Genomic DNA, 115,343 nt, shown 5'->3' on the forward strand with positions numbered 1-115,343 from the left:
CTCGGGCGACGACATCGTCGACGCCGTCGAGCACGTCGACACGGGCGCCACGTCGACAGTGGCCGCCGCGCAGTCGGCCTCTGCCGAGCCGCCGGTCGCGGCCGCGCCCTCCGCCCCTGCACCGGCGGTCACTCCCGCTTCCGCGGCGACGCCCGCGCCGGCCGCGGCGCCCGCACCGGCCGCCGCCTCCGCTCCGGCGGCGCCTGCCGCCGCCGCAGTCCCGCGCGAGCGCTCCCACGCCGTGGAGCGCGTCACCACCCGACGAGAGCAGACGACGTTGACCTCCAAGCGCCTCGGCGAGTTCGAGGGCGGCCGCGAGTCGGCCGATCTGCTCACCGCCGACCGACTGCTCGATCCCGCGCACGTGCGCAAGCCCGAGCCCGAAGGTGCGTGGCAGCAGTTCGTGTACTCGATCACCGGCCACCGTGTGAACCTCGGCGACAGCAAGCGGGCACGCGCCCGCAAGGAACTCGACCGGCGCATCGCGGCGCCGCTCAACGGCGGGGCCCGCTTCGTGCCGGTCATGTCGCGAAAGGGCGGCGTCGGCAAGACGACCGTGACGATGCTGCTGGGCATGGCCCTCGCCGACGCGCGCGACGACCGCATCATCGCCATCGACGCCAACCCCGACCGCGGCACGCTCGCCGACCGGGTCGCCCGCTCGAGCGGGAAGACCGTGCGCGATCTCGTGCGCATGCGCGCCGATGTCGCCGGCTACAACGACCTGTCGACCGTCGTCGCGCGCGACGAGACACGGCTCGACGTGCTGGCATCCGACACCGACCCGCGCGTGTCCGAGGCCTTCAGCGACGCCGACTACCACGACGTCTCATCGCTGGCCGCGCACTACTACTCGATCGTCCTCACCGACACCGGCACCGGCATCGTCCACTCGGTGATGGGAGCCACGCTCGAGCTGGCCGATCAACTCGTCATCGTCGCCGGGCTCACCGTCGACGAGGCGCGCCTCGCATCCGAGACACTGACCTGGCTCGAGACCAACGGGTATTCGGACCAGGTGCGCTCGGCCGTCGTCGTGCTCAACAATGCGCGCCCCGGGGCGTCGCTCGTACGCGCGGACGAGCTCGAGCAGCACTTCCGCTCTCGCGTGCACACCGTGGTGCGCATGCCGTACGACCCGCACATCGCCGCGGGCAGCGCGATCACCTTCCGCGACCTGCACGCATCGACCCGCGATGCCGCCCGCGCGCTGGCCGCCGCCGTCGTCGAGGGTCTGCGCACGCCGGCCATCGCCGCGTAGCCATGGCGGTTCGAGGCATCCGGATCTTCGGCGACCCCGTGCTGCGGGCACCGTCGGCGCCGATCGGCGAGATCGACGACGGCGTGCGAGCACTCGTGCGCGACCTGCTCGACACCGTCGAACTGCCCGGGCGTGCCGGGGTGGCCGCCCCGCAGATCGGCGTCGGCCTGCGCGCGTTCAGCTACAACATCGACGGCGACATCGGGTACATCCTCAATCCCGAGCTCATCGAGGTCGGCGGCGAACCCGCACCCGTCGGTGAGGGTTGCCTCTCAGTGCCCGGACTGTGGCACGACACCCCGCGGCATCCGTACGCGAAGGTGCGGGGGATCGATCTCGACGGCAACGAGATCGTCATCGAGGGGGAGGGGCTGCTCGCACAGGCGCTGCAGCACGAGACCGACCACCTCGACGGCATGCTCTACCTCGACCGACTGCCTCCGGACCGTCGCCGCGTCGCCATGCGCGAAGTGCGCGAGTCCGACTGGTTCTGATGCGCGATCGGGCGAAGCCGGGCAGCGGCGCCGCCCCGTCGCGCATCGAGCTCGAGTAGGCTGCCGACGGCGGCCGAATCGCAATCCATACGAATCCGGCCCTCGCCGTCGCCACCCGGAGGGGAAGCGACCGCGAGGGCCGGATACGTGAGAGCGGATGCCTCAGCTCAGCGACACGTTGGTCGTCGAGACCGGCACGGCGTAGATCTCCTCGATCTCACCGGCGAAGTCGTCGAGGATCACGTTCCGCTTGATGCTCATCTTCGGCGTCAGGTGTCCCGAGGCCTCGGTCCACTCCGTCGCCAGGATGGTGAACTTGCGGATCGACTCGGCGCGCGACACGAATGCGTTCGCGCTGTCGATCGCACGCTGCACCTCGGCGCGCACTGCGTCGTTCTTCGCGGCATCCTCCAGTGACATGTCCGCCGGCAGGCCGTTGTTGGCGAGCCAGGTCGGCAGCATCTCGGAGTCGAGGGTGACCAGGGCCGAGATGAACGGCTTCTGGTCGCCGACGACGACGACCTGTCCCACGATCGGGTTCGAGCGGATCGGGTCCTCGAGCGCGGCGGGGGCGACGTTCTTGCCGCCCGCGGTCACGATGATCTCCTTTTTGCGGCCGGTGATCGTCAAGAAGCCCTCGTCATCGAACGTGCCGATGTCGCCGGTCTTGAACCAGTCGTCGTCGAACACCGCGGCCGTGGCCTCGGGGTTGCGCCAGTACTCCTTGAAGACGTTGATGCCGCGCACCTCGATCTCGCCGTCCTCCGCCAAGCGGATGCCGACGCCCGGAAGGACCGGACCGACCGTGCCGATCTTCGACTTGGTCGACAGGTTCACCGTCGCCGGCGCCGTCGTCTCGGTGAGGCCGTAGCCCTCGAGGATCGTCACGCCGAGACTGTGGAAGAAGTGCCCGAGGCGCGGACCGAGCGGCGCCGAACCCGACACGGCGTAGACGACGTTCCCACCCATGGCCTCGCGCAGCTTGCCGTAGACGAGGCGGTTGAACAGGGCGAACTTCACCTTGGTGCCGAACGGGACCTTCTTGCCCTCGGCCTGCAGCTTCGAGTGCTCGATCGCGGTCTGCGCGGCGGCGCGGAAGATCTTGCCCTTCCCGCCCGCCTCGGCCTTCTGCTCGGCCGAGTTGTAGACCTTCTCGAAGACGCGCGGCACCGCCAGCAGGAACGTCGGCTTGAACGAGCCCAGTGCGGGCAGCAGCTGCTTCGTGTCGGGCTGATGCCCCGTCTTGACGCCGGCGTGGATGTCGAGCATCGAGATGAACCGCGCGAAGATGTGGGCGGTCGTGATGAACAGCAGGGTCGATGCGCCGGGCATCGAGACGACGTCATCGAGCGCCTTCGCCGAGTTGCGGACGAGCTCGACGAAGTTGGAGTGCGTCAGCACGCAGCCCTTGGGGCGGCCGGTCGAGCCGGACGTGTAGATGAGGGTCGCGATGTCGGAGCCGTTCGCGATGTTGCGGCGGCGCTCGATCTCGGCGTCGTCGATGGAGGCGCCGTCCGAGACGAGCGTGTCGAGGTCGCCCTTGTGCATCTCCCACACCGAGCGGACCTGAGGCACATCGTCGCGCACTTCTTCGAGACGGGCGGCGTGATCGGCCGACTCGACGATGCAGGCGACCGCTCCCGAGTCGGACAGGTTCCAGCTGATCTGCGCGGGCGAGCTCGTCTCGTAGATCGGCACCATCACCGCGCCGGCATAGAAGATCGCGAAGTCGACGAGCGTCCAGTCGTACGTGGTGCGGGCGACGAAACCGATCTTGTCGCCGGGCTCGATGCCGGCGGCGACCAGCCCCTTCGCGAGGGCGATCACCTGCTTCTGGAAGTCGGCGGCGCTGATGTCACGCCATCCGTCGCCGTCGGGCACGGCGAACAGCGCGCGATTGGGTGTCGCTTTCACCCGCTCGACGAGCAGGTCGGTGCAGTTCGCAGTGGGGTCTGCGGGAACGATGGCGGGGACTTCGAATTGGACCACGGCAACTCCTTCGGTACCGGTCGGGTCTTGCGGGTGGGAGGCCTCCTCAGTGTAACCGAGCGGCATGCCTCGAATGGGGCACGCGCCCATGGCTAGACTTCAAGGCGCCGATGCGCCGTGCGTCGGCCGGAGGGGAGACCGTGCTCAACGTCGGCATCGACATCGGTGGGACCAAGATCGCCGGAGGCGTCGTCGACGCCGACGGCACCATCGTCGAGAAGCTGCGGGTCGACACCCCCGTCGACACGGCGGCCCTCGCGGATGCCGTCATCGACATGGCCCGCCACCTGCGCTCTGCACACGACGTCGCCGGAGTCGGGGTCGCCGCCGCCGGGTTCATCGACCGCGCGCGCGAGGTCGTCATCCACGCCCCGAACATCGCATGGCGGAACGAGCCCCTCAAGGCGACGCTGGAAGCGGGCATCGGCATCCCCGTCGCGATCGAGAACGACGCGAACGCCGCGGGCTGGGGCGAGTTCCGCTTCGGTGCGGGCCGGCACGTCGAGCACATGGTCATGCTCACCATGGGTACGGGTGTGGGCGGCGCGATCGTGATGGACGGCGAGCTCTACCTCGGCGGGCACGGCATCGGCGGCGAGCTGGGCCACACCCGCTTCATCCGCGACGGGCGGCCGTGCGGATGCGGTCAGAACGGATGCCTCGAGCAGTACGCGTCCGGGCGTGCCCTGCAGCGCGAGGCAGGCGACATCGCCGACACGGCCGGCATCGGCGCCGGCCTCGCCGCGCTCCGGGCCGAGAAGGGCACGATCAGCGGCCCGGCCGTCTCACGCCTCGTGCTCGCCGGCGACGAGGGCGCGATCGAGGCGCTGCGCCGGGTGGCGACCGCGCTCGGCGAGGCGTGCGGCGGGTTCCAGGCCGTGCTCGACCCCGAGCTGTTCGTCATCGGCGGGGGAGTCGCGCAGCTCGGCGAGGATCTGCTCACCCCGGTCCGGCTGGCGTACGAGACCTCGCTTCCCGGCTACGGCGATCGACCCGTGGCCGACTTCGCGATCGCCCGTCTCGGCAACGATGCGGGGCTCATCGGCGTCGCCGATCTCGCCGGCCGCGCCGCGGCCGCGCGTTCCGCGGCCCCCCGGGTCGAGGCATCCGGGGTCGCTGCATCCGGCGGGAAGGAGGGCTGACGTTGTTCTACTGGCTGATGAAGTACGTCGTGATCGGTCCGATCGTGAAGGCGATCTTCCGCCCGTGGATCGTCGGCCGGCGCAACGTTCCCGTCGAGGGTGCGGCGATCCTCGCGAGCAACCACCTGTCGTTCGTCGACTCGATCTTCCTGCCGCTCATGATCGACCGGCCGGTGGCGTTCCTCGCCAAGAGCGACTACTTCACCGGCAAGGGCCTGAAGGGCTGGGCGACGCGCATGTTCTTCAAGGGCACCGGTCAGCTGCCGATCGATCGGTCGGGTGGGAAGGCATCCGAGGCATCGCTCAACACCGGACTGCAGGTGCTCGGCCGCGGCGATCTGCTCGGCATCTATCCCGAGGGCACGCGCAGCCCCGACGGCAAGCTCTACCGCGGGCGCACCGGCATCGCCCGCATGGCCCTGGAGGCGCACGTGCCTGTCGTGCCGGTGGTCATGGTCGACACCGACACGATGATGCCGATCGGGACGACCATGCCCCGCGTCACGCGCGTCGGCGTGGTCATCGGCGAGCCCCTCGATTTCTCGCGGTTCGAGGGCATGGAGAGCGACCGGTACATCCTTCGGTCGGTCACCGACGAGATCATGGTCGCGCTGCAGCGGCTCGGCGAGCAGGAGTACGAAGACGTCTACGCGTCGAGCGTGAAGGACCGACTGAAGACGCCGCGCTCGCGCATGTCCGTTCCCGTCGAGTGACCTGGCGTCCGTTCCCCCGGGGTGACGGAGCGGGCCATCCCGCGCGGCTAGACTGAGCGGATGCTTCAGCAGCTCGACGCCCTCGACCAGTGGCGCACCCTGCCCATCAAGCAGCAGCCGCAGTGGGCCGACGCCGACGCCGTCGCCGCGGCATCCGCCGAGCTCGCGTCGCTGCCGCCGCTCGTCTTCGCCGGAGAGGTCGACCAGCTGCGTTCGCGCCTGGCGCGTGCCGCGTCGGGTGAGGCGTTCCTGCTGCAGGGCGGTGACTGCGCCGAGACGTTCGCCGGGGCCACCGCCGAGCAGATCCGGAACCGCATCAAGACGGTGCTGCAGATGGCGGTCGTGCTGACGTACGGCGCTTCGATGCCGATCGTGAAGATGGGCCGCATGGCGGGACAGTTCGCCAAGCCCCGCTCGAAGGACACCGAGACCCGCGGTGACGTGACGCTGCCGGCGTACCGAGGCGACATCGTCAACGGCTACGACTTCACGGATGCCTCGCGTCAGGCCGACCCGGCCCGGCTGCTCAAGGGGTATCACACGGCCGTCTCGACGCTGAACCTCATCCGTGCGTTCACGCAGGGTGGCTTCGCCGACCTTCGCGAGGTGCACAGCTGGAACAAGGGCTTCGCCCAGAATCCGGCGAATCAGCGGTACGAGCGCCTCGCGACCGAGATCGACCGCGCCATCAAGTTCATGGAAGCGGCGGGCGCGGACTTCGACGAGCTGCGCCGCGTCGAGTTCTACACCGGCCACGAGGGCCTGCTGATGGACTACGAGCGGCCGCTGACCCGCATCGACTCGCGCACCGGAACGCCGTACAACACGTCGGCGCACTTCCTGTGGATCGGCGAGCGCACGCGCGACCTCGACGGCGCGCACGTCGACTACTTCTCGCGCATCCGCAACCCCATCGGCGTCAAGCTCGGCCCGACCACGTCGACCGACGAGGCGCTGGCTCTCATCGACAAGCTCGATCCCGAGCGCGAGCCCGGCCGTCTGACGTTCATCACGCGCATGGGCTCATCGAAGATCCGCGACGCACTGCCTCCGCTGCTCGAGGCCGTGCGCGACTCGGGTGCGATGCCGCTGTGGGTCGCCGACCCGATGCACGGCAACGGAATCACGACGCCGACCGGCTACAAGACGCGCCGCTTCGACGACGTCGTCGACGAGGTGCGCGGCTTCTTCGAGGCCCACCGCGCCGTGGGCACGTTCCCCGGCGGCATCCACGTCGAGCTGACCGGGGACGACGTCACCGAGTGCCTGGGCGGTTCGGAGATGATCGACGAGGCGACCCTCGCGACCCGGTACGAGTCGCTGTGCGATCCGCGCCTGAACCACATGCAGAGCCTCGAGCTCGCCTTCCTCGTCGCTGAGGAGCTCGAGCAGCGCTGACCCACCCCGCTCACACGCCGAGCGGACGGGTGTGCACGGGCCGAACTTCGTCGCCCGAAGCGCGCCGTCCTTCGCCTTCGGCGGCCGGGATGCCGTTGCCGACATCGTTCGAGCTCGACGAGCGTCTGCATGTCGTCACCGTCGGACGGGATGCGCATACGCGCCGACCGGTGATCAGCGCCGTCGATCCGGTCGAGCGGACAGATCTGCCCGCGACACGCCGTCGGAAACGTGCAATCTCGTCCGCTCGACGATCAGCGGCGAGGAGAGGGAGCGCGTCGGGTCAGCGGTCTTCCTGGCGGCGGTCCCACCGGTCGTTCATGCGGTCCATGAACGACGTGCGGCCGGCCTGGGGCTTGCCGGGGGCCGACGGCGCAGCATCCGCCGCCTTCACGGTGCCGGTGCGCGAGGGGGTGACGGCGACGATGACACCGGCGAGCATGACGACGAATCCGACGACGCCGACGGCGATGACCGGAACGGCGACGCCCACGATGAGGCCGCCGAGGCCCAGCAGCACCAGGAGGGTGCCGTACACGATGTTGCGGTAGCTCAGCCCGCGGCCGTCGCGCGACGCACTGACCACGTCGGCGTCGTTGCGCATGAGATGACGCTCCATCTCATCGAGCAGCCGCTGCTCCTGTTCCGAGAGTGGCATTCATCCCCCTCTGCTGGCCCGGACCACATGATTCTACGCGAGCGCGTGAACACTAGGCTAGGCCCGTGCACGCGTCCTCGGATCCGATCGAAGCGGTTTCCCAGCGTCTGGACACCTTCTTCGCCGCCATGCGGGTCGATTCGGCCCCGCTGGGTGCTGAAGCCGAGCTCTTGACGGACGCCGCGATCGCCGCCGTCCACGGTGGCAAGCGGCTGCGCGCGCGGTTCTGCCTCGCCGGGTGGCACGCCGTGGCCGAGGCATCCGGCGGGCCGGGCATGTCCGCGCCGACGGACGATGTGATCGCCGCAGCCGCGTCGCTGGAGGTCTTCCACGCCGCTGCGCTGGTGCACGACGACCTCATCGACAACTCCGACACCCGGCGCGGGAAGCCGGCGGCGCATCGTGCGCTCGAAGCCGCCCATCGCGGCGCCGGCTTCGTGGGGGACGCCGCCGCCTTCGGCCGATCCGGCGCGGTGCTGCTGGGCGATCTGCTGGTGGCGTGGAGTGACGACCTGCTCGAGGCGGGGCTCGCCGAGGCATCCGCCGCCGCGACCGACGGCCCGGCGCGTGCGGCCGCGGCGCGCGCCGAGTACGCCACGATGCGGCGCGAGGTCACCATCGGGCAGTTCCTCGACGTCGCCGAGGAGTCGGCGTTCCGCACCGAGCCCGACGACCGCCACGCGGCGCGGGCGTTGCGGGTCGCATCGTTGAAGTCGGCCCGCTACAGCGTGCAGCAGCCGCTGCTCATCGGCGCGGCGCTGGCCGGGGCGGATGCCGGTCAGCGCGCGGCGCTGGCCGACTTCGGGCATCCCGTGGGGATCGCCTTCCAGCTGCGCGACGACGTGCTCGGCGTGTTCGGCGACGAGGCGATCACCGGCAAACCCGCCGGCGACGACCTGCGGGAGGGCAAGCGCACGGTGCTCATCGCGTACGCCCGCGAGGCGCTGACGCCGGGATCGCGGCGCATCGTCGACGAGCTGGTCGGCGATCCCGAACTCGACGGCGATCAGATCGCCTCACTGCAGCGCACGATCATCGAGTCGGGCGCACTCGACCGGGTCGAACGACTGATCGCCGACGAGACCCGCACGGCGGAGCGGGCGCTCACCGGCGCGCGTCTGGGAAACCGTGCCGTCGGCGAGCTGCGCGACCTCGCCCGGGCTGCCACGGCACGCTCGGCATGACATCGACCGGCGCGACCGCGGGTGACGCTCGGCGCGATGCGGCGGTGCCGCCTCAGGCGAGCGTCTGAGCGACGCGGCGCACTTCGCTCTTGCGCCCCGCCCGCAGCGCCTCGATCGGGGCGACGCCGATGGAGTCCTCGAGTTCGAGCAGCCAGTCGATCGCCTCGTCGTCGGTGAAGCCTGCATCGTGCAGCACGATGACGGTGCCGCGCAACGACGACAGCGGGCGGTCGTCGACGAGGAAGACGGCGGGCACGCGCAGCGGACCGTCGCGACGGGAGCCGATGAGATGGTGCTCGTCGAGCAGGCGCCGCACCCTGCCGAGGGGTTCGCCGATCAGCTCGCTCAGCTCGGGAAGGGACAGCCACTCGGTCTCGACGCGGGACGTGCTCACGAAGCCCACTATCCCACTCAGGCGGGGGTGGAGGCGATCCGGGTGTGGTGGCATCGGCTCATCGCGAGACCGTCCCACCAGTCACATGCGTCTCACCAGCACCTTCTCGTATCACCAGTTGACACCTATTCACATCCGTGACACGGTTTTCGGAGTCGAAAGAGGGGGAAGATCTTGCGACACGACATCGATCGACCGCGCCGCGCGCGGCGGAATGCGGCCGCCGGCGTCTCGGTCGCCGTCGCGGGCTCCATCGCCCTGACCCTGAGCGCGACACCGGCGAACGCCGCCGAGCGGACCGATCGCGACGCGCCCCTGCGGGCCGTCCCCGGCCTCGACAGGATGACGGGAGTCGCGGCGGCACCGGCATCCGCGCTCGTGCGCACGGCGGCGTCGACGCCCTCGACCTATACCGTCAAGGCGGGTGACACCGTCAGCGCGATCGCGGCGCGATTCGGTCTGCGCACCGCCGACGTGCTGGCCCTCAACAAGCTCCGCTGGTCGTCGGTCATCTACCCCGGACAGGTTCTGAGGCTCACCGCCACCGCGACCTCCACCGCTCCCGCCGCGCCTTGGACGCCGGCGGCGTCCGGCACCCACACCGTCAAGGCCGGTGAGACCGTCAGTGCGATCGCCCGCGCCTACGGCCTTGCGACGACGACGGTGCTCTCGGCCAACAAGCTGGGCTGGTCGTCGATCATCTACCCGGGCCAGAAGCTCGTGATCCCCGGCGCGGCTGTGCCCGCGGCATCCGTCACTCCCGCAGCGCCGTCGGCGCCGGCCGCACCGAGCGCGACGAGCAGCTATACGGTGCGATCCGGCGACACGGTCAGCGGTATCGCCCAGCGGCATGGGCTCACGACCTCGGCAGTGCTGAGCGCGAACAAGCTCGGCTGGTCGTCGATCATCTATCCGGGGCAGAAGCTCTCGATCCCCAAGGCGTCGACGTCATCATCCTCGTCCTCGTCGAGCTCCGCGACGGTCTCGGGCCTCGACGCCGAGCAGACCGCGAACGCCAAGATCATCATCTCGGTCGGCCGGCAGATGGGGGTGCCCGATCGCGGCATCGCGATCGCCCTCGGCACCGCGATGCAGGAGTCGTGGCTGCGCAACCTCGACTGGGGCGACCGCGACTCGCTCGGTCTGTTCCAGCAGCGGCCCAGCACCGGGTGGGGCACCGCCGCCCAGGTGCGGGATCCGGTGCGGGCGACGAAGGTCTTCTTCGGCGGCCCCGGCGACCCCAACGGATCGCGCACGCGCGGGCTGCTCGACATCCCCGGCTGGCAGAGCATGAGCTTCGCGCAAGCGGCACAGGCCGTGCAGATCTCGGCCTACCCCGATCGCTACGCACGGTGGGAGAAGCCCGCCTACCAGTGGCTCGCCGCCCTCGGCTGACCCCGAAACGGAGCTCGAGCGGACGGGAATGCACGCCGTACGTCGGGTTTCGCGTGCATTCGCGTCCGCTCGGCACCGTGAGCCGCTCCCGGGGCTCACAGCACGCGCTCCGTAGAATCCAAGCGTGAGCACGAGTCAGCAGACCGACCCGCTGATCGGCCGTCTCGTCGACGGTCGATACCGGGTTCGCGCGCGCATCGCGCGCGGCGGTATGGCGACCGTGTACGTGGCGACCGATCTGCGGCTCGAGCGGCGCGTCGCCCTCAAGGTGATGCACGGCCACCTCAGCGACGACACCGTGTTCCAGAGCCGGTTCATCCAGGAGGCGCGCGCGGCGGCGCGCCTGGCCGATCCTCACGTCGTCAACGTGTTCGACCAGGGCCAGGACGGCGACATGGCGTACCTGGTCATGGAGTACCTGCCGGGCATCACGCTGCGCGAGCTGCTGCGCGAGCAGAAGCGGCTGACCGTGCCGCAGACCGTCACGATCATGGACGCCATCCTGTCGGGTCTGTCGGCGGCGCACCGCGCCGGCATCGTGCACCGCGACGTCAAACCCGAGAACGTGCTGCTCGCCGAGGACGGACGCATCAAGATCGGCGACTTCGGGCTTGCGCGGGCCACGACGGCCAACACGGCCAGCGGGGCGCAACTGCTCGGCACGATCGCCTACCTCGCGCCCGAACTCGTCACGCGCGGCACCGCCGACGCGCGCAGCGACATCTACTCGCTGGGCATCATGCTCTACGAGATGCTCGTGGGCGAGCAGCCGTACAAGGGCGAGCAGCCGATGCAGATCGCCTTCCAGCACGCGACCGACTCGGTGCCGCGTCCGAGCGTGAAGAACCCCGGCGTGCCCGAGCCGCTCGACGAGCTCGTGCTGTGGTCGACCGAGCGCTCGCCCGACGACCGCCCCGCCGATGCCCGCGAGATGCTCGAGCGGCTGCGCGCCATCGAACACGACCTGGGCATCACCCCGGTCGTGACGCGCACCGGGCCGATCGGCGTCGTCGCCGATGACCGACTGACCTCGGACGAGCTCACCGCCGTCCTTCCCGTCACCGCGCCCACGGCGACCGTCGACGACGTCGACAACGCCGCACGGCTGCGCCGTGCCACCAAGCGCCGTTCGGCCACGGGCGGCTGGCTGGTCGCGCTCGTGCTGCTGCTGAGTGCCGCGGCCGCCGGCGTGGGATGGTGGTTCGGCTCGGGGCCGGGATCGATGGTGGCGGTGCCGCAGGTGGCATCGCTTCCCTTCGCCGACGCCCAGGACCTCCTCGTGAGCACCGGCCTCGAGGCGACCGAGCAGGGGGAGTACAGCCTCGACGTCGAAGCGGGTCTCGCGATCGGCACCGATCCCGAAGTCGGCACGCGGGTCGAGAAGAACTCGGTCGTGACGGTGCTCATCTCGCTCGGTCCGCAGCAGCATGAGGTGCAGAGCCTCATCGGCATGTCGACGGACGAGGCCCGCGGCATCCTCACCGGCTACGGCATCGAGATCGCCGAGCCCGACCAGCTCTTCTTCACGGATGCCGCCGCCGACACCGTCATCAACCTCTCGATCGCGCCTCGCGGCGGCGGGGACGCGGTCGGATGCCGCGACGGCTGCACCGCGTTCGCCGGCGACACGGCGACCCTCAGCGTGTCGGTCGGGCCCGTGCCGGGCGTGCGCGGCATGAGCGTCGGCGATGCCACATCGACCCTCAACGACGTCGACCTGCAGGTCTCGGGCGACCGCATCGAGGACTGGAGCAGCGAGATCGCCGAGGGGGCCGTGTTGGGGATCGCCGACCGCTCCGACGGCGGAACCTGGCGCCCGGGCGAGACGGTCACGCTCATCGTCTCGAAGGGGCCGCAGCCGGTCGCCGTGCCCGATGTGATCGGCATGAGCATCCGCGACGCGGTCGACGCCATCAACGGCGCCGGCCTGAGCGCGTACACCGACGTGCCCGACACCCTCGCGCTCTGGGACGTCTACAAGGTGCGCGAGATCGCCCCCGAGGTCGGCACTCTGCAGCGTCCGGGGACGCAGATCACCATCACCGGCATCGGCCTCTAGCCCGAGCCCCCACTTCCCTCCACCACCCCTCCCACCCGGGGTCGAGCGGACAGGAATGCACGCGACACGCCGTGTCGCGCGTGCATTCCTGTCCGCTCGATGCGGTGTGTGGGGCGCCGAGGGGAGGGGGGAACCCGCGCAGGGGTTACGAAGTGGAGGGAAGTGGAGTAAAGTGGCGCACAACCCGCGGGGGGCCGGACGAAGGGGGTGGTGGGCCGATGCTGTTGGGCACGTACACACCCAAGCTCGACGACAAGGGCCGCGTCATCCTGCCGTCGAAGTTCCGGGACGACCTCGGAGCAGGCATCGTCGTCACGCGCGGCCAGGAGCGCTGCCTCTACGTGTTCAGCACCGTCGAGTTCGAGCGCATCTACGAGCGCATCCGCGAAGCCCCGCTCACCAACAAGCAGGCGCGCGACTTCCAGCGCATGTTTCTCTCGGGCGCCAGCGCCGAGAGCCCCGACGGCCAGAACCGCATCACCATCCCGCCCCACCTGCGCACCTACGCCGGTCTCGAGCGCGAGCTCGTGGTGACCGGCGTCGGCGCGCATGCCGAGATCTGGAACGCGGAGGCGTGGAACGCCTACGCCGACGGAAACGAAGACAGCTACTCCGAGATGGAGCAGGAGGTGATCCCGGGCCTGTTCTGAGCCCTCGGCCGTGACTCCCAGCCGCTCACGCCCTGGCGCACTTCCCCGGTGCCAGGTCAGAGCGGATGGGGATCAGGGCCCAGGGACCGGATGCCTCACATCATGGATCTCCGCGACATCCACACTCCGGTACTGCTCGACCGCTGCATCGAGCTGCTGACCCCGGCGCTCGACCGCGACGGGGCCGTCTTCGTCGACGCCACCCTCGGCATGGGCGGCCACTCCGAGGCGTTCCTCGAGCGGTTCCCAGGTCTGCACCTGGTCGGGCTCGACCGTGACACCGATGCCCTGCGCATCGCCGGCGAGCGGCTGTCGGCCCACCGCGACCGGGTCAGCCTCGTGCACACGGTCTACGACGGCATCGCCGACGCGCTCGCCGAGGCGGGCGTCGATCACGCGGACGGGATCCTGTTCGACCTCGGCGTCTCGTCGCTGCAGCTCGATGAAGCCGAGCGCGGGTTCGCGTACGCCCAGGATGCTCCGCTCGACATGCGCATGGATCAGTCGACGGGCACGACCGCCGCCGACATCCTCGCGACGTACGGCGAGGGGGACCTGCGCCGCATCTTCGAACGGTACGGCGAAGAGAAGCTCGCGGGCCGGTATGCACGCGCGATCATCGCCGCGCGCGCCGAGACGCCGATCGTGCGCTCCGGCCAGCTCGTCCACATCCTCACCGCCGCGACACCGCACGCGGCGCAGCGCACCGGCCACCCCGCCAAGCGCGTCTTCCAGGCGCTGCGCATCGAGGTCAACTCCGAGCTCTCGGTGCTCGACCGCGCCATCCCCGCAGCGCTGGCGACCCTGCCGGTGGGCGGGCGGATCGTCGTGCTCGCGTACCAGTCGCTCGAGGACCGCCTGGTCAAGCGTGCGCTCGCGGATGCCTCCGCCTCGACGGCGCCGGCGGGGCTGCCCGTCGAGCTCGACGAGCACGCACCTCGCTTCCGGCTGCTGGTCAAGGGGGCCGAGCTCGCCTCCGACGAGGAGCGTGCCCGCAACCCCCGCGCGACTCCGGTCCGCCTGCGCGCCGCCGAGCGTGTGAGGGAGGCCGCATGAGCACGGCAGCGACCGCGCGGACCGACTCCGCCCGCCTCACCTCTCCGGCACCGTCCACGCCGCGACGGGCGCCGTGGCTGCGTCCCGTCGCCGACCCCGGGCGCCGCCGGCGCCCGCGCGTCGTGTACGCCATCGTCGCGCTGCTGGGCGCGCTGACGATCGCCGGTGCGCAGATGGCACTGTCGATCCTCACGACCCAGGGCTCGTACGAGATCGCCGCGCTCACCCAGCAGCAGCAGGAGCTGACGTGGCAGAAGCAGATCCTCGCCGATGACATCGCGGGGCTCAGCTCGCCCCAGTACCTCGCGGCCAACGCGTCGGCGCTGGGCATGCTGATCGCCGAGTCGCCGAGCTACCTGCGACTGAGCGACGGCGCCGTGCTCGGCACAGGTCAGGCCGCCGTGGGCCGCTCGTCGATCGACGCGCTCGGCCGTGGCGCCGTGGGCAATGCACTCATCACCGACCGGCCGCTGGTCACCGACCCGAAGGCGACGATCCTCGGTCAGCCGACGGTCGCCGCCGAGGAGTCCGTGATCACCGACACGCCGCCGCCGATCACCGACGGCCTGCCCACTCCGAACACACACTGATCGCATGACGACACGAGCCACTCGCAGCCCGCGCCGGCGCACCGTCGTCGCGCTGGCCGTCGTCCTCGCGGTGCTGGCCGCCTTCGTCGTGCGTCTCATCGACATCCAGGTCGTCAATGCGAAGGAGCACATCGCCGACTCGATGGCCAATGCGCTCGGTGCCAGCCGCACGCTCTACGGCACGCGCGGCGCGATCGTCGATGAGAACGGGCAGACGCTCGCAGGCAGCATCCTGCTCTACGACTGCCAGCTCGATCCGCTGCTGATCACACAGCTCGACGCCGACATCGCGGCGGGCGAGCCGGACTACCGGCCGTGGTCGGAGGTGTCGGTCGACGCGGCATCCATCACGGGGCAGACGCCCGAAGAGGTTCAGCAGATCGTCGGCGACGCGCTGGCCGCCGACCCGGAGTCGCGCTTCGCCTACCTCGACAAGGGCGTGAGCACCGAGCAGTACCGCGCACTGGTCGAACTCGGTGTGCCGTACATCGTCTGCCTGCAGCATCCGGCCCGCACCTACCCCGACGGGGCCGTCGCGGGCAACCTCGTCGGCTTCATGGGCGCCGACGGTCCGCTGGAGGGCCTGGAGGCGACCGAGAACGCGTGTCTCGCGTCCGAGAGCGGCACTCTGGCCTATCAGCGCGGTCGCGACGGCGTGATCATCCCCGGCACCGAGGTCGAGGATCCCGCCGTGGACGGCGGAACTCTGCAGCTGACCATCAACCGAGACCTGCAGTGGTACCTGCAGCAGCTCATCGCCGAGCAGGTGCAGGACATGGGTGCGCTCAGCGGCACGATCACCGTGCTGGAGGTCTCGACCGGCAAGCTGCGCGCGGCAGCGGAGTACCCCACGGTCGACCCCAACGACGTCGATGCGACCGACAGCGACGACCGGGGGAGCCGCATCTTCCGCTCGACGTTCGAGCCGGGATCGACGTTCAAGGCGCTCACGGCGGCCACGGTGGTCGACGCCGGCGGACAGACCGCCCTGTCGACGGTCGTGACACCCAGCTACGTGACCTTCCCGAACGGCGCGAGCGTGCGCGACGCCTTCGGCCACCCCGACTACGTCTACACACTCGCCGGCGTGCTGATCGACTCGTCGAACGTCGGCATCTCGATGTTCAGCGAGAAGGTGTCGCCGCAGACCCGCTACGACTACCTCACGAAGTTCGGCATCGGCTCGAGCAGTGCGGTCGGCTTCCAGGGCGAGGAGACCGGCACGATCTGGCCGGTGGACAGCTGGGACCGCCAGACCGTCTACAACACGTCCTACGGTCAGGGCCTGACGACGACGATCCCCGAACTGCTCGGCGCGTACGGTGCGATCGCGAACGACGGTGTGCGGATGCCGCTGTCGATCGTGGAATCCTGCACCGAGGCCGACGGCACGGTCGTCGAGCCCACGCTTCCGGATCCGGAGCGGGTGATCAGCGAATCGTCGGCGACGCAGATGCAGCGCATGCTCGAAAGCGTGTTCACGCAGGGCGGCCACGCCAGTTCGGTCGCGGTCCCCGGGTACCGCATCGCCGGCAAGACCGGCACCGGCGAGAAGTCCGACGGCAACGGCGGCTACAAGGCGGGCGCGTACTTCACGACCATGATCGGCTTCGCCCCCGCCGACGACCCGCAGTACGTCGTGGCGGTCACGCTCGACGAACCCACCAAGGTAAAGTCATCGGGGGCCAACGCGACCGCATGGCAGAAGGCCATGACGCAGGTCTTGAAGACCTACCGTGTGATGCCCTCCACCACGTCGCCCACGGAGCTCCCGAAGTTCGGCTAGCCCTCCAGACGGCCGGAGAACAATGATCGAGCTCTCACTCGCCCGCCTCGCACGCGCCGTCGGCGGCGACCTCCGCCTCGCGCCCGGCGACGGCGCGGACACGCTCGTGTCGGGCGCCGTCGACACGGACTCCCGGCTCATCGGGCCGGGAGACATCTTCGTCGCCAAGCCCGGCGACGTCACCGACGGGCACCTGTTCGTGCCGCAGGCGGTCGAGGCCGGCGCGGCGTGCGTGATCGTCGAGCACGACGTCGACGTGACGGTCAGCCAGGTCGTGGTTCCCGACGCGGTACGCGCGCTGGCCGATCTCGCCCGCTTCGTCGTCGCCGAGGTGCGCTCCCGCGGCGACCTTCGCGTCGTGGGCATCACGGGCTCGAACGGCAAAACGACGACCAAGAACATGCTGGCCCGCATCCTGGAGGGCGCCGGTCCGACGGTCTCGCCGAGGGCCTCGTTCAACAACGAAGTCGGCGCGCCGCTCACGATGCTGCGGATCGACACCGGCACGCGGTTCCTCGTGAGCGAGTTCGGCGCGAGCGGACCGGGTGAGATCGCACGCCTCGCAGGACTGGTCGACCCCGATGTCGCGGTCGTGCTCATGGTGGGCATGGCGCATGCGGGAGGGTTCGGCGGCATCGAGGCGACGTTCCTCGCGAAGTCCGAGCTGGTGCGCTCGGTGCGCGCCGGCGGGCTCGCCGTCCTCAACGCCGACGACGCGCGCGTGGCGGCGATGGCTCCGATCGCCGCCGAGCGCGGAGCATCCGTGCGCTGGTTCGGGCGCGGCGCGAACGCCCAGGTGCGCGCGCGCGATGTCGAGGTCGGCGCCGCGGGGACGACGTGCGTCGTCGAGGCCGACGGCGAAGAGCGGATGCTGCATCTGCAGGTGCTCGGAGAGCACCACGTCATGAACGCGCTGGCCGCCATCGCGGCGGCGACCGCGCTCGGCGTCACGCTCTCGGACGCGGTGGACCGCCTCGAGACCCTCGAGCTGGCCGAGCGATGGCGCATGCAGCCGCTGGGATCGGAGCGGGTGCGGATCATCAACGACGCGTACAACGCCAGCCCCGACTCGATGGCGGCCGCACTGCGCACGCTGGCTCAGATCACCGGGCCCGGAGAGCGCATGGTGGCGGTGCTGGGCGCGATGAGCGAGCTGGGGGAGTACTCCGGCGAGGAGCACGATCGGGTCGGACTGCTCGCGGTCCGCCTCGGCATCCAGCGCATCGTCGTGGTCGGCCCTGAAGCGCGACGACTGTTCCTCGCCGCCGTCGGGGAGGGGTCGTGGGACGGCGAGGCGGTGTTCTTCGCGACCGCCGACGAGGCCTTCGAGTATCTGCAGGGCGAGCTGCGCGACGGCGATCGCGTGCTCGTCAAGTCGTCCAACTCCGCCGGACTCCGCTTCCTCGGCGATCGTCTGGGAGAATCCTTCTCGTGAGGTCACTACTGACGGCGGCGGCCATTTCCCTGGCCTTCACGCTCTTCCTCACACCCGTCTTCCTGCGACTGTTCCGGAAGTGGGGCTGGGGCCAGGTGATCCGCACGCCGGATCACATCAACAATCCGAGCCACGCCGAGAAGCGCGGCACGCCCACCATGGGCGGCACCATCTTCATCGTCGGCACGATCATCGGCTACCTGGTCGGCGCGTTCGTGGGCAACAATCCGCCGACCGTCTCGGGTCTGCTCGTGCTGTGGATGATGGTGGGGCTGGGCGCGGTGGGCTTCATCGACGACTACATGAAGGTGCGGCGACAGCGCAGCCTCGGACTCAGCGGCTGGCGCAAAGTCGTCGGCCAGGTGCTGGTCGCCGTGCCGTTCGCAGTGGTGGCGCTGAACTTCCCCAACCGGTTCGATCAGACCCCCGCGTCGCCGTACATCTCGTTCTTCCGCGACATCCCCGTCCTGTCGTTCATGGCGCTCGGCCCGATCATCGGCTGGATCCTCTACCTCACCTGGGTCTCGTTCATCAGCGTCGCGTGGTCGAACAGCACCAACGTCACCGACGGACTCGACGGACTCGCCACCGGTGCGGGGATCTTCGTCGTCGGCGCCTACAGCCTCATCGCCTTCTGGCAGTTCAATCAGGCCTGCTGGGGCGGCGCCGACCTCTCGCTGGCCGCACAGTCCGCGTGCTATCCGACGCGGGACCCCTTCGACCTCGCCATCGTCTCGGCGGCGTTCGTGGGCGCGCTCGTCGGCTATCTGTGGTGGGCGGCGCCCAAAGCAGAGGTCTTCATGGGCGATGTCGGCTCGATGGCGATCGGCGGCGTGATCGCGGCGATGTCGATCCTGACCCGCACCGAGCTGCTGGGTGTCGTCGTCGCCGGCGTGTTCATCATCGGTCCGGCCACGGTGATCATGCAGCGCCTCTACTTCAAGGCGACGCGCGGCAACCGGCTGTTCCTCATGACCCCCTTCCACCATCATCTCGAGATGCGCGGGTGGCCCGAGATCTCGATCGTGATCCGGATGTGGATGATCGCCGGCATGCTGGCGGTCACCGGTGTCGGCCTCTTCTACGTCGAGTGGCTCGCGAGCACATGACGACGCGACTGGACGAGCTGACCAGCTGGCACGCCGACTGGAAGGGGCTGCGGGTCGCGGTGCTCGGACTGTCGGTCACGGGTTTCGCCGTCGCCGACACGCTCACCGAGCTCGGCGCCGAGGTGCTCGTGGTCACCGAGAAGGCCGACGAGGAGTACGAGCGGCTGCTGCCGGTCATCGGCGCGCGGCTGTGGACGGGCCCGCTGAGCACCGTGCCGCAGTCCCTGGTCGCCTTCGCGCCCGAGCTGGTCGTCGCCTCGCCGGGGTTCGCTCCGTCGCATCCGCTCATCCAGTGGGTGCGCGGCAGCGACGTGCCCCTGTGGGGAGACGTCGAACTGGCGTGGCGCGTGCGCGACAAGGTCGTGCGGGCGGACGGCACCCCCGCCGACTGGCTGCTGATCACCGGCACCAACGGCAAGACCACCACGACGCGGCTGGTCGCCGACATGCTGGTGGCCGGCGGCGTGCGCGCTGCGCCCGTCGGCAACATCGGCACGCCGGTGCTCGACGCCGTGCGCGACCCCACCGGCTTCGATGCGCTCGTGGTCGAGCTGTCGAGCCACCAGCTGTGGTATCTCGGCCTGCAGACCGGACCCGAGCCGGTATCGCCGCACGCGGCCGTCTGCCTCAACCTCGCCGACGATCACCTCGAGTGGCACGGCACGGCCGACGACTACCGAGACGCCAAGGCGCACGTGTACGACCTCACGCGCGCCGCGTGCGTCTACAACAAGGCGGATGCCGCCACCCTGCGCATGGTCGAGGACGCCGACGTCGTCGACGGTGCGCGCGCGATCGGGTTCGACCTCGGAGTACCCGGACCGAGCGAGCTCGGGGTCGTCGACGGCATCCTGGTGGACCGCGCATTCCTCGACGACCGTCGCACCTCGGCGCTCGAGCTGACCACCGTTGCGGAGCTGGCCGAGCGGGGCCTGGCCGCCCCGCACATCGTGTCGAACATCCTCGCCGCCGCGGCTCTCGCACGTTCGCTGGACGTGCCGCCGGTCGCCATCCGCACAGCACTGCAGACGTTCCGGCTCGACCCGCACCGCATCGAGGTCGTCGCCGTCGCGGAGGGCGTGACGTGGGTCGACGACTCGAAGGCGACGAACCCGCATGCGGCGGCATCCTCACTGGCGGCCTACCCCGGCGCCGTCTGGGTGGTCGGCGGGCTGCTCAAGGGAGTGGATGTCTCCGAGCTGGTCGCCTCGCGCGGCGCCGCCGTGCGAGCGGCGATCGTCATCGGCGAGGACCGGTCCGCCGTCGTCGCGGCGTTCGCGCGACACGCGCCCGAGGTGCCGGTCTACGAGGCCGTCGCGGCTGAGACTGAAGGGGTCATGGCGCGGGTGGTCGAACTGGCCGCCGAGGTCGTCCGTGACGGGGACGTGGTTCTGCTCGCCCCCGCCGCGGCATCCTTCGACCAGTTCTCCTCCTACGCAGACCGCGGCCGGCGCTTCGCCGATGCCGTGAGGCAGCGGATCGGGAGGGGAGCCGGTGGCCACGACGACACCGACCCGTCCCACGACGACGCCTGATTCAGGGCGCTCTCGGGGGCTGGCCGCACGCGTCTCGCTCGGCAAGGTCTTCGCACCGGTGCCGAGCGAATTCCTGCTGATCTCGTCGACGGCGCTGCTGCTGACCGGATTCGGCCTGGTGATGGTGCTCTCCGCGACGTCGGCGACCGCCACGGCAGCCGGCGCGCCGCCGTGGGAGGCCGTCCTGAAGCAGGGGGTGTTCGCTGTGATCGGCATCCCGCTCATGTTCGTGGCGAGCCGCCTGCCCGTCATCTTCTGGAAGCGCATCGCGTGGCCTGCGCTCATCTTCGCCACCGCGTTCCAGCTTCTGGTGTTCGTGCCGGGCCTCGGGGTCGAGGCCTACGGAAACCGCAACTGGGTGCAGATCGCGGGCTTCCAGGCGCAGCCGTCCGAGTTCCTCAAGCTCGCGCTGGCGCTGTGGGTGGGCTATGTGCTGTTCCGCAAGCGGACGCTGCTGGGCCTGTGGCGTCACGTCTACATCCCGCTCGTGCCGGTCGGCATCCTGGTGATCGGCACGGTGATCGCCGGCAGCGACCTCGGCACCGCGATGGTCCTCGTGCTCATCCTCCTCGGCGCCCTGTTCTTCTCGGGCGTCAAGCTGCGCATCTTCATCCTGCCGGCGATCGCCGCAGCGGCGATCGTGGCCGTGCTCGCCGTGACGAGCCCCGACCGGATGAGGCGGTTCATGAGCTTCCTCAACCCGAATTGCCTCGAGGACTATCTCAACGACTGCTGGCAGCCGCTGCACGGCGTGTGGGGGCTCGCGGGGGGCGGAGTCTTCGGGGTCGGACTGGGCAATTCGAAGGAGAAGTACGACTGGCTGCCGGCGGCCGCGAACGACTACATCTTCGCGATCGTCGGCGAAGAGCTCGGGATCATCGGCTGCATCGTGGTGCTCGGGCTGTTCGCCCTCTTCGCCGTCGGCGCCTTCCACATCATCCGCAAGACCGACGACCCCTTCGTGCGGATCGTCGCCGGCGGAGTGACCGTGTGGATCGTCGGGCAGGCGCTCATCAACATCGGCGTCGTGCTGCGCGTGCTCCCGGTGCTCGGCGTTCCCCTGCCGTTCATGTCGCAGGGCGGCACATCGCTGCTGTCGGTGCTCATCGCCTCGGGTGTGCTGCTGTCGCTGGCCCGCACCCTGCCCGCCCAGACGCCGACGGTTCCCGCGCGACCGGCGCGCGCGGCCGCCGCCGGCCGCTGAGCGACCCTGTCGATAGGCTCGGGGAGTGACGACGTACCTGCTCGCCGGCGGCGGCACCGCCGGTCACGTGAATCCGCTGCTCGCCGTCGCCGACGCCCTGCGCGCGCGCGATCCGGACGCGGCGGTGCTCGTCCTGGGCACCCGTGAGGGCCTCGAGGCCCGTCTGGTTCCCGAGCGCGGCTACGAGCTGCTGTTCGTCGACAAGGTGCCCTTTCCGCGCAAGCCGAACCGGGATGCCGCTGCCTTCCCGGCTGCGTTCCGGCGCGCCATCAGGCAGGTGAGAGCGCACCTCGCCGACCGCGGCGTCGACGTCGTCGTGGGATTCGGCGGCTACGCTTCGGCGCCGGCGTATGTGGCGGCCGATCGGGCCGGCATCCCGTTCGTCGTCCATGAGGCCAACGCGCGACCGGGACTGGCGAACGTGCTCGGCGCACGTCGTGCCGCCGCCGTGGGCGTCGCCTTCGCCGGTACGCCCCTGCGCCGTTCGCGGGTGGTGGGGATGCCCCTGCGGCGCGAGATCGTCGACCTCGACCGCGATGCCCTGCGAAACGAAGCGGCCGAGCACTTCGGACTCGACCCCGATCGGCCGGTGCTGCTGGTGTTCGGCGGTTCGCTCGGCGCGCAGCGGCTCAACGAGGCCTTCGGAGACGGGCACGGCGGCGCGTGGCGCGATATCCTCGACGCCGGCTGGCAGCTGCTGCACGTCACGGGCGACCGCTCGGCGCTGCACGACCCCGACGTCGAGGGCTACTCGATGCAGCGGTACGTCGACCGCATGGACCTCGCGTTCGCGGTGGCAAACCTCATCGTCTCGCGTGCGGGCGCCGCCACGGTCAGTGAGATCAGCGCCCTCGGCATCCCCGCCGTCTACGTGCCGTACGCCGTCGGCAACGGCGAGCAGGCGCTCAACGCGTCGTCGGCGGTGCGCGCCGGTGCGGCCCTGCTGCTGCCCGACGCCGAGTTCACCGCCGAGAGGGTGCGACTCGAGGTCGTGCCGCTGCTGGCCGACGGCGCACGGCGCGACGCGATGCGCCGGGCCGTGGCATCCGTGGGCACGCGCAGCGGCACCGAGAACGTCGTCGCGATGATCGACGAGGCCCTCTCCCGCTGAGCGGGGCGCGCCGGGCGGCGAGCGGCCGACGTCTACGTGCCCGGGCTGTCGGCGGCACTCGCACGAGTGCCGACCGCCGCGCCCCCGTCGCCCGCGCGGTGCTCGGCCTCGAGGCGCTCGTGCAGATCTCCTGCGCCGGGCGCTCAGCGCCCGGCGCGTCTGGCGCTCAGCGACGTCCGTCAGGCGGTGGCGGGTGGCGTGGTCGCGCGGATCGCGGCAGTCACCGCCGCGAGCGCCTCATCGGCGTCGAGTCGCAGCTCGCGTACCTGCAGGGCGAACGCCGCCGCCGCACGCTGCAGCTGCTGCCTCGCGGGATCAGAATGAAACGCGACGAACGTGCCGTTGCGGCCGCGGGTCTCGATGATGTCGGCGGCCTCGAGCTCGCGGTAGGCGCGAGCGACGGTGCCCGGCGCGAGGCCGAGGTCCTCGGCGAGTCGGCGCACCGTGGGCAGGCGGGTTCCGGCGGCGAGATCACCGGTCAGGACCGCGTCGAGCAGGCCGGCGCGCAGCTGCTCGAACGGGGGGACGTGCGAGGACGGGTCGATGACGATCACGCGGGTGCTCCCACGGTCACAGGTCGGCGGAGCCAGTCAGGGTAGAGGGATTCGGGCAACGGTCGTCCCGTGTTCGGGTACACGAACTGCAGTGCGACGATGCCCCAGGTCGGCAGCTGCATCGCGAAGAACACCGACGGGGGAGCGTACGCGGCGCACAGCGCGCCCAGCGAGAACGCGAGGGCGAACCACGCGGCGATGGCCGCGGACAGGCGCAACGACGACAGCGCGTATGCGCGGAAGGCGTCGTCCCACGCCAGTTCGAGGGTGTCGGATGCCGGCTGGGCGCGATCCAGGATGAGGCGATCGAGCCGCGGAAGGACGGCGAAGGCGACCGCGGCGACGCACGCGAAGATGAAGGCCGCCGTCGTGGTCATCGGCTCGGTCGAGACCCGTTCGTCGAACTGCGATCCGGCGAGGAGAAACGTCGCGACGGATGCCGCGGCGAGCAGCACCCACGGGAGTGCGCGTCTGGCCGGACCGAGATAATCCGCGGTCATCATGCGCCGTGCACGCGCGACACGGGGTGCATCGGGAGCAGGATGGAAGAGGCGCTCTCGCAGATTGACGGCGACCGTCGCGATCGTGCCACCCGCGACGAGGGCGGTGACGATCACGAAGAAGACGAAGAGCATGTTGGTGCCCAACGGCGTGAACAACAGCGGGAGCGCGACGAGGCCCGCAGCGAGGAGCGCACCCGTCACGGCGTTCGCTCGCGCTCGAAGCCCACGGGCGACGGATTCGCGGGTCTGGTCCGTGCCGTACGGCAGGCGCGACTTCACGGAATAGCGGTCGGCGCGGTTCAAGACGGTGGTCCGGCTGCGCATCGAGAGGAGAGCGCCCACCGCCACCCCGATGAGAACCAGCACCACCACGCTGTTGAAGGCGAGCGCGAAGGTCGGGTCGAGATCGATGAGCACCCCTTGTTTGTACCGCGCTTGGTATCAATGTGTCAACACAAAGCGCAGGACCGCCAGGCCGGAGAGTCGGCCCCCGGTCGGCGGGTCCCTTGGGATTCCTCCGACCGGGCGGTGATCCTCCGACGGAGGAGTGTCCGGGCGGCTGCGGCGCGCCCGCCCGCTTAGGATTGTCGGGCCATGATCCGACCCGACCTCAGCCTGCCCATTCCCGAGACCATCGGCGCCGCGCACTTCATCGGCATCGGCGGGTCGGGCATGTCGGGCCTCGCGCGGATGTACCTCGACCGCGGCATCCGCGTGTCGGGGTCGGATCGCGCCGACAGCGCGGCCCTGCGCGACCTCGCGGCCCGTGGAGCGATCGTCCATGTCGGCCACGCCGCTGAGAACCTGCCCGACGACGCCGACACCGTGGTGCACACCGGTGCGATCTGGCCCGAGAACCCCGAGTTCGTGCTGGCGAAGGAGCGCGGGCTGCACGTCATCCACCGCTCGCAGGCGCTGCACTGGCTCATCGGCGGGCGTCGGCTCGTCTCGGTCGCGGGCGCGCACGGCAAGACCACCTCGACCGGCATGATCGTCACCGCGCTGCGGGCGCTCGGCCAGGACCCGACCTTCGTCAACGGCGGCGTGATCGCCGACCTCGGCGCGTCGAGCGGCACGGGAGGCGACGATCTCGTCGTGATCGAGGCGGACGAGTCCGACGGCACCTTCCTGCTCTACGACACGTCGATCGCACTCATCACCAACGTCGACCCCGATCACCTGGACCATTGGGGAACCCGTGAGGCGTTCTTCGACGCGTTCGCCCGCTTCGGCGACGACGCGCGCGAGGCCGTCGTCATCTCGGCCGACGACGCGGGCGCACGGCGCGTGCGCGACCGTCTCACGCACGAGCACGTGCTCACGTTCGGCGAGGCGGATGCCGCAGATGTGCGGCTGTCCGACATCCGCACCGACGGACCGGTCGCCTTCACGCTCACGCACCGCGGCGAGACGGCTGCGGCGCGGCTCGCGGTGCCCGGTGCCCACAATGCGGTCAACGCGGCCGGAGCCGTCGCGGTGATGGTCGCGCTCGGGATCGGGTTCACCGACGCCGTACGCGCCGTCGAGGACTTCGCGGGCACCATCCGCCGCTTCGAGCTGCACGGCGTCGAGCGCGGCGTGAGCGTGTACGACGACTACGCGCACCATCCGACCGAGGTCGCCGCGGCGCTCGCCGCCGCGCGCACCGTCGTCGGCGACGGGCGCATCATCGCCATCCAGCAGCCGCACACCTACTCGCGCACGCAGGAGATGTACCGCGAGTTCGCCGAGGTGCTCGAGAACGGCGCCGACCACACTGTCATGCTCGACGTCTACGGTGCGCGCGAGGATCCGGTGCCCGGCGTCGACGGGGCGCTGGTCGCGGGCGCCTTCGCCGACGCGTCGCACGTGCACTACGTGCCCGATTGGCAGGCGGCGGCCGACTACACCGCGACGGTGGCCCGCGAGGGCGACTACGTCATCACCCTCGGCTGCGGCGACGTGTACCGCATCATCCCGCAGGTGCTGGCAGCGCTCGCCGAGCCGGGGGAGTAGCGGTGCGCCGCCCGCCCCCGCTGCCGCCGCCGTCGACCCCGGCGCCCGCGCGGCCGCAGGATGACGGACACGATCGTCAGGACCTCGACGAGGTCGGCGACACCGCGCCGGTGATCCCGCTCGCCGCGCCGACGCCGCTTCCCGCCGCGGGCATCGGCGCCGACGGCGGAGGCGAAGCCGCCGACGACGATCGGTCCGGCGGGGGCGGAGAGCGCGTGCGGTTGCGTGACGTGTGGGGCGCAGCGCGCGCCCGGCGCCGGGCGCTGCGGGCCGAGGTGCGCCGGTTCACGGTGCGCCAGCGACGCCGACGGATGCTGTGGATCGGCGTCGCGGCCTCGGTCGTGCTGGTCGCCGTCGGCACGGTCGCGGCGGCCTACAGCCCCCTGTTCGCGGTCGAAGAGGTCACGATCGTCGGTGCCGAGCAGCTCGACGCGACCGAGGTCGAGGCGGCGCTCGGCGGACAGCTGGGCACACCGCTGCCGCTGGTCGACGAGAGCGAGGTCAAGGCCGCGCTGGTGACCTTCCCGCTCGTCGAGTCGTACCGGCTCGAGGCCCGCCCACCCCACGAGCTCGTGGTGCGGATCGTGGAGCGCACCCCCATCGGCCTCATCGAAACGGCGGCCGGCTACACGCTGGTCGATGCCGCCGGAGTGGCGCTGTCGACGACGGCGACCCCCGGCGGGGGACGCCCGCTGCTCGAGGTCGAAGGCGGCACGGCGTCGGCGGCGTTCGATGCGGTCGGCCAGGTGATGCGGTCGCTCCCCGAGCCGATCCGCATCCAGGTCACATCGGTCGCGGCATCGAGTCCCGACGACGTGACGCTGACGCTGGGCGGGACGAACACCGATGTGGTGTGGGGCGGCGCCGACCAGTCGGCGATGAAGGCACTCGCGCTCGAGACGGCGATGCAGACGTGGCCACCGTCGGGCGTGCGTCTCTACGACGTCTCTTCGCCCAGCGCCATCGTGATCGGCTGACCTGCCGACCCCCGGTTCGGACGGGGATGTCGCGACACGCCCACGACGTGACGGCCGGCGAGGCGGCATCCGCTTACTTTCGAGTCGAGGAATTGCATACCGGGCAATTCTTTATACTTCAACTAGAGGTTGAAGGTTCGGTTCGGGAAGACGGAGGCCGGCATGAGCCAGAACCAGAACTACCTCGCTGTCATCAAGGTCGTGGGTGTCGGGGGCGGTGGCGTCAACGCCGTCAATCGCATGATCGAACTGGGACTGCGAGGCGTCGAATTCATCGCGATCAACACCGATGCGCAGGCGCTGCTGATGAGCGACGCCGACGTCAAGCTCGATGTCGGGCGGGAACTGACGCGCGGTCTCGGCGCCGGAGCGGATCCCGAGGTCGGCCGTCGTGCCGCCGAGGACCACTCCGACGAGATCGAAGAGGCGCTGCGCGGTGCCGACATGGTCTTCGTGACCGCCGGTGAGGGCGGTGGCACCGGCACAGGTGGTGCGCCGGTCGTGGCCAAGGTCGCCAAGTCGATCGGGGCGCTCACCATCGGCGTCGTGACCAAGCCCTTCTCGTTCGAGGGTCGTCGTCGCCAGCAGCAGGCCGAGACGGGCGTCGAGAAGCTCAAGGACGAGGTCGACACGCTCATCGTCGTGCCCAATGACCGCCTGCTCGAGATCAGCGACCGCGGCATCTCGATGATCGAGGCGTTCGCCACGGCCGACCAGGTGCTCCTCGCCGGTGTGCAGGGCATCACCGACCTCATCACGACGCCGGGCCTGATCAACCTCGACTTCGCCGACGTCAAGTCGGTCATGCAGGGCGCGGGCTCCGCACTCATGGGCATCGGTTCGGCCCGCGGCGCCGACCGAGCGATCAAGGCGGCCGAACTGGCCGTCGAGTCGCCACTGCTCGAAGCCTCGATCGAGGGCGCGCACGGCGTGCTGCTGTCGATCCAGGGCGGGTCGAACCTCGGCATCTTCGAGATCAACGACGCGGCGCAGCTGGTGAAGGAGGCCGCGCACCCCGAGGCCAACATCATCTTCGGCACCGTCATCGACGACACCCTCGGCGACGAGGTGCGCGTGACGGTGATCGCCGCGGGCTTCGACGGGGGAGAGCCACAGCCCCGCATCGAGCCGATGACCACGTCGAGCGTCGTCTCGACCCCGGTGCTGCCCGAGACGTCGGCGGAGGAGGCCGCGAGCGAGCTCGCTGCCGACGCCGAGCCCGTGTCGGTGGGCGCCGTGACCGAGCGCGGGTACGACTCCGCATTCGGTGACGACGACCTCGACATCCCCGACTTCCTCAAGTAGGACGGACGCCGCGCCCGCGTGGACACCGATCTCGCCACCCGTCTCGACGAGGTCGATGCCCGTATCGCGGGCGCGGCCCGCTCCGTCGGCCGTGACCCGGCGGAGCTGACGCGCATCGTCGTCACCAAGTTCCATCCGGCAGCGCTCGTGCGCGAGCTGCACGCCCTCGGCGTACGTGACGTGGCCGAGAACCGGCAACAGGAATTCACCGCCAAAGCCGTCGATGTCGGCGACCTCGACGATCTGCGCTGGCACTTCGTCGGCCAACTGCAGACGAAGAAGGCGCGCGCAGTGCGCAGCGTGGCCTCGGCGGTGCACTCCGTCGATCGCGAACGCGTGGCCGATGCGCTCGACGCCGCGGGCGCCGAGCGGCCGCCCCTCGACGTCTTCCTGCAGGTGAACCTCACCGACGACCCGGCGCGCGGCGGGGTCGAACCGTCCGGGCTCGAGCACCTCGCCGAGCACGCCGCCTCGTGTCAGACGCTCCGCGTGCGAGGCATCATGGCGGTCGCCCCGCTCGGCGAGCCGCCGGCATCCGCGTTCGAGCGGCTCGCGGGCTATGCGCAGCGGCTGCGGAAGGTCGTTCCGGATGCCACGTGGATGTCCGCCGGGATGACGGCGGACTTCGCCGAGGCGATCGCCGCCGGCGCGACACACCTGCGGATCGGCACCGCAATCACGGGGGACCGGCCCGACCGCGGCTAGCCTGAAACAGACGAGCGAACACGGAGGATGCGATGTCGAACCCGCTCAAGAAGACCATGGTGTACCTGGGCCTCGCCGACGAGGAAGAGGTCTACGACGAACCGGCTGCGCAGCCGCGGAGCGGCAAGCCGACCGCCGTCGAGAAGGCCGCCCCTGTGACGCCGCTGCATCGCCCCGCCGTGGTGCGTCAGCCCGCGGCATCGGCGATCTCCGAGATCCTGACGGTGCACCCCAAGCAGTACCGGGACGCGCAGGTCATCGCCGAGAACTTCCGCGACGGCGTGCCCGTGATCATCAATCTCTCGCAGATGAGCGACGCCGACGCGCGCCGGCTGATCGACTTCGCCAGCGGGCTCTCGCTCGGCCTCTACGGCCGCATCGAGCGGGTCACCAGCAAGGTCTTCCTCCTCTCGCCCGAGAATGTCGCCGTTTCGGGCGACGGCGCCGTGGCACAGGCCGACCCCGAGTCGGTACCCTTCGCGCAGCCCTAGGCGATGAGCTTCCTCCAACTCATAGCGACGGTCCTCAACCTTCTCCTGCTCGTCTACCTCTTCACGCTGCTCGCACGGCTGATCCTGGACTGGATTCCGTTCTTCAACCGAGAGTGGCGTCCCCGTGGGTTCGGTCTGGTGCTCGCCGAGGTCGTCTACACGGTCACCGACCCGCCGATCAAGCTGTTCCGGCGGTTCATCCCGCCCCTGCGTGTCGGCGCGATCGCGATCGATTTCGGGTTCGCACTCACGATGCTGCTGGTGTTCATCCTGCTCTCGGTGACGCGGTCCCTCGCAGCCTGATCCGGCGACGACTATGCTTTGCTGATACGACCCGCTTCGGCGGGACGCCCCCGACATCGGCCATCGACACGAGCGTTCGAAAGAGGAACCACCATGGCATTGACCCCCGATGACGTCGTCACCAAGCAGTTCCAGCACGTCCGGTTCAAGGAAGGCTTCGACCCGGACGAGGTGGACGACTTCCTCGACGAGATCGTCGTCGAGTGGCGCAAGGCGCTCGCCGAGAACGAGGAGCTGAAGGCGAAGCTGGCGGCCTACGAGTCGGGTGAGTCGGCGCCGCAGGCGGCCGCCCCGCAGCCCGCACCGGTCGAAGAGCCCGCTCCCGCTCCTGCCCCCGCCACCGCGGCTCTGGGCGCAGGCGAGGCCGGCGGCGCGGCTGCCAGCGCCGGGATCATCGAGCTGGCGCAGCGCCTGCACGACGAGCACGTGGCCGAAGGTGTCGCCGAGCGCGACCGCCTCATCTCCGAAGCGAAGGCGCAGGCCGCGTCGATCGTCTCCGAGGCCGAGACGCGCGGTCGCGAAGAGGTCGCCAAGCTCGACCGCGAGCGCGCGACGCTCGAGAACCGCATCACCGAGCTGCGCCAGTTCGAGCGCGACTACCGCTCGCAGCTGCGCGGCTACATCGAGGGCAAGCTGCGCGACCTCGAGACGACCGGCACGAGCTCGGGCTCGACGCCGGTCTCCGCCGTCGGTCTCTAGGAGAGGCCCTTGGCGGGTCGACCCCCTCTGCATCAGGCGGCGGCCGGCACCATCGTCGCGATTCTCGCGGCGGCGGTGCTGGCCGCCGACCAGTTCACGAAGCACCTTGCGATCGAGAACCTGCCGCCGGGCGAGCCGGTGCCGGTCCTCGGCGACTTCCTGATCTTCATCCTCGTCCGAAACCCCGGCGCCGCGTTCTCGCTCGGGGAGGGCGTGACGTGGCTGTTCACGATCGCCCTGGCCGCCGTGGCGGTCGCCATCGTGTGGTTCGCCGTCCGCGGCATCCGGTCGCGCCTGTGGGCGGTGGCGCTGGGCCTGCTGCTCGGCGGCGTGCTGGGCAACCTCACCGACCGTGTGTTCCGCGAGCCGGGATTCCCCATCGGTCATGTCGTCGACTTCATCAACACGCCGTGGATGATGCCCGCGATCTACAACGTCGCCGACATCTTCATCGTGTCGATGATGATCGGCATCGCCCTGCTCGTCCTCGTCGGGCTGCGCCTCGACGGCGGCCGCGACCGGGGTCGATCCGACGACGACACCGCGCCGACAGCAGAGCATCCCGCATCGACCGACGCGCCGATCGACGCCGATACGACGGATGCCGCTCCCGACGGCCCCGGCGCGCCCAGGGCCTGAGGTGGAATCCCGCATCCTTCCGGTGCCGGACGGCCTCGACGGCTCGCGCGTCGACGCCGCGCTCGCCAAGATGCTCGGGTTCTCGCGCACCTTCGCCGCCGAGGTCGCCGAGTCCGGCGGCGTGAGCGCCGACGGCCGCACGCTCGGCAAGTCCGACCGCGTCCACGCCGGCTCGTTCGTCGAGGTGTCGTGGACGCCGAAGGAAGCGCCGCGGGTGGTACCCGTCGAGGTGCCCGACCTGGGGATCGTCTTCGACGACGCGGACATCGTCGTCGTCGACAAGCCCGCCGGCGTCGCGGCCCACCCGTCGATCGGCTGGGAGGGCCCGACCGTCCTCGGCGCTCTGGCCGCGGCGGGCTTCCGTATCGCGACGAGCGGCGCCGCCGAACGCCAGGGCGTCGTGCACCGGCTCGACGTCGGCACGAGCGGGCTCATGGTGGTCGCCAAGACCGAGGCCGCCTACGCATCGCTCAAGCGCGCTTTCAAGGAGCGCGAGGTCGAGAAGATCTATCACGCGGTCGTCCAGGGCCATCCCGATCCGCTCGCAGGGACGATCGACGCCCCGATCGGGCGGCATCCGTCTCACTCGTGGAAGTTCGCGGTGACACCCGACGGCAAGGACTCGGTCACCCACTACGAGACGATCGAGGCGTTCCCCGGGGCATCGCTGCTCGAGATCCATCTCGAGACCGGGCGCACCCACCAGATCCGGGTGCACATGGCCGCCCACCGGCATCCGTGCGTCGGCGACCCCCTGTACGGCGGCGACCCGACCCTGTCGGCGCGGCTCGGACTCACCCGGCAGTGGCTGCACGCGCGCGAACTCTCGTTCTTCCACCCGGCGACCGGCCGGTGGGAGACGTATGCCTCGGAGTACCCGACCGACCTCGCGCACGCCCTCGCGGTGCTGCGCGGTGAGCAGTGACGCCCCCGAGTCTCACCCTTGAGTTGAAGGTGAAGCGACCTTCCCGGTCGACGGCCGCGACACCCTCGGCATCCGCGGTCGGGGTCTGCGGTCGTCCTTAGACTCGATCCGTGGCCACCGATTCCTTCGTTCATCTGCACGTGCACAGCGAGTACTCGATGCTCGACGGAGCCGCGAAGATCGCGGCGATGACGCAGGCGGCCGCCGACCACGACATGCCCGCGATCGCGGTGACCGACCACGGCAACACGTTCGCCGCGTTCGAGTTCTACAACGCGGCCAAGACCGCGGGAGTCAAGCCGATCATCGGACTCGAGGCGTACGTGACCCCGGGTACGCACCGCAGCGACAAGTCGCGGGTGGCATGGGGCACGCCCGAGCAGAAGAGCGACGACGTCTCGGGCTCGGGTGCGTACACCCACATGACGATGTGGAGCCAGAGCACCGAGGGCATGCACAATCTGTTCCGGCTCAGCTCGCTGTCGAGCATCGAGGGCTACTACTTCAAGCCGCGCATGGACCGCGAGCTGCTCGAGACCTACGGCAAGGGCCTCATCGCGACGACGGGATGCCCCTCGGGCGAGGTGCAGACGCGGCTGCGCCTGGGGCAGTACGACGCGGCGCGTGCGGCGGCGGCCGAGTTCCAGGACATCTTCGGCAAGGAGAACTACTTCGCCGAGATCATGGACCACGGCCTGTCCATCGAGCGTCGCGTGATGACCGACCTGCTGCGGTTGGCCAAGGACCTCGACATTCCGCTCGTGGCCACGAACGACTCGCACTACACCCACCAGCACGAAGCCGACGCGCACGCGGCCCTGCTGTGCGTGCAGTCCGGATCGACCCTCGACGACCCGAACCGGTTCAAGTTCGACGGCGACGGCTACTACATCAAGACGGCGCAGGAGATGCGGCAGATCTTCCGCGACCACCCCGAGGCGTGCGACAACACGCTGCTCATCGCCGAACGGTGCGAGGTCGAGTTCAACACCTCGGCCAACTACATGCCGCGCTTCCCGGTTCCCGACGGCGAGACCGAAGACAGCTGGCTGGTCAAAGAGGTCGAGAGCGGTCTGCACTACCGGTATCCCGACGGCATCCCCGATCGGGTGCGCAAGCAGGCCGAGTACGAGACCGGCATCATCCTGCAGATGGGGTTCCCGGGCTACTTCCTCGTGGTCGCCGACTTCATCAACTGGGCGAAGGACAACGGCATCCGCGTCGGTCCGGGCCGCGGATCGGGCGCCGGATCGATGGTCGCGTACGCCATGCGCATCACTGACCTCGATCCGCTCGAGCACGGACTCATCTTCGAGCGCTTCCTCAACCCCGACCGGGTGTCGATGCCCGACTTCGACGTCGACTTCGACGACCGTCGCCGCGGCGAGGTGATCGACTACGTCACCGAGAAGTACGGCTCCGAACGGGTCGCCCAGATCGTGACCTACGGCACCATCAAATCGAAGCAGGCGCTGAAGGATGCCGGGCGTGTGCTCGGGTTCCCCTTCAGCATGGGCGAGAAGCTCACCAAGGCGATGCCGCCGGCGGTGATGGGCAAGGACATGCCGCTGAGCGGCATGTACGACAAGGAGCATCCGCGTTTCAAAGAGGCGTCCGAGTTCCGCGCACTGATCGACACCGATCCCGAAGCGAAGACCGTCTTCGACCGTGCGCTGGGGCTCGAGGGCCTCAAGCGCCAGTGGGGCGTGCACGCCGCGGGCGTGATCATGTCGTCCGAGCCTCTGCTCGACATCATCCCGATCATGCGCCGCGAGCAGGACGGCCAGATCGTCACCCAGTTCGACTATCCGTCGTGCGAGACGCTCGGCCTCATCAAGATGGACTTCCTGGGGCTGCGCAACCTCACCATCATCTCGGACGCGCTCGACAACATCCGCATGAACCGGGGCGAGGAGGTGGACCTCGAGCACCTCGCACTCGACGACCGCGCGGCCTACGAGCTGCTGACCCGCGGTGACACGCTCGGGGTGTTCCAGCTCGACGGTGGGCCGATGCGGTCGCTGCTGCGCCTGATGAAGCCCGACAACTTCGAGGACGTCTCGGCGGTGATCGCGCTCTACCGGCCGGGGCCGATGGGCGCGAACTCGCACATCAACTACGCGTTGCGCAAGAACGGCCAGCAGGAGGTCACGCCGATCCATCCCGAGCTGGAGGAGCCGCTCAAGGACATCCTCGACATCAGCTACGGCCTGATCATCTACCAGGAGCAGGTGATGGCGATCGCGCAGAAGGTCGCCGGGTTCTCACTCGGGCAGGCCGACATTCTGCGGCGGGCGATGGGCAAGAAGAAGAAGTCCGAGCTCGACAAGCAGTACGAGGGCTTCTCCGGAGGCATGAGGGAACGCGGCTACGGGGATGCCGCCATCCAGGCGCTGTGGGACATCCTGCTGCCGTTCTCGGACTACGCCTTCAACAAAGCGCACTCGGCGGCGTACGGACTCGTGTCGTATTGGACGGCCTACCTGAAAGCCCACTATCCCGCCGAGTACATGGCGGCGCTGCTCACGAGCGTCGGCGACTCGAAGGACAAGATGGCGGTCTACCTCAACGAGTGCCGGCGGATGGGGATCAAGGTGCTGCCTCCCGATGTGGGGGAGTCGATCCGCTACTTCGCCGCCGTCGGCGAAGACATCCGCTTCGGGCTGGGCGCCGTGCGCAACGTCGGTGCCAACGTCGTCGACGGCATCATCTCCGCGCGCGAGGACGCCCGGTTCGACTCGTTCCACGACTTCCTCGCGAAGGTGCCGATGCACGTCACCAACAAGCGGACCGTGGAGTCTCTCATCAAGGCCGGCGCGTTCGACTCGATGGGCGACACCCGCCGCGCCCTCATGGAGATCCACGAGGATGCCACCGAGCAGGCCGTTCTCGACAAGCGTCGCGAGGCCAACGGCGAGGTCGGGTTCGACTTCGACTCGCTGTGGGGCGACGACGAACCGCAGCAGGCGCAGAAGGTGCCCGAGCGCCCGGAATGGACCAAGAAGGACAAGCTCGCGTTCGAGCGCGAAATGCTCGGCCTCTACGTGTCCGACCACCCGCTGGCCGGGCTCGAGGTGCCGCTGGCCAAGCATGCCTCGACGAGCATCCACGACCTGCTCGCGTCGGACACGATCGATGACGGCGACCAGGTGACCGTCGCGGGCCTGGTGACGAGCGTGCAGCATCGCGTCGCGAAGTCCAGCGGCAACCCGTACGGCATGATCACCGTCGAGGACTTCGACGGCGAGGTCACCGTGATGTTCATGGGCAAGACCTACACCGAGTTCCAGTCCCTGCTGGTCGGAGACGCGATCCTGGTGGTGCGCGGCCGCGTGTCGCGACGCGACGACGGCATGAATCTGCACGCCGTGTCGGCGTTCGCCCCCGATCTGGGTTCACTCGACGCGTCGGGACCGCTCGTGCTGGCGATTCCCGAGCACCGGGCGACCGAGAGCATCGTCGGCGAACTCGCCGAGGTGCTCGACCGGCACCGGGGCGACACCGAGGTCACGCTGCGTCTGCATCGCGGGTCGAGCGCGAAGGTGTTCGAGGTGCCGCATCAGGTGCAGGTCACCGCCGACCTCTACGGCGAGCTCAAGGGACTGCTCGGTCCGCAGTGCCTCGGGTGAGGGTTGCGTCATCGACCGTGGCGCGCATAGGCACCGCGGGTAGGATCAGCACGGCGCGCCGCGGCAGTGGCGCGAGAAGGGACATCGAATCGTGACCGACGATCACTACGCCAGCGACCAGCCGTTCGAGGCCGAGGACACCTCCGCACCGGACCACGCGGCCCCCACCGAGTCGCCTCAGTACGGCGTCGGCCCGTTCTCGATCCGCGAGGTGGCGCTCGGCGGCGTGTGGATCGTCGCGTTCGTGGTGTCGTTCTTCTCGATCAGCGCGGTGCGCTTCGACTCGGTGTGGACATCGGGTCTGCTGTGGATCCTGACGATCGCGGTGCCGACGGTGGCCGTCTTCCTGCTGGTGCTGCGCCGGCTGTCACCCGACGGCATCCGTCGCGTCGGTTCGCTCGGCATCGATCAGTTCGCCTCGGTGGCGTTCTCGGTCTCTGCGATGCTGTGGCTGCAGCTGATCTGGGAGACCGTCGCCGTCACCATCTCGGGCGGACCCTGGCTGCGTTCCTGGGTCATCTGGGTGGAGTTCATCCTGATGCTCGCCGGCGTCGTGCTGACCGTGTTCGCTCCGCTCATCCCGCCGTTCTCGCAGGACTTCGCCGGTCGCCGCGAGGTCCCTGCGCACCGCAATGCGCGTCCGGTGCGGGCGGTGTCGCCTCGTCCGGCCCGCGAGCGGGCCGCCGTCGTCGACGACACGCCCGCCGAGTACGCGGAGCCGGCACCCACCGAGCAGTGGTCGGCCCCCGTCGACGCCGGTGAGACGTTCGAGCCGGCCCCGCAGCCGCAGCGCCAGCAGGCGTTCTGGGCGCTCGCGCCCGAGGAGCGCGACATCGTGGACGATGACGGCGCAGTGCTGTTCCGGATCGGTCCGACCGCGTGGGCGCTGGTCATCGAAGAGCGCGAGGAGCTCTTCGTCGTGCGTCACGAGGACGGCCGCGTCGGCTACCTGCACGACACGAGCGACGTCACGCGCGGCTGACCCGCGCCCGAGTAAGGAGCGCCGACGGATGCTGCGCACGATCGATCTGCGCGGGCGCGCCCTGACCACGAGCGAGCTCAGCGCCGCGCTTCCGCGCGCCCGCGCGGCTCGCGACGACGCCCAGGCGGCCGCCGCCGAGATCGTCCGCGACGTCGCCGCTCGCGGTGAGGACGCGCTGCGCGAGCAGGCCGCACGGTTCGACGGCGTCCACGGCCACGCACTCCGGGTGCCCGACGCGCACCTGGACGAGGCGGTGGCCGGGCTGGACGCAGCCGTGCGAGGCGCACTCGAGGAGGCGATCCGCCGCGTGCGGGCGGCCTCCGCGGCACAGGTGCCGGCGGCGGCGGTGACTGCGCTCGACGACGGCGGCACGGTCGAGCAGCGATGGATGCCGGTGCGACGCGCCGGGCTGTACGTGCCCGGCGGCAAGGCGGTGTATCCGTCGTCGGTCGTGATGAACGTCGTGCCCGCACAGGTCGCGGGCGTCGGCCGGATCGCAGTGGCGTCGCCGCCGCAGGCCGCTTTCGACGGTCGCGTGCACCCCGACGTGCTCGCAGCGGCGAAGCTGCTCGGCGTCGACGAGGTCTACGCCATCGGCGGCGCGGGAGCGATCGCCGCGTTCGCATACGGCGTGCCGTCGATCGGTCTGGAACCCGTCGACGTCGTCACCGGCCCCGGCAACAACTTCGTCGCCGCCGCCAAGCGCGCTGTCGCGGGTCTGGTCGGCATCGACGCGGAGGCGGGCGCGACCGAGATCCTGATCGTCGCCGACGCGACCGTCGAGGCGGGCGTCGTCGCTGCCGATCTGATCAGTCAGGCCGAACACGACGAGCAGGCCGCCGCGGTGCTGGTCACCGCCGACGCGTCCTTCGCCGACGCGGTGCGCGCCCAGGTCGAGCAGCGCGTCGCGGCCACCCGCAACGCCGACCGCGCCCGTCAGGCTCTCGTCGGGGAGCAGTCGGCGATCGTGCTCGTCGACGATGTCGACGCCGCGATCGCGGTGAGCAACGCGTACGGACCCGAGCATCTCGAGATCCTGGTCGAGCCGCCGCGCACCGAGGAGTTCACCGAGGCGGGTGCCGTGTTCGTGGGGCCGTACTCGCCGGTGAGCCTCGGCGACTACCTGGCCGGCAGCAACCACGTGCTTCCCACGGGGGGCATGGCCCGCTATGCATCGGGGCTGTCGGCCTCGACGTTCCTGCGGCCGCAGCAGGTGATCACCTACGACCGTGGCGCCCTCCAGCGTGTGGCAGCCCGCATCGTCGCGCTCGCCGACGCGGAGGCCCTTCCCGCCCACGGCGAGGCGGTCACGGCCCGCTTCGACGCCGCGGGGCCCGACTCGGCGTAGTCTGTCGGTGCCATGCACTGCCCGTTCTGCCGCCACTCCGATTCTCGCGTGATCGATTCCCGTACGAGCGACGACGGGCTCAGCATCCGTCGCCGTCGTCAGTGTCCCGAGTGCGGGGGGCGGTTCTCGACGATCGAGACGGCGAGCCTCAACGTCATCAAGCGATCGGGCGTGATCGAACCGTTCAGTCGCGAGAAGGTCATGTCGGGCGTGCGCAAGGCCTGCCAGGGGCGACCGGTGACCGAAGGCGATCTTGCGGTGCTCGCGCAGACCGTCGAGGAGGCGGTGCGCCAGACGGGTGCATCGCAGGTCGACACGAACGAGATCGGGCTCGCGATCCTCGGTCCGCTCCGCGAACTCGACGAAGTCGCCTACCTGAGGTTCGCGAGCGTCTATCAGGCGTTCGACTCGCTCGAGGACTTCGAGAGCGCGATCGAGCAGCTGCGCATCGATCACCCGCGCGAGGCGTGAGCCCGCTCCGCGTAGCTTCGCCGGCGCTGCGGCGGCCCGCGGCGGCTTCCGTGCGAGCGGGATGCGACAGAGCCCGCTCCGCCGGCCGGTAGCCTGGAGCGGATGTATCCCCTCCTGTTCCGGACCGTGCTCGCGCGCATGGATCCCGAGACCGCGCACCACGCCGCGATGATCGTCATCCGGATGCTGGGGGTGCCGCCCTTCTCGTGGGCGGCCCGTGCGCTCACCCGACCCGATCCCGCGCTCGGCACGCGCGTGCTCGGACTCGACTTCGATTCGCCGTTCGGCCTCGCCGCCGGCTTCGACAAGGACGTCCGCGCCGTCGCAGGGCTGCGTGCGCTCGGATTCGGGCACGTCGAGGTCGGCACGGTCACGGCGATCCCGCAAGAGGGCAATCCGCGTCCGCGCCTGTTCCGGCTCATCCCCGACCGTGCGGTCGTCAACCGCATGGGATTCAACAACCGGGGTGCCGAACAGGCCGCGCGGCGGCTGCGCCGCATCCGTCGCCGTGCGAACCGGCCCGTGATCGGCGTGAACATCGGCAAGAGCCGTGTCGTCGACGTGGCCGACGCCGCGGGAGATTACGTGCGCAGCGCACGGATGCTCGCGCCGGTGGCGGACTACCTCGTCGTCAATGTGTCGTCGCCGAACACGCCGGGTCTGCGCGGGCTGCAGGCGGTCGAGACGCTGCGTCCGCTGCTGCGAGAGGTGCGGGATGCCGCCGCAGCGACACCGCTGCTGGTGAAGATCGCGCCCGATCTGCCCGACGACGAGGTCGAGGCCGTGGCCGGGCTCGCCGTCGACCTCGGGCTCGCTGGTCTCGTCGCCACGAACACGACGATCTCTCGTGCGGGTCTGGCCACAGACGCATCCGTCGTCGAGGCCGCCGGAGCCGGGGGACTGTCGGGTGCACCGCTCACGCGTCGCTCGCTCGAGGTGCTGCGCCTGGTGCGTGCGGTCGTGCCGGCCGATTTCTGCGTCGTCTCCGTCGGCGGAGTCGAGACGGGCGACGACGTCCGTGAGCGGTTGGAGGCCGGTGCCGACCTCGTGCAGGGGTATACGGCGTTCCTGTACCGCGGTCCACTGTGGGCGCGGCAGATCAACACGGCGCTGCGCTGAGCGCGCGACTCAGATCGGTCGCTGGCCCCGCTTGACCTGGGGCTTGGGCAGACGCAGCGGGCGCATCTGGATCGAGCGCATCGAGGCGTACCAGCCCAGACCCTTCTCGGTGCGCTCGGCGCCGAACTTCGCCCGCGCGGCCTGCTTGACGCGGATCGAGGTGAGCACCATGTCGCCGATCACGAACAGGATGAACGCCCACAGCGCCACCATCGAGTAGAACTGCACCTCGGGCACCGGGATGAACGTGGCGATGATCACGACGACCATCGCCGGCATCACGGCCTCGCCGAGGTGCCAACCCGAGTCGACGAAGTCACGGACGAACTTGCGCTGAGGCCCCTGGTCGCGGGCGGGCAGGTAGCGCTGATCTCCCGCCGCCATGCCCTGGCGGGCCTTCTCGCGCTGCGCGGCCATCTCGGCCTTCGCGCGTGCCTTGGCCTCTTTCGAATCGGGCACGAGCGGGCGCTTGCGCGCAGCCTCCTGCTCGGCACGAGAGGGCGTCGGGCGGCCCTTGCCCCCGGTCGACGGATCGACGGAAGCGTCCTTGGGCGCGGGGGCGGGGGGTGTCTGAGCCACGATGATCCTCGGGAAGTGCGTGCGTCGGTGGACTTAAGATTACCCGCATGAGCCATCACCCCACCCGGACGTCCGCTGTGCGCGAAGCCGCGGCCGCCGGCATCCCCGCCGCCCTCGCCGATCTCGGCGCCCTCGTGCGCATCCCGTCGATCGCCTTCCCGGGGTTCGACGACGACCCCGTCCGGCGCAGCGCCGAGGCGGTCAAGACCCTCGCCGAGCGGCTCGGCATCTTCGATCGCGTCGACATCTCGGATGCCGCGATCCCCGGCTCCCAGGAGCGCGGCAAGCCCGCAGTGCTCGCCACCCGCGCCGCGCGCAACGGTGCGCCGACGATCCTGCTCTACGCGCACCATGATGTGCAGCCCGTGGGGGACGAGGCGCTGTGGGACTCGCCGCCGTTCGAGCCGACGGTGCGCGGCGGCCGGCTCTACGGTCGTGGGGCCGCCGACGACAAGGCAGGGGTGATGGCGCACATCGCGGCGCTGCGCGCGCTCGTCGAGGCGGTCGGCACCGACTTCGACCTGGGTGTGGCGCTGTTCATCGAAGGCGAGGAGGAGGCGGGATCGCGCTCGTTCGCGCAATTCCTCGCCGACCACGCCGACGCGCTGCGCGCAGATGTGATCGTGGTCGCCGACTCGGGCAACTGGGATGACCGCACACCCGCGCTGACCGTCTCGCTGCGCGGCAACGCCCGGTTCACCCTCACCGTCCGCACGCTCGACCACGCGTCGCACTCGGGCATGTTCGGGGGAGCGGTGCCCGACGCCATGCTCGCCACCATCAGGCTGCTGGCGACCCTGTGGGACGCCGACGGAGCAGTCGCGGTCGACGGTCTCGCTCACCGCGAGGCGGACACGCCCGAGTACAGCGAGGAGCAGCTGCGCGACGAGGCCGGGCTGCCCGCAGGCGTCCAGCCCATCGGGCGGGGCAGCATCCCGAGCAGACTGTGGAACCAGCCCTCGATCACCGTCACCGGCATCGACGCCCCGACGGTCGCGAACGCGTCGAACACGCTGAGTCCCGAGGTGTCGGTGGTGATCAGCGCGCGCATCGCGCCGGGTCAGACCGCGCGGGACGCGTACGCGGCCATCGAGGCGCACCTGCGCGCGAACGCGCCCTTCGGCGCCGAGCTGGTCTTCCGCGACGTCGACCTGGGTGACGGATTCCTGGTCGACACCGACGGATGGGCCGTCGCCACCGCGAAGCAGGCGCTCGCCGAGGGGTACGGCGTCGAGCCCGTCGAGATGGGTGTCGGCGGCTCGATCCCGTTCATCGCCGATCTGGTGCGCCAGTTCGACGGGGCGCAGATCCTCATCACCGGCGTGGAGGATCCGCACGCGCGGGCCCACAGCCCCAACGAGTCGCTGCATCTGGAGACATTCCGCCACGCAGTGCTGAGCGAGGCGCTGCTGCTGGAGAAGCTCGACCGGCCGCGCAGCTGAGCCCGCTCCCCGCCGGGCGGCGTACAATCGGGGGCATCCGACTTCGACCCGGAGGAAACCGATGACCGACACCGCACTGTCGACCGACCAGACGGCCAAGGAACACGGCGTCGCGCTGACCGACGCCGCCGCGCTCAAGGTCAAGAGCCTCCTCGAGCAGGAGGGCCGAGACGATCTGCGTCTGCGCGTCGCCGTCCAGCCGGGCGGATGCAGCGGCCTGATCTACCAGCTGTACTTCGATGAGCGCTACCTCGACGGCGACAAGACCGTCGACTTCGAGGGCGTCGAGGTCATCGTCGATGACATGAGCGTTCCGTATCTCGACGGGGCGACCATCGATTTCAAGGACACGATCTCAGAGCAGGGTTTCACCATCGACAACCCGAACGCCGCCGGCAGCTGCGCCTGCGGCGACAGCTTCCACTGATCAGCTCTTTCTCCATCGCGAAGGGTCCCTGGCCGCCTGTCGGCGCAGGGGCCCTTCGGCGTACACGGTCGCCGGGCGAACGCGGCGCGACCTGGGTGGTTGGCCTGAATCGCTTGGGAGGTTGCCCTAGACTGGCTCTGTCGCAATTCGGACTCTGAAAGGTGCGCCCGTGCCCTCGAAACGCCGTCTCCGCTGGTCTCTGATTCCCATCGGGATCGTGGCGGCCGTCGCGCTCGCGGGATGCACGCCGACCGAGCTCAACGGATACCTTCCCGGTTTCACCGACGACGGGACCTTCGCCACCGATCGCACCGAGATGGTGTCGGGCCTGTGGGTGAACTCCTGGATCGTGCTGCTCATCGTCGGTGTGATCACGTGGGGCCTCATGTTCTGGGCCGTCGTGGCCTACCGACGCCGCAAGGGTCAGGTGGGTCTGCCGGTGCAGCTGCGGTACAACATGCCGATCGAGATCTTCTACACGGTCGTGCCCCTCATCCTCGTCGTCGGGTTCTTCGCGTTCACCGCTCGCGACCAGACGATCCTCGAGACCCAGTACGAAGACCCCGACGTGTCGATCACGGCGATCGGCAAGCAGTGGTCGTGGGACTTCCAGTACAACGGCGACAGCGAGGCCGACACCGTCTGGTCGATGGGCACGCAGGCGCAGACCGACGAGCGCGGCGACATCATCTCGGAGCTGCCGACGCTGTACCTGCCGGTCGACAAGACGGTCAAGATCCAGCTCAACTCGCGCGACGTCATCCACTCGTTCTGGATCATCGACTTCCTCTACAAGAAGGACATGTACATCGGGAAGGACAACTTCTGGTCCTTCACCCCCACGCGCGAGGGCGAGTACGCCGGCAAGTGCGCCGAGCTGTGCGGTGAGTACCACTCGATGATGCTGTTCAACGTCAAGGTCGTCAGCGAGGCCGAGTACGAGGACTATCTGTCCTCGCTCGAGGCCGCCGGACAGACCGGTGACATCAACGACGAGTACGACCGACTGCAGAATCTTCCCGGCACGGGCGGCGCCCCGGCAGATGGAGACAACTGATGGCGACCACGCTTCCCCTCAACGAACCCGGCCACGGTCGTCCCACGACCCTTCCCCCGCGACAGGCGGCTCTGCTGAGCTCCTCGCGCGTGGAGCAGAAGGGCAACATCATCGTCAAGTGGATCACCTCCACCGACCACAAGACGATCGGCTACCTGTACCTCATCGCCTCGGTGATGTTCTTCATGATCGGCGGCGTGATGGCGCTGATCATCCGCGCCGAGCTGTTCGAGCCCGGGATGCAGATCATCCCGACCAAGGAGCAGTACAACCAGCTGTTCACGATGCACGGCACGATCATGCTTCTGATGTTCGCGACGCCGCTGTTCGCGGGCTTCGCCAACGTCATCATGCCGCTGCAGATCGGCGCACCCGACGTCGCGTTCCCGCGCCTGAACGCGTTCGCGTTCTGGCTGTTCCTGTTCGGTTCGACGATCGCCGTCGCGGGCTTCCTCACCCCGCAGGGCGCGGCGGCGTTCGGCTGGTTCGCGTATCAGCCGCTTGCGAATGCGACGTTCTCGCCGGGAGTCGGTGGAAACCTCTGGATGCTCGGCCTCGGCATGAGCGGCTTCGGCACGATCCTCGGCGCGGTGAACTTCATCACGACGGTGATCACGATGCGCGCACCGGGCATGACGATGTGGCGCATGCCCATCTTCACGTGGAACACCCTGGTCACCAGCATCCTGATCCTCATGGCGTTCCCGGTGCTCGCCGCCGCGATCCTCGCCGCCGCCGCCGACCGCGTGCTCGGCGCGCACATCTACGACCCCGAGAACGGCGGTGTGCTGCTGTGGCAGCACCTGTTCTGGTTCTTCGGTCACCCCGAGGTGTACATCATCGCGTTGCCGTTCTTCGGCATCGTCTCCGAGATCTTCCCGGCGTTCAGCCGGAAGCCGATCTTCGGCTATAAGACGCTCGTCTACGCGACGATCGCGATCGCCGCGCTGTCCGTCGCCGTGTGGGCCCACCACATGTACGTCACCGGCGCGGTGCTGCTGCCGTTCTTCGCGTTCATGACGATGCTGATCGCCGTGCCCACGGGCGTGAAGATCTTCAACTGGATAGGCACGATGTGGCGAGGGTCGGTGACGTTCGAGACACCGATGATGTTCTCGCTCGGCTTCCTGATCTCGTTCGTCTTCGGCGGCCTGACCGGCGTGATCCTCGCCTCGCCACCGCTGACGTTCCACACGTCGGACTCGTACTTCGTCGTCGCGCACTTCCACTACGTCGTCTTCGGAACGGTCGTCTTCGCGATGTTCGCCGGCTTCTACTTCTGGTGGCCGAAGTGGACGGGCAAGATGCTGAACGAGCGCATCGGCATGGTGCACTTCTGGATGCTGTTCATCGGCTTCCACATGACGTTCCTCATCCAGCACTGGCTGGGTGTCGAGGGCATGGTCCGCCGCTACGCCGACTACAGCGAGGCCGATGGCTTCACGTGGGAGAACCAGCTGTCGACGGTCGGCGCGATCATCCTCGGCGCGTCGATGATCCCGTTCCTGTTCAACGTCTGGATCACCGCCCGCAAGGCACCCAAGGTCACGGTCAACGACCCCTGGGGCTACGGTGCGTCGCTCGAGTGGGCCACGTCGTGCCCGCCGCCGCGCCACAACTTCACCTCGATCCCGCGGATCCGCAGCGAACGTCCCGCGTTCGACCTGAACCACCCCGAGGCCGGCGTCCCGGTCGGTGTCGGGCCGGCGAAGGATGCGCCCGAAGCCCCGGTTGCAGATCTCGCCGACGGAGAGGTGAAGTAGATGCGGACCAACGTCGGCCTCTGGTGGCTGCTGACCGTCTTCTTCCTGCTCGTCGCGATCTTCTACACCGGGTGGAACATCATCGCCAACCCGGGTGAGATCATCGACCGCATCGAATGGGTCGGCACGGTCGCGCTCTTCTTCACGTCCTTCATGTCGGCGCTGATCGCGTTCTACGTCGACCGCGTGCATCGCGCGCAGGGCGGCGACCTGCCCGAGGACGTGCTCACCGCCGACATCGACGACGGTGACCCCGAGCTGGGAGAGTTCAGCCCGTGGTCGTGGTGGCCCATCGTGCTGGCGTTCTCAGCCGGCCTCGCGATCCTCGGCCTCGCGGTCGGCGTGTGGCTGTTCCCGATCGGTCTCGCCGTCTTCGTCGTCGCGATCGTCGGCTGGGTGTACGAGTACTACCGCGGATATTTCGCGCGCTGAGCGCGCTCGGAGAGCCCCACATGGTCTGACGACCATGACGGTTGCGTCGCCCTTCGATACGCCGCCTGCGGCGGCTACTCAGGGACCAGGTCGCCGCGTCATGCTCTGACGACCATGACGGTTGCATCGAAAGTGCGGGGGAGAGGGCCCTCGTCGTTCTCGAGGGGCTGCCCCTCTCGCGCCCAGTACTCGTAGCCGCCGATCATCTCGCGTACGCGGTAGCCCAGCTTCGCGAACTCGGCACCGCCCTTGGCGCCTGCGTTGCATCCCGGGCTCCAGCAGTAGACGACCACGTCGGCGTCGGCGGGGATCTCGACCGGAGCGCGCTGCGCGATCTCACGGTAGGGCATGTGGACGGCCCCCGGTACGCGCCCTTGGGCCCACGCATCGTCGCCTCGGACATCGACGATCACGATGGGCTCGCCGGCCTTCTGCGCGGCATACACATCGGACGGATCCGTCTCGTGCGCGAGCTTGGTGGTGAAGTGCGTCAGGGCGTCTGTCATGCCGACAACGCTAGCGGGCCGGGCCCGTGGGGCCCGGCCCGCTGTGCGTCAGCCACCGGAGGATTCCTGCCGACATCGTCGGCGGCACACGGTCAGGAGTTGGGATCCCTCTCGCGGTTGCGAGGCTTGGCGTCGCCGTCGTCGGGCACGATGATGTTCGACGGACGGTTCGCGGTCTCGGAGTTGTGACCGTCGTCGATCGGCACGTGCGGGGCATCCGGTACCCCTGCGCGCTCGTGGGCGCCCTGGATCTCGGCGTCTTCCTCGTCGGTGATGTGCTCCAGAGCGTGGTGCTGGTGGGCCATCGCGGCGTCGAGCTCGCTCTGCGTGACCGGCGTGAGCCGGTCTTCGAAGAACCAGCGCGAGATCGATGCGCGCAGGTTCTGATGCCAGGGGATGCGGCCCCTCGAGTTGGGGCGCACGACCAGCGGCTCGTAGGCGTCGTACTCGACCAGCTTCCAGCGCTCGTACTCGTCGACGGGCTGGTGCACCTCGATGTACTCGCCGCCGGGAAGCCGTACGATCCGTCCCGACTCGTAGCCGTGCAGCAGGATCTCGCGATCCTTCTTCTGCAGCGCGAGGCACATCCGCTTCGTGACGAAGTACGCGATCACCGGCCCGAGGATCAGCAGCGCCTGCAGGGTGTGGATGACACCCTCCATCGTGAGATAGAAGTGCGTGGCGATGATGTCCGAGGATGCCGCCGCCCACAGCACCGCGTAGAACGTGACGCCCGCTGCTCCGATGGCCGTGCGGGTCGCGGCGTTGCGCGGACGCTGTGCGATGTGGTGCTCGCGCTTGTCGCCCGTGATCCACGCCTCGATGAAGGGGTAGATCAGGACCAGGACGATGAACAGTCCGAGCACCACCAGCGGCACGATGATGTTGAACGACCAGGTGCGGTCGAGGAACACGATCTCCCAGTGCGGCGGCACCAGGCGCAGCGCGCCGTCGGCGAAGCCGATGTACCAGTCGGGCTGTGTGCCCGCAGACACCGGAGACGGATCGTACGGGCCGTAGTTCCAGATCGGGTTGATCGTGAACAGCGATGCGATCAGCACGATCACGCCGAAGGTGATGAACAGGAAGCCGCCCATCTTCGACATGTAGACCGGCATCATCGGGAAGCCCACCACATTGCTGTTCGTGCGACCGGGGCCCGCGAACTGGGTGTGCTTGTTGATCACCATGAGCATGAGGTGCAGCACGAGCAGGCCGACGAGGATCGCCGGCAGCAGCAGGATGTGCAGCGCGTAGAGGCGTCCGACGATCGCATGACCGGGGAACTCGCCGCCGAACAGCAGGAACGAGGTCCAGGTGCCGATGAGCGGGATGCCCTTGATCATGCCGTCGATGATGCGCAGGCCGTTGCCCGAGAGCACGTCGTCGGGGAGCGAGTAGCCGGTGAAGCCCTCGGCCATCGCGAGGATGAACAGCACGAAGCCGATCACCCAGTTGAGCTCACGCGGCTTGCGGAAGGCGCCTGTGAAGAACACGCGCAGCATGTGCACGCCGATGCCGGCGACGAACACGAGTGCCGCCCAGTGGTGGATCTGCCGGACGAGCAGACCGCCGCGGAGGTCGAACGAGATCTCGAGCGTCGAGGCCATGGCCGCCGACATCTCGATGCCCCGCATCGGCTCCCACGCACCGTGGTAGTGCGTCTCGACCATCGACGCCTGGAAGAAGAACGTCAGGAACGTGCCCGACAGCAGCACGACGACGAAGCTCCACAGCGCGATTTCGCCGAGCATGAACGACCAGTGGTCGGGGAAGATCTTGCGACCGAGCTCCTTGACCATGCCCGACAGGCTGGTGCGCTCATCGATGTAGTTCGCGGTGGCGCCGACGAAGCGGCCGCCGAGGGGCTTCTCCTTGGCGGTCTCCTCGTAGGCGACGGTTCCGGGTGCCGCGGACACGCCGGGAAGGGCGGCGGATGAGGTGCTCAATGGCGCTCCCAGAAGCTCGGGCCGACGGGCTCGGTGAAGTCGCTGCGTGCGACGAGGTAGCCCTCGTCGTCGACCATGATGGGCAGCTGCGGCAGCGGACGCGCGGCCGGGCCGAAGATGACCTTGGCCTGGTCGGTGACGTCGAACTGCGACTGGTGGCAGGGGCACAGCAGGTGGTGGGTCTGCTGCTCGTAGAGGGCGACGGGGCAGCCGACGTGCGTGCACACCTTCGAGTAGGCGACGATGCCGTCGTACGACCAGTCCTTGCGGTCATCGGGCTCGATGAGCTGCTCGGGGAGCAGACGCATGAGCAGCACGATCGCCTTCGCCTTCTGGTCGAGGTAGCCCTCTTCATGGCTGAGTTCGGCGAGTGCTTCGGGGATCACGTGCACGGCGGAGCCGAGGGTGACGTCGGCCGCGCGGATCGGCTTGCCGGTCGGGTCGTGGGCGAGGCGCATGCCCGGCTCCCACATCGTCTCTTCCAGCAGCGCGACCGGGTCTCCCGCGATGGGGTCCTCGGGGGTGTTGAACGGTGCGAGACCGCGGAAGAGGACGACCGCGGGTGCCACCGATGCGACGAGGGCGCCGATGAGCGAGTTGCGGATCACGGTGCGGCGACCGAAGCCGGACTCCTCGTTCGCTGCGGCGAACGCTTCGACGGCGGCCTCGCGTGTCGAATCGCGTCCGCGGGTGGCGTGACGCGGCTCGGCGTGCTCCTTGTCGGTCATCACGGCCTTCGACCAGTGGATGGCGCCGATGCCGATGGCCAGCAGCGCGAGCGCGATGCCGAGACCGATGAAGAGGTTGTTGTCGCGGATGGCGAGGATCTCGCCGCTCTCGATCGGGAACAGCATGTACGCCGCGATCGCCCAGATGCTGCCCGCGATCGACAGGTAGAAGAGCGTGTAGACCGTGCGGACGGCCCGCTTCATCGCAGCGGGGTCCTTGTCGGTCATCCGTTCCCGGTGCGGCGGGAGCTCCGGATTGCGCACCGGGTCGGCGACTGCGACGGCGAGCCCGGGGGAGGGCTTCCACGAAGCCCTCTCGTGCTCGAGTGCGTCACTCTCGTGTGCCATGCTGCTCCTCGTTCGTGCGTGATTCGGGTTACGTCAGTTGGACTTGGCGGTGATCCACACCGTCAGCGCGATCAGTGAGCCGATACCGAAGATCCAGATGAACAGGCCTTCGGACACCGGGCCCAGCGAGCCGAGCGAGAATCCACCGGGCGACTCGTTGTCCTGCAGGAAGAGCAGGTAGGTGATGATGTCGCGCTTCTCCTCGGTGGTCAGCGTCATGTCGTTGAAGACCGGCATGTTCTGCGGGCCGGTGACCATCGCCGCGTACATGTTGATCGGGGTGACCTCGTGAAGGGCGGGGGCGTACTTGCCCTCGGTGAGCGCACCGCCGGCGCCGGCCACGTTGTGGCACATCGCGCAGTTGATGCGGAACAGCTCACCGCCGTGCGACGCGTCGCCACCGCCGTCGAGGACCTCTTCGGCCGGGAATGTCGGACCGGGCGCGACCGACTGCACGAAGGCCGCCATCGCCGCCGTCTGCTCCTCGGTGAACTGCGGGGGCTTCTGCGGCGCCTGCGGTCCCTGCATCTGCAGCGGCATGCGTCCGGTGCTCACCTGGAAGTGCACCGACAGCTCTCCGACGCCGTACAGCGACGGGCCGTCCTGCGTGCCCTGCAGGTCGAGCCCGTGGCAGGTGGCGCAGTTCGCCTGGAACAGCTTCTTGCCGTCTTCGACGGTGAGGGTGGATGCCTGTGCCGGTGCGGGGTCGGTCGCCGCCATCGCGGCTGACGCGCCGGCGTAGCCGCCGCCCGTGATCAGGAGGCCGATGCCGATGAGGGCGGCCGCTGCCCAAGGGCTGCGACGACCGCCAGAGCGGCGCGTGGTCTCTCGTGCCATGTGGGGGTTCAGCTCCGCTCTTATCTCAGGAAGTAGATGACGAGGAACAGGGCGATCCACACCACGTCCACGAAGTGCCAGTAGTAGGAGACGACGATCGAGGACGTCATCTCCTTGCGTCCGAAGTTCTTGACCGCGTACGCGCGGCCGATCACGAGCAGGAACGCGATCAATCCGCCCGTCACGTGCAGGGCGTGGAAGCCGGTCGTGAGGTAGAACGCGGAGGCGTACGAGTCGGCGCTGATCGGCATGCCCTCGGCGACGAGCTGGGCGTACTCCCACACCTGGCCGGAGACGAAGATCGCACCCAGGACGAAGGTGAGCCAGAACCACTCGACCATGCCCCAGCCGAGCCATCCGCGCTTCTTCGTCGAGTACGGCTGGAAGCGCTCGGCGGCGAACACGCCCATCTGGCACGTCACCGACGACAGCACCAGGATGATCGTGTTGACCGTCGCGTAGGGGATGTTCAGCAGCGCCGTGCGCTCCTCCCACAGCTCCGGAGAGGTGCTGCGGAGGGTGAAGTAGATCGCGAACAGGCCCGCGAAGAACATCACCTCGCTGCCGAGCCACACGATGGTGCCGACAGCGACCGGATCCGGCCGCTTGACGGACCGCATGGCCTGGGAATAGGTCGCTGAGGAGGTCGTCACATCCCCCATTATGGCCGAACTCGGCGCGCGATTTTCGCATCCGCGCCCATCGATTCGCCTCGGCTGGACCTGAGAGCCGCCTCCGGGATCGCCCGAGGATCGCTCAGAGCTCGCCATGAGGCCGATGGACGCGCGGGATAGGCTCTAGCGCTATGGCTGACCTCTACACGTGGCCCGAGATCGTCACGACCCTGTTGGATCGCCGCGACCTCACCGTGTCGGAGTCGACATGGGCGATGCGCCAGGTCATGTCGGGAGAGGCGACGCCCTCCCAGCTCGCCGGCTTCCTCATCGCGCTGCGTGCGAAGGGCGAGACCGTCGATGAGATCGTCGGGTTCCGCGACGCCATCCTCGAGGCCGCGCTCCCGCTGCCGGTCCGCGCCGATGTGCTCGACATCGTCGGCACCGGAGGCGACCGGTTCGGCACGGTGAACGTGTCCACGATGGCCGCCGTCGTCGCCGCGGCCACGGGCATCCCGGTCGTCAAGCACGGCAACAAGGCCGCGAGCTCGCGTTCGGGCTCCTCGGACGTGCTGTCGGCGCTCGGGATCGATCTCTCGCTGACGCCCGAGGCCGTCGCGCAGACGCTCGACCGCGCGGGGATCACCTTCGCGTTCGCCAGCGCGTTCCACCCGGGGTTCCGCCATGCCGGTCCGACCCGGGCCGAGCTCGGGGTCCCGACCGTCTTCAACTTCCTCGGCCCGCTGTGCAACCCGGCCCGCGCCGAGGCCAACGCCGTCGGCGTCGCGAGCCTGGATCGCGTGCCGCTCATCACCGGCGTGTTCCAGACACGCGGCGCGACGGCGCTCGTCTTCCGCGGCGACGACGGACTCGACGAGCTCACGACCACCGGTCACAGCCGGCTGTGGGAGGTCAGCCGCGGCGACATCCACGAGCACGACCTCGACCCGCGCGACCTGGGCATCCCCCTGGCGCGGATCGACGACCTGCTGGGGGGCGAGCCTGCGCACAACGCCGACATCGTGCGGCGCGTCCTCGCCGGCGAGACCGGGCCGGTGCGCGACATCGTGCTGCTCAATGCGGCGGCGGGCATCGTGTCGTACCGGCTCTTCCGCGACTCCGCGCAGGTGCAGCGGCCCATCCTCGAGCGACTGTCCGAGGCGAAGGATGCCGCGGCCGAGGCCGTCGACTCGGGGGAGGCCACGGCGACGCTCGGGCGCTGGGTCGAGGCGACGCGGTCCCTCGCCGCCTGACGTCGCGCGTCGTGCCTGTGCCGACCGCACGCCGCGGACTTCCGTGCGCACCGATGGGGACGCTAGCGTGGGCGGCATCGACCCCCAGGAGGAATCCATGTCGGACGAGAACGCCGCCCCCGCTGACACCGCCGCCACCGCAGACACCACCGCCACCGTCGAGCCTCCGGCCCGCAGCCTGGGCGGGGTGAAGGTCGTCGGGATCCTGGGCATCCTCGCCGGCATCCTGCTCATCGTGGTGGGCATCGTCGCGTGGGTCGCGGTGTCGACGCAGCTCGCAGCCGAGAACATCACCGTCCCCGACGACGCGGTGGCGTTCCAAGGCCAGCAGGTGACCGGGCCGGTGACCGCATACATCCAGGCGGACATCATCAATCACCATGCGCTCTCGGCGTCGGACGGTCAGACCTACGCAGAGCTCGACCAGGACGACCCGGTGCGGGCGACGGTGATGAACGCCTCGTTCCTGCGCGCATCGCTGTTCACGTCGGTGGTCGCGTTCGGGGTCTCGGCCTTCGCGATGGCCATGGGCATCCTCTCGATCATGTTCGGGTGGGCGCTGCACCGCCTGGCGAGCGCGCCCGTCGTGGTGCGCCGGTCGCGCCTGGCCGAGTGATCGCGAACCGGCGGGCATGAACCCGCACGACGCGCTCACCGAGATCGCGACGCTGCTCGAGCGTGAGAGGTCGTCGCGCTACAAGTCCAAGGCGTTCCGCGCCGCGGCCGACGCGATCGCGGGACTCACCGACGACCAGTTGCGCGACACGGCGGCGCTCCGGCGCCGCAAGGGCGTGGGCGAGTCGAGCTTCACCGTCATCCAGCAGGCGCTGGAAGGACGTGTTCCCGAGCGGCTCGCCGAGTTGCGGGCGAGCGCGGGTGTCGAGGTCTCTTCGTCGCTGCGCGCACTCCTGCGCGGCGACCTGCACTCGCACAGCGACTGGTCGGACGGCCTCACCTCGATCGACCTCATGGTCGACGCGGCGCGCGCGCTCGGTCACGACTACCTTGCCCTGACCGACCACTCGCCGCGGCTGCGGGTCGCCAACGGACTCTCGCCGGAGCGTCTGCGCGACCAGCTCGAGGTGGTCGCACGTATGAGCGGTGACGGATTCACCCTGCTCAGCGGAATCGAGGTCGACATCCTCGACGGGGGCGCCCTCGATCAAGAGTCCGACCTGCTGGACGAGCTCGACATCGTGGTGGCGAGCGTCCACTCCAAGCTGCGGATGGAGAGCGGGCCGATGACCCGTCGGCTCGTCGCTGCGGCATCCGACCCGCACGTCGACGTGCTCGGCCACGTGACCGGTCGCCTCGTCGAAGGCGCACGGGGCACGCGGCCACCCTCGACATTCGACGCGCGACCCGTGTTCGAGGCGTGCGCCGAGCACGGTGTCGCGGTCGAGATCAACTCGCGTCCCGAGCGGCAGGATCCGCCCGACGAGCTGCTCGCCCTCGCCCTCGAGATCGGCTGCCTGTTCTCCATCGATTCCGACGCGCACGCGCCCGGGCAGCTGTCGCTCATCGACCACGGCGCGCAGCGGGCCGAGAAGGCGGGCGTGCCCGCCGACCGCATCGTCACCACGTGGCCCCTCGAGAAGCTGCGTGCGTGGACGGGGCGCCCGCGCCGCTGACCGACCCCGCGCCTAGACTCGGCAGGTGAACTCCGACTCCGCCTCCCGCGCGAGGCGGAGCATCCCGTGGCTCGTCATCGCGGGGGTGCTGGTCGCGGCGCTGAGTCTGCGCGGACCGATCGTCGCGCCGACGCCGGTGATGCGCGAGATCGAGACCGACGTCGGGATCGGACCGGCCGCGGCGGGGCTTCTCACCACCGCACCTGTGCTGATGTTCGCCCTGCTCACCCCGGTCGCGGCGCTGGTGATCCGGCGCGCCGGTGCCGAGCTCGCACTGCTCGCCGCGCTCTCGGGTGTGCTGCTGGGCACTTTCGTGCGCGCGCTGCCGGGCTTCGGCTGGATGCTCACCGGCATGGTCGTGATCGGCGTCGCCATCGCCGTCGGCAACGTCGTGATCCCGGTCATCATCCGCCGCGACGTGCCGGCCGAGCGCGTCGTCGTCGTGACCGCCGCCTACGCCGCGACGCTGAACATCGGGTCATTGCTGACCTCGTTGCTCACCGCGCCGCTCGCCGCCGCGATCGGCTGGTCGGCTGCGCTCGTCGCGTGGTCGGCCATCACCGCGGTCGGGATCGTGCTGTGGAGCGTGCACCTCCGGCGCGAGCGAGCGCGAGGGCGGACCTGGGGTGAGAGGTACTCGGGTGCACACGGCGCCACCCCCGCCGCGGCGGCATCCGACGACATCGACCCCGACACCCTGACGGGGCCGATGCCGGTCGTCGCGGGCGGCAGGCGCGAGCGCCGGCTGCTGCGGCGTCCCGTCGCGTGGCTGATCGCCGCCTCGTTCGCGTTGCAGTGCACCGTCTACTGGGCGCTGACCACGTGGCTGCCCACGATCGCGGCCGACGAGCTGGGATACTCGCCGGCCGCCGCCGGTGCGGTGGCGTCGATCTACCAGGGGGTGGGTGTGCTGGGCGCGTTCCTCGTCCCGCTGCTCACCCGTTTCGCGCCTCGCGCGGTCGCGACCGCGGTCATCTGCGCCAGCTGGCTCGTGCTCATGGTCGGACTGCTCGCGTGGCCTGAGCTGCTGGGCGTGTGGCTGATCGCCGGGGCGATCGCGCACGCAGGGGGCTTCGTGGTGATCTTCACGCTGTTGGTCCAGGTCTCGCGCGACGATGCGGAGGCGGCCGGACTGTCGGCGTTCGTCCAGGGGGTCGGCTACGCCGTCGGAGCCCTCGGCGCCCCGCTCAGCGGCTTGCTGCACGAGGCGACGGGCGGCTGGACGGCGCCGCTGATCGGGATGCTGGTCCTCGCCGTCGTCTACAGCGGGACGCTGCTCGGAGCGAGCGCTCTCGCCAGCCGGCGCTGAGACCGCCCGCAGCCTGCGGTCGGCCCGCGGCGTGGACGCGTCGCTCAGACCGCGTCGAGCGCGTCGATGAGCCGGTTCATGGGGCTGCCGAGGGCCCACGTCTCGGCGAGCGCCGTGGCATCCGCCTTCTGCGCGACCGTGAGCGGTCGCAGCCGATCGTCGCCGGCGTCGAGATCGAGGTCTCGCACCACTTCGACGACCCGCGGCGCGACCGCGAGGTAGTCCAGTGCCGCCTCGATCTTGGCGCGCACGCCGGCGGACATGCCCTCGCCGGCCTCGGCGGCGGCGAGGATGCCGGGCAGATCGCCGTGCGCTGCCAGCAGTGCGGCGGCCGACTTCTCGCCGATGCCGGCGACCCCGGGGAGCCCGTCGGAGGAGTCGCCGCGCAGTGTCGCGAAGTCGGCATACTGACTTGGCAGCACGCCGTACTTCGCCACGACCGCCGCATCGGTCATCACCTGCAGCTTGCTCATGCCCAGGCCCGTGTAGATGACGCGGACGTCGCGCGCGTCATCGACGAGTTGGAACAGGTCGCGGTCGCCGGTGACGATGTCGACGGGCATGGTCGCCGTCGTCGCGAGGGTGCCGATGACGTCGTCGGCTTCGTGCTCGGCCGCGCCCACGATCGGGATGCCCACGACGCCCAGCGCCTTGCGGATGACGGGAACCTGAACCTCGAGAGGGTCGGGCACGACTTCGACGTCGGGGGCGTGGGCGATCACCTCGGCGACCCGGTGCGTCTTGTACGAGGGGATGAGATCGACGCGCCACTGCGGGCGCCAGTCGTCGTCCCAGCAGGCGACGAGATGGGTGGGCTCGTAAGCGGTGACCAGGCGCGCGATCATGTCGAGGAAGCCGCGCACCGCATTGACCGGTGTGCCGTCGGGTGCCCGCACCGAGTCGCGCACACCGTAGAACGCACGGAAGTACAGCGATGCCGAGTCGAGGAGCATGAGGCGGTCGGTCACGGCGCCCATCCTGCCATGCACGCCCGACGCGGGCTCAGCACCCGGGACCGGTCGGGTCCTCGGCGCACGATCGCTCGACGAGCGCGGTGCTCACCTCGACGACCTGCACGTCGTAGCCGCCGGTGGTCGAGGTCACGTATCCGGCCACCGGGCGCCAGCCGCCGCCGAAGTCGACGGATGCCGCATACTGCACGGTCACCCCCACCGCGTAGGTGCCGCGCTCGCGGTAGACATGCGACGTGTCCGTCGGAGTGAACTGGGCTGCCGGAATGCTCGCCCACGGGCGGCCGCCGGTGTCGCTGCGCGCCGAGGTGCCGTCGCCGTGGTCGAAGACGAAGCCGACCGGAACGAAGCGCACGACGACGTCCCACCCCAGGAGCGTGCCCGGCATCCACTGCTCGGACGCGGCGGCCACGAGGTTGGTCGGCATGCCGACGACGCCGAAGCCCGCAGGTTCGCCGGACAGCAGCGGCCGGGCGGGGACGAACGAGGCCAGATCGGCCAGCGTGACGTCGGGCGGCGATTCCACGCTGTAGCCGGGCCGGCAGATCGGTCCGCACGGCGTCGGAGCGGGCTCGGTGGGTGCGGCGGGCGGGACGGCGGTGACGGGGCCGGTTGTGCCGCCGCTGCCGCCGGGGCGGGTCGCGCTCGCGCCGAGATCGACGGACGTGCCGGAGTTCGAGACGGTGCAGGCGTTCTGCCAGATGGTGCTGCTTCCGCACCCTGGAGCAGGCGTAGTGACCAATCCAACGACAAGGGCCGCGAGTGCCGCGATCTCTACTCCGCTGAGCATTCGCTCGCCTCCCTACCGTCGAGGGAGTCGATGATCAGACCGGTCGGTGTGGAGCTATCTTGTATCGCCACCACGAGGACGGTCTGAACCGGCGGTCGATCGGGCGATACGACGGACTCGCCATGCTCGTCTACTAGCCGGACGTCCGTTACATCGAGACAGCCAACGATCGTCACGCGTGCGGGGTTCGAGAGCTCCGCGCTGACCGGTACGGTGCTCATGAGCGTCGAGGAGCCCTGCACGTTCCATCCTTCAGCGTGCATGCCCGACAACGACTGTCGCTCTGCCGAGTTCGCGTCTCCCGTGGTCCAGGCGTACACGTCCTCGAAGGTCTCCGGATCCGAGAGATCGACCCGGTTGAGGGCGTCGACGTAGGCGCGATAGGTCGCCTCGGCGGCGGCGAACGCCTCCGCTTCGGTGGTGAAGGGTGCGGTCGGCTCGGGCTCGGTGTCGGGCACACAGCCGGTCAGCAGGCCCCCGGCGATCGCGAGGGCGACCCAGACGGTGAGTGCACGTGCGGCCACGCGACAACCGTAATGCGGCGAAGCCGCGGCATCCCGAGTTATCCACACCCTGGACGCCCCCGTTTCCGCCTGTCAGGCTGACGCCATGAGAGTCACTCGCATCTTCGGGGCAGCCGCCGTCGTCGCCGCTGCCATCGCGCTCAGCGCCTGCACGGCGTCGTCCACGCCCGCGATCGAGCCGGTCGTCATGGACGCGAACAGCCTGCAGGGCGCCACCGTCGACCTCGAGGTCGGCCAGTCCCTCGACATCGACACCGGCAGTCTCGCCGTCGACAGCTACATGGGCGAGGTCGCCGATCCGTCGATCGCCGAGTTCGTGCCCGGCCGCGAAGAGGGCGGCACCACCTACAACCCGGGGGTCACCGCCCTCGCGCCGGGTACCACGGCGGTGACGATGTCGAACTCGACGGGCGGCATCCAGGACCTGACGTTCACCGTCAACGTCTCCGGGTAGGCCGCCACGAGTGTCGTAGGTATGTTCTACCGTTGAGGCATGGACAGGTTCTCCGACCCGACGATCGATGAGGCGTACGCGGCCGGTGCGTCGGGCGGATTGAGTCTCGTGCTGGACGTCGATGCCGCAATGGCGACGTTCGCGGCGGAGCGGTTCGAGGCGATCGGCGCCCTGCGGCGCACCGCGATGAGCGGCCTGGACTATGGGGCGTCGACCGAGATCGCGTTGCGCTCGCTGCGATTGGAGCTGGCGGCGGCGCTGCGGGTCAGCGACTACACCGCCGGACGACTGCTGGATCTCGCCGATGCGCTGACCGACCGGTTCCCGCGCGTGTTGGAGTCGCTGGGGCGGGCGCGGATCACGCAGCAGCACGCGGAGGTCCTCGTCGACGTGGTGAGCGAGGCGGAGCCCGAGCTGCAGGCAGGTCTTGCTGCGGAGGGACTGCTGTTGGCGGAGGAAGTGCCGGTCGCCGCGTTCCGACGTGCATTCCGGGAACGGGTCGCAGCCGCACGGGCGGTGACCCTCGCCGAGCGGCACGAAGAGGCGGTGCGGAACCGGCGGGTGTACTACCAGGACGACGTCGCCGGGATGGCGTGGCTGTCGCTCTACGGCCCCGCGGTGGAGCTCAAGGCCGGACTCAACCGGCTCACCGCGATCGCGCAGCCCATCTCGCGCTGCGCCGATGAGGTACGCACCCTGGACCAGGTACGCGCCGACGCCCTCTGCGACCTTCTCATCGACGGCACCACCCCCCACCTTCCCGACACGGCCACAGGCATCCGCGCGACCGTCGCGGTCACCGTCCCTGTGCTCACCCTGCTCGGCGTCGACGAGACCACCCCGGCGACCGTGGAGGGTGTCGGGCCGATCCCGGCCGCGCAGGCGAGGGAACTCTGCGGCGGGTCGCGGGAGTGGATGCGGGTGCTCACGCACCCCGAAACCGGCGTCGTCCTCTCCGTCGGCCGCGACACCTACAAGCCTCCGGCCGACCTCACCCGCCTCGTGAACTGGCGCGCAGGCACGTGCCAGGCGCCGGGATGCGGGATGCCCGCTGCTCGGTGCGAGCTGGACCACACGATCGCGTGGGTCGACGGCGGCCACACCGCCGAGAACAACCTCGCACCCCTCTGCAAGGGACACCACACGGTGAAGCATCACGGCAACTGGCGGGTGATGCAGGCCCCGGGCGGGGTTCTGCACTGGACCTCACCCACCGGGCGGGCCTACGTCGCGCACCCGCAGCGACGAACACCCTCGTTCCGGCCCGCGGGATCCGACACGACGGCCGCGACCGGCACCGACCCGCCGTTCTGATGCACGCCTGACGGCAGACGAGGTCACTCGCCGTCCATGCGTACCGACGGCAGGATGATGTCGCGATCCTCTCGGTAGAAGTCCGTGTCGGCCGCGCGGCTCGTGAACGTCATCGTGAGCAGGATGTCGCCCTTCTTCGCGTGCAGCTGCCACTGCCGCACAGCGGTGGCGCACCGGGTGCATCGTGGTCAACGCCTTCGGGGTGGCCTGGCGGGTCTAGCCTGGGCTCGATGCCACCCTCCAGCGATCCGCCGACCTCCGACATCCCGGTTCCGTCAGCGGCCCACCGCTGGCGCGCGTTCTGGGTGTGCGCCGCCGTGGCGACGCTCACGATCCTCGACCTGTCGAAGGTGAACGTCGCGCTGCCGTCGATCGAGGACGCCTTCGACTCGGCCTCCACCGAGCTCGGCTTCATCGTCTCGGGCTACGTGCTCACCTTCGGGCTCGTGCTCGTGCCGATGGGTCGACTCGGGGATCAGCGCTCGCGACGGGCGCTGTTCCTCATCGGGCTGAGCCTGTTCACCCTCATGAGCCTGGTCTGCGCCCTCGCCCCGAACATGACCGTGCTGCTGATCGCCCGCCTGATCCAGGGCATCGGGGCCGGCATCCAGATGCCCCAGGTGATCGGCATCATCCAGGAGCTGTTTCGGGGCGACGAGCGCGGCCGGGCGTTCGGCGCGTTCGGCGCCGTGATCGGCATCGCCGTGTCGGTGGGGCCGACCATCGGCGGTCTCGCCATCGCGCTGGGCGGAGCGCAGGACGGCTGGCGATGGATCTTCGCGATGAACGTTCCGCTCGGCATCGTCGTCATCGCGCTCGCGATCTGGCTGCTGCCGTCGCTGCATCGACGCAGTCGCAAGCCCCTCGAACTCGACCCCATCGGCGTCGTGCTGTTCGGCGTGGCTGTGCTGTCCCTGATGTGGCCGTTCCTGTTCACGACCGGCTCGCCCGGCGACAACCCGCTGCGCTGGGGCCTGCTGGTCGTATTCGTGCTGTTCACGGCGGCCTTCGTCGTGTGGGAGCGGCGGTACGAGGCATCCGGTCGTGCCCCTCTCGTGCCGCTGCGCCTGTTCCGCATCTCGTCGTACCGCAACGGAACCCTGCTCGCCGTCGCCTACTTCGCCGCGATCCCCGCGATGTTCCTGCTGACCACCCTGTTCCTGCAGCAGGGCCTCGGCCTCGAGCCCGTGTTCGCGGGCATGGTGACGATCGGCTTCGCGCTCGCCAGCGCCGTGTCGTCGTGGATCGGCGGCAACCTGGTCGCGCGCATCGGGCGACCGCTGGTCGTGTGGGGGCTCGTCGTCGTGCTCGCCTCGGCGGCGGGGCTGGTCGCGATCGCGCTCTGGGTTCCACCGCCGTGGACGGCGTGGGCGATGGCGGTCGTGCTCACGCTCGGAGGGGTCGGCGGCGGCCTCGTCATCTCGCCGAACCAGACACTCGCCCTCGCCGACATCCCGGTCGCGCGCGGGGGACTGGCCGGATCCGTCGGTCAGCTCGGCCAGCGGATCGGCACGGCGATCGGCACCGCGATCGCACTGTCGCTGTTCTATTCGACGATCTTCCGTGAAACCGGGACGGCGTCCGACCTCGTCGTGTTCCACGACGCCTACGCCTTCGGCATGATCGCGGCCGCGCTGTTCCTCGCGCTCGCGTTCCTCGTCAGCCTCGTCGATCTCTCGTCGCGTCGTCGCCGGCGCTGACCGGAGGTCGGTCGCCGCGCTCCCCGCGTGCGATGGTGCGGGCGCTCACCGCGATCGCCACGCGCCGCGGCACGATGCCCGCCAGTTTGGCGTTGAGCGCATTGCGCCAGCCGGGCACGAAGCTCGGCGGGGGAGAGGAGTGGTCGAGTCGGGACAGCGTGGCCTCGACGACCTGGCCGACGGTCATCTCGCGGATCGGTGCGTCGAACCGCTCGCCCACGACATCGAAGAACTCGGTGCGGGTCGCCCCGGGGCTGACGGCGAGCACGCGCAGGTCGCGGTCACGCACTTCGTGGCCGACCGCCTCGGTGAAGCTCAGCACGAAGGCCTTGGAGGCGCCGTACACGGCCATGCCAGGCCCCGCCTGGTACGCCATGCTGCTCGCGACGTTGACGAGCGCGCCTCGCCCGGTGAGCAGCTGCGGCAGCAGCGCGCGCGTGAGCTCCACCACGGCGGTCACGTTGAGCTGGATGAGTTGCGCGGTCGCATCGGGGTCGGAGTCCACGAACGGGCCGTGCAGTCCGAAGCCCGCATTGTTGATGAGCGTCGCAGGTCGGATCCCGCGGTCTTCGAGATCGGCCCGCAGCCGCGATGCGGCATCGGACCTCGTGAGATCGAGGGCGATCGCCGTGGCCGCGACGCCACTGTCCTTCTCGATCTCCGCCGCGAGGGCGCGCAGCCGCTCTTCGCGGCGCGCGACGAGCACGACGTCGGCGCCGCGCGCGGCGAGGCTCCGGGCGAACTCGGCGCCCAAACCCGAGCTCGCGCCGGTCACGACCGCGGTGGTTCCGCGATACTCGATGGGGTCGCTCATGGCGGCACCCTATCGACCGCTCCCGGTCGGGACGGTGCGGGCCTCACCGGCGGCCGCCGTTCTGATACCCTGGAATGTCACTTGTGTGGCTGTTCCGCCACGCCCGGGCTGCGCCCGCCGGCTGCGAGCACACGGTGACGGCAAGACCACAATCCGACTGCTCCGGCTCGAGGTATCCCGTCGTGCATGCACGCGGGACCCGAAACCGGGGCCCGACACCCACAACCCATTAGGACAACCCACTACATGACTACCGCAACGACCGCCCCGGCCAAGCAGATCGCCATCAACGACATCGGCTCTGCTGAAGACTTCATGGCCGCGGTCGAGAAGACCCTCAAATTCTTCAACGACGGCGACCTCATCGAAGGCACCGTGGTGAAGATCGACCGCGACGAGGTCCTCCTCGACGTCGGCTACAAGACCGAGGGCGTCATCCCCTCGCGCGAGCTCTCCATCAAGCACGACGTCGACCCCAACGAGGTCGTCGAGGTCGGCGACCACGTCGAGGCCCTCGTCCTCCAGAAGGAGGACAAGGAAGGCCGCCTCATCCTGTCGAAGAAGCGCGCGCAGTACGAGCGTGCGTGGGGCGACGTGGAGAAGATCAAGGAGAACGACGGCGTCGTGACCGGCTCGGTCATCGAGGTCGTCAAGGGTGGCCTCATCGTCGACATCGGCCTGCGTGGGTTCCTCCCCGCTTCGCTCATCGAGCTGCGCCGTGTCCGCGACCTCACCCCGTACCTCGGTCAGGAGCTCGAGGCGAAGATCCTCGAGCTCGACAAGAACCGCAACAACGTCGTGCTCTCGCGCCGCGCGCTGCTCGAGCAGACGCAGTCGGAGTCCCGCTCCAACTTCCTCAACAACCTGCACAAGGGCCAGGTCCGCAAGGGCACCGTCTCGTCGATCGTCAACTTCGGTGCGTTCGTCGACCTCGGCGGCGTCGACGGCCTCGTGCACGTCTCCGAGCTGTCGTGGAAGCACATCGAGCACGCCTCGGAGGTCGTCGAGGTGGGCCAGGAGGTCACCGTCGAGATCCTCGAGGTCGACCTCGACCGCGAGCGCGTCTCGCTGTCGCTGAAGGCGACGCAGGAGGACCCGTGGCAGGTCTTCGCCCGCACGCACGCGATCGGTCAGGTCGCACCGGGCAAGGTCACCAAGCTCGTCCCGTTCGGCGCATTCGTGCGCGTCGCGGACGGCATCGAGGGCCTCGTGCACATCTCGGAGCTCTCGGGCAAGCACGTCGAGCTCGCCGAGCAGGTCGTGTCGGTGGGTGAAGAGGTCTTCGTCAAGATCATCGACATCGACCTCGAGCGTCGCCGCATCTCGCTGTCGCTCAAGCAGGCGAATGAGGCGGTCGACATCCACGGCACCGAGTTCGACCCCGCCCTCTACGGCATGGTCACGGAGTACGACGAGAACGGGGAGTACAAGTACCCCGAGGGCTTCGACCCCGAGACCAACCAGTGGAAGGAAGGCTTCGACGAGCAGCGCGAGAAGTGGGAGCAGGAGTACGCGGCCGCCCACGCGCGCTGGGAGGCCCACAAGGCGCAGGTCACCAAGGCCCTCGAGGCCGAGGCGAACGCCGGTGTCTCCGGCGCCGACGCGGGTTCGTCGTCGTACTCGTCCGACCCCGCCGGCGCCGGCACCCTGGCCGACGACGAGGCGCTCGCCGCTCTGCGCGAGAAGCTCTCGGGCCGCTGAGTCCACGCCACTGACGGTCGGTGGGCCGGGATCCTTCGGGATCCCGGCCCACCGCCGTTTCAGCCCTGCGGCGTCCGTGTGCCCGGTCCGGCGAACCGGCTCATCGCGGCGACCGCCAGCGCGGTCACCACGGCGGCGAGCAGCGTGATCAGAACGCGCTGCAGGTCGCCCGCGATCAGCGCGTCGCTGTCGAAGGTCAACATGACGACCGCCACCGTGACCGCCGACGCGGACTGCCAGTAGGGCGCGCCCTTGACGGTGAGGACGACGTTCGCCGCCAGCGCGAGGAACCCGAGCGCGGCGGGTGTCGCCGTGCTCGGCAGGACAAGAGCGAGCGCCGCTGCGATCACGCCGCCCACCACCGTGCCCAGGACCCTCGCGGCGAGCTTCGACCAGAGCCGGTCGTAGGTGGGCTGCAGGATGATCGCGACGGTGAGGACGCTCCACCACGCGTTGGAATCGGGGAAGGCGATCAGCGAGATGAAGGTGAATCCGCCCGCCAGCACGGCGAGCAGCGCGCTGTAGGGCACGGTCGGCATCGGGAGTTCGGGTCGGGGCAGGTCGCGGCCGCGGATGACGATCGAGAGCAGGCCGGCGATCCATGCCGTGGCACCCCCGACGATCAGGCCGCTGATCACGGCGGCGGCCCAGGGCCCTGCGGCATCGACGGGTATCGTCACCGGCTTGATCAGCAGCAGTGCGCCGCTGGTGACCACCATGCCCCCGGAGCTGGCGAGGCCGACCTTCGGGAGCGCGCTGGTCGCGAGCGAGGCCGCGACCACGAGCAGCGTACCGGTCACGGGCAGCCACGGTCCGGTCGCCGCGGCGGCGACGCCGAGCACGGTGATGATTCCCGACGACACGGCCATCCGCCACATCGCCGGTGCGCCGCGTCGGATCGATCCCGCGGTGGCGATGGCACCGAGCACAGCCGGGCCGAGAAGTTCGGCCGGCGGGGTGAGGGCGATCGCGACCAGTGGTGCCAGGACGACGGCCACCAGCAGGGTGAGACGGCCGAGGCCGACGGGGAGGGCCATGGTCAGATCCTCGCAGACGATCCCGCCGCAGCCGATCCGACGGGTGCGGGGGGCAGTGTCGACGGGCGAGCGTACGGTCGACGCATGAGCAACGCGTGCCTGGCTGCGGACGCGGGATGCCGCGGCCCGATCCCCGACGACGCACCGGTGCGCCTGTGCGCAGCTCACCTCGGTGCGATCGCCGAGTGGCAGGCCGACCACGATGGCACCGTGGATCTGCTGCCCGTGTCGTGCCGCGTGTGCGGTTCTCGGCTGGGGGTGCGATTCCCGAGCGGGTGGATGTGCGCGGTGTGCGAGTGGGCCGTCGGCGACGTGGCCGACGGCGAGCTGCCCCCGCCGCGGCTCGACGTCGTGTACTACCTGCGCTACGCCGACCGCGTGAAGATCGGCACCACGGCGAACCCGCGGCGCCGGTTCGCCGCGATCCGTCACGATGAGCTGCTGGCGTTCGAGCGCGGCGACCGCCTGGTCGAGGCGCGACGTCACGCGCAGTTCAGCGAACTGCGGCATCCCCGGACCGAGTGGTTCCGATACGGCGACGAGCTGCGCCGTCACATCGACGTGCTGAGGGTCGGAGTGGACGATCCCTGGCGGCTCCACCACCGCTGGCGCAGCGAGCTTCTCGCCGCCCAGGCGGCGTGAGCCGGGCCGGTGGGCTAACGTCGCCGTATGGCGGTGGCGCGACCCGAGCGGACTCGCCCGCTCGCGACGGCGCGCAACACGATCGTCTGGGTGGGCGATGTCTTCGTCGATCGTGCGCGCGAGCGCACCGCCGCGCTGAACCAGCTGCTGCTGACCGCCGTCGTCTACTCGCTCGCGATGCTCGTGGCCGTGGGGCCGTTCGCCGGTGACACCGCACTGTTCTTCCTCGGAGTGGTCGTCGTGAGCGTCGTCACCGGCGCCACGCTGGTCATCCCGTGGAACCGGCTCCCGTTCGGGTGGGTGGCTGCGGTGCCCGCTGCGGACATGATCGCGATCACGATCATGCAGCTGTCGAGTCCGACGTCGGCACTCGGACTGCTCTGGATCTTCCCGGCGATGTGGCTCGCCGCCGGCTTCGGTCTGCTGGGACTGTTCGCCGTCATCGTGGCGGATGCCGGCTTGCTCGGCATGCTCGTCGCCATGAGCGCGCAGCAGGTGACGTTCGCCACCTACCTGCTGCCGCTGGTGGTCTTCGCCGTCGCGGCGACCAGCTTCTTCACGGCCCGCCGATCCGACGCACAGCGCACGCTGCTGGCCAAGCAGGCGCGGCTGCTCGGCAGCGTGCTGCAGCGCACGCGCCGCCAGGAGCAGGAGCTCACCGAGGTGCTCGACGCCGTCGACTTCGGCGTCATCCGCATCGCGCCCGACGGCACCGTCGCGATCACGAACGAGGCGCACGGGCGGTTGCAGCGGGCCGGTCGCGACGACGACGCCGATACTCCGGCCTACCGGGATGACGGCGTGACCCCGCTTCCGAGGGACGAGCTGCCGCTCGAGCGCGCGCTGCGCGGTGAGGCCTTCGACGGACAGCTGGTGTGGTTCGGTCCGCCCGAGGGGCCCCGCCGCGCCCTGAGTGTCACCGCGCGGCGGCTCACCGAGTCCACGGGGGCCGACGCCGGAGCGGTGCTCGTCTCGCGCGACGTCACGCGGGAGCTGACCGCATTGCGTGCGCGGGACGACCTCGTCGCGAGCGTCTCGCATGAGCTGCGCACGCCGCTGACGTCGATCCTGGGTTATCTCGACCTCGTCCTCGACGACCCGGAGGTCCCCGGGCGTGCCCGCTCGAAGGTCGAGATCGCGGAACGCAACGCCGAGCGACTGCTCGGGATCGTCGCCGACATCCTCGCGGCCTCGAGTTCGTCGTCGACCGCGGTCGAGCTCGCGATCGCGCCGGAGCGTGTGGACGTCGCCGAGATCCTCGTCGCGGCGGCGGAGGCGGCCATGCCGCGTGCAGACGCGAAGGGCGTCGTCATCGACACCGAGGGCATCGAACCCGCTGCGGCGTGGGCGGACTCGCTGCGCATCCGCCAGGTGATCGACAACCTCGTCTCGAACGCCATCGCGTACAACCGGGACGAGGGCTCGGTGTTCCTCAGCACCACGACCGACGGGCAGCACACGTGGATCGTCGTGCGCGACACCGGCGCGGGCATCGGCGAGGCGGAGCGCACACGGCTGTTTCAGCGCTACTACCGCGCCGGGGCCGCACGGGGGACCGGGACCGGCCTCGGCCTGGCGATCAGCCGTGACATCGTGCGGGCGCACGGCGGCGAACTCGCGGTGCACTCGACCCCGGGGGCCGGTTCGACCTTCATCATCAAACTGCCCGTCACCGCCGCGGAGGAGGCCGACGCCCGATGACCCTCGACCCGCTGTCCGTCATCGTCGTCAGCGCCCTGGTGGTGAACGTGAGCGGCGCGCTGTTCGTGATCGAGACCCTGGTCCGCCGCGATGAGGGCGCCGGACGCGTGTGGGCGGTGGGATTCCTCTCGGCGATGCTCGCCTCGGTGTCCTACCTCGTGTGGATCCAGGACCCCGACGCGTGGTGGGCGATCGCGATCGGCAACGCCGCGTTCGTGGGCGCCACGGGCGGACTGTGGCTCGGATGCCTGCGGTTCAACGAACGTCGGATGGCCGTGCCCGTCCTGATCGTGCTGATCGCCGTGATCGGCGAGGCGGCGATCGTCGTCGCCGAGGGCGCCGGCGGGGGCGCATGGGCCGGAGCCGTGTGGATGTTCGTGGCGCTGCTCGCGTTGGCGGGCGCGGGCGCTGTGGAGTGCATGCGCGGGGCGCTCGGGGCCACCAGGACCGCCTGGGTGCTCGCGATCGCCCTCGGTCTCCAGTCGCTGTTCTACATCTCGCGGACGACGGCCTTCCTCACGTCCGGGCCCGACAGCGCCCTGTTCCAGAGCGCGTTCGGGGCGATCACGACGAGCTTCCTGACGGTGGTGCTGACGATCGTGACCGTCGTCGTCACGTCGGTGCTGCGCGCGCCGCGCGCGCCGCTGCGCGGCTACCGGCTTCCCGAGGCATCCGACGATGATCTGCTCACCACCGAGGGGATGTTCGCCGTCCTCGCCGCGCTGTGCCGACGGGCCGAGGCGCGCGGCGAGACCGTCGGCGTGGTCGCCGTCGCGATCGAAGACCTCGACCAGGTCTCGACGGCGTTCGGCAGCGAAGCAGCCCGTAGGGTCGACGAAGTCGCCCGCGCCGGGGTCCGGCGGCACACGCCGGCGATCTGCCCGGTCGGCGCGTACGGCGACGATGCGCTCCTGGTGGCGGTGACGGTCGACACCTCCGCCGCGGCTCGGCGCATCGGCGGGGCCGTCTACCGCGGGCTGATCGAAGACCTGGGCGGTGTCACCGGCGGGATCATCCCTGTCATCGGCGTCGGGGTCGCTCTGAGCGACACCGTCGAATGCGACCCGGAGGCGCTCGTGACGGCGGCGATGGATGCCGCCCGTCGGGCGTCCGTGAGCGTCGAGACCTCGGTCCTGATCGCCGACAGCTGATCTCAGCCGGCGGTCATGCGGTACCCCACACCGCGCACCGTCTCGATCCAGCGCGGCTCGGAGGGCGACTCGCCCAGCTTGCGGCGCAGGTTGGCGACATGCACCTCGATCGCCCGGGCATCGCTGTCGCTGACATAGTCGATGCCGGTGTACTGCTCGCCGCGCAGCATGAGCGCGAGGTCCGACTTGCCCCGCACCCGGCGGCCCGCGGTGAGCAGGTCGGCCAGGATGTCGAACTCGCTGCGCGTGAGGTCGAGTTCCGCGCCGTCCGCCGTCGCGACGCGCATCTCACGGTGAAGGCGCAGTCCGCGGTGCTCGCGCCAGCCGTCCGAGGCCGTCGGCGCCGACGGCTCGGTCGGTTCGATGCCGGCGGGGGCGCCGACGTGCTGGCGAGGTCGCCGCAGCATGGCATCGATCCTCGCGCGCAGTTCGCGCGTGCGGAAGGGCTTGGCGATGTAGTCGTCCGCACCGGCCTCGAGGCCCTGCAGTGCGTCGATCTCCTCGGTGCGCGCACTCAGCATCACGATGTACGTCGTGCTGATGGCACGAATGCGCTTCGCCGTCTCGAAGCCGTCCATCCCCGGCATGTTGACATCGAGGGTCGTCACCAGCGGGGCGTGCGCGCGCACGAGCTCGAGGCCTTCGTGGCCGGTCGCGGCGGAGTGGACGGTGAAGCCGCCCTGCTCGAGCACGGTGGCCAGGAGCGACCGGATGTCGGCCTCGTCCTCGATGACCACTGCGACGCGTGCTTGTTCCACCGATGCACCTTCCGGGGTCGGCATCGAGACCGGCTCCGATTCCTGGACGTCGGTCATGATATCCCAGAAGACCCGCGGGAACGGGGCCTGCGCGGTGCCGCTCACCCCGGCCGCCGCTGCACACCTCGCGCGGCGCGGTCGTCGCGGTGCCGGGCCTGCGGGGCTCCGGCACCGCGCGTCACCCCAGAGCGACCGCCGCCTTCCGGTTGAGGGAAGAGCCCCGGACGCCGCCCCCCGACGGCGTCCGGGCGATCAGGACCGGCCGGGCCGCGATGCGCTGACCGTCGTGGACTGCGCACCGGCACCTCCCCAGGTTGCCCGCCCCGTGGTCTGTCCCACCGGATGCTCCGACGCTACGGGTTGCGCCTCAAGGACGCCGCAGGTGCACCTCAGGACGCGCCAAAGGTTGCCCGTGTCCACGGCCGTGGCATCCTCGTAGTCATGCCGCTCATCGCACTCACCGGAGGGATCGCGTCGGGGAAGTCGACGATCGCCGCGCGCCTCGCCGAGCGGGGTGCGGTCGTCGTCGACGCCGATCGCATCGTCCGCGACGTGCAGGCGCCCGACTCGCCGGTGCTCGCCGAGATCGCCGCCGAGTTCGGAGACGACGTCATCGGACCCGACGGTTCGCTCGATCGCGGTCTCCTCGCGTCGCGGGTCTTCGGCGACGAGGAGGCCCTCGGGCGACTCAATGCCATCGTCCATCCCGCGGTGCGCCGTGAGTCCGCCCGCAGGTTCGACGACGCGTTCGACCGCGATCCCGAGTCGGTCGTCGTGTACGACGTGCCGCTGCTCGCCGAGGCGCGCGCCGACGATCCGTGGGACCTCGTCGTCGTCGCGCATGCGCCCGCCGACATCCGCCGCGCGCGTCTGGTCGAGCTGCGCGGAATGACCGAGGATGAGGCGCGCGCGCGCATCGCCTCACAGGTCTCCGACGAGCATCGGCTCGCCGCCGCCGACGTGGTGATCGACACCGCCGGAACGCTGGAGCACACCCGCGAGCAGGTCGATCGGCTGTGGGACGGCCTCAGCTCCCACCTCGCCGAACGCTGATCGGCGGGGCTACGTGCGCTGCCGCGCTCGCGCGCGCCTGCGGCGGCGCACCAGCACGACGACCGTGACGACGCCCGCGATGATCAGCAGCACGGCAAGGATCGGCACGACGAGGGCGAGCACCGAGAGGATCAGCGACGCGGCGTCCTCGACGGTGCTCACGATGGGTGCCGCGACACCGGCCGTCGCCGCGTTCGCAGCGGGGCGGAACAACGCCTTCGCGATGTGCACCGCCAGCGCGATCCCGACTCCCACGGCGACCGGTACCCACGATCCGTCGGCGAACAGGGCGGCGGGATCTTCGACCCTCATCGTCTCGGCTCCGGCTCCCGCGCCGAACGCGATGCCGCCGGAAGCCGGGCGGATGACGGTCTGGACGGCGTCGTTGACCGTGTCGACGACCGGCACCTTGTCGGCGACGATCTCGATGACCAGCAGTGCGCCGATGATCCACAGTGCGACGTCGCTCGACAGCCATGCCCACGCCGCCGGCAGCTCGATCGCCGGCACGAGGCGATCCGCGAGGCCGAGTACGAGCAGCGGCATCCACGCGTTCAGCCCCGCAGCGGTCGCGAGGCCGGAGCCGACGAGGAACTCGATCACGCCTCCACTGTAGGTTCCGAGCCTGGACGTCGGCGCACGGAGCCGATGTCGTCGGGCGCGCCTACCCTGGAGGGGTGCAGACCACGCGATCCGTCAGGCCCTTCGAGGTCGTCAGCGAGTACGCGCCTTCCGGCGACCAGCCGCACGCGATCGCCGAGCTGGCCGCGCGCATCAACGCCGGAGAGACCGACGTCGTGCTGCTCGGAGCGACCGGTACCGGCAAGTCCGCGACGACGGCGTGGCTGGTCGAGGCGGTCCAACGGCCGACGCTGGTGCTCGCGCACAACAAGACCCTCGCCGCGCAGTTGGCCAACGAGTTCCGCGAGCTCATGCCGCACAATGCGGTCGAGTACTTCGTCAGCTACTACGACTACTACCAGCCCGAGGCGTACGTGCCGCAGACCGACACCTTCATCGAGAAGGACTCGTCGATCAACGCCGAGGTCGAGCGACTGCGCCACTCCACGACGAATTCGCTTCTCAGCCGGCGTGACGTCGTGGTCGTGAGCACGGTCTCGTGCATCTACGGTCTGGGTGCGCCCGAGGAGTACATGCGGGCCATGGTCGCGCTCCAGGTGGGAGAGGTGTACGACCGCGATGCGCTCATCCGCAAGTTCATCGCGATGCAGTACAACCGCAATGACGTCGACTTCTCGCGCGGCAACTTCCGCGTGCGCGGCGACACGATCGAGATCATCCCGGTCTACGAGGAGTACGCGATCCGCATCGAGATGTTCGGTGACGAGATCGAGGCGCTCTACATGCTGCATCCGCTCACCGGCGACGTCGTGCAGAAGCTCGACGCCGTGCCCATCTTCCCAGCGTCGCACTACGTCGCCGGCACCGAGACGGTGCAGCGGGCGATCCGCACGATCGAGGACGAACTGGGGGAGCGGCTCACCGAGCTCGAGGGCCAGAACAAGCTGCTCGAGGCGCAGCGGCTGCGCATGCGCACCACCTTCGACCTCGAGATGCTCCAGCAGCTCGGGTTCTGCTCGGGCATCGAGAACTACTCGCGGCATCTCGACGGCCGATCGCCGGGCGAGCCGCCGCACACGCTTCTCGACTTCTTCCCCGACGACTTCCTCATGGTCATCGACGAATCGCACGTGACGGTTCCGCAGATCGGCGCGATGTACGAGGGTGACGCCTCGCGCAAGCGCACACTCGTCGAGCACGGCTTCCGCCTGCCGAGCGCGCTCGACAACAGGCCGCTGCGGTGGGACGAATTCAAGGAGCGGATCGGCCAGACGGTGTATCTGTCGGCCACGCCCGGTCGCTACGAGATGAGCGTGGCCGACGGCATCGTCGAGCAGATCATCCGGCCGACGGGCCTGGTCGACCCCGAGATCATCGTCAAGCCCTCGAAGGGCCAGATCGATGATCTGCTCGAGGAGATCCGCGTGCGATCCGAGCGGGACGAGCGTGTGCTCGTGACGACGCTCACCAAGAAGATGGCCGAAGAGCTCACCGACTTCCTCGGCGAGCACGGCGTGCGGGTGCGGTACCTGCACTCCGACGTCGACACCCTGCGCCGCGTCGAGCTGCTCAGCGAGCTGCGCGCGGGAGTCTACGACGTGCTCGTGGGGATCAACCTGCTGCGCGAAGGCCTCGACCTGCCCGAGGTGTCGCTCGTCTCGATCCTCGACGCCGACAAGGAAGGGTTCCTGCGCAGCGGCACCTCGCTCATCCAGACGATCGGCCGCGCCGCGCGAAACGTCTCGGGCCAGGTCCACATGTACGCCGACACGATCACCGACTCGATGCGCAACGCGATCGAAGAGACCGATCGGCGCCGCGAGAAGCAGGTCGCCTACAACCTCGAACGGGGAATCGATCCGCAGCCGCTGCGCAAGCGCATCGCCGACATCACCGAGGTGCTCGCTCGCGAAGGCGCCGACACGAAGGCGCTGCTCTCGCGCAAGGATGCCGCGATGTCGAAGTCCGGCAAGGGCAAGTCGCCCACACCGCGGTTGCGCCGAGAAGGCATCGCCGCCGAGGGCGCCCAGCAGCTCGAGGCGACCATCGGCGATCTGAGCGATCAGATGCTCGCCGCCGCCGCCGAGCTCAAGTTCGAGCTCGCGGCGCGTCTGCGCGACGAGGTGCAGGACCTCAAGAAGGAGCTGCGAGCGATGGAACGGGCGGGTCACGCCTGACCTCGGGAAGCGCGTGACGGGTTGGTGAACTCTCTCTCATCTCTCTGGCCGAACTCCTCACGTGCTCATAGGCTCTGTTCAGGTGCGCTCACCCTGGCGTGCCACCCGTATTCGCGCGAACTGCCGTGTACGCGGCAGAGAGGTGACATCCATGCGATCCCGGATCCGATCCGAACGTCCTCGACACAGCCGCAGACTGGCGGTGTCCGGCCTCCTCGCCGGCGCCACCGCCGTCGCGCTCGCCGCCGGTGGCCTGGCTCCCGCCTACGCGGCGCCGCCGGCCGATCGCGGTGGCAACGGCAACGGCAACGCGGGCAACACCCCTCCTGCCGCCGCCGCCAAGACGTTCGAGCTCACCATCCTGCACATCAACGACGGCGAGTCCGCGCTGCTGCCGACCACGTCCGACCCCGGTGTCGCCCGCTTCGTCGCCGACATCAAGGAGCTGCAGGAGCAGGGCAACGCGCCGGCTCCGAGCACGCTGCCCGACAACGCCAGCGAGCGCGCCAAGCAGGTGAAGGCCAAGCAGAACCCGCGCGCGGCGATCACGATCTCGTCGGGTGACAACTACCTCGCCGGCGCGCGCCTCAACGCCTCGCTCGACAGCGAGGACGGCACCTTCTACGACGCCCTCGTCTACGAGGCGGCCGGCTTCGACGCGATCACGATCGGCAACCACGAGTTCGACCTGGGCCCCGACGTGCTGGCCGACTTCATCGAGGGCGCGGGGGACATCCCCTTCGTCTCGGCGAACCTCGACGTCTCGGCCGAGCCGCGGCTCGCCGCGCTCGAGGCAGAGGGCCGCATCGCGGGCAGCACGGTCGTCGAGAAGGCCGGACGTCAGATCGGCGTCGTCGGTGCGATCTACGAGGATCTGCGCTCGATCTCAAGCCCGCGCGGCGTCACCACCTCGGATGCGGCCGAAGCCGTGCAGGCCGAGGTCGACGCGCTGACCGCCGACGGGGTGGACATCATCATCCTGTCCAGCCACCTTCAGAGCATCACGAGCGACGTCGAGCTCATCAGCGAGATCACCGGCGTCGACGCCGCGATCGCCGGCGGCGGCGTCGAGCGACTCGACCCGTTCCCCATGGTCGTCACCGATGCCGACGGCAACGAGGTTCCCGTCGTCACCACGGTGGGCAACTACCGCGACATCGGGCAGCTCGTGCTCCGCTTCGACAAGAACGGCGAGGTCATCGACGTCGTCGAGGAGCAGTCGGCGCTCATCCCGGTGCCGCTCGAAGGTCCGCGGGACGCGTTCACCGCCGAGAACGTCGAGGCACCGGTCGCCGACTACGTCGCAGGCCTCGCCGAGAACGTGCTCGGCACCACCGAGGTGTGGCTCGACGGGGGCAACCCGCCGATCCGCGGCCGCGAGACGAACGTGGGCGACCTGTTCTCGGACGCCATGAAGGACGCGGCCCGTGACCGCGCCACTGAGTACGGGGTGGGCGAGGCCGACGTCGCGCTCATCAACAGCGGTGGCATCCGTGGCAACGTGCAGCTGGCGCCGGGCTCGAACGTCACCGAACTGACGACGTACAACATCGGTGCGTTCTTCAACCTGGTGTCGATCGCCGAGGTCGACGGTGCCAAGCTCAAGGACATCCTGGAGCACAGCGTCTCGGTCTTCCCGAGCACGGGCAACGGTCGGTTCGGACAGTGGAGCGGTGTCGAGTTCGTCTACGACCCCGCCGCGCCGGCTCAGGAGTTCGACTCCGAGACGAACGCGATCACCACGCCTGGTCAGCGGATCCTCGAGGCGGTCGTCACGAAGGCCGACGGCACGCGCGTCACCGTCGTCTCGGGCGGCGCCGTCGTCGCTCCCGACGAGACGTTCTGGTTCGTGACGAACGACTTCACGTTCCGCGGCGGCGACAACTACCCGCTCGCGGACGTGCCGTTCACCACTCTCGGCGTCACCTACCAGACGGCGCTGGCCGAGTGGGTCGAAGAGCTCGGCGTCATCACGGCCACCGACTACCCCAGCCTCACGATCGGCGCGGACACCTATCGCCGCTTCGGTCCGGTGGGCCAGTTCACCATCCCGACTCCCTGAGTCGGCAGCCGAACACGGCGGGCGATCCCCAGCGGGTCGCCCGCCGTCGGCGTTCCCGAGGTGCGCTCACCGCGAACCCGGAGCCTGTGTCGGAGGCCCCACCTAGACTTGTCGGGTGCCCATCGTCCCCGTCTCTGCGCACGCCCACGCGGGCGGAAATCTCAGCGTCCGCGGTGCCCGCGTCCACAACCTGAAGAACGTCGATCTCGACATCCCGCGAGACAGTCTCGTGGTCTTCACGGGTCTGTCGGGATCGGGCAAGTCGAGCCTGGCGTTCGACACGATCTTCGCCGAAGGGCAGCGCCGCTACGTCGAGTCGCTCAGCGCCTACGCGCGCCAGTTCCTCGGTCAGGTCGATCGCCCCGACGTCGACTTCATCGAGGGTCTCAGCCCCGCCGTGTCGATCGACCAGAAGTCGACGAACCGCAACCCGCGGTCGACGGTCGGCACGATCACCGAGATCCACGACTACATGCGTCTGCTGTGGGCTCGCATCGGCGTGCCGCACTGCCCCGAGTGCGGCGCGCAGATCGAGCGGCAGACGGTGCAGCAGATCGCCGATCAGCTGGTCGAGCTGCCCGACCGCACGAGGTACCAGATCGTTGCGCCGGTGGTCACGCAGAAGAAGGGCGAGTTCGTCGACCTCTTCAAGGAGCTCAGCGCGAAAGGCTATGCGCGCGCCGTGGTCGACGGCGAGCTCGTGCAACTCGCCGACCCACCCGCACTGAAGAAGAGCTACAAGCACGACATCGCCGTCGTCGTCGACCGCCTCGTCGCCGGCCCCGACATCTTGAGCCGCGTCACCGACTCGGTCGAGACCGCACTCTCGCTCGCAGGCGGCGTCGTGCAGGTCAACTACGTCGATGAGGAGGGGGATGCCGCATGGCAGTCCTTCTCCGAGAAGCTTGCGTGTCCCAACGGCCACCCGCTGCAGTTGACCGAGATCGAGCCGCGCACGTTCTCGTTCAACGCGCCGTTCGGCGCGTGCCCGACGTGTTCGGGCCTGGGCACCCGCATGTCGGTCGACGTCGAGTTGATGCTCGGCGACGTGGAGCTGTCGATCAACGAGGGCGTCATCCTGCCGTGGACCACGCAGGGCAAGGGGCTCTTCCAGTACTACGAGCGCCTGCTGAGGGGCCTCGCCGACGATCTCGACTTCTCGCTCGACACCCCGTGGCGCGAACTGCCCGTCGAGGTGCAGGAGGCGGTGCTGCGCGGCGACAACTTCAAGGTGACCGTGCGGTGGAAGAACCGGTACGGCCGTGAGATGCGGTACACCTCGGGCTTCGAGGGTGTCGTCCCGTACATCGAACGCCAGTATCTGCAGGCCGAGTCCGACACGCAGCGCCAGCGCTGGTCGGAGTACCTGCGCGAAGTGCCGTGCCCTGTCTGCAACGGCGACCGGCTCAAGCCCGAGGTGCTCGCCGTGCTCGTGCACGGCAGTTCGATCGCGGATGCCTCTCGGCTGAGCCTGGCCGACGCCCAGCAGTTCTTCGCCACGCTCGAGCTCACCCCGCGCGAGGCGAAGATCGCCGCGCAGGTGCTTCGCGAGATCCGCCTGCGGCTCGACTTCCTCATCCAGGTGGGGCTCAACTACCTGAACCTCAGCCGCTCGGCCGGCTCGCTCTCGGGCGGCGAAGCGCAGCGCATCCGGCTCGCGACCCAGATCGGGTCGGGGCTGACCGGCGTGCTCTACGTGCTCGACGAGCCGTCGATCGGCCTGCACCAGCGTGACAATCGCCGCCTGATCGAGACGCTGCTGAAGCTGCGCGATCTGGGCAACACGCTCATCGTCGTCGAACACGACGAAGAGACGATCCACGCCGCCGACTGGCTCGTCGACATCGGCCCTCGCGCCGGCGAGGACGGGGGAGCGGTCGTGCATTCCGGGCCGCTGGAGGATCTCCTCGCCGATCGCGAGTCCATCACCGGCGACTACCTCGCCGGTCGGCGCAGCATTCCCACGCCGCAGAAGCGCCGTCGGATCGATCGAAAGCGGCGCATCACCGTCGTCGGCGCCCGCGAGAACAATCTCAAGAACGTCACGGCCGAGTTTCCGCTCGGCGTGCTCACCGCCGTGACCGGGGTGAGCGGCTCGGGCAAGTCATCGCTGGTCAACGACATCCTCTATGAGGTCCTCGCCGCGCGCCTCAACGGCGCACGCACCGTGCCGGGCAAGCACACGCGCGTCACGGGACTCGAAGACCTCGACAAGGTCGTGCACGTGGACCAGGCTCCGATCGGTCGCACCCCGCGGTCGAACCCGGCGACCTACACGGGGGTCTTCGACCGCATCCGCACGCTGTTCAGCGATACCCCCGAGGCGAAGGCTCGCGGCTACCAGCCCGGGCGCTTCAGCTTCAACGTCAAAGGCGGCCGCTGCGAGGCGTGCTCCGGCGACGGGACGATCAAGATCGAGATGAACTTCCTGCCCGACGTCTACGTCGACTGCGAGGTCTGCCACGGCAAGCGCTACAACCGCGACACCCTCGCGGTGCACTACAAGGGCAAGAACATCGCCGAGGTGCTCGAGATGCCGATCTCCGAGGCCGCCGAGTTCTTCGAGCCGATCCCCGCGATCCACCGCTACCTGAAGACGCTCGTCGACGTGGGCCTCGGGTACGTGCGCCTGGGCCAGTCGGCCACGACGCTCTCGGGCGGCGAAGCGCAGCGCGTGAAGCTCGCCACCGAGCTCCAGCGGCGCAGCAACGGACGATCGGTCTACGTCCTCGACGAGCCCACGACCGGCCTGCACTTCGAAGACGTCAACCGCCTGCTCGAGGTGCTCAACGGACTGGTCGACAAGGGCAACACCGTCATCGTCATCGAGCACAACCTCGACGTGGTGAAGTCGGCCGACTGGATCATCGACCTCGGACCCGAGGGGGGTGCCGGCGGCGGCGAAGTGATCGCGACGGGCACGCCAGAGCAGGTCGCGACCGTCGAAGGCAGTCACACCGGGGTGTTCCTGGCCGAGGTCCTGGGAGTCGGCAGCGCCCGCAAGGCCGGCTGATGGCCGCGCGAACGCCGACCGTCCCGTACAAGCCGAAGCAGGGCGAGATCCCCACGAACCCGGGTGTCTACCGCTTCCGCGACGCTCAGGGGCGCGTGCTGTACGTCGGAAAGGCGAAGAACCTGCGTTCGCGCCTGTCCAACTACTTCGCCCCGCTGCACACCCTCCACGAGCGCACCCGACGGATGGTGACCACGGCGTCGGCCGTGGAGTGGACCGTCGTCTCGAGCGATGTCGACGCCCTGCAGCTGGAGTACATGTGGATCCAGGAGTTCTCGCCGCCGTTCAACGTGCGGTACAAGGACGACAAGTCCTACCCCTTCATGGCGGTGACGCTCGCGGATGAGGCGCCGCGCGTCATCGTCACCCGCAACCGCCGCATCCCCGGCGCGAAGTACTTCGGTCCCTATCCGAAGGTGTGGGCGGTGCACGACACGATCGACCTGCTGATCAAGGTGTTCCCGATCCGCACGTGCAGTGACGCGTCCTATCGCAAGGCGATGGCGACCGGCCGGCCGTGCTTCCCGGGTCAGATCGGCCGCTGCGGCGGTCCGTGCTCGGGACGTGTGACGATCGAAGAGCACCGAGCGATCGTCGACGACTTCGTCGCGTTCATGGCCGGGGGAGACCAGAGGTTCACGCGCGAGCTCACCGCCCGCATGCGTGAGGCATCGGCCGCGATGGACTACGAGTCCGCCGCAGAGTACCGCGACCGCCTCGCGGCGATCGACGCCGTGCTCAACAAGAGCGCACTCGTTCTGGACGCCGGTACGGACGCCGACCTTTTCGGCATCGCCGAAGACGAGCTGGCCGCGACCGTGCAGCACTTCGTGATCCGCGGCGGACGTGTGCGGGGGGTGCGTGCCACGGCGATCGAGAAGGAGATCGACATCGGCGGCGCCGACCTCGTCGACCAGATCCTGCAGCGCACGTACGGCGGTGCCGTCCAGACGGACATCCCCAAGCAGGTGCTCGTGCCCGCCCTGCCCGACGACACCGCCGAGCTCGAGGAATGGCTCAGCTCGCGCCGCGGCACGCGCGTGAGCATCCGCATCGCCCAGCGCGGACGCAAGGCCGAGCTGCTGCGCACCGCGACGCTCAACGCCGAGCAGGCGCTCATCCTGCACAAGACGCGACGCACGAGCGACTACGTCGCCCGTACCCAGGCGCTCACCGACCTGCAGGAGGCGCTGGGTCTGGCTGAGGCGCCGCTGCGCATCGAATGCTTCGACGTCTCGCACCTCGGCGGCACCAATGTCGTGGCATCCATGGTCGTCTTCGAGGACGGACTGCCCCGCAAGGACCAGTACCGGTCGTTCTCGGTGGCCGAGACCACCGACGACACCGACTCGCTGCACCAGGTGCTCATGCGCCGGCTCGCGTACCTCGATGCGCCCGAAGACGCCGACGCCGCCCCCGCCGGGGTGACGCCGGCTGATGCCGCCGAGCCGGTCGTCGCCGAACGGCGGCGGCCGCGGTTCGCCTACCGACCGCAGCTGCTCGTGGTCGACGGAGGCCGCCCGCAGGTCGAGGCGGCGGCGCGCGCGTTGCACGAGTCCGGGCATGACGAGGTCGCCCTCTGCGGCATCGCCAAGCGCCTCGAGGAGGTGTGGCTGCCCGGCGAGGAGTATCCGGTGATCCTGCCGCGCACGTCGGAGGCGCTGTATTTGCTGCAGCGCCTGCGCGACGAGGCGCACCGGTTCGCGATCAGCCACCAGCGGCGGCGTCGCAGGCGTGACATCCGCAGCGTCCTGGCCGAGGTGCCGGGTCTGGGTGAAGCGCGCATCAAGGGTCTGCTGCGCCACTTCGGCTCGGTCGCGGCACTGCGGGGTGCGACGACCGACGAGATCGCCGAGCTCCCCGGCATCGGCCCCAAGCTCGCCGCCGCCATCCACGCGCATCTGTCCGACGGCTAGGCTGGGACGCACGGGGGTGGGGAATGACCGATGCGGCGCGCCGTGAGCCGGCCGAGATGCTGATCGTGACCGGGATGTCGGGGGCCGGCAGGTCGACGGCGGCCAACGCTCTCGAGGACCTCGAGTGGTACGTCGTCGACAACCTTCCCCCTCAGATGCTGCGTCCGCTGCTCGACCTCACCGAGCTCGCGGGCAACGTGCTGCCCCGTGTGGCCGTGGTGGTCGACGTCCGGGGGCGCGACCTGTTCGCCGACCTCCCGAATGCCATGCGCGATCTGCGCCAGCGGCGACAGGTGCGCGTGGTGTTCCTCGACGCCGCAGACGACGTGCTCGTGCGCCGGTTCGAAGCCGTGCGTCGGCCGCACCCGCTGCAGGAGGACGGCACGATCCTGGACGGCATCCGTCGCGAACGCGAGCGTCTGGCAGCGGTGCGCGAGAACGCCGACCTCATCATCGACACGAGCTCGTTCAACATCCACGAGCTCGCGACGCGGATCGTCGAGCTGTTCGCCGAGGAGGGAGCCGCGCGCCACACGCTCACGATCCTCTCGTTCGGGTTCAAGTACGGACTGCCGCCCGACGCCGATCTCGTCGCCGACATGCGATTCCTGCCCAACCCGTTCTGGAACGAGCATCTTCGTGCGCTGACCGGCCAGAATCCCGAGGTGCGCGAGTACGTGCTGGCGCAGCAGGGGGCCGAAGGGTTCCTCGAGTCCTATGCCGAGGCGCTGCGTCCCGTGCTCGAGGGCTATCAGCGTGAGAACAAGCGGCACTCCGTGGTGGCGGTCGGATGCACGGGGGGCAAGCATCGCTCCGTCGTCATGGCCGGTGAGCTGGCCGACCGCCTGGCGTCTGCGCCCGGCGTCGCCGTGCGCGTGAAGCACCGCGATCTCGGTCGCGAGTAGGCTGTTCGTTCCGCATCCATCCGCGAGGGAGTCCCATTGTCGCTGACCGCCGACGTCAAGGCCGAGCTCACCGTCGTCCGTGACCCGCGCCCCACGGCGCGTGTCGCCGAGCTCACCTCGGTGCTCCGCTTCTCGGGCGGGCTGCACTCGATCGCGAATCGCGTCGCGGTGGAGGCGGAGCTCGACTCCGACATCCTCGCCCGGCGCATCGCGCGCGACCTCGTCGAGCTGTACGGGGTGCGCCCCGAGCTCGTCCACGTGCAGGGGTCGGGGGCGCGCGGAGGCAGCCACTACGCCGTCCGCGTCATCGAGGGCGGAGAGACGCTCGCACGTCAGACCGGCCTGCTCGATCAGCGCCGCAGGCCCGTTCGAGGGCTGCCCAACAAGCTCACGACAGGATCACGCGGAGACCTGGCGGCGGTGTGGCGGGGCGCGTTCCTCGCTGCGGGATCGCTCAGCGAGCCGGGGCGGTCGGCGGCTCTGGAGATCACCTGCCCGTCCTCCGAGGCGGCCATGGCCCTGGTCGGCGCCGCGCATCGCCTCGGCATTCCCGCCAAGGCGCGTGAGGTGCGCGGCGTCCCCCGCGTCGTGGTGCGCGAGGGTGAGGCGATCCGGTCGGCGCTGGCCCTCATGGGCGCGCAGAGGGTCGCCGCCGAATGGGATCAGATGCGTCAGCGTCGGGAGGTGCGCGCCGGCGTCAACCGTCTCGTGAACTTCGACGACGCCAACCTGCGCCGGTCGGCGCAGGCCGCGGTCGCGGCGTGCGCCCGGGTGGAGCGGGCGCTGGAGATCCTGGGTGACGAGGTCCCCGAGCACCTGCGCGAAGCGGGTGAACTGCGACTGGCGCATCGTGACGCCAGTCTGGACGAGTTGGGACACCATGCCGACCCGCCGCTGACGAAGGATGCCGTCGCCGGGCGCATCCGGCGGCTGTTGGCGATGGCCGACAAGAAGGCCGAGAAGGACGGGCTCGCCGGCACCGAGTCGGCCGTGCCGGCCGGAATGGCGGAGTGACTCGCATCCCACGCGTTAACGGCTGTCGACGGGGGAAGCAACCCCCGCCTTCGCGCGTTGTACGGCCCTAGGATGATGACGTCAGCCTCGCCGTGCCGGGGAAGATCGGCGCGGCGCCGACAGGAAGAAGAGAACATGGCGAACTACACGTTGCCCGACCTCCCCTACGACTACGCAGCGCTCGAGCCGCACATCAGCGGCAAGATCATGCAGCTGCATCACGACAAGCACCACCAGGCGTATGTCACCGGGGCCAACACGGCCCTCGAGCAGCTCGCCGAGGCCCGTGAGACCGGCAACCTCGGAAACGTCAACAAGCTCGAGAAGGACCTCGCGTTCAACCTCGGCGGGCACGTCAACCACTCGATCTTCTGGACCAACCTCTCTCCGGACGGAGGCGGACAGCCCGAGGGGGAGCTGGCCGCCGCGATCGATGAGTTCTTCGGCGGATTCGACAAGTTCCAGGCCCACTTCACCGCGGCGGCGACCGGAATCCAGGGCTCGGGCTGGGCAGTGCTCAGCTGGGACCCGATCGGCTCGCAGCTGATCATCCAGCAGCTCTTCGATCAGCAGAGCAACACCGCTCAGGGCACGATTCCGGTCTTCCAGCTCGACATGTGGGAGCACGCGTTCTACCTCGACTACCTCAACGTCAAGGCCGACTACGTGAAGGCCGTCTGGAACATCGCGAACTGGCAGAACGTGGCCGAGCGCTTCGCCGCCGCCCGCGAGAAGACCTCGGGGCTGCTGGTAACGTCGTGAGCGTGATGGTCGCCCCCGCGGGCCCCGCCCGCCGGGGGCCGGCCGTCGCCCAGTGAATCCCACCCCACCATCGCGCATCCGCGCACGACACCTCTCAGGAGAGACTCCGTGACTGTCAAGATCGGAATCAACGGATTCGGCCGAATCGGGCGCAACTTCCTCCGTGCCGCCCTCGAGCAGGGCGCGGACCTCGACATCGTGGCGGTGAACGACCTCACCGACAACAAGACCCTGGCCCACCTGCTCAAGTACGACTCGGTCGGAGGACGCCTCGACGCGGACGTCTCGTACACAGAAGACTCCATCACCGTCGGCGGCCACAGCATCAAGGTCTTCGAGGAGCGCGATCCTGCGAACCTTCCGTGGGGCGACCTCGGCGTCGACATCGTCATCGAGTCGACGGGCCGCTTCACCAAGGCCGTCGACGCCAAGAAGCACATCGCGGGCGGCGCCAAGAAGGTCATCATCTCGGCCCCCGGCACCGACGTCGACGGCACCTTCGTCATGGGCGTCAACGACGGCACGTACGACCCCGAGAGCATGCACGTCATCTCGAACGCGTCGTGCACGACGAACTGCCTGGCACCCCTCGCGAAGGTCTTCAACGACAACTTCGGCATCGAGCGCGGCTTCATGATGACCGCCCATGCCTACACGGCCGATCAGAATCTGCAGGACGGCCCCCACGGCGACCTGCATCGCGCGCGCGCCGCGGCCCTGAACATCGTGCCCGCCTCCACGGGTGCCGCCAAGGCGATCGGCCTGGTCCTGCCCGAGCTCAACGGCAAGCTGAGCGGGTCGTCGTACCGCGTTCCGATCCCGACCGGCTCGATCGTCGACCTGACCATCATCACGCCGACCGAGGGCCTCACGGCCGAGACGATCAACGCGGCCTACGAGAAGGCCGCGGCCGAGGGCGAGCTGGCCGGCTACCTCAAGTACAACACCGATGCGATCGTGTCGACCGACATCGTCCACGACCCGCACTCGTCGATCTACGACGCCGGTCAGGTCAACGTCTCGGGCAACCTGGTCAAGGTCTCGGCGTGGTACGACAACGAGTGGGGCTACTCGAATCGCCTCGTCGACCTCACCGAACTCGTCGCCGACAAGCTCTGAGGCCATCCATCGTGGCTCTGCGCACCCTCGACTCGCTGGGTTCGCTCGCAGGCAAGCGCGTCGTCGTCCGTTGCGATTTCAACGTCCCTTTGAAGGACGGCGTCATCACGGACGACGGGCGCGTGCGTGCAGCGCTGCCTACACTGAACCATCTGATCAACCAGGGCGCGCGTGTCGTCGCCTGCTCGCATCTGGGTCGGCCCGACGGTGCACCTGACGCGAAGTACAGCCTTGCACCGGTCGCCCAGCGGCTCTCCGAGCTGCTCGGCGCACCGGTCGCGTTCGCTCGCGACACGGTGGGGGAGTCCGCCCGCGAGGCGGTCGATGCGCTCGAGGACGGGGACGTCGCCGTCATCGAGAACCTGCGATTCCATCCCGGCGAGACCTCGAAGGACGAGGCCGAGCGCCGCGCCTTCGCCGACGAGCTCGCGGCACTCGGCGACGCCCTGGTGTCCGACGGTTTCGGCGTCGTGCACCGCAAGCAGGCGAGTGTGTACGATCTCGCCGAGATCCTGCCGTCCGCGGCCGGGTTCCTCATCGAGAAGGAGGTCGACGTCCTCGACCGCCTGACCGAGAAGCCCGAGCGGCCCTACGCGGTCGTGCTCGGCGGATCGAAGGTGAGCGACAAGCTCGGCGTCATCGAGCACCTCTTGCCGCGGGTCGACAAGCTCTGCATCGGTGGCGGGATGATGTTCACGTTCCTCGCCGCGCAGGGCCATGCCGTCGGCAAGAGCCTTCTCGAGGAGGATCAGCTCGATGTCGTGCGCGGCTACATGGCCACCGCCGCTGAGCGTGGCGTCGAGCTGGTGCTCCCGGTCGACGCCGTCGTCGCGGCGTCCTTCTCACCCGACGCCGAGTACGTGACCGCCTCGGCCGACGCCCTCGAGGACACGCCGTTCGGCGCGGACGGGCTCGGCCTCGACATCGGTCCCCAGACGGCGGCCGCATTCGCCCAGGCCATCCGAGGCAGCCGAACCGTGTTCTGGAACGGGCCGATGGGCGTGTTCGAGATGCCGGCGTTCGCGGCCGGCACCAAGGCCGTCGCGCAGGCTCTCACCGAGGTGGACGGCCTGAGCGTCGTCGGCGGCGGCGACTCCGCCGCCGCGGTGCGCCAACTCGGCTTCGCCGACGACCGGTTCGGGCACATTTCGACCGGCGGCGGCGCGAGCCTCGAGTTCCTCGAAGGAAAGAAGCTCCCCGGACTGGAGGTACTGGGATGGCAGTGAATCGGATGCCGCTGATCGCCGGCAACTGGAAGATGAACCTCGATCACCTGCAGACGGTGGCGTTCATCCAGAAGCTCCACTGGTCGCTGCGCGACGGCGGCCACACCGAGGGCACCGTCGACGTGGCGGTCTTCCCGCCCTTCACCGACCTGCGCACGGCGCAGACGCTCATCGACGCCGACAAGATCCCGTTCGCCCTCGGCGGGCAGGACCTCTCGGCGCACGACTCCGGTGCATACACCGGAGAGGTGTCGGGGGCGTTCCTGGCGAAGCTGGACTGCCGATACGTGATCATCGGGCATTCCGAGCGGCGCCAGTACCATTCCGAGACCGATGAGGTCGTCGGCAGCAAGGTGCAGGCGGCGCTGCGGCACGGTCTCGTGCCCGTGATCTGCGTCGGGGAGACCGCCGAAGACCTCGAGGAGTTCGGCGCGAGTGCCGTGCCCGTCAGCCAGTTGAACGTCGCGCTGGAGAGCGTGCCCGCCGACGCCGAGATCGTCGTCGCGTACGAGCCCGTCTGGGCGATCGGGTCGGGTCAGGCGGCGACGCCCGATCAGGCGCAGGACGTGTGCGCGAAGCTCCGTGAGGTCGTCGCGGCGAAGCTCGGCGCCGACGCCGCCGCCCGCACCCGCATCCTCTACGGTGGCTCGGTGAAGGCGGCGAACATCGCGAGCTTCATGCGCGAGCCCGACGTCGACGGTGCGCTGGTGGGGGGTGCGAGCCTCGTCGTTGACGAGTTCTCGTCGATCATCCGCTACCAGAAGCACGTCGGGGTCTGAACCGGCCGGTATACTCGACCCTTGTGCGATCGGACGGATCGCATCGAAAGGCGATAGCGACTGTGCAGATCCTCGAGTTCGTGCTGCAGGTGCTGCTGGGCATCACCAGCCTCCTGCTGACCCTGCTCATCCTGCTCCACAAGGGGCGAGGCGGCGGCCTGTCCGACATGTTCGGAGGCGGCATGACCTCGGCCCTCGGCTCGTCGGGCCTGGCGGAGCGGAATCTCAACCGCTTCACCGTGGTGCTTGCGCTCGTGTGGTTCCTGTCGATCGTCGCGCTCGGCCTCATCACCAAGTTCCAGGGGATCTGATGGCAACCGGAGGAAACGCGATCCGCGGCACCCGTGTCGGTGCCGGACCCATGGGCGAGCAGGACCACGGCTTCCACGCCGACCGCGTCGCCATCTCGTACTGGGATGCCATGGGCAACGAGACGATCCGCTACTTCGCAGCGGGCATCCCCGACGACGAGATCCCCGACGTCATCGACTCGCCCCACACCGGGCTTCCCGCCGGCCGCGACAAGGACAACCCGCCGGCTGTCGCCAAGACAGAGCCGTACAAGACGCACCTCGCGTATGTGAAAGAGCGCCGCACCGAGGAAGAGGCCGACACCCTCCTCGAAGACGCCCTGCGTCAACTCCGCGATCGCCGCGGCCAGGACTGACCGCGGCGGCGGCCACGAGCCGTCGGAACGCGCGTGCTACTGGGGCTCGATGAGTTCGGCGGGCACGTGCGACGCCGCTGCCGTATCGACGAAGAAGACCGTGCGATGCGTGCCCTTGGCCCCCGCTGCCGGTACCGAATCGTAGGCCGCGCCCGCGAGCGCGAGCCCCAGCGCGGACGCCTTGTCGGCGCCGGCCAGCACGAGCCAGACGCGCTTGGACGAGTTGATCACCTTGCGCGTCATGGTGATGCGCTCGGGAGGCGGTTTCGGCGACTCGCGCACCGGCAGGACGATGTTCGCGGTGTCCTGGATCTCAGGGCGGTCGGGGAACAGCGATGCGATGTGGCCGTCGGGTCCGACGCCCAGGAACGAGACGTCGAAAGTCGGCCACGGCTGCTCGGCCGAGGCGGGGAAGCGGGCCAGTTCGGCCGCGTACCGGCGGGCCGCTTCATCGAGCCCGAATCCGTCGTCGCTCGCCGGCCCCGCGTGGATGTTCTCCGGCGGAAGGTCGAGGCGATCCAGCAGTGCGGCACGCGCCTGTCGCTCGTTCCGATCGTCCGACGCGCGCGGAACGAAGCGTTCGTCGCTCCACCAGAAGTGCACGCGTGACCAGTTGAGTTCTGCGCCCACCGGGTGGTCGGCGACAGCGCGGAGGACAGCCGATCCCATCCCGCCGCCGGTGAGCGAGACATGGGCCGTCTTGCCCGCCGACAGTCGCCTCACCAGGCGGCCCACGAATCGCGCGGCGACCTCGGCGGCGAGCGCTTCAGGGTCGGGGCGGATCACCACCCGCTTCTCGACCCATCCTTCGTCAGCCATCGGTCTCCGTCGTCGCCGGCTCCAGCAGTTCCCACCCGCGGGTGATCACTCGACCATACAGGTCATCCGGGTCGAGGCTCCGCAGCTCCTCGGCGAGGCACTCGCGCAGCGATCGACGCGGGAATGCGAGATCGTGCACCGGCTGGCCGGGCTGGGTGAGCACGGCGATGCCGGTTTTCGGGCGCTCGAGCACGGTGTCGCCGCTGGGACGGGTGAGTCGAACGGACTTGATGCCGCCGCCCCATTCCTCCGAGTCCAGATAGTGGTACTCGACGGGGACATCCAGCTTCAGCCTCAGCCATGCCGCCAGCAGTGCGGTCGAGGGCGAGTCTGCGGCTCCGCGCACTTCGACGGCGGTGACGGGCTCGTAGGGTGGCTGGTCGAGCACGGCCGCGAGCTGCTCGCGCCAGTGCGTGATCCTCGTCCACGCGAAGTCGGTGTCGCCGGGAGCGTAATGGTCGCCGAGCTGACCGACCCACGCGGCGGGATCGGGTTTGGTGGAGGCATCCGTGATGCGCCGCTGCGCGATCCGGCCTATGGGCGACTGCGACGGCACCGCGGGAGTGTCGGCCGGCCACCATGCCACGACGGGCGCGTCCGGAAGCAGCAGACCGGTGATGAGGCTCTCGCGGTTGGATCCGGCGGCTCCCTGGGGGCGCAGGACCACGACCTCGCTGGCCCCGGCGTCGCCACCGACGCGGATCTCGGCATCCAGACGCGCCTCGGTGTCGAGGTCTTCGTCGCCGGCCATCAGCACGATGACACGCATCGGATGCTCGCGCGACGCGTCGTTGGCAGCCTCGATGACCTCCTCTTCGGCGCCGTGCCGGGTCGCGATGATGAGCGTCAGGACGCGTCCGAGGGCGACAGCGCCGCCCTCTTCTCGCACGTTCACGAGCGCGCGCGAGATCTTGCTGACGGTGGTGTCGGGCAGTTCGATGATCACGGGCGCCTCCAGCTGCGGCCGTCGCGGGTCAGGAGCTCGTCGGCGGATGCCGGACCCCACGACCCGGGTGAGTACTGCTCGAGGGGTCCGCTCTGCTCGGCCCAGAACTTCTCGATCGGGTCGAGGATCTTCCAGCTGAGCTCGACCTCCTCGTGGCGGGGGAAGAGGGGCGGATCGCCGAGGAGCACGTCGAGGATGAGTCTCTCGTATGCTTCGGGGCTGGCCTCGGTGAAGGCGTGCCCGTACCCGAAGTCCATCGTGACGTCGCGCACCTGGGTGCCGGCTCCGGGCACTTTCGAGCCGAAGCGGATCGTGACCCCCTCGTCGGGCTGCACGCGGATGACGAGGGCGTTCTGACCGAGTCCCGAGGTCTGCCCCCGTGAGAAGAGCATCTCGGGCGCCCGCTTGAACACGACCGCGATCTCGGTCACCCGTCGGCCCAGGCGCTTGCCGGTGCGCAGATAGAACGGCACGCCGGCCCAGCGCCGCGTGTTGATCTCGAGCGTGATGGCGGCGTAGGTCTCGGTCGTGGACTGCGGGTCCATGCCGTCTTCCTCGAGGAATCCGGTCACCTTCTCGCCGCCCTGCCAGCCTCCTGCGTATTGACCGCGGGCGGTGGCCCGACCGAGGTCTGCGGGCAGCGTGACCGCGGCGAGGACCTTCTCCTTCTCGGCTCGCAGATGCGCGGCGTCGAACGAGATCGGCTCCTCCATGGCTGTGAGCGCGAACAGCTGCAGCAGGTGGTTCTGGATCACATCGCGTGCTGCGCCGATGCCGTCGTAGTAGCCGGCTCGACCGCCCACACCGATGTCTTCGGCCATCGTGATCTGCACATGGTCGACGTAGTTGCGGTTCCAGATCGGCTCGTAGAGCTCGTTCGCGAAGCGCAGCGCGAGGATGTTCTGCACCGTCTCTTTGCCGAGGTAATGGTCGATGCGGAAGATCGAGTCGGCCGGGAACGCGCTGCGCAGGGCGTCGTTGAGCGACCGCGCCGAGGCGAGATCGTGGCCGAACGGCTTCTCGATCACGACGCGGCGCCAGCGCTCGGGCTGGTCGGCGGTGTCGTCGACGAGACCAGAGGCCTTCAGCTGCTCGGCGACGAGGGGGAAGTCCTTCGGCGGAATCGACAGATAGAAGGCGTGGTTGCCCATCGTGCCGCGCTCGACGTCGAGCTTCTCGACCGTCTCGCGAAGGCGACGGAAGGCATCCGCGTCGCCGAACTCTCCCGAGACGAAGCGGATGCCCTGCAGCAGCTGCTCCCACGTCTCCTGCCGGAACTCGGTCCGTGCGTGCTCGCGCACCGCGTCATGGACGACCTGCGCGAAGTCCTGATCCTCCCAGTCGCGGCGGGCGAAGCCGACGAGGGCGAACCCGGGCGGCAGCAGCCCGCGGTTGGCGAGGTCGTAGACCGCGGGCATCAGCTTCTTGCGCGACAGGTCGCCGGTCACGCCGAAGATGACGAGGGCGCTCGGGCCGGCGATCCGGTTGAGCCTGTGGTCGTCGGGGTCGCGCAGCGGGTTGACCCCGCGTGCGATCTCGACGCCGAAGGGCGTGCTCGATTCTGTTTCCACACTCATGAGGGGGCGGATGCTCCTATTGGGCGGCTTCGAAGAGGGACAGCACGTCGGCGCGCGCGTCGGTGAGGGTCAAGGTGACGACGGGCCGGCCATGCGCGGCGAGCACCGACGCGTCCCCGGCTGCCTGGGCACGGATGAGCGTGCCGAACGTGAACGGCCGCCCGGGGATCTCGAGGTCCACGTCCGTGTCCTCGACGATCTGCAGGAAGACGCCGACAGCGGGGCCGCCCTTGTGGTACTGACCTGTGGAGTGCAGAAAACGAGGACCCCAGCCGAACGTGGTGGGGCGGCCCGAGTCGGCGGCGACGAGTTCTCGCAGACCGGCGAGCTGGGGGAGGGCGAGACGGTCCACGTAGGCCTGGATGGCGACGTATCCGCCGTCCGGAATACGACTCCACAGCGCGTCGAGCACCCCGGCCACCGAGCGCGACTCGGCGAGCGACGGATCCGAGACGCGCACCTGCACGCCGTCGGCGTCGAAAGCGGCGGGCACCGGCTCGGGCGATGCCTCGAGCAGACCGCGCGTGGCCTGTTTGGCCGACTCGACGTCGGGCTGGTCGAAGGGGTTGATCCCCAACATCCGACCGGCGATCGCGGTGGCGTACTCCCACACCACGAACTGAGCGCCGAGGGAGCCGCTCACCAGCACCTCGCCGGCGTGATGCTCGAACAGGTGGAACTCGTTGGCCTCATCCACCAGCCGCACGATCTGGAGATCGGCGGGCTTCGTCTCGAGCTCGGGTGAGACCGGCAGCAGCACGACGGGCAGGATGCCGGTGCCGTCCTTGCCGGTCGACTCCGCGATCAGCTGCTCGATCCAGTCGGGCAGTCCCACGATGTGGGTGCCGTCGGTGACCAGTCCGAGCTTGTCGCGACGCGGGTCGCCGCCGGCGATCGCCGCGGCCAACACGAGCGCGGGGTTCTCGGGAGTGTCGACGGCGACTTCCAGAAGCGTGGCATCCGCTTCGTCGAGCAGCTCGCCGATGTCGGCGCCGGCGAGTCCGGCGGGCACCAGGCCGAACGCCGTGAGCGCCGAGTAGCGACCGCCGACCGTGGGATCGGCGGTGAACACCCGGTATCCGGCTTCGCGGGCCGATGCCTCCAGCGGCGAACCCGGGTCGGTCACGACCACGATGCGCTCGGCGGGGTCGATGCCGACGTCGCGGAAGGCCGCCTCGAAGGCTCGACGGGCCGCATCCGTCTCGACCGTCGAACCCGACTTCGACGACACGACCAGCGCCGTGCGCTCGAGACCGCCGGCCTCGGGATCGCCGTCGATTGCGGCGAGCACCTGGCCGGGAGCGGTCGAGTCGAGCACGACCAACGGCACACCGGCTGTCTGTGCGATCACCTCGGGCGCGAGCGAAGAACCGCCCATGCCCGCGAGCACGACCCGCGTCACGCCCCGCTCGGTGAGCTGGGCGCGCAACTGCTCGACCTCGGCGACGAGCGGACGCGACACGCTGACCGCCTGCACCCATCCGAGCCGGCGCGCAGCCTCGTCTTCGGCGGCGGGTCCCCACAGGCTCGGGTCCGCGGCGGTGATGCCGGATGCCACCAGGTCGGCGACCAGGCCCGGAAGAGTCTCGTGGACGACTGACTTGACGTGGCCGGTGAGGTGCAGGTCGAAGCTCATCGAGGAGCCTCGTCCAGCGCGGTGCGGACGGTGTCCTGCAGCTCGTGCCACGAGACGATGAACTTGTCGACGCCTTCGTCCTCGAGCAGCTGGGTGACGTCGGCGAAGTCGATGCCGGCGTCGGCGAGGCGGTCGAACACGGCGTGCGCGTCGGCGTAGTTGCCGGTGACGGTGTCGCCGGTGACGTCGCCGTGGTCGAACGTGGCGTCGAGCGTCTTCTCGGGCATGGTGTTGACGGTGCCGGGCGCGACCAGTTCGGTGACGTACATCGTGTCGGGGTAGGCGGGGTCCTTCACACCGGTCGAGGCCCACAGCGGCCGCTGCACGGTCGCGCCGGCGGTGACGAGAGACCTCGCGCGCTCGTCGGCGAACTTCTGCTCGAACAGCTCGTACGCGAGGCGCGCGTTGGCGATCCCGGCTTTGCCCTTGAGGTCCGCGGCGGCGTCCGAGCCCCCGAGACGCTTGTCGACTTCGGAGTCGACGCGTGAGACGAAGAACGACGCGACGGACTGGATGCCGCTGATGTCGACGCCGGCCGCCTGGGCCTTCTCGACGCCGGCGAGATATGCGTCGATGACCTCGCCGTACCGCTCGAGGCTGAAGATGAGGGTCACGTTCACGCTGATCCCGACGCCGATGACCTCGGTGATGGCGGGAAGGCCGGCCTTGGTGGCGGGGATCTTGATGAGCACGTTGGGGCGGTCGACGCGCTCCCACAGCTTGTGGGCTTCGGCGATGGTCGCATCGGTGTCGTGGGCGAGGTCGGGGGAGACCTCGATCGACACGCGCCCGTCCACACCGTTCGTCGCGTCGAACACGGGACGCAGCACATCCGCGGCGGCGCGCACGTCGTCGGTGGTGATCTCGAAGATCGCCCGGTCGACGTCGGCGCCGTCGGCGGCGAGGGCACCCACCTGGGTGAGGTAGGACTCTCCCTGCGAGAGGGCGCCGGCGAAGATCGTGGGGTTGGTGGTCACTCCGCTGATGTTGCGGGTGACGACGAGATCGGCCAGGTTGCCGGTCATGATGCGCTGACGCGAGAGGTCGTCCAGCCAGATGCTCACGCCCTCCTCGACCAGGCGTGCGGTGGGGGTGGTCATGCGTTCTCCTCGAGGGTCTCGCGGGCCGCCTGGACGACGGCGTCGGCGGTGATGCCGAACTTCTCAAACAGGGTCTTGTAATCGGCCGACGCGCCGAAGTGGTCGATGCCGACGGTGCGGCCGCGGTCTCCGACGACGCCCCGCCACAGCCCGGTGGCGGCGGCTTCGACCGATACGCGGGCGGTAACGGCAGCGGGCAGCACGCTCTCGCGATAGCTGTCGTCCTGCTCGGCGAACCATTCGAGCGACGGGGCGGACACCACGCGCGCACCGATGCCGTCGGCGGCGAGCGCATCACGGGCGGCGAGGGCGAGCTGCACCTCGGAGCCGGTGGCGATGAGGATCACGTCGGGCGTGCCGCCGGCGGCCTCGGCGAGGACGTACGCACCACGTGCCGTGCCGGCGGCGGAGGCGAGCGTGTCACCGGATGCCTCGCCGTCGCCGCGCTCGAACACGGGCAGGTTCTGCCGGGTCAGCGCGATGCCGACCGGGCCGCCGCGGCGGCGGAGGATCTCGAGCCACGCATGCGCGGTCTCGTTCGCGTCGCCGGGACGCACCACCGTCATGTTGGGGATCAGCCGCAGACTGGGCAGCTGCTCGATCGGCTGGTGGGTGGGGCCGTCTTCACCGAGCGCGACGCTGTCATGGGTCCACACGTAGATCGAGGGGATGTCCATGAGCGCCGCCAGCCGGACGGCGGGGCGCATGTAGTCGCTGAAGATCAGGAACGTGCCGCCGAACGCGCGGGTGGGGCCGTGCAGCACGATGCCGTTGATGATCGCGCCCATCGCGTGCTCGCGGATGCCGAAGTGCAGCACCCGGCCGTACGGATCGCCCGACCATTCATGGGTGGACCACTCGGTGGGGATGAAGCTCTTCGCGTCCTTGATGGTCGTCAGGTTCGACTCGGCCAGATCCGCCGACCCGCCCCACAGCTCGGGAAGCTGCGCGGCGAGGGCGTTGATGACCTTCCCCGACGCGGCGCGGGTCGACACCTCGGCGCCCGCTTCGAACACCGGCAGCGCGTCGGCGAGGTCGCCCGGCAGCTCGTGGGCGCTCACGCGGTCCCACAGCGCCTTGCGCTCCGGGTTCGCCGCCGCCCAGGCATCGAACCGCTCCTGCCATTGCGCGCGCGCGGCCGCACCCCGCTCACGCAGGCCACGGGTGTGCTCGAGCACGCCGTCGGGCACCACGAACGTCTCGTCCGGATCCCAGCCGAGCACCTCCTTCGTCGCGCGCAGCTCGTCGGCGCCGAGCTTGGATCCGTGGATCGCGCCCGTGTTCTGCTTGTGGGGTGCGGGCCATCCGATGATCGTCTTGAGGATGATGATCGACGGCTTCGAGGTCTCGGCGGTCGCCGCGTCGACCGCGGCGTGCAGTTCGGCGACATCCTCGACGTACTCGCCGGACTTCTTCCAGTCCACCGTCTGCACGTGCCAGCCGTACGCCTCGTAGCGCTGGGCGACGTCTTCCGTGAACGCCACATCGGTGTCGTCCTCGATCGAGATCTGGTTCGCGTCGTAGATCACGACGAGGTTGCCCAGCTCCTGATGGCCGGCCAGGCTCGACGCCTCGCTCGTGATGCCCTCCTGCAGGTCGCCGTCGGAGGCGATCACGAAGATGCGGTGGTCGAACGGCGATTCGCCCGGCGCGGCATCCGGATCGAACAGACCGCGCTCGTACCGCGCCGCATAGGCGAAGCCGACCGACGAGGCGAGCCCCTGACCGAGCGGGCCGGTCGTGATCTCCACGCCGTCGGTGTGCCCGTACTCCGGGTGCCCGGGGGTCAGCGAGCCCCACGTGCGCAGCGACTTCAGATCCTCCAGTTCGAGGCCGAACCCACCCAGATACAGCTGGATGTACTGCGTCAGCGACGAGTGCCCCGCCGACAGGATGAACCGGTCACGGCCCGGCCAGTGCACATCGCTCGGGTCGTGACGCATCACCTTCTGGTACAGCAGGTACGCCGCCGGCGCCAGGCTCATCGCGGTGCCCGGGTGGCCGTTGCCCACCTTCTCGACCGCATCCGCAGCGAGCACGCGGACAGTGTCCACTGCGCGCCGATCGATCTCATCCCAACGCAGTTCCGACACCGGACCGCCTTCCGTCTCAGGGGAGCGCCCGACGATTTCGCACGGACCGCGACACAGGCAGCCGGCGCTGGGCGCGCGTGATTTCAGCATAGCGAAGGGCCACCCGCCCGAGGGGGGCCTTGCGCGTGCCATGTCATAGACTGAACACGACTTCTTGGGAATGCGGGGGCGATGGACATCACGACGACGTCGGCGATCGGCGCACCCGCCGCCCGGCAATCGTTCGGTCGCACCGTCCGCGCCTACATCGCGCTGACGAAGCCGCGCGTGCTCGAGCTGCTGCTGGTGACCACGGTGCCGGTGATGATCCTGGCGCAGGGCGGGTTCCCCAGCCTCTGGCTCGTGCTGGCCACCGTGATCGGCGGATCGATGAGCGCCGGCTCGGCGGCCGCGTTCAACATGTACCTCGATCGCGACATCGATGCGCACATGCAGCGCACCGAGAACCGCCCGCTCGTGACGGGCGAGGTCTCGCCGCGGGGCGCTCTGATCTTCGCGTGGACGCTCGCGGTCGTCTCGACCGTGTGGCTGTGGCTCACGACCAATTGGCTGGCGGCGGTGCTGTCGGCCGGGGCGATCTTCTTCTACGTCGTGATCTACACGATGATCCTCAAGCGCCGCACCGAGCAGAACATCGTGTGGGGCGGCATCGCAGGCTGCTTCCCGGTCCTCATCGGCTGGACGGCCGTGACCGGCTCGCTCGCGTGGCCGCCGGTGATCCTGTTCACGCTCGTTTTCCTGTGGACCCCGCCGCACTACTGGCCGCTGTCGATGAAGTACCGCGAGCAGTACGGCCGCGTCGAGGTGCCGATGCTGGGTGCGACCCGCAACGGCTCGCAGGTCGGCCTGCAGGTCATCCTCTACGCGTGGGCCACCGTCGCGTGTTCGCTGCTGCTCGTTCCGGTCGCCGGCATGGGGCTGGTCTACACGGTGTCGGCGCTCGTCTTCGGCGGCTGGTTCATCTACGAGTCGCACCGCCTGTACAACCGGGCGGTGCGCGGCACCGAACCGCGGCCGATGCGCGTGTTCCACGCATCCATCACGTACCTGACGCTGCTGTTCGTGGCGATCGCCGTCGACCCGCTCCTGCCGTTCTGACCCGTTCCCGCTGCGCCGTCGGCTCCGCCGCTAGACGGATGCCACGCCGACGGCGGCCCGCACGGGCGCGCGCACCGGCGCGGTGAGGTGCATGAGGACGGCGGTCATCGCCGCGACCAGCATGACCGCCAGCACCATGTGGATGTTGACGAGGACGATCGGAAGGCCGGCCCGGGCCTGCCAGAGGCCCACCACGATCTGCAGCACTTCGGCGCCGAGAAGCAGCCCCGTCCACTGCGGCAGACGTGCCGGCATCCGGAACGACGCGGCGAAGAGCACCACGGTCAGTGCGAACAGCGCGTAGGCGGGCCACGCGTGCAGGTGCTGCATCATCTCGGGGTTCAGCCCGTTGCGCGCGGCGCCGCCGTCACCGGCGTGCGGACCGGAACCGGTCACGAGGATGCCCACGACCACCGTGACCACCACCAGCACGGCCGTGGCGTACGCCGTCGCCGCGAACCAGCGGGGGACCAGCGGGGTTCGCGGGCCGGGCTCGCTGTACACGCGCACGACGAGGGCCGTCGCGAGCGCGACGAGGACCACCGAGGCGAAGTAGTGCAGCCCGACGACGTAGGGGTTGAGGTTGGTGAGCACGGTGATGCCGCCGATGATCGCCTGCAGCGGCACGTACAGGCCGATCACGAGCGCCAGCCAGAACAGGTCGCGGCGCTCGCGGCGCATCCGCACGACGAACAGGAACGTGACGATCGCCACCGCGACGAGCACGAACGTCAGCAGCCGGTTGCCGAACTCGATCACCCCGTGGATGCCCATCTCGGGCGTGGCGACGAACGAATCCTCGGTGCACTGCGGCCAGGTCGGGCAGCCGAGCCCCGAGCCGGTGAGGCGCACCAGGCCCCCCGTGCCCACGATGCCGATCTGCACGACGAGGGTCGCCCATGCCGCCGCGACGACTCGGCGATCGACCCGGCCGGGCAGCCATTCCCATACTCGGCGAAGCCCGGTGGGGGCGCTCCGGACGGGGGTGTCTGCGGACATGGCGGATCGGTCTCCTGATGGGTGCCGCGCGCCCCGGCCGCGGTACGCGGGTGAGCCGTGTGGGGGCGGAACCTGTAGAATCGTAGGGTCGGATGCGGGGGCCCTGGGCACCGCGCACGATTGACAGTCTAGGCGCGAAGGTCGGCGCCGAACGAAGAGGACCCACCAGCGGCATCTCCCTCCGGTAACTCCACCGGAGGAGCATGAATGCCGGAGCGGATGACACCGTCGGGTCCGGAGGAGGAAGTGACCATGTCCGATGTGCTCATCGACCGTCCGGAGCTCGAAGGGCTCGGTGTCTACGAGTTCGGCTGGCACGATCCCGACGCCGCCGGTGCCAGTGCGCGCCGCGGTCTGAGTGAAGCGGTCGTCCGCGACATCTCCGCGCTCAAGGCCGAACCCGAATGGATGCTGAAGACGCGGCTCAAGGGCCACCAGCTGTTCGGCCGCAAGCCGATGCCGACGTGGGGGGCCGACCTCAGCGCCATCGACTTCGACAACATCAAGTACTTCGTGCGCTCCACCGAGAAGCAGGCGCAGTCGTGGGAGGACCTCCCCGAAGACATCAAGAACACGTATGAGCGGTTGGGCATCCCCGAGGCCGAGCGTGCGCGCCTGGTCGCCGGCGTCGCCGCGCAGTACGAGTCCGAGGTCGTCTACCACCAGATCCAGGAAGAGCTCGAAGCGCAGGGCGTGATCTTCATGGACACCGACACCGCGCTGCGTGAGCACCCCGAGTTCTTCGAGGAGTACTTCGGCACCGTCATCCCCGCAGGCGACAACAAGTTCGCCGCGCTCAACACGGCCGTGTGGTCGGGCGGCTCCTTCGTGTACGTGCCGCCCGGCGTGCACGTCGAGATCCCGCTGCAGGCCTACTTCCGCATCAACACCGAGAACATGGGCCAGTTCGAGCGGACGCTGATCATCGCCGACGAGGGCTCCTACGTCCACTACATCGAAGGCTGCACCGCCCCGATCTACAAGAGCGACTCGCTGCACTCCGCCGTGGTGGAGATCATCGTCAAGAAGAACGCCCGGGTGCGGTACACGACGATCCAGAACTGGTCCAACAACGTCTACAACCTGGTGACCAAGCGTGCGATCGCGCACGAGGGGGCCACCATGGAGTGGGTCGACGGCAACATCGGCTCCAAGGTGACGATGAAGTACCCCTCGATCTTCCTCGTGGGGGAGCGGGCCAAGGGCGAGACGCTCTCGGTCGCGTTCGCCGGGCCCGGACAGCACCAGGACGCGGGCGCCAAGATGATCCACATGGCGCCGTACACCCAGTCGTCGATCGTCTCGAAGTCGATCGCGCGCGGCGGCGGGCGCGCCGGCTACCGCGGCGAGGTGAGGGTGGATGCCAACGCCCACCACTCCGCGAACACGGTGCGCTGCGACGCGCTGCTGGTCGACACGATCTCGAGGTCCGACACCTACCCGGCCATCGACATCCGTGTCGACGACGTGCAGCTGGGCCACGAGGCGACGGTCTCGAAGGTCAGCGAGGAGCAGCTGTTCTATCTGCAGTCCCGCGGCATGGCCGAGGACGAGGCGATGGCGATGATCGTGCGCGGCTTCATCGAGCCGATCGCGCGCGAGCTGCCCATGGAATACGCGATGGAACTCAACAAGCTCATCGAGATGGGCATGGAAGGATCGGTCGGCTAGATGACGACCACGACGCAGGCACCCGCGACGGTGCCGGGTTCTCGGCCGCACTCCGACGGGGCAGGTGCCTTCGTGCCGGTGCAGACGCGCTCGGATCGTCCGCGGTCGTACGACCCCGCCGACTTCGGGGCGCCGACCGGTCGCGAGGTCAATTGGAAGCACACCCCGATCGACCGCATCCGGCCGGTCTTCGACGACGTCGACACCGAGACCGGTGACGATCTCGGCGTCCGCTACGACGTCGACGAGATCGCCGATCACCTCGTCGAGTCCACCGGCCACGAGGCGGCCGTGCGCGGCGAGGTGTTCGAACCCGAGGACGTGGCCGGCGCGATCGCGTGGAAGCGCTGTGCGAACGCCCTCCACGTGCGGATCGCCGCCGACGAAGAGCGCGACGACCCGATCGTCGTGCCGATCATCGGACAGGGGGCCGATCGCCACGCGAACGCCCACGTCATCGTCGAGGCGCTGCCCCACTCGCAGGCGACGGTCATCCTCGACCACAGCGGCTCGGCCGCGTACGCGCAGAACGTCGAGATCGTCGTGCGCGACGGCGCCCGCCTCACCGTGGTCTCGCTTCAGCGGTGGGACGACGACGCCGTCCACGTCGCCGCCCATCAGGCCCGCGTCGACCGGGATGCCTCGCTCACGCACTTCGTGGTGACCTTCGGCGGCTCGGTCGTGCGGGTGAACCCGTCCGTCGAGCTGGCGGGAGCCGGTTCGCAGGGTCGGATGTACGGACTGACGTTCGCCGATTCGGGGCAGCACTTCGAGAGCCAGGTGTACGTGCACCACAAGGGACCGCACACGACCGCGGACGTGCTCTACAAGGGCGCGCTGCAGGGTGAGAGCGCCCGCAGCGTGTGGATCGGCGATGTGCTGATCGGATCGGATGCCGTCGGCACCGATTCGTACGAGGCCAACCGCAACCTGGTGCTCACCGACGGCGCGCGCGCCGATTCGATCCCGAACCTCGAGATCGAGACCGGCGACATCATCGGGGCCGGCCACGCCAGTGCCACCGGCCGCTTCGACGATGAGCAGCTGTTCTACCTGCAGGCCCGCGGCATCGCCGAAGACGAGGCGCGCCGCCTGGTCGTGCTGGGCTTCCTCACCGAGATCGTGCAGCGCATCGGCGTTCCCGAGCTCGAGGCGCAGCTGATCGACGCCATCGAGCGGGAGCTGGCCGCGGGGGCCGCGGCATGACCGCGACCCGAGTCTGCGCGCTGAGCGACCTCGAACAGGACACCGCCCTGCGCGTCGAGGTGGACGGCGTCGCGATCGCGGTCGTGCTCGACGGCGACGGCGAGGTGCACGCGATCGGCGACACGTGCACTCACGGCGACATCTCGCTCGCCGAGGGTTTCGTCGACGGTGACACGCTGGAGTGCTGGGCCCACGGCTCGGCGTTCTCGCTGCGCACCGGCCAACCCCTCAATCTCCCCGCCTACGAGCCCGTCCCCGTATTCGCTGTGACGATCGACGGCGACGACGTGCTCATCGACCCGAACCTGAAGAAGGAAGTCTGAATGTCTGTTCTCGAGATCCGCGACCTCTACGTGACGGTCGAGACGGATGCCGGAACCACCCCCATCCTCAACGGCGTCACGCTCACGATCACGACGGGCCAGACCCACGCGATCATGGGCCCCAACGGCTCGGGCAAGTCCACGCTCGCGTACACGATCGCCGGTCACCCCAAGTACACGGTGACCAGCGGCTCGATCACGCTCGATGGCGAGGACGTCCTGGAGATGTCGGTCGACGAGCGCGCACGCGCCGGTCTGTTCCTCGCGATGCAGTACCCCGTCGAGATCCCGGGCGTCACGGTGACCAACTTCCTGCGCACGGCCAAGACGGCGCTCGACGGCGAGGCTCCGGCGATCCGCACCTGGATGAAGGACGTCCGCGAATCGATGAAGAACCTGCGCATGGACCCGAAGTTCGCGCAGCGCAACGTCAACGAGGGTTTCTCGGGCGGTGAGAAGAAGCGTCACGAGATCCTGCAGCTCGAGCTCCTCGAACCGCGCATCGCCGTGCTCGACGAGACCGACTCCGGGCTCGATGTGGATGCGCTCAAGGTCGTGTCCGAGGGGGTCAACCGTGCCAAGGAGAAGACGGGTCTCGGTGTGCTGCTCATCACCCACTACACGCGCATCCTGCGGTACATCCACCCCGACTTCGTCCACGTCATGATCGGCGGTCGCATCGTCGAGGAGGGCGGCCCCGAACTCGCCGATCGCCTCGAGGACGAAGGCTACGATCGCTATCTCGAGCCGATGGCCGAGACGGCAGCCGATATGGACGCGTAGAATCGTTACATGACCGTGACGCTCAGCCCGGACAAGTACGACGAGGTCACCGAGGCGCTCAAGGACGTGATGGATCCCGAGCTCGGGATCAACGTCGTCGACCTCGGTCTCATCTACGACCTGGCCTGGGACGACGAGAACGACGCACTCATCATCCACATGACCCTCACCTCGGCCGGCTGTCCGCTGACCGATGTGCTCGAGGAGCAGACCGCGCAGGCGCTGGACGAGGTCGTCGATCGGTTCCGCATCAACTGGGTTTGGATGCCGCCATGGGGTCCGGAGCGGATCACCGATGACGGTCGCGACATGATGCGGGCGCTCGGCTTCGCGATCTGACGCGACGCGGGTGCGGATCGCGCAGCCGCCGCGGGCGGCGTATCGGGATCACGCACGGATAGGCTCTGTCGGGTGAGCGTCACCCCGTTGGAAGCCCTGCCCATCGATGAGTTGCGCACGCGCACCAGCGTGAAGTGGCGGCAGTACCCGGAGGACGTCCTGCCGCTCTTCGTCGCCGAGACGGACTTCCCGCTCGCCCCCCGGATCCGTGAGAAGGTCATCCACGCGATCGAACGTGGCGACACCGGCTATTCGACCAACGATCCGGGCGTCGCCGGCGCATACGCCGCGTTCGCGCAACGCCGATTCGGCTGGGAACTGGATCCGGGCCGGGTGCGCACGACGGGCGACGTCATCATGGGGGTCGTCGAACTGCTGCGGCGGCTGACCGAGCCCGGAGACCGGGTCATCGTGACTCCGCCGGTCTACCCGCCGTTCTTCGCCGCGATCGCCGAAGCCGGCGCCGTGGCCGAGCGCGTACCGCTCGTCGACACCGGCGAGGGCTGGGAGCTCGATCTGGCCGGCATCGAAGCCGCTCTCGCGCAGGGCGCACGCGCGGTGCTGCTGTGCAACCCGCACAACCCGACCGGCACGGTGCACTCGCGAGAGTCGCTCGCCGCGTTGGCCGACCTCGCCGCGGGCTTCGGCGCGGCCGTCGTCAGCGACGAGATCCACTCGGCGCTGACCCAGCCCGACGTCGCGTTCACGCCGTTCCTGGATGCCTCGGCCGCGGCGGCGCGCGTCGGGTATGCGGTCACCAGCGCGAGCAAGGCGTTCAACCTCGCCGGCCTCAAGTGCGCGTTCATGATCACCGCCGGCGACGACACTGCGGCCCTCGTGCGCGGATTGCCCGATGAGGTGCAGTGGCGAACGAGTCATATCGGCGCGATCGCCGGGGTTGCGGCCTTCCATCCCGACAGCGACGCGTGGCTCGACGCCGAACTCGCCGCTCTCGACGAGAACCGCCGCCTGCTGGCATCCGAGTTGGCCCGCCACCTGCCGAAGGCCGGGTATCGGGTTCCCGACGCCGGATTCCTCGGCTGGGTCGACTTGACGGCGTACGGCTGGGGAGACGATCCGGCCGCGACGATTCTGCGACGCGCGCGCGTCGCGCTGCACCACGGCCCGATGTTCGGCGACGAAGGCCGCGGGCATGTGCGCATCAACTTCGGCTGCGCGCCCGCCGTGCTCCGCCAGGCCGTCGAGCGCATCGGCGCGCTCGTCTCGTGACCGCGGGCTCCGCGCCCCCGACCAGCGTCTGGCGGGGGCCGTATCTGTGGGTGACGGTCGGCGCGGTGGCGATGATCTTCCTCGCCGCCACCCAGGCCCTGGCCGTGACCACCGTGATGCCGGTCGTCAGCGCCGACCTCGACGGCGGCGCACTGTACGCCGTGGCGTTCGCGGCCACGCTCGCGACCAGCGTCGTGGGCATGGTCGCCGCCGGGGCGTGGTGCGACCGCGGCGGCGTGCTCGCACCGCTGACCACGTCGGTCGCGCTGTTCGTGATCGGACTCGTCCTCGCGGGTGTCGCCACCTCCATGGAGGTGCTCGTGGTCGGTCGTCTCATCCAGGGGTTGGGCACGGGGGGCCAGACCGTGGCACTGTACGTGGTCGTCGCCCGCTTCTACCCGCCCGCCATGCACGGCCGCGTGTTCGCGGCGTTCTCGGCGGCGTGGGTCGTCCCGTCGCTGATCGGCCCGGTCCTCGCGGGCGCGGTGGCGGAGTTCCTGCACTGGCGATGGGTGTTCCTGGGTGTCGCGGCGCTCACCCTCGCGGCCTTCACGGCGGTGGTGCTGCGGCTGCACGGCCTTCCGCTGGGCACCGACGATCCGTCTCGTGCGCGGATCGGACTGCGTCTGTCGCTCGCCGTCGCGGTCGCGGCCGGGGCGCTCGCCCTCAGCCTGGCGGGCGAGCTGGGAGCCTACGCCCTCATCGCGGTCGCCGTCTCCGTCGCGGTGATCATCCTCGCCATCCGGCCGCTGCTGCCCGCCCGGACGCTGCGCTCCGGGCGCGGCCTGCCGAGCGTGGTGCTCATGCGCGGTCTGATCGCGGCCGCTCTGTTCGGCGGCGAGATCTACGTGCCGTACCTGCTGATCGACGAGTTCGCCTTCTCACCGACGTGGGCGGGGCTGGGGCTGACGGCCGCCGCCATCATGTGGGCGGTCGCGGCGGACGTATCGGGGCGATTCGGAGACCGGCTCGGCAACACGCGGATCGCCGTCTTCGGTGTCGCCCAGCTGGCGGCGGCGACGGCAGCCGTCGGCGCCACGGCGCTGTGGCATCTGTCCCCGACGGTCCTCGTGGTCGGCTGGGCGCTCGCCGGCGGTGGGATGGGTCTCATGTACCCCCGGCTGACCGTGCTCACCCTCGCGTACTCCACGCCGCACAATCAGGGGTTCAACTCGTCTGCTCTCTCGATCTCGGACGCGCTCGGATCGGCTGTCTCGATCGCCGTCCTGGGCCTGGTCTTCACCGCGCTCGGCGGGGGACAGGCGGCGTTCTCGGCGGTCTTCGCGATCACGACCGTCGTCGCGCTGGTCGCCCTGGTGCCGGGCATGCGGCTCGGCCACGCCCGGGAGGCGATCTGAGCGTCGGCGGTGATTTGAGGATGTTGGAAGGTAAGGCTAGCCTTACCCGGTGAGCTCTTCGACCCCCACACTCGTGCGCCCGGCCTACCGTCCCTACCTCGCACGCGTCAGCGCGGTCCGTCGGCTCGCTCCGCACTTCGTCCGGGTGAGCCTCACCGGTCCCGACCTCGACGTCTTCGGCACGGCCGGCCTCGATCAGCGGGTCAAGCTCATCCTTCCCGGACCCGACGGCACGATCAGCGACTTCGGCCAGGCCGATCCCGATGTCGTCGACGACGGCAGCTGGTACGAACGCTGGCGCGGGCTTGCCGACGACCGTCGCAATCCGCTGCGCACGTACACCGTCCGCCGCATCGACGCCGACGCCCGCATCCTCGACATCGACTTCGTCCTGCACCACGACGCCGGACCGGCGGGCGCGTGGGCCGCAGCAGCCGCAGTCGGCGACCAGCTCGTCGTCGTCGGGCCGGACGAACGCAGCGAGCAATCTCGGATCGGGTTGGACTGGCATCCCGGCACCGCCCGTCGTGTGCTGCTCGCCGGCGATGAGACGGCCGCTCCGGCGATCGCATCCATTCTGGAGTCGCTCGACGATACCTGGCATGCCGATGCCCTCATCGAGGTGCCGACCGCGGATGATCGCCTGCCCGTCGCGGTACCGCCGCACGTGCGCGTGACCTGGCTGGCGCGGGATGCCGCGGCCCACGGTCGCGCACTCACCGAGGCCGTCGCCGGCTGGACCGCCGATCACCGAGACATCCTGAGCCGCGCGGCGGCGCCGCGCACGCAGCCCCTTGCGGACCTGGACGTCGACCGGGACCTGCTGTGGGACAGCCCCGACGAGGGCGACGGCGAGTTCTATGCGTGGATCGCCGGAGAGGCTGCGACGGTGAAGGGCCTTCGCCGTCATCTCGTGCAGGAGTGCGGTGTGGATCGTCGCCGCGTCGCCTTCATGGGGTATTGGCGGCTCGGGCAGTCCGAACGCCAGTGAGCGAGGCCGTCGTCGCGGCGCCGACCCGTGGGGTGCGCGGCGCCGCGCTCGTGATCGCGGCCCTCGCCGTCCTCGTCGCCACCGTGGTGCTGAGCCTCATGATCGGCGCACGACCCATCTCGCCGTCGGTGGTGATCGAGGCGCTGGCGCGCCCCGACCTCGACGTCAACGACCACCTCGTCGTGGTGACGCAGCGTCTGCCACGGACGGTCATCGGAGTGCTGGCTGGGGCGGCGTTGGCCGTCGCGGGCGGCCTCATGCAGGGTCTCACCCGCAATCCGCTCGCCGACCCGGGCCTGCTCGGCGTCAACGCCGGCGCCTCGGTCGCGGTGCTGATCGCGATCACGACGCTCGGTGTCACGCAACCGGCGGGGTTCGTGTGGTTCGCATTCGCGGGCGCCGCGTGTGCCGCCGTCCTGGTGTACGCCATCGGCACGGCGGGTCGTGATGGCGCGAGTCCCGCGAAGCTCGCACTGGCCGGCGCGGCGCTGACCGCCGGTCTCACATCGATCTCGATGTTCGTCCTGACCACCGATCAGGCGGCACTCAACACCTACCGGTTCTGGTCGGTGGGGTCACTGACCGGGCGCGGGCTCGAGGTCGCCCTGCCCCTCGCGCCCGTGATCCTCGCCGGCATCGCGATCGCGCTCGTGAGCAGCCCCGGGTTGAACGTGATGGCGTTGGGCGATGACACCGCACGCGGCCTCGGGCACAGCGTCGGTCGCACGCGTGCTGTCGGCATCGTCGCCGTCGTGATGCTGTGCGGTGCGGCGACGGCGATCGCCGGACCCATCGTGTTCGTCGGTCTGCTGGTGCCGCATGCGGTGCGGGCCCTCGTCGGCGGCGACTACCGGTGGATCCTCGCCGTGGGCGCGCCCCTCGGCGCCGCACTGCTGCTGTCCGCCGATGTGATCGGCCGCGTCATCGCCGCGCCGGCCGAAATCGAAGCGGGGATGATCGTCGCCTTCCTGGGCGCTCCGGTCCTGATCGCCCTCGTCCTGCGCCGACGGACGGCCGCGCTGTGACCGCCCTCGCCCCGCCCACGACCGCGCACGGTGCGGTCGCCGAGGTCCGCCTTCACACCCGCCGGCGATCGCTGCTGGCGACCGCGGCCGCGACGGGGGGACTGCTCGCCGCGTTCGCGATCGCGATGCTGGTCGGCGACTACGCCCTCGAGCCGTGGGCGGTCGTGCGCGCGCTGTTCGGCGACGGATCGCGCATCGATGTGTTCGTCGTGAACCAGGTGCGCCTGCCGCGCGCCGCGATGGCGGTGCTGTGCGGCCTCGCGCTCGGTATCGCCGGCGCGCTGTTCCAGACGCTGCTGCGCAACCCCCTCGCCAGTCCGGACCTGCTCGGAGTCAGCGGGGGAGCGAGTGTCGCGGCCGTGTGGACCACCCTCATCCTCGGGCTGTCCGGTGCCGCCGTGGCGGCATCCGCATTCGTCGGAGGCATGCTCGTCGCCGCCGTGCTGCTGCTCGCCGCCCGGCGTCTCGCCGACGGCGGCTACCGCCTGGTGCTCGCCGGCGTCGGGATCGCGTTCCTGTGCTCTGCGGTGATCGGATACCTCATCAAGCGCGCCCAGGTCACTCAGGCCCAGTCGGCGCTGGTGTGGATCACCGGAAGCATCGGAGCGACGCCGTGGACCGACGTCGTCGTCGTCGCAGCCGTGCTGCTGCTGGTCGCTCCTGCGGTCTGGGCGGCGACACGGCTGCTGCCGATCGTCGAACTCGGCGACCCGCTCGCGAGCGGTCTGGGCGTGCGCCCGGTCGCGGTGCGGATCGGCGTCGTGGTCGTCGCGGTGCTGCTCGCAGCGGCATCCACGGCGTTCATCGGTCCCGTCGGCTTCGTCGCCCTGTGCGCACCGCCCATCGCCCGAGCGCTTCTGGGACGCGGCGCGTCCGGCATCGCCGTCAGCGGCGTCTTCGGCGCCGTGATCCTGCTCGTGTCCGATCTGATCGCCCAGTACGCGATACCGGGCGTCGCCGTGCCGGTCGGCGTCGTCACCGGCCTCGTCGGCGCGCCCTATCTGCTCTGGCTCCTCGCCACATCGAAAGGACACCGCTGGTGACCGCCCCGCGCCTGATCGCACAGCACCTGTCGGCCGGCTATCCCGACCGGCGCGTCATCTCCGACCTCGACTTCGCGGTGACCCCCGGCCGCGTCACCGCCATCATCGGAGCCAACGCGAGCGGCAAATCGACTCTGCTGTCGACGCTCGCCCGCCTGACTCCGCCGCTCGCCGGCCGCGTCGCGCTCGACGACGCCGACATCTCGGGCATCCCCCGCCGTCAACTCGCCCGTACGCTCGGCATCTTGCCGCAGCAGCCGATCGCGCCCGACGGCCTCACGGTGGCAGACCTCGTCTCGCGCGGACGATACCCCCATCGCGGCCTCCTCGGCCGTTGGACCGCCGAAGACGAGCGGGCGGTGGACGACGCCCTCGCGTCCACCGGGATGTCCGCGCTCGCCGACCGCGCGATCGGGGAGCTCTCGGGCGGTCAGCGCCAGCGCGCGTGGATCGCGATGGCGCTGGCGCAGGACCCCCGGATCCTGCTGCTCGACGAACCGACGACCTTCCTCGACCTCGGGCACCAACTCGACGTCCTCGACCTGCTCGTGCGACTCAATCGCGATCGCGGCACGACGGTGGTCGTGGTGCTGCACGACCTCAACCTCGCCGCGCGCTATGCCGACGACCTCGTCGTGATGGCAGCGGGTGCGGTGGTCGCGCACGGCGCGCCGTCGGAGGTCCTCACCGCCGACGTGGTCGCGCGAGCGTTCGACCTGGACGTCGTCGTCATCGACGACCCGCTCACCCGCACCCCCCTCGTCATCCCCGTGCCCGGCGGCTCCCACACGGCCGCCGACGAGGAATAGCCCCCCAAGAAAGGAACCCTTCCATGACACGATCCCGCACCCGGCTGGGTATCGCGACCGCCGCGCTGACCGCCGCCACGTTGGCGCTCACGGCCTGCGCCGGAGAGTCCACTGCCGATCCCGCCGAGGCCGCTCCCGCGGAGGCGGGATTCCCCGTCACCATCAGCGACGCCTTCGGTGAGGCCACGATCGAGACGGCGCCCGAGCGCGTGGTCACCTGGGGATGGAGCACGGCCGATGCCGTGCTGGCGCTCGGCGTCGTACCGGTCGCCATCCCCGCCCAGCCCTATGGCGGCGACGAAGACGGTGTCCTGCCCTGGATCGACGAGAAGCTCCAGGAGCTGGGCGCCGAGACGCCGACGATCCTCGATTCGGCCACGGGCGAGGTGCCCATTCAGGAGATCGCCGCCGCCGACCCTGATCTGTTCCTCGCGCCCTACTCGGGTCTGACACAGGAGGAATACGACCAGCTCACCGGTCTCGGGATCCCGGTCGTCGCGTACCCCGACCAGCCCTGGGCGACGCCGTGGCGCGATGTCATCTCGATCACCGGCCAGGCGCTCGGCAAGTCCGATGAGGCCGCCGCGCTGCTCGACGACATCGACGCCCAGGTATCGGACACCGCGGCGGAGCACCCCGAGTTCGCGGGGCTCACCGTGGCGCAGGTGTGGGACACCGCCGGAACGTTCTACCTCTATCTGCCGGCCGATCCGCGCGTGGAGTTCACCGAGGACCTCGGATTCGTCTCGGCGCCGAGCATCGCCGATCTCGACTCGGGTGAATCCACGTTCTACACGACGGTCGGCTACGAGAACCTCGACCGACTGACCAGCGACGTCCTGGTGGCCTACGCCGACACTCAGGAGCAGATGGACGAGTTCCTCGCGTCCGACCAGGCGCGACTGCTGCCACAGGTGGCCACCGGTGCCGTCGCACAGGTCGTCGGTCCGGCGCAGATCGCCGCAGTGTCGCCACCGACGGCGCTGTCGTTGACGTGGGGGCTCGATGCCTACGTCGACGCGCTCACGCAGGCGGTGGCTGCGCTGCGCTAGCTGCGGCGGATCCCGCCCAGCGCAGAGCCCCGATCCCGCGCGGATCGGGGCTCTGCGTCGGTACTCAGCCCGTGGCGTCGGGCTCGCGCAGTTCGATCCACAGCGCCTCTGCGGACGCCAGCAGGCGGCCGTCCTCGGAGTACAGCGCCGAGCCCGAACGGATCTTGCGGCCGTCCTTGCCACGCGGCCACCCGAGCACGACGCAGCGTTCGTCGGCGGCAGGCCGGGCCTCGACGTGCGCTGTCAGGCGGCCGAGCAGGATTCGCGTCGAGCCGCCGTGGAAGGCGAGGTGACCGAACCAGGACGGGCAGTCCAATGCCGCCCACACCAGCTCGATCCGCGCTCGACCTGCCGTGCACAGGTCGGCGGGCGCGGTCCACGGCGCCGCGACGACCTCGCGCCCGTCTACGGCACCGGGAAAGATCCGCAGCGCATCGGTGCCGCGATCGGTGCCGCACACGAAGCACGTGGGGTAGGGGTGGTCGTGGAATCCCACGTATCGCGTCGAGGCCTCGACGGCGTCGTCCCACGAAACCGGGAGAGGGGGCCGTCCCTCGAGCCGACCGGCCACGGCTTCGGCGAGAAGCGTGCCGTCGTGCCGCAGGGCGACACCGGAGTCGGTCCGGTCGAGTCGCAGGTCGACGTCGAGCGGGGTCGGCGCCCGCAACGTGACCTGCACCGGCCCGTCGAACACCGCCGCGAGCGTGCCCGCCGTCCAGCCGCCGTTGGCACTGTGCGGCGGCCCTCGGAAGCGGGACGGGATCGCGACGGTCGACACCGCGACCCGACTCAGTCCTTGCGCGCGTCCACGGCGCGCACGACGAGCCAGGCGCCCGGCACGATGAGCGCGGCGAAGGCGGCCTTGATGAGACCGGGGATGATGAAGGGCAGGACCCCGGCGGCCATGATCGAGGCGACCGTGATCTGCTGTCCCATCACGGTCGACAGGATGAGCGCCACGTAGGGCACGCCGATGAGGAACGGGATGACCGATGCCGCCACGAAGCCGACGAACGCGAGCCAGGGCTTGCGATCCCACGCGCGCTCGGCGAACCAGCCGGCGACATAGGCCGCGGGGATGAAGCCGAGAATGAAGCCGAACGACGGCAGCAGCACGTACGCGGGACCCGCGACCGGGCCCGCGAACACGGGGAGGCCGGCGAGACCGACGAGCATGTAGGTCGTGAGCGCCGCCGCGCCGCGACGGGCTCCGAGGGCGGCGCCGACCACGATCACCCCGAGGGTCTGACCGGTGATGGGCACGGGTCCGATGAAGAACGACACCTTGGCGAGCAGGGCGACCACAGCGACTCCCGACAGCACGAGCGCGGCGTCGACGGCGAACGCGCGGGCGCGTGAAGACGGGCGGGCGACGAGGTCGGCGAGTACGCGGCGCGGCGGTGCGGCGACGATGGAGGACATGGGCGGCTCCTTGGAGAGTCGGGCCCGGGAAGGGCGTCGGGGCGTCGCGACTTATACTAGGGGGCTGGCCGTCGGTCATCCCCTGTCCCCCTTCTCCGAACGAAACGGACGTCTGCTGTGCTCGCCGTGCACGACCTCGAGATCCGCGTGGGCGCACGCGTGCTCATGTCCGACGTGTCGTTCCGTGTCTCCGACGGCGACAAGATCGGTCTGGTCGGCCGCAACGGCGCGGGAAAGACGACCCTGACGAAGGTGCTCGCGGGCGACGTCCTCCCCAGCGACGGACGCGTCGAGCGTGCAGGCGAGCTGGGGTACCTGCCCCAGGACCCGCGCACCGGTGACCCCGACGACCTCGCGCGCACCCGCATCCTCGATGCACGCGGGCTCGGGCAGCTCGCGATCGGCATGCGGGAGGCATCCGAGGAGATGGGCTCCGACGACCCGGAGACCGCCGCACGTGCCATGCGCCGCTATGCGAACCTCACGGAGCGCTTCGAAGCGCTGGGCGGATACGCCGCCGAGGCCGAGGCGGCGTCGATCGCGCACAACCTCGCGCTGCCGGACCGCATCCTGGACCAGCCGCTGCGGACCCTCTCGGGCGGCCAGCGACGACGCATCGAACTGGCCCGCATCCTCTTCTCGGACGCCGGCACGATGATCCTCGATGAGCCGACCAACCACCTCGACGCCGACAGCGTCGTGTGGCTGCGGGAGTTCCTGCGCGGCTATCGGGGCGGCCTCATCGTCATCAGCCACGATGTCGAGCTCGTCGGCGAGACCGTCAACCGCGTCTTCTACCTCGACGCCAACCGCCAGGTGATCGACGTCTACAACATGAACTGGAAGAACTACCTGCGTCAGCGGGTGGCCGACGAGGAGCGGCGCAAGAAGGAACGCGCCAACGTCGAGAAGAAGGCCACCGCGCTGCAGCAGCAGGCCGCCCGGTTCGGGGCGAAGGCCTCGAAGGCGGCCGCGGCCCACCAGATGGTCGCGCGGGCCGAGAAGATGCTCGCCGGTCTCGAAGAGGTGCGCCAGCAGGACCGCGTCGCGAAGCTGCGGTTCCCGAAACCCTCACCGTGCGGCAAGACGCCGATCACAGCGTCGGGTCTGTCGAAGTCGTACGGCTCGCTCGAGATCTTCACCGACGTCGATCTCGCGATCGACCGCGGCTCGCGGGTGGTCGTGCTCGGCCTGAACGGGGCCGGCAAGACGACGCTCCTGCGGATCCTCGCGGGCGTCGACCGTGCCGACACGGGCACCGTCGACGCCGGCCACGGACTCAAGATCGGCTACTACGCGCAGGAGCACGAGAACCTCGACGTCGACCGGACGGTCCTCGACAACATGATGTCGGCCGCGCCGGACATCACGGCCACCGATGCCCGCAAGGTGCTCGGATCGTTCCTGTTCACCGGTGACGACGTCCTCAAGCCCGCCGGTGTGCTCTCCGGCGGCGAGAAGACGCGCCTGTCGTTGGCCACGCTCGTCGTCTCGAGCGCCAACGTCCTCCTTCTCGACGAGCCCACCAACAACCTCGACCCCGCATCCCGCGAGGAGATCCTCGGCGCGCTCGCCCACTACGAGGGCGCGGTGATCCTCGTCTCGCACGACGAGGGCGCGGTGGAGGCGCTCAACCCGGAACGGGTGCTCATCCTGCCCGACGGCGTCGAGGACATCTGGGGACGCGACTACGCGGAGCTCGTCGCCTTGGCCTGATCTGCGGAGAGCGCGTCGTCGGCGAGCGCGTCCTCGATGTCGGCGTCCGGATCGCGGCGGCCGCGCTGGGGCGGACGGGCAGCGGTGTCTTCCTCATCGTCGGCTTCGTGGCGGTGGCGCACCTCGGTGCGGATGACGTACCCGATGAAGACGAAGCCCATGATCGCGAACAGGATCCATTGGATCGCATACGACAGATGCGGTCCGGGATCCTCCGACGGGTCTTCGACGGCCGCCGGGCGTTCGGTCGCCGGGTCCTCCGAGACCAGCGCGCCGTACGCGTCGACCAGTCCGCTCGAATCGAGCGTCTCGGCGATGAGCGGCAGATGGATGGTCGGGACCTGACCCTCGGGAGCGGAGCGGCCCGACGGCGGCAGCGGCTCACCGGTGCGCAGTCGCACGACCACCGTCGCCGCGCCCTCGGGCGGCGCCGGCACGTGATCCGGCTCGGACTGCTCGGAGCCCGGGGGCACCCAGCCGCGGTCGACCACGATCACACGCCCGTCGTCCAGCGCGAACGGAACGAGCACCTCGTAGGCGGCGGTGCCCCCGTGGGCGCGGTTGCGCGCGAGCAGGGTCGCGTCGGCGAGGTACCGGCCGGTCAGCGTGACCGGACGCCACTCGTCGGCATCGTCGAACGATTCGCCGAGCGGGATGAGCTCGTCGAGCGGGACGGGGTCACGGTCGTAGTTCGCCTCGACGAGCTCCAACTGCGCCGACCTCTCGGCGTTGCGAGCGAACTGCCAGTTCGAGAGGAAGGCGCACGCGACCGCGAAGGTGACGGCGATCGCGACATACGCCGCCCATCGCACGCCGGCCGAGACACGACGTCCGCTCATCGTGCTCCCTCGAACGTGTCGACCTCGACGGGGAAGTCGCGGGCGGTGAGGAACTCGCGGAGGTAGTCGACGTGCGCATCGCATGCGAGCCACACCTTGCGCCGGTCGGCGTCGTGAATGCGCGGATTCCGCCACTTCACGCGCCACCGTGCACCCTCGTGGCATCCCGCGCGCGAACAGCGCGCGTCGACGTCGCCGATCATGCGCGCGGTTCCTGCTCGGATTCGTCCGGGGACGCCTCTGCGATCCTGATCACCCGCTCATCGCCGGCTGCGGGCGCCTCGGGAGCTGAGGGACCGGCGGTGAGCACGCGTTCGGGACTCTCGGCCGGGCGGTTCTTGCCCTCCTCGCCGACGTTCGCCAGGACGACGGCGAAATACGGCAGGAAGACCGCCGCCAACCCGAAGACCCAGGTGTACCAGCCGTACGGAGTGATCACGACCATGAGCACGAAGCAGAGCACCCGCACGCCCATCATGACCAGATAGCGCGTCGAACGCGCGTGTGCGCTGTCGCGCGGTGCGCGCGGCAGGGAGGTGGCCGACTGCGGCCGCGGGATGCTCCTGGTCACGGTCCTACCAGACTACGCCGCCGGAGCGATCGCGGCGCCTGGTCGGCCGCGTCAGGTCGTGGTCGGGATGGTGGTCATCATGTACGGGATGAACGCGAAGAGCAGGATGAGGCCGAGGATCGAGAAGGCGAGTCCGACCCACCCGAGGATCGTGCCCGTCAGGCCCATGCCGCGGCCCTGTTCGCCGGTCTGCTTGATCTGCGAAAGCGACATGTGGCCGGTGATGACGCCGACGATCGATCCGATGAACGGCACGAAGACGAGACCGACGATCGACGCGATGAGCGAGACGACCGCGAGCGTGTTCGTCTTCGCGGATCCGTACGCCGACCCGTAGGCCGGCGCCGCCGCGTACTGCTGCTGGGGGGTGCCGTACGCGGGCGGCGGGTAGCCGCCCGGCTGCGACGGCTGCTGCCCGTAGGGCGGGGGCGTGGGGGCGGGCTGAGTGGCCGAAGCGGGAGGCGGATAGGCCGACGGGGCCTGCGGATATGCCGGCGGCTGCGGCGGCTGCGGCGGCTGCGGTGCGCGGCCGTCGGGCGGGGGAGTCGTGTCGCTCATGCTGACCTCTCAGTTCGGTGAGATCAGCGTTCCAGCGAGGGGCCGGAGTGTCAAACGGCGTGCGGCTAGGCTGGGGCGGTTCGTCAACCCGGGAGAGCACCATGTCCACTGACCGCGTCGTCCTTGTCACCGGCGGTAACCGCGGCATCGGCCGCGCGATCGCCGAACGCTTCGTCTCCGAGGGCTATCGCGTCGCGGTGACCGCTCGATCGGGTGAGGGGCCCGCGGGCACGGTGACGGTGCGCGCCGACGTCACCGACGCCGCAGCGGTCGACGCCGCGTTCACCGAGGTCGAGCAGCGGCTCGGCCCGGTCGAGATCGTGGTCGCCAATGCCGGGATCACCAAAGACACCTTGCTGCTGCGCATGAGCGAAGAGGACTTCGACAGCGTGGTGGCGACGAACCTCGGCGGCGCGTTCCGCGTCGTCAAGCGCGCGTCGAAGGGGATGCTGCGGGCCCGCTGGGGTCGCGTGATCCTGATCTCGAGCGTCGTGGGCCTGTTCGGCTCGGCGGGGCAGATCAACTACAGCTCGTCCAAGAGCGGGCTGGTGGGCTTCGCGCGCTCGCTCACTCGTGAACTCGGGGCCCGCGGGATCACCGCGAACGTCGTCGCGCCGGGATTCATCGAGACCGACATGACCGCGGCACTGCCCGAGGACACGCAGGCCGACTACCGCAAGAGCATCCCCGCCGGCCGATTCGCGACGGCCGACGAGGTCGCCGGTGTCGTCACCTGGATCGCCTCCGACGACGCGGCTTACATCTCGGGTGCCGTCATTCCCGTCGACGGTGGCCTCGGGATGGGGCACTGACGCGGATCAGCGCACGGCGTCGACGATCGCCGCGGCGAGTCGCTCCGGCTGCGAGAACTGCGGCCAGTGGCCGGTGTCGAGCGTCACGACCTCGACGTCGGAGATCGCCGCGAACTCGTCGTTCCACGGACCCCACTCGGCCAGCATCGTGCGCAGACCCGCTTCGTCGGCTGAGCCCGAGAGCACCGTGACGGGCACGGCATACCGCCGCTCGTCGCCGAGGCGGATGCGGTCGGTCGGCACCTTGGCGGGCACCGGTGCCGTGTGCGCCGCCGTCCGCGTGCGCGTCTGCTCGTCGAGGTCGGCGATGTCGGGCGCATCGAAGTGATCCCAGCCGGGGAACGGCACCACACCGTCGACGACGTCGAACTCCGAGATGCCGAAGCCGTCGGGCGGGGGAGCCGTATCGACGAAGACGACCCGGGCGACTTTCGTCGGCCGTGCATCGGCGGCGCCCCACACGACGTTGCCGCCACCCGAGTGGCCCACCAGCACGACCGGATCGTCGGCGGAGTCGATGTGCGCGACCACCGCATCGACCCAGTCGGCGATCCCGATCCCGGCCGACTCATCGGCGAGCGCGCCGACACCCGGCATCGTGAGGGGGACCGGCGTGTGGCCCGCATCGGCGAGCGCGGGAAGGATCGGGTCCCACGAGGACGCGTCGAGCCACAGCCCGGGAACGAGGATGATCTGCATGTCGCCGAGGCTACGCCGGTGCGCCGACATCGACGCTTTCACGGCAGGAGCGGGATGACCTCGCGCAGATCCACGGGGCCGATGACGATGTCGGCGGCGGCACGCACGGCGGGCTTCGCGTTGAAGGCGACCCCGAGCCCGGCGGCGGCCATCATGCGGAGGTCGTTGGCCCCGTCGCCGATCGCAATCGTCTGCGTGAGGGGCACACCCCGCTCACCGGCCCACGTGCGCAGGGCGTTGGCCTTGGCCTCGGCATCCACGATCGGTCCGTCGACCGCGCCGGTGAGCACTCCGTCCGCGGCCGTCAGGCGATTGGCGCGCCAGAGGTCGACTCCGAGCGCGGGCGCGATGTCGTCGAGGATCTCGTGGAAGCCTCCGGAGACCACGGCGACCGTGCCACCGCGGGAATGCGCCGTCGCGATCAGCTCCTCGACGCCCGGCGTGGGCTCGACGCGCGCGCGCACGTGCGGGAAAGCCGAGACGGCGACGCCCGCCAGCATGCGCACACGGCTGCGGAGGCTGGTGGCGAAGTCGACATCGCCTCGCATCGCCGCTTCGGTCGCGGCCGTGACCTCGGCCGTGCGCCCGACCTCGTCGGCGATCAGCTCGATGACCTCGTTGCGGATGAGGGTGGAATCGGCGTCGAGCACGACGAGGAACCGGGCGGCGGGCACCCGACCACGCTAGCGCGCGTGCGGGATGGCGCCGAACTCGCCGCCACCCGTCGTCACGAGGGGCTCAGGGTTCGACGACGAGGCCCTTGGCGACCACCGTGATCCCGGTGTCGGTGACGGTGAAACCGCGCTCCAGGTCGCGTTCCCGGTCGACCCCCACGGTCGCCCCTTCGGCGACCACCACGTTCTTGTCGAGGATCGCGCGATGAACGCGCGCACCCTGACCGACACGGACGTGGTCGAACAGCACGGCATCCGTGATGGTCGAGCCGCCGCCGGCAAGGGTCCAGGGCCCCACGACCGACCGCTCCAGGTGCGTGCCCGACAGCACCGAGCCGAGCGAGACGACCGAGTCGATCGCGGTGCCGATGCGGCCGACCGAGTCGCGCACGAACTTCGCGGGCGGCGAGTTCACGGTCTGCGAGTGGATCGGCCAATC

The 115,343-nt window shown here is 69.7% G+C and carries 110 protein-coding genes (1 of these 110 cut by a window edge); 75 read left to right on the forward strand and 35 right to left on the reverse strand.

What is annotated here, in order from left to right; translation table 11 throughout:
- Together ABD663_RS01000 and def are read left to right on the forward strand one after the other, a co-directional pair.
- On the forward strand, positions 1 to 1,261 hold a 1,261-nt coding region (locus tag ABD663_RS01000), incomplete at its 5' end, for a MinD/ParA family ATP-binding protein (RefSeq protein ID WP_344735970.1).
- A gap of 2 nt (positions 1,262 to 1,263) precedes the next feature.
- Entirely contained in the window at positions 1,264 to 1,755 is a 492-nt protein-coding gene (def, locus tag ABD663_RS01005; RefSeq protein WP_344735971.1) for a peptide deformylase, read from the forward strand.
- 162 nt (positions 1,756 to 1,917) lie between these two features.
- Here the strand turns inward: def and ABD663_RS01010 are convergent, their stop codons facing one another.
- A complete protein-coding gene (locus tag ABD663_RS01010; RefSeq protein ID WP_344735972.1) occupies positions 1,918 to 3,744 on the reverse strand; it encodes an AMP-dependent synthetase/ligase in 1,827 nt (608 codons plus the stop codon).
- A 140-nt stretch (positions 3,745 to 3,884) separates the two neighbouring features.
- On the opposite strand from ABD663_RS01010, the gene ABD663_RS01015 reads away from it, so the two are divergent.
- Genes ABD663_RS01015 through ABD663_RS01025 form a run of 3 tightly spaced genes read left to right on the forward strand, consistent with a single transcriptional unit; the run spans position 3,885 to position 6,997 of the window.
- Entirely contained in the window at positions 3,885 to 4,886 is a 1,002-nt protein-coding gene (locus ABD663_RS01015) for an ROK family glucokinase (RefSeq protein ID WP_344736898.1), read from the forward strand.
- 2 nt (positions 4,887 to 4,888) lie between these two features.
- Positions 4,889 to 5,599, forward strand: coding sequence for a lysophospholipid acyltransferase family protein (locus ABD663_RS01020; protein WP_344735973.1), 711 nt, complete (start codon positions 4,889 to 4,891; stop codon positions 5,597 to 5,599).
- A 60-nt stretch (positions 5,600 to 5,659) separates the two neighbouring features.
- On the forward strand, positions 5,660 to 6,997 hold the full coding sequence (locus tag ABD663_RS01025; RefSeq protein ID WP_344735974.1) for a class II 3-deoxy-7-phosphoheptulonate synthase: 1,338 nt from the start codon (positions 5,660 to 5,662) through the stop codon (positions 6,995 to 6,997).
- A gap of 283 nt (positions 6,998 to 7,280) precedes the next feature.
- Here the strand turns inward: ABD663_RS01025 and ABD663_RS01030 are convergent, their stop codons facing one another.
- Positions 7,281 to 7,655: a DUF3040 domain-containing protein gene (locus ABD663_RS01030; RefSeq protein ID WP_344735975.1), complete on the reverse strand. Its 375-nt coding sequence runs from the start codon at positions 7,653 to 7,655 to the stop codon at positions 7,281 to 7,283.
- A 65-nt stretch (positions 7,656 to 7,720) separates the two neighbouring features.
- Between ABD663_RS01030 and ABD663_RS01035 the strand changes: the two genes are divergently transcribed.
- Positions 7,721 to 8,839 carry a polyprenyl synthetase family protein gene (locus ABD663_RS01035; protein ID WP_344735976.1) on the forward strand — a complete coding sequence of 373 codons (1,119 nt, stop codon included), beginning with the start codon at positions 7,721 to 7,723 and terminating at the stop codon, positions 8,837 to 8,839.
- A 52-nt stretch (positions 8,840 to 8,891) separates the two neighbouring features.
- On the opposite strand, the gene ABD663_RS01040 is transcribed toward ABD663_RS01035, so the two are convergent.
- Positions 8,892 to 9,242, reverse strand: coding sequence for an Rv2175c family DNA-binding protein (locus tag ABD663_RS01040; protein WP_344735977.1), 351 nt, complete (start codon positions 9,240 to 9,242; stop codon positions 8,892 to 8,894).
- A gap of 165 nt (positions 9,243 to 9,407) precedes the next feature.
- On the opposite strand from ABD663_RS01040, the gene ABD663_RS01045 reads away from it, so the two are divergent.
- The 11 genes from ABD663_RS01045 to ABD663_RS01095 all read left to right on the forward strand — a co-directional run bounded on the left by ABD663_RS01045 (position 9,408) and on the right by ABD663_RS01095 (position 23,163).
- Positions 9,408 to 10,628, forward strand: a complete 1,221-nt coding sequence (locus ABD663_RS01045; RefSeq protein ID WP_344735979.1) for a LysM peptidoglycan-binding domain-containing protein — start codon at positions 9,408 to 9,410, stop codon at positions 10,626 to 10,628.
- A 124-nt stretch (positions 10,629 to 10,752) separates the two neighbouring features.
- Positions 10,753 to 12,687, forward strand: a complete 1,935-nt coding sequence (pknB, locus tag ABD663_RS01050) for a Stk1 family PASTA domain-containing Ser/Thr kinase (RefSeq protein ID WP_344735980.1) — start codon at positions 10,753 to 10,755, stop codon at positions 12,685 to 12,687.
- 218 nt (positions 12,688 to 12,905) lie between these two features.
- Positions 12,906 to 13,337: a division/cell wall cluster transcriptional repressor MraZ gene (gene mraZ / locus ABD663_RS01055; RefSeq protein ID WP_344735982.1), complete on the forward strand. Its 432-nt coding sequence runs from the start codon at positions 12,906 to 12,908 to the stop codon at positions 13,335 to 13,337.
- A gap of 102 nt (positions 13,338 to 13,439) precedes the next feature.
- A complete protein-coding gene (rsmH, locus tag ABD663_RS01060; protein WP_344735984.1) occupies positions 13,440 to 14,393 on the forward strand; it encodes a 16S rRNA (cytosine(1402)-N(4))-methyltransferase RsmH in 954 nt (317 codons plus the stop codon).
- Positions 14,390 to 14,983 (forward strand): cell division protein FtsL, encoded by a 594-nt coding sequence (gene ftsL / locus ABD663_RS01065; protein ID WP_344735986.1) that lies wholly within the window; start codon positions 14,390 to 14,392, stop codon positions 14,981 to 14,983. Before rsmH ends, ftsL begins: the two co-directional genes overlap by 4 nt.
- Positions 14,984 to 14,987: 4 nt before the next feature.
- Positions 14,988 to 16,769, forward strand: coding sequence for a peptidoglycan D,D-transpeptidase FtsI family protein (locus ABD663_RS01070; RefSeq protein ID WP_344735987.1), 1,782 nt, complete (start codon positions 14,988 to 14,990; stop codon positions 16,767 to 16,769).
- Between the two features lie 22 nt (positions 16,770 to 16,791).
- Positions 16,792 to 18,204 carry a UDP-N-acetylmuramoyl-tripeptide--D-alanyl-D-alanine ligase gene (locus ABD663_RS01075; protein WP_344735988.1) on the forward strand — a complete coding sequence of 471 codons (1,413 nt, stop codon included), beginning with the start codon at positions 16,792 to 16,794 and terminating at the stop codon, positions 18,202 to 18,204.
- Positions 18,201 to 19,313: a phospho-N-acetylmuramoyl-pentapeptide-transferase gene (gene mraY, locus ABD663_RS01080; protein WP_344735989.1), complete on the forward strand. Its 1,113-nt coding sequence runs from the start codon at positions 18,201 to 18,203 to the stop codon at positions 19,311 to 19,313. Before ABD663_RS01075 ends, mraY begins: the two co-directional genes overlap by 4 nt.
- A complete protein-coding gene (murD, locus tag ABD663_RS01085) occupies positions 19,310 to 20,848 on the forward strand; it encodes a UDP-N-acetylmuramoyl-L-alanine--D-glutamate ligase (protein ID WP_344735990.1) in 1,539 nt (512 codons plus the stop codon). The genes mraY and murD overlap by 4 nt, the downstream gene beginning before the upstream one ends.
- Positions 20,808 to 22,052 carry a putative lipid II flippase FtsW gene (ftsW, locus tag ABD663_RS01090; RefSeq protein WP_425561745.1) on the forward strand — a complete coding sequence of 415 codons (1,245 nt, stop codon included), beginning with the start codon at positions 20,808 to 20,810 and terminating at the stop codon, positions 22,050 to 22,052. Before murD ends, ftsW begins: the two co-directional genes overlap by 41 nt.
- A 25-nt stretch (positions 22,053 to 22,077) precedes the next feature.
- Complete coding sequence (locus ABD663_RS01095; RefSeq protein ID WP_344735991.1) at positions 22,078 to 23,163, forward strand: UDP-N-acetylglucosamine--N-acetylmuramyl-(pentapeptide) pyrophosphoryl-undecaprenol N-acetylglucosamine transferase; 1,086 nt, start codon at positions 22,078 to 22,080, stop codon at positions 23,161 to 23,163.
- Positions 23,164 to 23,342: 179 nt separating this feature from the next.
- Here the strand turns inward: ABD663_RS01095 and ABD663_RS01100 are convergent, their stop codons facing one another.
- Positions 23,343 to 23,717, reverse strand: a complete 375-nt coding sequence (locus ABD663_RS01100; protein ID WP_344735992.1) for a GntR family transcriptional regulator — start codon at positions 23,715 to 23,717, stop codon at positions 23,343 to 23,345.
- A complete protein-coding gene (locus tag ABD663_RS01105; RefSeq protein WP_344735993.1) occupies positions 23,714 to 24,637 on the reverse strand; it encodes a hypothetical protein in 924 nt (307 codons plus the stop codon). The genes ABD663_RS01100 and ABD663_RS01105 overlap by 4 nt, the downstream gene beginning before the upstream one ends.
- A 177-nt stretch (positions 24,638 to 24,814) precedes the next feature.
- Here ABD663_RS01105 and murC point away from each other — a divergent pair, with 177 nt between their 5' ends.
- From murC to ABD663_RS01175, 14 genes are all read left to right on the forward strand, one after another.
- Positions 24,815 to 26,215: a UDP-N-acetylmuramate--L-alanine ligase gene (murC, locus tag ABD663_RS01110; RefSeq protein WP_344735994.1), complete on the forward strand. Its 1,401-nt coding sequence runs from the start codon at positions 24,815 to 24,817 to the stop codon at positions 26,213 to 26,215.
- A 2-nt stretch (positions 26,216 to 26,217) separates the two neighbouring features.
- Positions 26,218 to 27,192 (forward strand): FtsQ-type POTRA domain-containing protein, encoded by a 975-nt coding sequence (locus tag ABD663_RS01115; RefSeq protein WP_344735995.1) that lies wholly within the window; start codon positions 26,218 to 26,220, stop codon positions 27,190 to 27,192.
- A gap of 162 nt (positions 27,193 to 27,354) precedes the next feature.
- Positions 27,355 to 28,497, forward strand: coding sequence for a cell division protein FtsZ (ftsZ, locus tag ABD663_RS01120; protein ID WP_344735996.1), 1,143 nt, complete (start codon positions 27,355 to 27,357; stop codon positions 28,495 to 28,497).
- 18 nt (positions 28,498 to 28,515) lie between these two features.
- The gene (locus tag ABD663_RS01125; RefSeq protein ID WP_344735997.1) at positions 28,516 to 29,202 is read left to right on the forward strand and encodes a YggS family pyridoxal phosphate-dependent enzyme; all 687 of its coding nucleotides are present in this window, start codon (positions 28,516 to 28,518) and stop codon (positions 29,200 to 29,202) included.
- Positions 29,203 to 29,234: 32 nt separating this feature from the next.
- Positions 29,235 to 29,693 (forward strand): cell division protein SepF, encoded by a 459-nt coding sequence (locus ABD663_RS01130; RefSeq protein WP_344735999.1) that lies wholly within the window; start codon positions 29,235 to 29,237, stop codon positions 29,691 to 29,693.
- A 3-nt stretch (positions 29,694 to 29,696) separates the two neighbouring features.
- Positions 29,697 to 29,996 carry a YggT family protein gene (locus ABD663_RS01135; protein ID WP_344736000.1) on the forward strand — a complete coding sequence of 100 codons (300 nt, stop codon included), beginning with the start codon at positions 29,697 to 29,699 and terminating at the stop codon, positions 29,994 to 29,996.
- A gap of 93 nt (positions 29,997 to 30,089) precedes the next feature.
- A complete protein-coding gene (locus ABD663_RS01140; protein WP_344736001.1) occupies positions 30,090 to 30,695 on the forward strand; it encodes a DivIVA domain-containing protein in 606 nt (201 codons plus the stop codon).
- Between the two features lie 9 nt (positions 30,696 to 30,704).
- Positions 30,705 to 31,334 carry a signal peptidase II gene (lspA, locus tag ABD663_RS01145; RefSeq protein WP_344736002.1) on the forward strand — a complete coding sequence of 210 codons (630 nt, stop codon included), beginning with the start codon at positions 30,705 to 30,707 and terminating at the stop codon, positions 31,332 to 31,334.
- Position 31,335: 1 nt separating this feature from the next.
- On the forward strand, positions 31,336 to 32,259 hold the full coding sequence (locus ABD663_RS01150; RefSeq protein WP_344736003.1) for an RluA family pseudouridine synthase: 924 nt from the start codon (positions 31,336 to 31,338) through the stop codon (positions 32,257 to 32,259).
- A gap of 158 nt (positions 32,260 to 32,417) precedes the next feature.
- Complete coding sequence (gene dnaE / locus ABD663_RS01155) at positions 32,418 to 35,888, forward strand: DNA polymerase III subunit alpha (protein ID WP_425561758.1); 3,471 nt, start codon at positions 32,418 to 32,420, stop codon at positions 35,886 to 35,888.
- A gap of 91 nt (positions 35,889 to 35,979) precedes the next feature.
- On the forward strand, positions 35,980 to 36,870 hold the full coding sequence (locus ABD663_RS01160) for a hypothetical protein (RefSeq protein WP_344736005.1): 891 nt from the start codon (positions 35,980 to 35,982) through the stop codon (positions 36,868 to 36,870).
- A 28-nt stretch (positions 36,871 to 36,898) separates the two neighbouring features.
- Positions 36,899 to 38,218: a histidinol dehydrogenase gene (hisD, locus tag ABD663_RS01165; RefSeq protein ID WP_344736007.1), complete on the forward strand. Its 1,320-nt coding sequence runs from the start codon at positions 36,899 to 36,901 to the stop codon at positions 38,216 to 38,218.
- A 12-nt stretch (positions 38,219 to 38,230) separates the two neighbouring features.
- Complete coding sequence (nrdR, locus tag ABD663_RS01170) at positions 38,231 to 38,689, forward strand: transcriptional regulator NrdR (protein ID WP_344736008.1); 459 nt, start codon at positions 38,231 to 38,233, stop codon at positions 38,687 to 38,689.
- Positions 38,690 to 38,791: 102 nt separating this feature from the next.
- Positions 38,792 to 39,808 (forward strand): quinone-dependent dihydroorotate dehydrogenase, encoded by a 1,017-nt coding sequence (locus ABD663_RS01175; RefSeq protein WP_344736009.1) that lies wholly within the window; start codon positions 38,792 to 38,794, stop codon positions 39,806 to 39,808.
- Positions 39,809 to 39,817: 9 nt separating this feature from the next.
- Here ABD663_RS01175 and ABD663_RS01180 read toward each other — a convergent pair whose 3' ends face one another.
- Positions 39,818 to 40,387 (reverse strand): DUF3043 domain-containing protein, encoded by a 570-nt coding sequence (locus tag ABD663_RS01180; RefSeq protein WP_344736010.1) that lies wholly within the window; start codon positions 40,385 to 40,387, stop codon positions 39,818 to 39,820.
- Between the two features lie 47 nt (positions 40,388 to 40,434).
- Here ABD663_RS01180 and ABD663_RS01185 point away from each other — a divergent pair, with 47 nt between their 5' ends.
- From ABD663_RS01185 to ABD663_RS01205, 5 genes are all read left to right on the forward strand, one after another.
- On the forward strand, positions 40,435 to 41,829 hold the full coding sequence (locus ABD663_RS01185; RefSeq protein ID WP_344736011.1) for a dipeptidase: 1,395 nt from the start codon (positions 40,435 to 40,437) through the stop codon (positions 41,827 to 41,829).
- 61 nt (positions 41,830 to 41,890) lie between these two features.
- Positions 41,891 to 42,256, forward strand: coding sequence for an iron-sulfur cluster insertion protein ErpA (erpA, locus tag ABD663_RS01190; RefSeq protein WP_344736012.1), 366 nt, complete (start codon positions 41,891 to 41,893; stop codon positions 42,254 to 42,256).
- A gap of 169 nt (positions 42,257 to 42,425) precedes the next feature.
- Complete coding sequence (gene ctaC, locus ABD663_RS01195) at positions 42,426 to 43,313, forward strand: aa3-type cytochrome oxidase subunit II (protein WP_344736013.1); 888 nt, start codon at positions 42,426 to 42,428, stop codon at positions 43,311 to 43,313.
- On the forward strand, positions 43,313 to 45,076 hold the full coding sequence (gene ctaD, locus ABD663_RS01200) for an aa3-type cytochrome oxidase subunit I (protein ID WP_344736014.1): 1,764 nt from the start codon (positions 43,313 to 43,315) through the stop codon (positions 45,074 to 45,076). The genes ctaC and ctaD overlap by 1 nt, the downstream gene beginning before the upstream one ends.
- Complete coding sequence (locus tag ABD663_RS01205; RefSeq protein WP_344736015.1) at positions 45,077 to 45,508, forward strand: cytochrome c oxidase subunit 4; 432 nt, start codon at positions 45,077 to 45,079, stop codon at positions 45,506 to 45,508. It abuts the gene before it with no gap.
- Between the two features lie 98 nt (positions 45,509 to 45,606).
- Here the strand turns inward: ABD663_RS01205 and ABD663_RS01210 are convergent, their stop codons facing one another.
- The 5 genes from ABD663_RS01210 to ctaE all read right to left on the reverse strand — a co-directional run bounded on the left by ABD663_RS01210 (position 45,607) and on the right by ctaE (position 50,538).
- Complete coding sequence (locus ABD663_RS01210) at positions 45,607 to 46,014, reverse strand: rhodanese-like domain-containing protein (protein ID WP_344736016.1); 408 nt, start codon at positions 46,012 to 46,014, stop codon at positions 45,607 to 45,609.
- Between the two features lie 92 nt (positions 46,015 to 46,106).
- Positions 46,107 to 47,933, reverse strand: coding sequence for a cytochrome bc1 complex cytochrome b subunit (gene qcrB, locus ABD663_RS01215; protein ID WP_425561759.1), 1,827 nt, complete (start codon positions 47,931 to 47,933; stop codon positions 46,107 to 46,109).
- Between the two features lie 26 nt (positions 47,934 to 47,959).
- Positions 47,960 to 49,039: a cytochrome bc1 complex Rieske iron-sulfur subunit gene (gene qcrA / locus ABD663_RS01220; RefSeq protein WP_344736017.1), complete on the reverse strand. Its 1,080-nt coding sequence runs from the start codon at positions 49,037 to 49,039 to the stop codon at positions 47,960 to 47,962.
- 33 nt (positions 49,040 to 49,072) lie between these two features.
- On the reverse strand, positions 49,073 to 49,876 hold the full coding sequence (gene qcrC / locus ABD663_RS01225) for a cytochrome bc1 complex diheme cytochrome c subunit (RefSeq protein WP_344736019.1): 804 nt from the start codon (positions 49,874 to 49,876) through the stop codon (positions 49,073 to 49,075).
- A 20-nt stretch (positions 49,877 to 49,896) separates the two neighbouring features.
- A complete protein-coding gene (gene ctaE / locus ABD663_RS01230; RefSeq protein ID WP_344736020.1) occupies positions 49,897 to 50,538 on the reverse strand; it encodes an aa3-type cytochrome oxidase subunit III in 642 nt (213 codons plus the stop codon).
- Positions 50,539 to 50,681: 143 nt separating this feature from the next.
- Here ctaE and trpD point away from each other — a divergent pair, with 143 nt between their 5' ends.
- The 4 genes from trpD to ABD663_RS01250 all read left to right on the forward strand — a co-directional run bounded on the left by trpD (position 50,682) and on the right by ABD663_RS01250 (position 54,683).
- On the forward strand, positions 50,682 to 51,743 hold the full coding sequence (gene trpD, locus ABD663_RS01235) for an anthranilate phosphoribosyltransferase (protein ID WP_344736021.1): 1,062 nt from the start codon (positions 50,682 to 50,684) through the stop codon (positions 51,741 to 51,743).
- Positions 51,744 to 51,840: 97 nt separating this feature from the next.
- Positions 51,841 to 52,359: an aromatic ring-opening dioxygenase LigA gene (locus ABD663_RS01240; RefSeq protein ID WP_344736022.1), complete on the forward strand. Its 519-nt coding sequence runs from the start codon at positions 51,841 to 51,843 to the stop codon at positions 52,357 to 52,359.
- 16 nt (positions 52,360 to 52,375) lie between these two features.
- Entirely contained in the window at positions 52,376 to 53,374 is a 999-nt protein-coding gene (locus ABD663_RS01245) for a PHP domain-containing protein (RefSeq protein ID WP_344736023.1), read from the forward strand.
- Positions 53,375 to 53,399: 25 nt separating this feature from the next.
- Positions 53,400 to 54,683: an MFS transporter gene (locus ABD663_RS01250; protein WP_344736024.1), complete on the forward strand. Its 1,284-nt coding sequence runs from the start codon at positions 53,400 to 53,402 to the stop codon at positions 54,681 to 54,683.
- A 44-nt stretch (positions 54,684 to 54,727) separates the two neighbouring features.
- Here ABD663_RS01250 and ABD663_RS01255 read toward each other — a convergent pair whose 3' ends face one another.
- The 3 genes from ABD663_RS01255 to ABD663_RS01265 all read right to left on the reverse strand — a co-directional run bounded on the left by ABD663_RS01255 (position 54,728) and on the right by ABD663_RS01265 (position 56,968).
- Complete coding sequence (locus ABD663_RS01255; RefSeq protein WP_344736026.1) at positions 54,728 to 55,651, reverse strand: 5'-3' exonuclease; 924 nt, start codon at positions 55,649 to 55,651, stop codon at positions 54,728 to 54,730.
- 34 nt (positions 55,652 to 55,685) lie between these two features.
- Positions 55,686 to 56,180 carry a hypothetical protein gene (locus tag ABD663_RS01260; RefSeq protein ID WP_344736027.1) on the reverse strand — a complete coding sequence of 165 codons (495 nt, stop codon included), beginning with the start codon at positions 56,178 to 56,180 and terminating at the stop codon, positions 55,686 to 55,688.
- Positions 56,181 to 56,428: 248 nt separating this feature from the next.
- Entirely contained in the window at positions 56,429 to 56,968 is a 540-nt protein-coding gene (locus tag ABD663_RS01265) for a hypothetical protein (RefSeq protein ID WP_344736028.1), read from the reverse strand.
- 85 nt (positions 56,969 to 57,053) lie between these two features.
- Between ABD663_RS01265 and ABD663_RS01270 the strand changes: the two genes are divergently transcribed.
- Together ABD663_RS01270 and ABD663_RS01275 are read left to right on the forward strand one after the other, a co-directional pair.
- Positions 57,054 to 57,422 (forward strand): hypothetical protein, encoded by a 369-nt coding sequence (locus ABD663_RS01270; RefSeq protein WP_344736029.1) that lies wholly within the window; start codon positions 57,054 to 57,056, stop codon positions 57,420 to 57,422.
- A gap of 39 nt (positions 57,423 to 57,461) precedes the next feature.
- The gene (locus ABD663_RS01275; RefSeq protein WP_344736030.1) at positions 57,462 to 58,736 is read left to right on the forward strand and encodes an HNH endonuclease signature motif containing protein; all 1,275 of its coding nucleotides are present in this window, start codon (positions 57,462 to 57,464) and stop codon (positions 58,734 to 58,736) included.
- A gap of 23 nt (positions 58,737 to 58,759) precedes the next feature.
- On the opposite strand, the gene ABD663_RS01280 is transcribed toward ABD663_RS01275, so the two are convergent.
- On the reverse strand, positions 58,760 to 58,897 hold the full coding sequence (locus ABD663_RS01280; protein WP_344736031.1) for a hypothetical protein: 138 nt from the start codon (positions 58,895 to 58,897) through the stop codon (positions 58,760 to 58,762).
- Between the two features lie 69 nt (positions 58,898 to 58,966).
- Here ABD663_RS01280 and ABD663_RS01285 point away from each other — a divergent pair, with 69 nt between their 5' ends.
- Positions 58,967 to 60,436, forward strand: a complete 1,470-nt coding sequence (locus tag ABD663_RS01285) for an MFS transporter (protein WP_344736032.1) — start codon at positions 58,967 to 58,969, stop codon at positions 60,434 to 60,436.
- Here the strand turns inward: ABD663_RS01285 and ABD663_RS01290 are convergent.
- Positions 60,396 to 61,250, reverse strand: coding sequence for an SDR family NAD(P)-dependent oxidoreductase (locus ABD663_RS01290; RefSeq protein WP_344736033.1), 855 nt, complete (start codon positions 61,248 to 61,250; stop codon positions 60,396 to 60,398). The genes ABD663_RS01285 and ABD663_RS01290 overlap by 41 nt on opposite strands.
- 246 nt (positions 61,251 to 61,496) lie before the next feature.
- On the opposite strand from ABD663_RS01290, the gene rpsA reads away from it, so the two are divergent.
- Positions 61,497 to 62,951, forward strand: coding sequence for a 30S ribosomal protein S1 (rpsA, locus tag ABD663_RS01295; protein ID WP_344736034.1), 1,455 nt, complete (start codon positions 61,497 to 61,499; stop codon positions 62,949 to 62,951).
- Between the two features lie 59 nt (positions 62,952 to 63,010).
- Here rpsA and ABD663_RS01300 read toward each other — a convergent pair whose 3' ends face one another.
- Positions 63,011 to 63,988: an FUSC family protein gene (locus ABD663_RS01300; protein WP_344736036.1), complete on the reverse strand. Its 978-nt coding sequence runs from the start codon at positions 63,986 to 63,988 to the stop codon at positions 63,011 to 63,013.
- An 84-nt stretch (positions 63,989 to 64,072) separates the two neighbouring features.
- On the opposite strand from ABD663_RS01300, the gene ABD663_RS01305 reads away from it, so the two are divergent.
- From ABD663_RS01305 to ABD663_RS01315, 3 genes are read left to right on the forward strand one after another with little or no spacing between them, the layout of a single operon-like run.
- Complete coding sequence (locus ABD663_RS01305; protein WP_344736037.1) at positions 64,073 to 64,630, forward strand: GIY-YIG nuclease family protein; 558 nt, start codon at positions 64,073 to 64,075, stop codon at positions 64,628 to 64,630.
- A gap of 27 nt (positions 64,631 to 64,657) precedes the next feature.
- Positions 64,658 to 66,331 carry a sensor histidine kinase gene (locus tag ABD663_RS01310; protein ID WP_344736038.1) on the forward strand — a complete coding sequence of 558 codons (1,674 nt, stop codon included), beginning with the start codon at positions 64,658 to 64,660 and terminating at the stop codon, positions 66,329 to 66,331.
- Entirely contained in the window at positions 66,328 to 67,482 is a 1,155-nt protein-coding gene (locus tag ABD663_RS01315) for a hypothetical protein (protein WP_344736039.1), read from the forward strand. The genes ABD663_RS01310 and ABD663_RS01315 overlap by 4 nt, the downstream gene beginning before the upstream one ends.
- 2 nt (positions 67,483 to 67,484) lie before the next feature.
- On the opposite strand, the gene ABD663_RS01320 is transcribed toward ABD663_RS01315, so the two are convergent.
- Positions 67,485 to 68,297 (reverse strand): response regulator transcription factor, encoded by an 813-nt coding sequence (locus ABD663_RS01320; protein WP_344736040.1) that lies wholly within the window; start codon positions 68,295 to 68,297, stop codon positions 67,485 to 67,487.
- A gap of 384 nt (positions 68,298 to 68,681) precedes the next feature.
- Between ABD663_RS01320 and coaE the strand changes: the two genes are divergently transcribed.
- Complete coding sequence (gene coaE, locus ABD663_RS01325; RefSeq protein ID WP_344736041.1) at positions 68,682 to 69,293, forward strand: dephospho-CoA kinase; 612 nt, start codon at positions 68,682 to 68,684, stop codon at positions 69,291 to 69,293.
- A 9-nt stretch (positions 69,294 to 69,302) separates the two neighbouring features.
- On the opposite strand, the gene ABD663_RS01330 is transcribed toward coaE, so the two are convergent.
- Complete coding sequence (locus ABD663_RS01330) at positions 69,303 to 69,896, reverse strand: DUF4126 domain-containing protein (RefSeq protein ID WP_344736042.1); 594 nt, start codon at positions 69,894 to 69,896, stop codon at positions 69,303 to 69,305.
- A 74-nt stretch (positions 69,897 to 69,970) separates the two neighbouring features.
- Between ABD663_RS01330 and uvrB the strand changes: the two genes are divergently transcribed.
- The 12 genes from uvrB to ABD663_RS01390 all read left to right on the forward strand — a co-directional run bounded on the left by uvrB (position 69,971) and on the right by ABD663_RS01390 (position 85,515).
- On the forward strand, positions 69,971 to 72,052 hold the full coding sequence (gene uvrB / locus ABD663_RS01335; RefSeq protein ID WP_344736043.1) for an excinuclease ABC subunit UvrB: 2,082 nt from the start codon (positions 69,971 to 69,973) through the stop codon (positions 72,050 to 72,052).
- A 202-nt stretch (positions 72,053 to 72,254) separates the two neighbouring features.
- Positions 72,255 to 74,114 (forward strand): bifunctional metallophosphatase/5'-nucleotidase, encoded by a 1,860-nt coding sequence (locus ABD663_RS01340; protein WP_344736044.1) that lies wholly within the window; start codon positions 72,255 to 72,257, stop codon positions 74,112 to 74,114.
- 115 nt (positions 74,115 to 74,229) lie between these two features.
- On the forward strand, positions 74,230 to 77,127 hold the full coding sequence (gene uvrA, locus ABD663_RS01345; RefSeq protein ID WP_344736045.1) for an excinuclease ABC subunit UvrA: 2,898 nt from the start codon (positions 74,230 to 74,232) through the stop codon (positions 77,125 to 77,127).
- Positions 77,127 to 79,043, forward strand: coding sequence for an excinuclease ABC subunit UvrC (gene uvrC / locus ABD663_RS01350; RefSeq protein WP_344736046.1), 1,917 nt, complete (start codon positions 77,127 to 77,129; stop codon positions 79,041 to 79,043). Before uvrA ends, uvrC begins: the two co-directional genes overlap by 1 nt.
- Positions 79,044 to 79,066: 23 nt before the next feature.
- Positions 79,067 to 79,948 (forward strand): RNase adapter RapZ, encoded by an 882-nt coding sequence (gene rapZ, locus ABD663_RS01355; protein WP_344736047.1) that lies wholly within the window; start codon positions 79,067 to 79,069, stop codon positions 79,946 to 79,948.
- A 36-nt stretch (positions 79,949 to 79,984) separates the two neighbouring features.
- Entirely contained in the window at positions 79,985 to 80,962 is a 978-nt protein-coding gene (gene whiA, locus ABD663_RS01360) for a DNA-binding protein WhiA (RefSeq protein ID WP_344736048.1), read from the forward strand.
- A gap of 135 nt (positions 80,963 to 81,097) precedes the next feature.
- Complete coding sequence (locus ABD663_RS01365) at positions 81,098 to 81,724, forward strand: superoxide dismutase (RefSeq protein WP_344736049.1); 627 nt, start codon at positions 81,098 to 81,100, stop codon at positions 81,722 to 81,724.
- Positions 81,725 to 81,832: 108 nt separating this feature from the next.
- Positions 81,833 to 82,843, forward strand: coding sequence for a type I glyceraldehyde-3-phosphate dehydrogenase (gene gap / locus ABD663_RS01370; protein ID WP_344736050.1), 1,011 nt, complete (start codon positions 81,833 to 81,835; stop codon positions 82,841 to 82,843).
- Between the two features lie 11 nt (positions 82,844 to 82,854).
- A complete protein-coding gene (locus ABD663_RS01375) occupies positions 82,855 to 84,069 on the forward strand; it encodes a phosphoglycerate kinase (protein WP_344736051.1) in 1,215 nt (404 codons plus the stop codon).
- Positions 84,060 to 84,848 (forward strand): triose-phosphate isomerase, encoded by a 789-nt coding sequence (tpiA, locus tag ABD663_RS01380; protein ID WP_344736052.1) that lies wholly within the window; start codon positions 84,060 to 84,062, stop codon positions 84,846 to 84,848. Before ABD663_RS01375 ends, tpiA begins: the two co-directional genes overlap by 10 nt.
- A 62-nt stretch (positions 84,849 to 84,910) precedes the next feature.
- Positions 84,911 to 85,159, forward strand: a complete 249-nt coding sequence (gene secG / locus ABD663_RS01385; RefSeq protein WP_344736053.1) for a preprotein translocase subunit SecG — start codon at positions 84,911 to 84,913, stop codon at positions 85,157 to 85,159.
- Complete coding sequence (locus ABD663_RS01390) at positions 85,159 to 85,515, forward strand: RNA polymerase-binding protein RbpA (protein ID WP_344736054.1); 357 nt, start codon at positions 85,159 to 85,161, stop codon at positions 85,513 to 85,515. The genes secG and ABD663_RS01390 overlap by 1 nt, the downstream gene beginning before the upstream one ends.
- A 36-nt stretch (positions 85,516 to 85,551) precedes the next feature.
- On the opposite strand, the gene pgl is transcribed toward ABD663_RS01390, so the two are convergent.
- Genes pgl through tkt form a run of 6 tightly spaced genes read right to left on the reverse strand, consistent with a single transcriptional unit; the run spans position 85,552 to position 93,686 of the window.
- On the reverse strand, positions 85,552 to 86,334 hold the full coding sequence (gene pgl, locus ABD663_RS01395; protein WP_344736055.1) for a 6-phosphogluconolactonase: 783 nt from the start codon (positions 86,332 to 86,334) through the stop codon (positions 85,552 to 85,554).
- The gene (locus tag ABD663_RS01400) at positions 86,327 to 87,280 is read right to left on the reverse strand and encodes a glucose-6-phosphate dehydrogenase assembly protein OpcA (RefSeq protein WP_344736056.1); all 954 of its coding nucleotides are present in this window, start codon (positions 87,278 to 87,280) and stop codon (positions 86,327 to 86,329) included. Before ABD663_RS01400 ends, pgl begins: the two co-directional genes overlap by 8 nt.
- Positions 87,277 to 88,857 carry a glucose-6-phosphate dehydrogenase gene (gene zwf, locus ABD663_RS01405; protein WP_344736057.1) on the reverse strand — a complete coding sequence of 527 codons (1,581 nt, stop codon included), beginning with the start codon at positions 88,855 to 88,857 and terminating at the stop codon, positions 87,277 to 87,279. Before zwf ends, ABD663_RS01400 begins: the two co-directional genes overlap by 4 nt.
- 16 nt (positions 88,858 to 88,873) lie before the next feature.
- Entirely contained in the window at positions 88,874 to 90,493 is a 1,620-nt protein-coding gene (locus ABD663_RS01410) for a glucose-6-phosphate isomerase (protein ID WP_344736058.1), read from the reverse strand.
- A complete protein-coding gene (gene tal / locus ABD663_RS01415; RefSeq protein WP_344736059.1) occupies positions 90,490 to 91,593 on the reverse strand; it encodes a transaldolase in 1,104 nt (367 codons plus the stop codon). Before tal ends, ABD663_RS01410 begins: the two co-directional genes overlap by 4 nt.
- Positions 91,590 to 93,686, reverse strand: coding sequence for a transketolase (tkt, locus tag ABD663_RS01420; RefSeq protein WP_344736060.1), 2,097 nt, complete (start codon positions 93,684 to 93,686; stop codon positions 91,590 to 91,592). Before tkt ends, tal begins: the two co-directional genes overlap by 4 nt.
- Positions 93,687 to 93,857: 171 nt before the next feature.
- Here tkt and ABD663_RS01425 point away from each other — a divergent pair, with 171 nt between their 5' ends.
- Complete coding sequence (locus tag ABD663_RS01425; protein ID WP_344736061.1) at positions 93,858 to 94,784, forward strand: heme o synthase; 927 nt, start codon at positions 93,858 to 93,860, stop codon at positions 94,782 to 94,784.
- Between the two features lie 30 nt (positions 94,785 to 94,814).
- Here the strand turns inward: ABD663_RS01425 and ABD663_RS01430 are convergent, their stop codons facing one another.
- A complete protein-coding gene (locus ABD663_RS01430) occupies positions 94,815 to 95,783 on the reverse strand; it encodes a COX15/CtaA family protein (RefSeq protein ID WP_344736062.1) in 969 nt (322 codons plus the stop codon).
- A 252-nt stretch (positions 95,784 to 96,035) separates the two neighbouring features.
- Between ABD663_RS01430 and sufB the strand changes: the two genes are divergently transcribed.
- From sufB to ABD663_RS01490, 12 genes are all read left to right on the forward strand, one after another.
- Entirely contained in the window at positions 96,036 to 97,454 is a 1,419-nt protein-coding gene (gene sufB, locus ABD663_RS01435) for a Fe-S cluster assembly protein SufB (protein WP_344736063.1), read from the forward strand.
- Positions 97,455 to 98,660: a Fe-S cluster assembly protein SufD gene (sufD, locus tag ABD663_RS01440; RefSeq protein WP_344736064.1), complete on the forward strand. Its 1,206-nt coding sequence runs from the start codon at positions 97,455 to 97,457 to the stop codon at positions 98,658 to 98,660.
- Positions 98,657 to 98,983: a non-heme iron oxygenase ferredoxin subunit gene (locus ABD663_RS01445; protein WP_344736066.1), complete on the forward strand. Its 327-nt coding sequence runs from the start codon at positions 98,657 to 98,659 to the stop codon at positions 98,981 to 98,983. The genes sufD and ABD663_RS01445 overlap by 4 nt, the downstream gene beginning before the upstream one ends.
- Positions 98,984 to 99,766, forward strand: a complete 783-nt coding sequence (sufC, locus tag ABD663_RS01450; RefSeq protein WP_344736067.1) for a Fe-S cluster assembly ATPase SufC — start codon at positions 98,984 to 98,986, stop codon at positions 99,764 to 99,766. It begins immediately after the preceding gene.
- A 9-nt stretch (positions 99,767 to 99,775) separates the two neighbouring features.
- Positions 99,776 to 100,105, forward strand: a complete 330-nt coding sequence (locus tag ABD663_RS01455; RefSeq protein WP_344736068.1) for a metal-sulfur cluster assembly factor — start codon at positions 99,776 to 99,778, stop codon at positions 100,103 to 100,105.
- Positions 100,106 to 100,177: 72 nt separating this feature from the next.
- Positions 100,178 to 101,335 (forward strand): MalY/PatB family protein, encoded by a 1,158-nt coding sequence (locus tag ABD663_RS01460; protein WP_344736069.1) that lies wholly within the window; start codon positions 100,178 to 100,180, stop codon positions 101,333 to 101,335.
- Complete coding sequence (locus ABD663_RS01465) at positions 101,332 to 102,693, forward strand: MFS transporter (RefSeq protein ID WP_344736070.1); 1,362 nt, start codon at positions 101,332 to 101,334, stop codon at positions 102,691 to 102,693. The genes ABD663_RS01460 and ABD663_RS01465 overlap by 4 nt, the downstream gene beginning before the upstream one ends.
- 49 nt (positions 102,694 to 102,742) lie before the next feature.
- A complete protein-coding gene (locus ABD663_RS01470) occupies positions 102,743 to 103,684 on the forward strand; it encodes a siderophore-interacting protein (protein ID WP_344736071.1) in 942 nt (313 codons plus the stop codon).
- Positions 103,681 to 104,709 carry a FecCD family ABC transporter permease gene (locus ABD663_RS01475; RefSeq protein ID WP_344736072.1) on the forward strand — a complete coding sequence of 343 codons (1,029 nt, stop codon included), beginning with the start codon at positions 103,681 to 103,683 and terminating at the stop codon, positions 104,707 to 104,709. Before ABD663_RS01470 ends, ABD663_RS01475 begins: the two co-directional genes overlap by 4 nt.
- A complete protein-coding gene (locus ABD663_RS01480) occupies positions 104,706 to 105,752 on the forward strand; it encodes a FecCD family ABC transporter permease (RefSeq protein WP_344736073.1) in 1,047 nt (348 codons plus the stop codon). Before ABD663_RS01475 ends, ABD663_RS01480 begins: the two co-directional genes overlap by 4 nt.
- Positions 105,746 to 106,561 (forward strand): ABC transporter ATP-binding protein, encoded by an 816-nt coding sequence (locus tag ABD663_RS01485; protein ID WP_425561760.1) that lies wholly within the window; start codon positions 105,746 to 105,748, stop codon positions 106,559 to 106,561. Before ABD663_RS01480 ends, ABD663_RS01485 begins: the two co-directional genes overlap by 7 nt.
- A gap of 23 nt (positions 106,562 to 106,584) precedes the next feature.
- Positions 106,585 to 107,613: an ABC transporter substrate-binding protein gene (locus tag ABD663_RS01490; protein WP_344736075.1), complete on the forward strand. Its 1,029-nt coding sequence runs from the start codon at positions 106,585 to 106,587 to the stop codon at positions 107,611 to 107,613.
- Between the two features lie 64 nt (positions 107,614 to 107,677).
- On the opposite strand, the gene ABD663_RS01495 is transcribed toward ABD663_RS01490, so the two are convergent.
- Positions 107,678 to 108,391: a hypothetical protein gene (locus ABD663_RS01495; RefSeq protein WP_344736076.1), complete on the reverse strand. Its 714-nt coding sequence runs from the start codon at positions 108,389 to 108,391 to the stop codon at positions 107,678 to 107,680.
- Between the two features lie 11 nt (positions 108,392 to 108,402).
- The gene (locus ABD663_RS01500) at positions 108,403 to 109,035 is read right to left on the reverse strand and encodes a biotin transporter BioY (protein ID WP_344736077.1); all 633 of its coding nucleotides are present in this window, start codon (positions 109,033 to 109,035) and stop codon (positions 108,403 to 108,405) included.
- A gap of 117 nt (positions 109,036 to 109,152) precedes the next feature.
- Between ABD663_RS01500 and ABD663_RS01505 the strand changes: the two genes are divergently transcribed.
- A complete protein-coding gene (locus ABD663_RS01505; RefSeq protein WP_344736078.1) occupies positions 109,153 to 110,751 on the forward strand; it encodes an ABC-F family ATP-binding cassette domain-containing protein in 1,599 nt (532 codons plus the stop codon).
- Here the strand turns inward: ABD663_RS01505 and ABD663_RS01510 are convergent.
- The 4 genes from ABD663_RS01510 to ABD663_RS01525 are packed head-to-tail and all read right to left on the reverse strand — an operon-like array spanning position 110,724 to position 112,719.
- Positions 110,724 to 111,590, reverse strand: a complete 867-nt coding sequence (locus ABD663_RS01510) for an SURF1 family cytochrome oxidase biogenesis protein (RefSeq protein ID WP_344736079.1) — start codon at positions 111,588 to 111,590, stop codon at positions 110,724 to 110,726. The two genes, ABD663_RS01505 and ABD663_RS01510, sit on opposite strands and share 28 nt — an antisense overlap.
- Positions 111,587 to 111,793 (reverse strand): hypothetical protein, encoded by a 207-nt coding sequence (locus tag ABD663_RS01515; RefSeq protein ID WP_344736080.1) that lies wholly within the window; start codon positions 111,791 to 111,793, stop codon positions 111,587 to 111,589. The genes ABD663_RS01510 and ABD663_RS01515 overlap by 4 nt, the downstream gene beginning before the upstream one ends.
- Positions 111,790 to 112,161 (reverse strand): DUF3099 domain-containing protein, encoded by a 372-nt coding sequence (locus ABD663_RS01520; protein ID WP_344736081.1) that lies wholly within the window; start codon positions 112,159 to 112,161, stop codon positions 111,790 to 111,792. Before ABD663_RS01520 ends, ABD663_RS01515 begins: the two co-directional genes overlap by 4 nt.
- Before the next feature lie 51 nt (positions 112,162 to 112,212).
- Entirely contained in the window at positions 112,213 to 112,719 is a 507-nt protein-coding gene (locus ABD663_RS01525; RefSeq protein ID WP_344736082.1) for a DUF4190 domain-containing protein, read from the reverse strand.
- Positions 112,720 to 112,820: 101 nt separating this feature from the next.
- Between ABD663_RS01525 and fabG the strand changes: the two genes are divergently transcribed.
- Positions 112,821 to 113,531, forward strand: coding sequence for a 3-oxoacyl-ACP reductase FabG (gene fabG / locus ABD663_RS01530; protein WP_344736083.1), 711 nt, complete (start codon positions 112,821 to 112,823; stop codon positions 113,529 to 113,531).
- Positions 113,532 to 113,537: 6 nt separating this feature from the next.
- Here the strand turns inward: fabG and ABD663_RS01535 are convergent, their stop codons facing one another.
- The 3 genes from ABD663_RS01535 to ABD663_RS01545 form a co-directional block, all read right to left on the reverse strand.
- The gene (locus ABD663_RS01535; protein WP_344736084.1) at positions 113,538 to 114,230 is read right to left on the reverse strand and encodes an alpha/beta fold hydrolase; all 693 of its coding nucleotides are present in this window, start codon (positions 114,228 to 114,230) and stop codon (positions 113,538 to 113,540) included.
- 38 nt (positions 114,231 to 114,268) lie between these two features.
- Positions 114,269 to 114,904, reverse strand: coding sequence for a phosphoserine phosphatase SerB (gene serB, locus ABD663_RS01540; RefSeq protein WP_344736085.1), 636 nt, complete (start codon positions 114,902 to 114,904; stop codon positions 114,269 to 114,271).
- A gap of 64 nt (positions 114,905 to 114,968) precedes the next feature.
- Positions 114,969 to 115,343 carry the final stretch of a glucose-1-phosphate adenylyltransferase gene (locus ABD663_RS01545; RefSeq protein ID WP_344736086.1) on the reverse strand. 870 nt of this gene lie beyond the right edge of the window, so the window shows 375 of its 1,245 coding nt (coding positions 871-1,245); its start codon lies beyond the right edge, outside the window — the gene reads right to left on this strand; the stop codon is at positions 114,969 to 114,971.

The sequence above is a fragment of the Microbacterium awajiense genome, from assembly GCF_039536545.1.
Taxonomy (GTDB): Bacteria; Actinomycetota; Actinomycetes; order Actinomycetales; family Microbacteriaceae; genus Microbacterium; species Microbacterium awajiense.

Bases quoted from the DNA above. Each gene is read 5' to 3' on its own strand.
- ABD663_RS01500 (WP_344736077.1), bottom strand. From the start codon at position 109,035: ATGTCCTCCATCGTCGCCGCACCGCCGCGCCGCGTACTCGCCGACCTC.
- ABD663_RS01515 (WP_344736080.1), bottom strand. From the start codon at position 111,793: ATGATCGGCGACGTCGACGCGCGCTGTTCGCGCGCGGGATGCCACGAG.
- ABD663_RS01245 (WP_344736023.1), top strand. From the start codon at position 52,376: ATGAACCCGCACGACGCGCTCACCGAGATCGCGACGCTGCTCGAGCGT.
- def (WP_344735971.1), top strand. From the start codon at position 1,264: ATGGCGGTTCGAGGCATCCGGATCTTCGGCGACCCCGTGCTGCGGGCA.
- ftsL (WP_344735986.1), top strand. From the start codon at position 14,390: ATGAGCACGGCAGCGACCGCGCGGACCGACTCCGCCCGCCTCACCTCT.
- ABD663_RS01525 (WP_344736082.1), bottom strand. From the start codon at position 112,719: ATGAGCGACACGACTCCCCCGCCCGACGGCCGCGCACCGCAGCCGCCG.
- ABD663_RS01300 (WP_344736036.1), bottom strand. From the start codon at position 63,988: ATGGCCCTCCCCGTCGGCCTCGGCCGTCTCACCCTGCTGGTGGCCGTC.
- sufC (WP_344736067.1), top strand. From the start codon at position 98,984: ATGTCTGTTCTCGAGATCCGCGACCTCTACGTGACGGTCGAGACGGAT.
- ABD663_RS01320 (WP_344736040.1), bottom strand. From the start codon at position 68,297: ATGACCGACGTCCAGGAATCGGAGCCGGTCTCGATGCCGACCCCGGAA.
- ABD663_RS01445 (WP_344736066.1), top strand. From the start codon at position 98,657: ATGACCGCGACCCGAGTCTGCGCGCTGAGCGACCTCGAACAGGACACC.
- ABD663_RS01025 (WP_344735974.1), top strand. From the start codon at position 5,660: ATGCTTCAGCAGCTCGACGCCCTCGACCAGTGGCGCACCCTGCCCATC.
- ABD663_RS01185 (WP_344736011.1), top strand. From the start codon at position 40,435: ATGAGCCATCACCCCACCCGGACGTCCGCTGTGCGCGAAGCCGCGGCC.
- ABD663_RS01070 (WP_344735987.1), top strand. From the start codon at position 14,988: ATGACGACACGAGCCACTCGCAGCCCGCGCCGGCGCACCGTCGTCGCG.
- ABD663_RS01455 (WP_344736068.1), top strand. From the start codon at position 99,776: ATGACCGTGACGCTCAGCCCGGACAAGTACGACGAGGTCACCGAGGCG.
- ABD663_RS01490 (WP_344736075.1), top strand. From the start codon at position 106,585: ATGACACGATCCCGCACCCGGCTGGGTATCGCGACCGCCGCGCTGACC.
- ABD663_RS01205 (WP_344736015.1), top strand. From the start codon at position 45,077: ATGCGGACCAACGTCGGCCTCTGGTGGCTGCTGACCGTCTTCTTCCTG.
- ABD663_RS01315 (WP_344736039.1), top strand. From the start codon at position 66,328: ATGACCCTCGACCCGCTGTCCGTCATCGTCGTCAGCGCCCTGGTGGTG.
- ABD663_RS01390 (WP_344736054.1), top strand. From the start codon at position 85,159: ATGGCAACCGGAGGAAACGCGATCCGCGGCACCCGTGTCGGTGCCGGA.
- ABD663_RS01270 (WP_344736029.1), top strand. From the start codon at position 57,054: ATGAGAGTCACTCGCATCTTCGGGGCAGCCGCCGTCGTCGCCGCTGCC.
- ABD663_RS01135 (WP_344736000.1), top strand. From the start codon at position 29,697: ATGAGCTTCCTCCAACTCATAGCGACGGTCCTCAACCTTCTCCTGCTC.
- erpA (WP_344736012.1), top strand. From the start codon at position 41,891: ATGACCGACACCGCACTGTCGACCGACCAGACGGCCAAGGAACACGGC.
- sufB (WP_344736063.1), top strand. From the start codon at position 96,036: ATGTCCGATGTGCTCATCGACCGTCCGGAGCTCGAAGGGCTCGGTGTC.
- ftsZ (WP_344735996.1), top strand. From the start codon at position 27,355: ATGAGCCAGAACCAGAACTACCTCGCTGTCATCAAGGTCGTGGGTGTC.
- ABD663_RS01425 (WP_344736061.1), top strand. From the start codon at position 93,858: ATGGACATCACGACGACGTCGGCGATCGGCGCACCCGCCGCCCGGCAA.
- ABD663_RS01130 (WP_344735999.1), top strand. From the start codon at position 29,235: ATGTCGAACCCGCTCAAGAAGACCATGGTGTACCTGGGCCTCGCCGAC.
- ABD663_RS01285 (WP_344736032.1), top strand. From the start codon at position 58,967: ATGCCACCCTCCAGCGATCCGCCGACCTCCGACATCCCGGTTCCGTCA.
- murC (WP_344735994.1), top strand. From the start codon at position 24,815: ATGATCCGACCCGACCTCAGCCTGCCCATTCCCGAGACCATCGGCGCC.
- ABD663_RS01240 (WP_344736022.1), top strand. From the start codon at position 51,841: ATGTCGGACGAGAACGCCGCCCCCGCTGACACCGCCGCCACCGCAGAC.
- ABD663_RS01310 (WP_344736038.1), top strand. From the start codon at position 64,658: ATGGCGGTGGCGCGACCCGAGCGGACTCGCCCGCTCGCGACGGCGCGC.
- dnaE (WP_425561758.1), top strand. From the start codon at position 32,418: ATGCTCGACGGAGCCGCGAAGATCGCGGCGATGACGCAGGCGGCCGCC.
- hisD (WP_344736007.1), top strand. From the start codon at position 36,899: ATGCTGCGCACGATCGATCTGCGCGGGCGCGCCCTGACCACGAGCGAG.
- rapZ (WP_344736047.1), top strand. From the start codon at position 79,067: ATGACCGATGCGGCGCGCCGTGAGCCGGCCGAGATGCTGATCGTGACC.
- mraZ (WP_344735982.1), top strand. From the start codon at position 12,906: ATGCTGTTGGGCACGTACACACCCAAGCTCGACGACAAGGGCCGCGTC.
- rpsA (WP_344736034.1), top strand. From the start codon at position 61,497: ATGACTACCGCAACGACCGCCCCGGCCAAGCAGATCGCCATCAACGAC.
- ABD663_RS01305 (WP_344736037.1), top strand. From the start codon at position 64,073: ATGAGCAACGCGTGCCTGGCTGCGGACGCGGGATGCCGCGGCCCGATC.
- pgl (WP_344736055.1), bottom strand. From the start codon at position 86,334: ATGGCTGACGAAGGATGGGTCGAGAAGCGGGTGGTGATCCGCCCCGAC.
- ABD663_RS01410 (WP_344736058.1), bottom strand. From the start codon at position 90,493: ATGAGCTTCGACCTGCACCTCACCGGCCACGTCAAGTCAGTCGTCCAC.
- ABD663_RS01365 (WP_344736049.1), top strand. From the start codon at position 81,098: ATGGCGAACTACACGTTGCCCGACCTCCCCTACGACTACGCAGCGCTC.
- ABD663_RS01075 (WP_344735988.1), top strand. From the start codon at position 16,792: ATGATCGAGCTCTCACTCGCCCGCCTCGCACGCGCCGTCGGCGGCGAC.
- ABD663_RS01535 (WP_344736084.1), bottom strand. From the start codon at position 114,230: ATGCAGATCATCCTCGTTCCCGGGCTGTGGCTCGACGCGTCCTCGTGG.
- ABD663_RS01140 (WP_344736001.1), top strand. From the start codon at position 30,090: ATGGCATTGACCCCCGATGACGTCGTCACCAAGCAGTTCCAGCACGTC.
- uvrC (WP_344736046.1), top strand. From the start codon at position 77,127: ATGGCCGCGCGAACGCCGACCGTCCCGTACAAGCCGAAGCAGGGCGAG.
- ABD663_RS01430 (WP_344736062.1), bottom strand. From the start codon at position 95,783: ATGTCCGCAGACACCCCCGTCCGGAGCGCCCCCACCGGGCTTCGCCGA.
- ABD663_RS01275 (WP_344736030.1), top strand. From the start codon at position 57,462: ATGGACAGGTTCTCCGACCCGACGATCGATGAGGCGTACGCGGCCGGT.
- rsmH (WP_344735984.1), top strand. From the start codon at position 13,440: ATGGATCTCCGCGACATCCACACTCCGGTACTGCTCGACCGCTGCATC.
- ctaE (WP_344736020.1), bottom strand. From the start codon at position 50,538: ATGGGGGATGTGACGACCTCCTCAGCGACCTATTCCCAGGCCATGCGG.
- tal (WP_344736059.1), bottom strand. From the start codon at position 91,593: ATGACCACCCCCACCGCACGCCTGGTCGAGGAGGGCGTGAGCATCTGG.
- tpiA (WP_344736052.1), top strand. From the start codon at position 84,060: ATGGCAGTGAATCGGATGCCGCTGATCGCCGGCAACTGGAAGATGAAC.
- qcrA (WP_344736017.1), bottom strand. From the start codon at position 49,039: ATGGCACACGAGAGTGACGCACTCGAGCACGAGAGGGCTTCGTGGAAG.
- ctaD (WP_344736014.1), top strand. From the start codon at position 43,313: ATGGCGACCACGCTTCCCCTCAACGAACCCGGCCACGGTCGTCCCACG.
- murD (WP_344735990.1), top strand. From the start codon at position 19,310: ATGACGACGCGACTGGACGAGCTGACCAGCTGGCACGCCGACTGGAAG.
- ABD663_RS01030 (WP_344735975.1), bottom strand. From the start codon at position 7,655: ATGCCACTCTCGGAACAGGAGCAGCGGCTGCTCGATGAGATGGAGCGT.
- ABD663_RS01210 (WP_344736016.1), bottom strand. From the start codon at position 46,014: ATGACAGACGCCCTGACGCACTTCACCACCAAGCTCGCGCACGAGACG.
- zwf (WP_344736057.1), bottom strand. From the start codon at position 88,857: ATGAGTGTGGAAACAGAATCGAGCACGCCCTTCGGCGTCGAGATCGCA.
- qcrC (WP_344736019.1), bottom strand. From the start codon at position 49,876: ATGGCACGAGAGACCACGCGCCGCTCTGGCGGTCGTCGCAGCCCTTGG.
- ABD663_RS01175 (WP_344736009.1), top strand. From the start codon at position 38,792: ATGTATCCCCTCCTGTTCCGGACCGTGCTCGCGCGCATGGATCCCGAG.
- fabG (WP_344736083.1), top strand. From the start codon at position 112,821: ATGTCCACTGACCGCGTCGTCCTTGTCACCGGCGGTAACCGCGGCATC.
- ABD663_RS01290 (WP_344736033.1), bottom strand. From the start codon at position 61,250: ATGAGCGACCCCATCGAGTATCGCGGAACCACCGCGGTCGTGACCGGC.
- sufD (WP_344736064.1), top strand. From the start codon at position 97,455: ATGACGACCACGACGCAGGCACCCGCGACGGTGCCGGGTTCTCGGCCG.
- nrdR (WP_344736008.1), top strand. From the start codon at position 38,231: ATGCACTGCCCGTTCTGCCGCCACTCCGATTCTCGCGTGATCGATTCC.
- trpD (WP_344736021.1), top strand. From the start codon at position 50,682: ATGGCTGACCTCTACACGTGGCCCGAGATCGTCACGACCCTGTTGGAT.
- coaE (WP_344736041.1), top strand. From the start codon at position 68,682: ATGCCGCTCATCGCACTCACCGGAGGGATCGCGTCGGGGAAGTCGACG.
- ABD663_RS01510 (WP_344736079.1), bottom strand. From the start codon at position 111,590: ATGAGCGGACGTCGTGTCTCGGCCGGCGTGCGATGGGCGGCGTATGTC.